106 protein-coding genes, 1 tRNA gene, 1 other RNA gene and 1 pseudogene (1 of these 109 running past the window's edge) are annotated in these 113801 nt (G+C 59.1%); 49 read left to right on the forward strand and 60 right to left on the reverse strand.

Annotated elements, in window-relative coordinates:
• The gene (gene dnaA / locus AC07U5_RS00005; protein WP_113226881.1) at positions 1-1569 is read left to right on the forward strand and encodes a chromosomal replication initiator protein DnaA; all 1569 of its coding nucleotides are present in this window, start codon (positions 1-3) and stop codon (positions 1567-1569) included.
• Between the two features lie 283 nt (positions 1570-1852).
• On the opposite strand, the gene upp is transcribed toward dnaA, so the two are convergent.
• The 8 genes from upp to cyoA all read right to left on the reverse strand — a co-directional run bounded on the left by upp (position 1853) and on the right by cyoA (position 10001).
• Positions 1853-2482: a uracil phosphoribosyltransferase gene (upp, locus tag AC07U5_RS00010; RefSeq protein WP_062427135.1), complete on the reverse strand. Its 630-nt coding sequence runs from the start codon at positions 2480-2482 to the stop codon at positions 1853-1855.
• A 103-nt stretch (positions 2483-2585) separates the two neighbouring features.
• A complete protein-coding gene (locus AC07U5_RS00015) occupies positions 2586-3578 on the reverse strand; it encodes an adenosine deaminase (RefSeq protein ID WP_494721973.1) in 993 nt (330 codons plus the stop codon).
• Positions 3575-4795, reverse strand: a complete 1221-nt coding sequence (locus AC07U5_RS00020; protein ID WP_494721974.1) for a phosphopentomutase — start codon at positions 4793-4795, stop codon at positions 3575-3577. Before AC07U5_RS00020 ends, AC07U5_RS00015 begins: the two co-directional genes overlap by 4 nt.
• Positions 4796-4876: 81 nt before the next feature.
• Positions 4877-5650, reverse strand: coding sequence for an SURF1 family protein (locus AC07U5_RS00025; RefSeq protein ID WP_494721975.1), 774 nt, complete (start codon positions 5648-5650; stop codon positions 4877-4879).
• Between the two features lie 135 nt (positions 5651-5785).
• The gene (gene cyoD / locus AC07U5_RS00030; RefSeq protein ID WP_062427138.1) at positions 5786-6199 is read right to left on the reverse strand and encodes a cytochrome o ubiquinol oxidase subunit IV; all 414 of its coding nucleotides are present in this window, start codon (positions 6197-6199) and stop codon (positions 5786-5788) included.
• The gene (gene cyoC / locus AC07U5_RS00035) at positions 6199-6825 is read right to left on the reverse strand and encodes a cytochrome o ubiquinol oxidase subunit III (protein ID WP_062427139.1); all 627 of its coding nucleotides are present in this window, start codon (positions 6823-6825) and stop codon (positions 6199-6201) included. The genes cyoD and cyoC overlap by 1 nt, the downstream gene beginning before the upstream one ends.
• 3 nt (positions 6826-6828) lie before the next feature.
• Positions 6829-8835 (reverse strand): cytochrome o ubiquinol oxidase subunit I, encoded by a 2007-nt coding sequence (cyoB, locus tag AC07U5_RS00040; protein ID WP_062427140.1) that lies wholly within the window; start codon positions 8833-8835, stop codon positions 6829-6831.
• Between the two features lie 65 nt (positions 8836-8900).
• A complete protein-coding gene (cyoA, locus tag AC07U5_RS00045) occupies positions 8901-10001 on the reverse strand; it encodes a ubiquinol oxidase subunit II (RefSeq protein ID WP_236760277.1) in 1101 nt (366 codons plus the stop codon).
• 291 nt (positions 10002-10292) lie between these two features.
• On the opposite strand from cyoA, the gene AC07U5_RS00050 reads away from it, so the two are divergent.
• Positions 10293-11612: an MFS transporter gene (locus AC07U5_RS00050; RefSeq protein WP_443267132.1), complete on the forward strand. Its 1320-nt coding sequence runs from the start codon at positions 10293-10295 to the stop codon at positions 11610-11612.
• Between the two features lie 152 nt (positions 11613-11764).
• Here AC07U5_RS00050 and AC07U5_RS00055 read toward each other — a convergent pair whose 3' ends face one another.
• The 5 genes from AC07U5_RS00055 to fabA all read right to left on the reverse strand — a co-directional run bounded on the left by AC07U5_RS00055 (position 11765) and on the right by fabA (position 15807).
• Entirely contained in the window at positions 11765-12346 is a 582-nt protein-coding gene (locus AC07U5_RS00055; protein WP_333629790.1) for a TadE/TadG family type IV pilus assembly protein, read from the reverse strand.
• A gap of 12 nt (positions 12347-12358) precedes the next feature.
• A complete protein-coding gene (locus tag AC07U5_RS00060) occupies positions 12359-12928 on the reverse strand; it encodes a TadE/TadG family type IV pilus assembly protein (protein ID WP_494721976.1) in 570 nt (189 codons plus the stop codon).
• Between the two features lie 261 nt (positions 12929-13189).
• On the reverse strand, positions 13190-13996 hold the full coding sequence (gene fabI / locus AC07U5_RS00065) for an enoyl-ACP reductase FabI (RefSeq protein WP_062427145.1): 807 nt from the start codon (positions 13994-13996) through the stop codon (positions 13190-13192).
• Between the two features lie 6 nt (positions 13997-14002).
• Positions 14003-15226, reverse strand: a complete 1224-nt coding sequence (fabB, locus tag AC07U5_RS00070; protein WP_494721977.1) for a beta-ketoacyl-ACP synthase I — start codon at positions 15224-15226, stop codon at positions 14003-14005.
• A gap of 65 nt (positions 15227-15291) precedes the next feature.
• Positions 15292-15807, reverse strand: a complete 516-nt coding sequence (fabA, locus tag AC07U5_RS00075; protein ID WP_062427147.1) for a 3-hydroxyacyl-[acyl-carrier-protein] dehydratase FabA — start codon at positions 15805-15807, stop codon at positions 15292-15294.
• 297 nt (positions 15808-16104) lie between these two features.
• Between fabA and irrA the strand changes: the two genes are divergently transcribed.
• A complete protein-coding gene (irrA, locus tag AC07U5_RS00080; protein WP_062427148.1) occupies positions 16105-16524 on the forward strand; it encodes an iron response transcriptional regulator IrrA in 420 nt (139 codons plus the stop codon).
• 53 nt (positions 16525-16577) lie between these two features.
• Here the strand turns inward: irrA and AC07U5_RS00085 are convergent, their stop codons facing one another.
• Positions 16578-17213, reverse strand: a complete 636-nt coding sequence (locus AC07U5_RS00085; protein ID WP_112358718.1) for a trimeric intracellular cation channel family protein — start codon at positions 17211-17213, stop codon at positions 16578-16580.
• Between the two features lie 192 nt (positions 17214-17405).
• Here AC07U5_RS00085 and AC07U5_RS00090 point away from each other — a divergent pair, with 192 nt between their 5' ends.
• Positions 17406-17858 carry a hypothetical protein gene (locus AC07U5_RS00090; RefSeq protein ID WP_404944072.1) on the forward strand — a complete coding sequence of 151 codons (453 nt, stop codon included), beginning with the start codon at positions 17406-17408 and terminating at the stop codon, positions 17856-17858.
• Between the two features lie 4 nt (positions 17859-17862).
• On the opposite strand, the gene AC07U5_RS00095 is transcribed toward AC07U5_RS00090, so the two are convergent.
• A complete protein-coding gene (locus AC07U5_RS00095) occupies positions 17863-18579 on the reverse strand; it encodes a YoaK family protein (protein ID WP_494721978.1) in 717 nt (238 codons plus the stop codon).
• Between the two features lie 149 nt (positions 18580-18728).
• Positions 18729-19205: a VOC family protein gene (locus tag AC07U5_RS00100; protein WP_494721979.1), complete on the reverse strand. Its 477-nt coding sequence runs from the start codon at positions 19203-19205 to the stop codon at positions 18729-18731.
• 519 nt (positions 19206-19724) lie between these two features.
• On the opposite strand from AC07U5_RS00100, the gene AC07U5_RS00105 reads away from it, so the two are divergent.
• Positions 19725-20228 (forward strand): gluconokinase, encoded by a 504-nt coding sequence (locus AC07U5_RS00105; RefSeq protein WP_494721980.1) that lies wholly within the window; start codon positions 19725-19727, stop codon positions 20226-20228.
• Here the strand turns inward: AC07U5_RS00105 and AC07U5_RS00110 are convergent.
• From AC07U5_RS00110 to AC07U5_RS00140, 7 genes are all read right to left on the reverse strand, one after another.
• Positions 20223-21524, reverse strand: coding sequence for an NAD(P)/FAD-dependent oxidoreductase (locus AC07U5_RS00110; protein ID WP_494721981.1), 1302 nt, complete (start codon positions 21522-21524; stop codon positions 20223-20225). The two genes, AC07U5_RS00105 and AC07U5_RS00110, sit on opposite strands and share 6 nt — an antisense overlap.
• Positions 21525-21527: 3 nt before the next feature.
• On the reverse strand, positions 21528-22889 hold the full coding sequence (locus AC07U5_RS00115) for a glutamine synthetase family protein (protein ID WP_062443073.1): 1362 nt from the start codon (positions 22887-22889) through the stop codon (positions 21528-21530).
• Positions 22890-23071: 182 nt separating this feature from the next.
• The gene (locus AC07U5_RS00120; protein ID WP_494721982.1) at positions 23072-24319 is read right to left on the reverse strand and encodes an NAD(P)/FAD-dependent oxidoreductase; all 1248 of its coding nucleotides are present in this window, start codon (positions 24317-24319) and stop codon (positions 23072-23074) included.
• 101 nt (positions 24320-24420) lie between these two features.
• Complete coding sequence (locus AC07U5_RS00125) at positions 24421-26049, reverse strand: ABC transporter ATP-binding protein (protein WP_494721983.1); 1629 nt, start codon at positions 26047-26049, stop codon at positions 24421-24423.
• A gap of 29 nt (positions 26050-26078) precedes the next feature.
• Positions 26079-27191 (reverse strand): ABC transporter permease, encoded by a 1113-nt coding sequence (locus tag AC07U5_RS00130; protein WP_333629816.1) that lies wholly within the window; start codon positions 27189-27191, stop codon positions 26079-26081.
• 29 nt (positions 27192-27220) lie between these two features.
• Positions 27221-28312, reverse strand: a complete 1092-nt coding sequence (locus AC07U5_RS00135; protein WP_494721984.1) for a microcin C ABC transporter permease YejB — start codon at positions 28310-28312, stop codon at positions 27221-27223.
• A 146-nt stretch (positions 28313-28458) separates the two neighbouring features.
• A complete protein-coding gene (locus AC07U5_RS00140) occupies positions 28459-30303 on the reverse strand; it encodes an extracellular solute-binding protein (protein ID WP_062427317.1) in 1845 nt (614 codons plus the stop codon).
• A gap of 168 nt (positions 30304-30471) precedes the next feature.
• Between AC07U5_RS00140 and mepA the strand changes: the two genes are divergently transcribed.
• The 7 genes from mepA (at position 30472) to AC07U5_RS00175 (ending at position 37606) form a co-directional block, all read left to right on the forward strand.
• Positions 30472-31521 carry a penicillin-insensitive murein endopeptidase gene (gene mepA, locus AC07U5_RS00145; RefSeq protein ID WP_418884841.1) on the forward strand — a complete coding sequence of 350 codons (1050 nt, stop codon included), beginning with the start codon at positions 30472-30474 and terminating at the stop codon, positions 31519-31521.
• Positions 31522-31601: 80 nt separating this feature from the next.
• Positions 31602-31985: a methylglyoxal synthase gene (locus AC07U5_RS00150; protein ID WP_062443089.1), complete on the forward strand. Its 384-nt coding sequence runs from the start codon at positions 31602-31604 to the stop codon at positions 31983-31985.
• Between the two features lie 57 nt (positions 31986-32042).
• On the forward strand, positions 32043-33059 hold the full coding sequence (locus AC07U5_RS00155; protein ID WP_335322976.1) for a glucokinase: 1017 nt from the start codon (positions 32043-32045) through the stop codon (positions 33057-33059).
• Between the two features lie 98 nt (positions 33060-33157).
• Complete coding sequence (locus tag AC07U5_RS00160; RefSeq protein ID WP_062427318.1) at positions 33158-34942, forward strand: ABC transporter ATP-binding protein; 1785 nt, start codon at positions 33158-33160, stop codon at positions 34940-34942.
• Between the two features lie 17 nt (positions 34943-34959).
• The gene (gene dapB / locus AC07U5_RS00165; protein ID WP_113259806.1) at positions 34960-35787 is read left to right on the forward strand and encodes a 4-hydroxy-tetrahydrodipicolinate reductase; all 828 of its coding nucleotides are present in this window, start codon (positions 34960-34962) and stop codon (positions 35785-35787) included.
• An 18-nt stretch (positions 35788-35805) separates the two neighbouring features.
• A complete protein-coding gene (locus tag AC07U5_RS00170; protein WP_153312097.1) occupies positions 35806-36441 on the forward strand; it encodes a 2,3-bisphosphoglycerate-dependent phosphoglycerate mutase in 636 nt (211 codons plus the stop codon).
• A gap of 175 nt (positions 36442-36616) precedes the next feature.
• On the forward strand, positions 36617-37606 hold the full coding sequence (locus tag AC07U5_RS00175) for an Ldh family oxidoreductase (protein ID WP_494721985.1): 990 nt from the start codon (positions 36617-36619) through the stop codon (positions 37604-37606).
• Positions 37607-37631: 25 nt separating this feature from the next.
• On the opposite strand, the gene AC07U5_RS00180 is transcribed toward AC07U5_RS00175, so the two are convergent.
• Positions 37632-38864, reverse strand: coding sequence for an ROK family transcriptional regulator (locus AC07U5_RS00180; RefSeq protein ID WP_112956018.1), 1233 nt, complete (start codon positions 38862-38864; stop codon positions 37632-37634).
• Between the two features lie 264 nt (positions 38865-39128).
• Here AC07U5_RS00180 and AC07U5_RS00185 point away from each other — a divergent pair, with 264 nt between their 5' ends.
• From AC07U5_RS00185 to AC07U5_RS00200, 4 genes are all read left to right on the forward strand, one after another.
• Positions 39129-40151, forward strand: coding sequence for a sugar ABC transporter substrate-binding protein (locus AC07U5_RS00185; protein ID WP_062427164.1), 1023 nt, complete (start codon positions 39129-39131; stop codon positions 40149-40151).
• A gap of 134 nt (positions 40152-40285) precedes the next feature.
• On the forward strand, positions 40286-41350 hold the full coding sequence (locus AC07U5_RS00190; protein ID WP_062427165.1) for an ABC transporter permease: 1065 nt from the start codon (positions 40286-40288) through the stop codon (positions 41348-41350).
• An 11-nt stretch (positions 41351-41361) separates the two neighbouring features.
• Complete coding sequence (locus tag AC07U5_RS00195) at positions 41362-42144, forward strand: ATP-binding cassette domain-containing protein (RefSeq protein WP_494721986.1); 783 nt, start codon at positions 41362-41364, stop codon at positions 42142-42144.
• Entirely contained in the window at positions 42141-42776 is a 636-nt protein-coding gene (locus AC07U5_RS00200; RefSeq protein WP_494721987.1) for a nucleoside triphosphate hydrolase, read from the forward strand. Before AC07U5_RS00195 ends, AC07U5_RS00200 begins: the two co-directional genes overlap by 4 nt.
• Before the next feature lie 61 nt (positions 42777-42837).
• On the opposite strand, the gene AC07U5_RS00205 is transcribed toward AC07U5_RS00200, so the two are convergent.
• Positions 42838-43947, reverse strand: coding sequence for an alpha/beta hydrolase (locus AC07U5_RS00205; protein ID WP_494721988.1), 1110 nt, complete (start codon positions 43945-43947; stop codon positions 42838-42840).
• Positions 43948-44149: 202 nt separating this feature from the next.
• Between AC07U5_RS00205 and recF the strand changes: the two genes are divergently transcribed.
• The 5 genes and pseudogenes from recF (at position 44150) to AC07U5_RS00230 (ending at position 46811) form a co-directional block, all read left to right on the forward strand.
• Positions 44150-45274 (forward strand): DNA replication/repair protein RecF, encoded by a 1125-nt coding sequence (gene recF / locus AC07U5_RS00210; protein ID WP_438371065.1) that lies wholly within the window; start codon positions 44150-44152, stop codon positions 45272-45274.
• Positions 45275-45311: 37 nt separating this feature from the next.
• On the forward strand, positions 45312-46070 hold the full coding sequence (locus tag AC07U5_RS00215) for a molybdopterin-synthase adenylyltransferase MoeB (protein WP_494721989.1): 759 nt from the start codon (positions 45312-45314) through the stop codon (positions 46068-46070).
• Positions 46067-46186, forward strand: a pseudogene (locus tag AC07U5_RS00220) (GNAT family N-acetyltransferase); the annotation flags it as partial. The gene AC07U5_RS00215 and the pseudogene AC07U5_RS00220, both read left to right, overlap by 4 nt.
• Positions 46138-46338, forward strand: a complete 201-nt coding sequence (locus tag AC07U5_RS00225) for a ThiF family adenylyltransferase (RefSeq protein ID WP_494723226.1) — start codon at positions 46138-46140, stop codon at positions 46336-46338. The pseudogene AC07U5_RS00220 and the gene AC07U5_RS00225, both read left to right, overlap by 49 nt.
• Positions 46335-46811 (forward strand): GNAT family N-acetyltransferase, encoded by a 477-nt coding sequence (locus AC07U5_RS00230; RefSeq protein WP_494721990.1) that lies wholly within the window; start codon positions 46335-46337, stop codon positions 46809-46811. Before AC07U5_RS00225 ends, AC07U5_RS00230 begins: the two co-directional genes overlap by 4 nt.
• A 10-nt stretch (positions 46812-46821) precedes the next feature.
• Here AC07U5_RS00230 and AC07U5_RS00235 read toward each other — a convergent pair whose 3' ends face one another.
• The gene (locus AC07U5_RS00235) at positions 46822-47826 is read right to left on the reverse strand and encodes a 2-hydroxyacid dehydrogenase (protein WP_062427171.1); all 1005 of its coding nucleotides are present in this window, start codon (positions 47824-47826) and stop codon (positions 46822-46824) included.
• Between the two features lie 180 nt (positions 47827-48006).
• Here AC07U5_RS00235 and AC07U5_RS00240 point away from each other — a divergent pair, with 180 nt between their 5' ends.
• The gene (locus AC07U5_RS00240) at positions 48007-48543 is read left to right on the forward strand and encodes an SH3 domain-containing protein (protein WP_062427172.1); all 537 of its coding nucleotides are present in this window, start codon (positions 48007-48009) and stop codon (positions 48541-48543) included.
• A gap of 59 nt (positions 48544-48602) precedes the next feature.
• On the opposite strand, the gene AC07U5_RS00245 is transcribed toward AC07U5_RS00240, so the two are convergent.
• Positions 48603-49595: an adenosine kinase gene (locus tag AC07U5_RS00245; protein WP_062599160.1), complete on the reverse strand. Its 993-nt coding sequence runs from the start codon at positions 49593-49595 to the stop codon at positions 48603-48605.
• Positions 49596-49934: 339 nt separating this feature from the next.
• Here AC07U5_RS00245 and AC07U5_RS00250 point away from each other — a divergent pair, with 339 nt between their 5' ends.
• Complete coding sequence (locus AC07U5_RS00250) at positions 49935-50879, forward strand: AEC family transporter (protein WP_062599158.1); 945 nt, start codon at positions 49935-49937, stop codon at positions 50877-50879.
• A gap of 37 nt (positions 50880-50916) precedes the next feature.
• Here AC07U5_RS00250 and AC07U5_RS00255 read toward each other — a convergent pair whose 3' ends face one another.
• The 10 genes from AC07U5_RS00255 to rimP form a co-directional block, all read right to left on the reverse strand.
• The gene (locus tag AC07U5_RS00255) at positions 50917-51936 is read right to left on the reverse strand and encodes a class I SAM-dependent methyltransferase (RefSeq protein WP_494721991.1); all 1020 of its coding nucleotides are present in this window, start codon (positions 51934-51936) and stop codon (positions 50917-50919) included.
• Positions 51937-52108: 172 nt separating this feature from the next.
• The gene (pnp, locus tag AC07U5_RS00260; RefSeq protein WP_112520037.1) at positions 52109-54253 is read right to left on the reverse strand and encodes a polyribonucleotide nucleotidyltransferase; all 2145 of its coding nucleotides are present in this window, start codon (positions 54251-54253) and stop codon (positions 52109-52111) included.
• A 243-nt stretch (positions 54254-54496) separates the two neighbouring features.
• A complete protein-coding gene (gene rpsO / locus AC07U5_RS00265; protein WP_062427177.1) occupies positions 54497-54766 on the reverse strand; it encodes a 30S ribosomal protein S15 in 270 nt (89 codons plus the stop codon).
• A gap of 293 nt (positions 54767-55059) precedes the next feature.
• Positions 55060-55959 (reverse strand): LysR substrate-binding domain-containing protein, encoded by a 900-nt coding sequence (locus AC07U5_RS00270; protein ID WP_494721992.1) that lies wholly within the window; start codon positions 55957-55959, stop codon positions 55060-55062.
• A gap of 376 nt (positions 55960-56335) precedes the next feature.
• On the reverse strand, positions 56336-57268 hold the full coding sequence (gene truB / locus AC07U5_RS00275; protein WP_494721993.1) for a tRNA pseudouridine(55) synthase TruB: 933 nt from the start codon (positions 57266-57268) through the stop codon (positions 56336-56338).
• Positions 57269-57271: 3 nt separating this feature from the next.
• Positions 57272-57688 (reverse strand): 30S ribosome-binding factor RbfA, encoded by a 417-nt coding sequence (gene rbfA / locus AC07U5_RS00280; protein WP_440598381.1) that lies wholly within the window; start codon positions 57686-57688, stop codon positions 57272-57274.
• Positions 57689-57869: 181 nt separating this feature from the next.
• Entirely contained in the window at positions 57870-60608 is a 2739-nt protein-coding gene (gene infB, locus AC07U5_RS00285; RefSeq protein WP_494721994.1) for a translation initiation factor IF-2, read from the reverse strand.
• A gap of 101 nt (positions 60609-60709) precedes the next feature.
• Positions 60710-61402 (reverse strand): RNA-binding protein, encoded by a 693-nt coding sequence (locus AC07U5_RS00290; RefSeq protein ID WP_494721995.1) that lies wholly within the window; start codon positions 61400-61402, stop codon positions 60710-60712.
• Complete coding sequence (gene nusA, locus AC07U5_RS00295; RefSeq protein WP_062443141.1) at positions 61399-63003, reverse strand: transcription termination factor NusA; 1605 nt, start codon at positions 63001-63003, stop codon at positions 61399-61401. Before nusA ends, AC07U5_RS00290 begins: the two co-directional genes overlap by 4 nt.
• Positions 63004-63064: 61 nt before the next feature.
• Positions 63065-63649, reverse strand: a complete 585-nt coding sequence (gene rimP, locus AC07U5_RS00300; protein WP_062427184.1) for a ribosome maturation factor RimP — start codon at positions 63647-63649, stop codon at positions 63065-63067.
• Positions 63650-63935: 286 nt separating this feature from the next.
• Between rimP and AC07U5_RS00305 the strand changes: the two genes are divergently transcribed.
• Positions 63936-65564 (forward strand): MFS transporter, encoded by a 1629-nt coding sequence (locus tag AC07U5_RS00305; RefSeq protein ID WP_062444126.1) that lies wholly within the window; start codon positions 63936-63938, stop codon positions 65562-65564.
• 34 nt (positions 65565-65598) lie between these two features.
• Positions 65599-66078, forward strand: a complete 480-nt coding sequence (locus AC07U5_RS00310; protein ID WP_494721996.1) for a GNAT family N-acetyltransferase — start codon at positions 65599-65601, stop codon at positions 66076-66078.
• On the opposite strand, the gene AC07U5_RS00315 is transcribed toward AC07U5_RS00310, so the two are convergent.
• Positions 66075-67340 (reverse strand): lytic murein transglycosylase, encoded by a 1266-nt coding sequence (locus tag AC07U5_RS00315; RefSeq protein ID WP_494721997.1) that lies wholly within the window; start codon positions 67338-67340, stop codon positions 66075-66077. The two genes, AC07U5_RS00310 and AC07U5_RS00315, sit on opposite strands and share 4 nt — an antisense overlap.
• 25 nt (positions 67341-67365) lie before the next feature.
• Positions 67366-67971, reverse strand: a complete 606-nt coding sequence (gene recR, locus AC07U5_RS00320; RefSeq protein ID WP_062427187.1) for a recombination mediator RecR — start codon at positions 67969-67971, stop codon at positions 67366-67368.
• 58 nt (positions 67972-68029) lie between these two features.
• Between recR and AC07U5_RS00325 the strand changes: the two genes are divergently transcribed.
• Complete coding sequence (locus tag AC07U5_RS00325; RefSeq protein WP_333631269.1) at positions 68030-68641, forward strand: MOSC domain-containing protein; 612 nt, start codon at positions 68030-68032, stop codon at positions 68639-68641.
• A gap of 39 nt (positions 68642-68680) precedes the next feature.
• Here AC07U5_RS00325 and AC07U5_RS00330 read toward each other — a convergent pair whose 3' ends face one another.
• The 3 genes from AC07U5_RS00330 to ffs form a co-directional block, all read right to left on the reverse strand.
• A complete protein-coding gene (locus AC07U5_RS00330) occupies positions 68681-69004 on the reverse strand; it encodes a YbaB/EbfC family nucleoid-associated protein (protein ID WP_062427189.1) in 324 nt (107 codons plus the stop codon).
• A gap of 75 nt (positions 69005-69079) precedes the next feature.
• Complete coding sequence (locus tag AC07U5_RS00335) at positions 69080-70957, reverse strand: DNA polymerase III subunit gamma/tau (protein WP_494721998.1); 1878 nt, start codon at positions 70955-70957, stop codon at positions 69080-69082.
• A gap of 78 nt (positions 70958-71035) precedes the next feature.
• Positions 71036-71132, reverse strand: an RNA gene (gene ffs, locus AC07U5_RS00340) — signal recognition particle sRNA small type.
• A 132-nt stretch (positions 71133-71264) separates the two neighbouring features.
• On the opposite strand from ffs, the gene AC07U5_RS00345 reads away from it, so the two are divergent.
• Together AC07U5_RS00345 and nudC are read left to right on the forward strand one after the other, a co-directional pair.
• The gene (locus tag AC07U5_RS00345; protein ID WP_112358173.1) at positions 71265-71669 is read left to right on the forward strand and encodes an HIT domain-containing protein; all 405 of its coding nucleotides are present in this window, start codon (positions 71265-71267) and stop codon (positions 71667-71669) included.
• Positions 71669-72637, forward strand: coding sequence for an NAD(+) diphosphatase (gene nudC / locus AC07U5_RS00350; protein WP_494721999.1), 969 nt, complete (start codon positions 71669-71671; stop codon positions 72635-72637). The genes AC07U5_RS00345 and nudC overlap by 1 nt, the downstream gene beginning before the upstream one ends.
• Before the next feature lie 95 nt (positions 72638-72732).
• Here nudC and AC07U5_RS00355 read toward each other — a convergent pair whose 3' ends face one another.
• Together AC07U5_RS00355 and AC07U5_RS00360 are read right to left on the reverse strand one after the other, a co-directional pair.
• Positions 72733-73593 carry a prephenate dehydratase gene (locus AC07U5_RS00355; RefSeq protein WP_494722000.1) on the reverse strand — a complete coding sequence of 287 codons (861 nt, stop codon included), beginning with the start codon at positions 73591-73593 and terminating at the stop codon, positions 72733-72735.
• A gap of 10 nt (positions 73594-73603) precedes the next feature.
• Entirely contained in the window at positions 73604-74359 is a 756-nt protein-coding gene (locus AC07U5_RS00360; protein ID WP_494722001.1) for a 3-deoxy-manno-octulosonate cytidylyltransferase, read from the reverse strand.
• A 150-nt stretch (positions 74360-74509) separates the two neighbouring features.
• On the opposite strand from AC07U5_RS00360, the gene AC07U5_RS00365 reads away from it, so the two are divergent.
• Complete coding sequence (locus AC07U5_RS00365; RefSeq protein WP_494722002.1) at positions 74510-75094, forward strand: c-type cytochrome; 585 nt, start codon at positions 74510-74512, stop codon at positions 75092-75094.
• Positions 75095-75260: 166 nt separating this feature from the next.
• Here AC07U5_RS00365 and AC07U5_RS00370 read toward each other — a convergent pair whose 3' ends face one another.
• The 3 genes from AC07U5_RS00370 to AC07U5_RS00380 form a co-directional block, all read right to left on the reverse strand.
• A complete protein-coding gene (locus AC07U5_RS00370; protein WP_494722003.1) occupies positions 75261-78392 on the reverse strand; it encodes an efflux RND transporter permease subunit in 3132 nt (1043 codons plus the stop codon).
• Positions 78389-79675, reverse strand: coding sequence for an efflux RND transporter periplasmic adaptor subunit (locus AC07U5_RS00375; RefSeq protein ID WP_494722004.1), 1287 nt, complete (start codon positions 79673-79675; stop codon positions 78389-78391). The genes AC07U5_RS00370 and AC07U5_RS00375 overlap by 4 nt, the downstream gene beginning before the upstream one ends.
• 231 nt (positions 79676-79906) lie before the next feature.
• Positions 79907-79996: transfer RNA gene (locus AC07U5_RS00380), tRNA-Ser, on the reverse strand.
• A 222-nt stretch (positions 79997-80218) separates the two neighbouring features.
• Between AC07U5_RS00380 and AC07U5_RS00385 the strand changes: the two genes are divergently transcribed.
• From AC07U5_RS00385 to deoA, 10 genes are all read left to right on the forward strand, one after another.
• Positions 80219-80536 carry a hypothetical protein gene (locus AC07U5_RS00385; RefSeq protein WP_062427198.1) on the forward strand — a complete coding sequence of 106 codons (318 nt, stop codon included), beginning with the start codon at positions 80219-80221 and terminating at the stop codon, positions 80534-80536.
• Between the two features lie 64 nt (positions 80537-80600).
• Entirely contained in the window at positions 80601-81251 is a 651-nt protein-coding gene (msrA, locus tag AC07U5_RS00390; RefSeq protein ID WP_062427199.1) for a peptide-methionine (S)-S-oxide reductase MsrA, read from the forward strand.
• A 215-nt stretch (positions 81252-81466) separates the two neighbouring features.
• Positions 81467-82459, forward strand: a complete 993-nt coding sequence (locus tag AC07U5_RS00395; protein WP_494722005.1) for a BMP family lipoprotein — start codon at positions 81467-81469, stop codon at positions 82457-82459.
• 82 nt (positions 82460-82541) lie between these two features.
• Complete coding sequence (locus tag AC07U5_RS00400) at positions 82542-84047, forward strand: ABC transporter ATP-binding protein (protein ID WP_111850193.1); 1506 nt, start codon at positions 82542-82544, stop codon at positions 84045-84047.
• Between the two features lie 10 nt (positions 84048-84057).
• Positions 84058-85161 carry an ABC transporter permease gene (locus AC07U5_RS00405; protein WP_062427202.1) on the forward strand — a complete coding sequence of 368 codons (1104 nt, stop codon included), beginning with the start codon at positions 84058-84060 and terminating at the stop codon, positions 85159-85161.
• A gap of 4 nt (positions 85162-85165) precedes the next feature.
• Positions 85166-86137: an ABC transporter permease gene (locus tag AC07U5_RS00410; protein ID WP_113178800.1), complete on the forward strand. Its 972-nt coding sequence runs from the start codon at positions 85166-85168 to the stop codon at positions 86135-86137.
• 3 nt (positions 86138-86140) lie between these two features.
• Positions 86141-86542, forward strand: a complete 402-nt coding sequence (locus AC07U5_RS00415) for a cytidine deaminase (RefSeq protein ID WP_062443187.1) — start codon at positions 86141-86143, stop codon at positions 86540-86542.
• Between the two features lies 1 nt (position 86543).
• Complete coding sequence (locus AC07U5_RS00420; RefSeq protein ID WP_113227285.1) at positions 86544-87344, forward strand: purine-nucleoside phosphorylase; 801 nt, start codon at positions 86544-86546, stop codon at positions 87342-87344.
• 2 nt (positions 87345-87346) lie between these two features.
• The gene (deoC, locus tag AC07U5_RS00425) at positions 87347-88120 is read left to right on the forward strand and encodes a deoxyribose-phosphate aldolase (RefSeq protein WP_062599137.1); all 774 of its coding nucleotides are present in this window, start codon (positions 87347-87349) and stop codon (positions 88118-88120) included.
• A 6-nt stretch (positions 88121-88126) separates the two neighbouring features.
• Positions 88127-89437, forward strand: coding sequence for a thymidine phosphorylase (deoA, locus tag AC07U5_RS00430; protein ID WP_494722006.1), 1311 nt, complete (start codon positions 88127-88129; stop codon positions 89435-89437).
• Between the two features lie 38 nt (positions 89438-89475).
• Here deoA and cysK read toward each other — a convergent pair whose 3' ends face one another.
• From cysK to dut, 3 genes are all read right to left on the reverse strand, one after another.
• Positions 89476-90444, reverse strand: coding sequence for a cysteine synthase A (gene cysK, locus AC07U5_RS00435; RefSeq protein ID WP_062427208.1), 969 nt, complete (start codon positions 90442-90444; stop codon positions 89476-89478).
• A gap of 143 nt (positions 90445-90587) precedes the next feature.
• Positions 90588-91205, reverse strand: a complete 618-nt coding sequence (locus AC07U5_RS00440) for a LysE family translocator (protein WP_062599623.1) — start codon at positions 91203-91205, stop codon at positions 90588-90590.
• Between the two features lie 68 nt (positions 91206-91273).
• Positions 91274-91744 carry a dUTP diphosphatase gene (gene dut, locus AC07U5_RS00445; protein ID WP_130977055.1) on the reverse strand — a complete coding sequence of 157 codons (471 nt, stop codon included), beginning with the start codon at positions 91742-91744 and terminating at the stop codon, positions 91274-91276.
• 90 nt (positions 91745-91834) lie between these two features.
• Here dut and AC07U5_RS00450 point away from each other — a divergent pair, with 90 nt between their 5' ends.
• The 3 genes from AC07U5_RS00450 to AC07U5_RS00460 all read left to right on the forward strand — a co-directional run bounded on the left by AC07U5_RS00450 (position 91835) and on the right by AC07U5_RS00460 (position 95141).
• Complete coding sequence (locus AC07U5_RS00450; RefSeq protein WP_062599134.1) at positions 91835-93418, forward strand: peptide chain release factor 3; 1584 nt, start codon at positions 91835-91837, stop codon at positions 93416-93418.
• A gap of 158 nt (positions 93419-93576) precedes the next feature.
• Positions 93577-94782, forward strand: a complete 1206-nt coding sequence (gene coaBC / locus AC07U5_RS00455; protein ID WP_494722007.1) for a bifunctional phosphopantothenoylcysteine decarboxylase/phosphopantothenate--cysteine ligase CoaBC — start codon at positions 93577-93579, stop codon at positions 94780-94782.
• Positions 94779-95141: an MmcQ/YjbR family DNA-binding protein gene (locus tag AC07U5_RS00460; protein ID WP_494722008.1), complete on the forward strand. Its 363-nt coding sequence runs from the start codon at positions 94779-94781 to the stop codon at positions 95139-95141. Before coaBC ends, AC07U5_RS00460 begins: the two co-directional genes overlap by 4 nt.
• Positions 95142-95223: 82 nt before the next feature.
• Here the strand turns inward: AC07U5_RS00460 and AC07U5_RS00465 are convergent, their stop codons facing one another.
• Positions 95224-95625, reverse strand: coding sequence for a ketosteroid isomerase-related protein (locus AC07U5_RS00465; RefSeq protein ID WP_062443214.1), 402 nt, complete (start codon positions 95623-95625; stop codon positions 95224-95226).
• 73 nt (positions 95626-95698) lie between these two features.
• On the opposite strand from AC07U5_RS00465, the gene AC07U5_RS00470 reads away from it, so the two are divergent.
• From AC07U5_RS00470 to lepA, 3 genes are all read left to right on the forward strand, one after another.
• Positions 95699-96295, forward strand: a complete 597-nt coding sequence (locus tag AC07U5_RS00470) for a GNAT family N-acetyltransferase (protein ID WP_494723227.1) — start codon at positions 95699-95701, stop codon at positions 96293-96295.
• Complete coding sequence (locus AC07U5_RS00475; protein WP_494722009.1) at positions 96292-97161, forward strand: carbon-nitrogen hydrolase family protein; 870 nt, start codon at positions 96292-96294, stop codon at positions 97159-97161. The genes AC07U5_RS00470 and AC07U5_RS00475 overlap by 4 nt, the downstream gene beginning before the upstream one ends.
• 62 nt (positions 97162-97223) lie before the next feature.
• Positions 97224-99062 (forward strand): translation elongation factor 4, encoded by a 1839-nt coding sequence (lepA, locus tag AC07U5_RS00480; RefSeq protein WP_062427323.1) that lies wholly within the window; start codon positions 97224-97226, stop codon positions 99060-99062.
• 65 nt (positions 99063-99127) lie between these two features.
• Here the strand turns inward: lepA and AC07U5_RS00485 are convergent, their stop codons facing one another.
• Positions 99128-100018, reverse strand: a complete 891-nt coding sequence (locus tag AC07U5_RS00485) for an NAD(P)/FAD-dependent oxidoreductase (protein ID WP_494722010.1) — start codon at positions 100016-100018, stop codon at positions 99128-99130.
• A 124-nt stretch (positions 100019-100142) separates the two neighbouring features.
• Between AC07U5_RS00485 and AC07U5_RS00490 the strand changes: the two genes are divergently transcribed.
• Complete coding sequence (locus AC07U5_RS00490; RefSeq protein WP_494722011.1) at positions 100143-100601, forward strand: Rrf2 family transcriptional regulator; 459 nt, start codon at positions 100143-100145, stop codon at positions 100599-100601.
• Between the two features lie 57 nt (positions 100602-100658).
• Here the strand turns inward: AC07U5_RS00490 and AC07U5_RS00495 are convergent, their stop codons facing one another.
• Positions 100659-100988: a hypothetical protein gene (locus AC07U5_RS00495; protein ID WP_494722012.1), complete on the reverse strand. Its 330-nt coding sequence runs from the start codon at positions 100986-100988 to the stop codon at positions 100659-100661.
• A gap of 77 nt (positions 100989-101065) precedes the next feature.
• Entirely contained in the window at positions 101066-102478 is a 1413-nt protein-coding gene (locus tag AC07U5_RS00500; protein WP_494722013.1) for an aminotransferase-like domain-containing protein, read from the reverse strand.
• A 102-nt stretch (positions 102479-102580) separates the two neighbouring features.
• On the opposite strand from AC07U5_RS00500, the gene AC07U5_RS00505 reads away from it, so the two are divergent.
• A complete protein-coding gene (locus AC07U5_RS00505) occupies positions 102581-103444 on the forward strand; it encodes a DMT family transporter (RefSeq protein ID WP_494722014.1) in 864 nt (287 codons plus the stop codon).
• 9 nt (positions 103445-103453) lie between these two features.
• Here the strand turns inward: AC07U5_RS00505 and AC07U5_RS00510 are convergent, their stop codons facing one another.
• The 3 genes from AC07U5_RS00510 to AC07U5_RS00520 all read right to left on the reverse strand — a co-directional run bounded on the left by AC07U5_RS00510 (position 103454) and on the right by AC07U5_RS00520 (position 107677).
• A complete protein-coding gene (locus tag AC07U5_RS00510; RefSeq protein WP_494722015.1) occupies positions 103454-104557 on the reverse strand; it encodes a glycoside hydrolase family 25 protein in 1104 nt (367 codons plus the stop codon).
• 205 nt (positions 104558-104762) lie between these two features.
• On the reverse strand, positions 104763-107078 hold the full coding sequence (locus AC07U5_RS00515) for a transglycosylase domain-containing protein (RefSeq protein WP_494722016.1): 2316 nt from the start codon (positions 107076-107078) through the stop codon (positions 104763-104765).
• Between the two features lie 140 nt (positions 107079-107218).
• Entirely contained in the window at positions 107219-107677 is a 459-nt protein-coding gene (locus AC07U5_RS00520; protein WP_494722017.1) for a YbaK/EbsC family protein, read from the reverse strand.
• A 564-nt stretch (positions 107678-108241) separates the two neighbouring features.
• Between AC07U5_RS00520 and AC07U5_RS00525 the strand changes: the two genes are divergently transcribed.
• A complete protein-coding gene (locus AC07U5_RS00525) occupies positions 108242-108451 on the forward strand; it encodes a cold-shock protein (protein ID WP_027674583.1) in 210 nt (69 codons plus the stop codon).
• Positions 108452-108881: 430 nt separating this feature from the next.
• Here AC07U5_RS00525 and AC07U5_RS00530 read toward each other — a convergent pair whose 3' ends face one another.
• The 3 genes from AC07U5_RS00530 to AC07U5_RS00540 form a co-directional block, all read right to left on the reverse strand.
• Positions 108882-110273, reverse strand: coding sequence for a M20/M25/M40 family metallo-hydrolase (locus tag AC07U5_RS00530; protein WP_494722018.1), 1392 nt, complete (start codon positions 110271-110273; stop codon positions 108882-108884).
• Between the two features lie 184 nt (positions 110274-110457).
• A complete protein-coding gene (locus AC07U5_RS00535; protein WP_494722019.1) occupies positions 110458-110892 on the reverse strand; it encodes a MarR family winged helix-turn-helix transcriptional regulator in 435 nt (144 codons plus the stop codon).
• Positions 110893-111194: 302 nt separating this feature from the next.
• On the reverse strand, positions 111195-111578 hold the full coding sequence (locus tag AC07U5_RS00540; protein ID WP_494722020.1) for a hypothetical protein: 384 nt from the start codon (positions 111576-111578) through the stop codon (positions 111195-111197).
• Positions 111579-111668: 90 nt separating this feature from the next.
• Here AC07U5_RS00540 and polA point away from each other — a divergent pair, with 90 nt between their 5' ends.
• On the forward strand, positions 111669-113801 hold the 5' portion of the coding sequence (gene polA / locus AC07U5_RS00545) for a DNA polymerase I (RefSeq protein WP_494723228.1). 861 nt of this gene lie beyond the right edge of the window; only the first 2133 of its 2994 coding nucleotides appear in the window; its start codon is at positions 111669-111671; the stop codon falls past the right edge of the window.

Raw genomic sequence — 113801 nt, forward strand, 5'->3', positions numbered from 1 at the left:
ATGCAATTGAATTTGGCAATGGGTGCGGTGGCAAACGGGGACCGCGCGCAGAACGCTTGTGATGCAGTTTGCAATGATGCGGCGGGGAATATATCGAATATGAAGAACGATGCGCTGTTCGAGCGCTTTAGCGCGCGACTGAAGGCGCAGGTCGGTCCTGAAGTCTATGCAAGCTGGTTCGCGCGGCTAAAGCTGCACTCGGTGTCCAAGAGCGTTGTTCGCTTCACCGTTCCGACGACATTTTTGAAGTCCTGGATCAACAACCGCTATATCGATCTGATAACCACTCTGGTGCAGGCGGAAGACGCCAATGTCCTGAAGGTCGAGATCCTGGTGCGTTCGGCCAGCCGTCCGGCTCGCGCCGTTGCGACCGATGACAGAGCTCAGCCGGTCCAGGATGCCACGCCTTCCGCCCAGCGTGCCAAGCCCTTCATCCCACCGCAGATGACCAGCGCTGCAAGCCATCCGGGTTCGTCTGCACCCAGCATGGCACCGCGCTCTTCTGGCTCCGGTCCGCTCTTTGGCTCCCCGCTCGACACGCGCTTTACCTTCGACACCTTCGTGGAAGGATCGTCCAACCGCGTTGCGCTTGCTGCCGCAAAGACGATTGCAGAAGCTGGTGCGGGTGCGGTACGCTTCAATCCGCTCTTCATTCATGCCGGCGTCGGCCTTGGAAAGACCCATCTTCTCCAGGCGATCGCGAATGCCGCAGTCGATAGCCCGCGCAATCCGCGCGTCGTTTATCTGACAGCAGAATATTTCATGTGGCGCTTTGCCACCGCCATTCGCGACAATGATGCGCTGACGCTGAAAGACACGCTGCGCAACATCGATCTTCTCATCATTGACGACATGCAGTTCCTGCAGGGCAAGATGATCCAGCACGAATTCTGCCATCTGCTCAACATGCTGCTCGATAGCGCCAAGCAGGTCGTGGTTGCCGCAGACCGCGCGCCATGGGAACTGGAATCGCTCGATCCACGCGTTCGTTCGCGCCTTCAGGGCGGTATGGCGATCGAGATCGAAGGTCCCGATTACGACATGCGCTACGAGATGCTGAAGCAGCGTATCGCAACGGCACGCCAGGAAGATCCAAGCTTCGACATCGGCGAAGACATCGTCTCCCACGTGGCCCGCAGCGTCACCGCCAGCGGCCGTGAACTGGAAGGTGCCTTCAACCAGTTGATCTTCCGCCGTTCGTTTGAGCCCAACCTGTCGGTCGAGCGCGTGGACGAACTGCTCGCCCATCTGGTTGGCGCTGGTGAAGCCAAGCGCGTGCGCATCGAAGATATTCAGCGGATTGTTGCCCGCCACTATAATGTCTCGCGCCAGGAGCTGGTCTCCAATCGCCGGACACGCGTCATCGTCAAGCCGCGTCAAGTGGCCATGTATCTCGCCAAGATGCTGACCCCGCGCTCCTTCCCGGAGATCGGTCGCCGTTTCGGCGGACGCGACCACACGACGGTGCTTCATGCGGTTCGCAAGATCGAGGAATTGATCTCGGGCGACAGCAAGCTTGGCCATGAGGTCGAGCTTCTGAAGCGACTGATCAACGAAAACAATGCCTGATAAGAATGGCGCGGCGGGAAACCCTGACCGCGCCTTTTCATCGCATGACTTGAGCCGGGGACGTTTGCCGCAATAGAGACAGGCCTCCCGATCATCACAGCATCGCCGTCGAAAAAAGCCCGCCTGTCGTTTCCGACGGCGGGCTTTTCCAGTTTCTGAACTCAAGCATGGTCCACGCAAAAGTGGGCAGCGGTTTTGCGATCACGACATGCGATCAAACAAAGAGCGAAAGCGTGGGAAGCGAACCGGAAAGATCGCGCCACGCTTTGCGCTGTGACGCTGCTTACTTCGTGCCGTACATGCGGTCGCCCGCATCACCGAGACCGGGGACGATATAGCCCTTCTCGTTCAGCTTGCGATCAATCGCCGCGGTATAGATCGGCACATCGGGGTGGGCTTCGCGGAAGTTCTTGATGCCTTCCGGTGCTGCGAGCAGGCAGAGGAAGCGCATGTTTTTCGCGCCGCGCTCTTTGAGTTTTTCAACGGCAGCAATTGAGGAGTTGCCGGTTGCGAGCATGGGATCGACGACGATGATCAGGCGCGCATCCAGGCTTTCCGGTGCCTTGAAGTAATATTCGACGGCTTCCAGCGTATCGTGATCGCGGTAGACACCGATATGCGAGACACGCGCTGAAGGTACGAGCTCCAGCATGCCTTCGAGAAGGCCATTGCCCGCGCGCAGGATCGAGGCGAATACCAGCTTCTTGCCTTCCAGCACCGGTGCCTCGATCGTTTCCATGGGCGTCTCGATGGTCTCCATCGTGAGGTCGAGATCGCGCGTCACTTCATAGCAGAGCAGTGTGGAAATCTCGCGCAACAACCGCCTGAAGCCGGCCGTGGAAGTTTCTTTCTTGCGCATGAAGGTAAGCTTGTGCTGCACAAGCGGGTGATCGATGACTGTTACGCCGTCCATGGAAACTGGCCTTTCCTTTTGCTTTTATCTTTGTTCTCTTCGACCAAATGCGGGCATTTCGCAAGACCGGAAGTGAGAGGTTTCCCGCGCCGGCAGCCTTTGGTCAGGCCGCGACACCGGTCGAAGCATCGAGGCGTGCGAGAAGGCTGCTCCGCGTCTCCTCATCGACGAAGGCAGCCTCAAGCGCCGTTCGCGTCAATGCATTGATCTCTGCATCCGAAAAGCCGAAAGCGTGGCGGGCAATCTCATATTCCTGCGCCAGCGAGGTGGCGAAGAACGGTGGATCGTCTGAGCTTATGCAGACGCGAACGCCAGCATCGCGAAGTCGCTTCAAGGGATGGCTTGCAAAATCCGGATAGACGCTGAGCGCGATATTGGAGCCCGGGCAAACCTCAAGCACGGTACCGAGTTCCACCAGACGCTCGACGAGTGCCGCATCCTCGATGGCGCGAACCCCATGGCCGATCCGCTGCGGCTTGACCAGATCAAGTGCGTCGGCAACGCTGAAGGCACCGCAGACTTCGCCGGCATGGATGGTGAGGCCAAGTCCGGCATCTCGGGCGATGTCAAAGGCACGGGCATAATCGGCCACTCGCCCCATGCGTTCTTCACCCGCCATATTGAAGCCGGTGATCAGAGGATGACGAACACGCGCGGCGTATTCGGCCGCGGCGATGACACTGTCCGGGCCGAAATGGCGCTCACCGGTAACGATGATGCGGGCCTCTATTCCGGTTTTCTCCTTGGCCCAACGCATGCCTTCGGCAATGCCGGAGAGATAGGCATCCGCACCAAGGCCGATACGATCGCCGTGATCGGGAGAGATGATCAACTCGCTGTAGATGGTGTTTTCGCCCGCAAGCTCGAGGAGATAGGCCTCCGCGAGAGCGGCGTAGTCTTCTTCCGTCTTGAAAACCTGCGCCACGTCGTCATAGCAGCGGATGAACTCGGCAAAATCATTCCAGACATAGGCGCCGTCACGCAGGAAGGCGCTGGTGTCGACATTGTATTTGCGCGCCTGTTCCAGCACGAGTGCGGGAGGAGCCGCACCTTCCAGATGACAATGGATTTCAGCTTTCAATAATTGATGGGTCACATAAAACTCCTGCCGTGCCGTCCGGACGGTATGCTGAGGTGAGCGGCGATGCTCTCGCCGATATCCGCATAGCTTGAGCGGATACCAATATTTCTTTCGCGAAAACCGGGACCGAAAGCCATGATCGGCACGCGTTCGCGCGTGTGATCCGTCCCGCGCCAGGTCGGATCGCAGCCATGATCGGCCGTCAGGATTGTGACGTCGCCCGGCTGCATCTTGCGATGAATTTCCGGCAGACGCTGATCGAACGCCTCCAGCGCGGCCGCATAGCCTGCAACATCGCGACGGTGGCCGTAATTCATGTCGAAATCGACGAAGTTGGTGAAGACGAGATCGCCGTTCAGAGCCTCATCCATGGCTTCCAGCGTCGCGTCCATCAAGGCGTCGTTACCATTGGCCTTGATCACCCGCGATACGCCCTGATGCGCATAGATATCGCCGATCTTGCCGATTGCCAAAACCTTGCGGTCCCGCTCGACAAGGCGGTCAAGAAGCGTCGGCTCCGGCGGCAAAACCGAAAAGTCGCGCCGATTGCCCGTTCGAGCAAATGTCGCCGCACTCTCCCCGATGAAAGGGCGTGCGATGACGCGGCCGATATTCAGCGGATCGAGGATCTTGCGGACGATCTCGCACAGCGCAATCAGCCGCTCCAGCCCGAAATGCATCTCGTGCGCCGCAATCTGGAAGACCGAGTCCGACGACGTGTAGCAGATCGGCTTGCCCGTACGAATATGCTCTTCGCCAAGACGGGCGATGATGTCCGTACCGGACGCATGACAATTTCCAAGGATGCCCGGGAGGTTGCCCTTCTCGCAGATCGCATCGACAAGCTCAGGCGAGAAAGCATCGCCCTCGGTCGGGAAGTAACCCCACTCGAAGCGCACGGGTGTTCCAGCAATTTCCCAATGGCCGGACGGCGTATCCTTGCCTTTCGAGACTTCGTTGGCACAGCCATGCAGACCGAAAATGTGTTCGGGGGGCGGCATGCCAGCCGGGCGGGTTCCGCTGGCAAGCGCCGCGATCTCCAAAAGGCCAAGCGCCGACATGTTGGGAAGTTTCAATGGTCCGGATCTCAGGCCTGCTCTGTCCGCCGCACCTGCGGCACAGAACTCGGCGATGTGGCCGAGCGTGTTGGAGCCTAGGTCTCCGTAATGTTCGGCATCAGGCGCACCGCCCACACCAAAGGAATCGAGAACGAGCAGAAACGCGCGTGCCATGCTTCACCATGAAAGACGCGACATGATTGTCGCTATGTAACGGCGATATATAGAGCACCGCAGAGCAAAAGGTGAAACGCTTTATTGGGGCCGACCGCCCGCCTTATCGTCCTCGTCTCGCTTCGGCGCATTGAGGTTGCGTGTGACGTACCAGCCAGCGGCGACCGTCATCGCGGCCAGCACGTACCAGGTGATGGCATAGGAGAGATGGTTGTTTGGAAAGACAAGCATGGTCTTGCCACCGATTGGCAGGCCACCTGGATTGGGTGTCTCGTCGGCGTCCACATAGAAGGGCGCCACGGTGCCGAGCGATTTGGCGTCAGCAATCTGGGCTATGTTACGGGAGTACCACCGATTGTTCTGCGGATCGTTTGTGCGCAGGAAGAGACCGCCGGTTTCGGGCGCCCTCATGAGACCCACGATTTCCACTCTGGTCGGCAACTCGCCTTCCAGACGCGTCGATGGGTCGCGCTTGTCGCTCGGCACGAAGCCGCGATTGACGATCACCAAAGATCCATCATCGCGCTGGAGCGGCGTCAACACCCAATAGCCGGGGCCGAGGTCGGAGACGGTGTAAACCTGCACCTCATCCTGATGACGGAAGATCCCCGCCACACGTACCCGACGATACTCGTAATCTGCAGGATTGGTCAGCGATGCCCATTGCGAGGGCGCCGGCGCGTCCACAGGCGCGGCATGGGCCCGCTCCTCGACCTGCTGAATGAGGTCGAGCTTCCAGGACAGCCTTTTTACCTGCCATGTGCCAAGCGCCAGCAACAGGCCGGTGAGAATGACGGTCATCATGATGACGACGACGGCTGCGGGGCGTATGCCTTTTCTGGCGGTGGTCTGCATTGGGGTGTTCCTTGAGAGCATCATGCTCAAACACATAACCCCATGAATTCGCTCTCCGATTCATGGGGTTATGTGTCTTCTCGGAGGGAAGGTCCGCGCCGCTTTCGGCGCGAACCTGATCGATGAACCGGTATGTCAGGGCAGATTCTTCATCTGCTCCATGGTCATGGTCGGCATCATGTTCTTGTTCATGTTGTACATGACCCAGAGCGAACCGACGAGCGCGATCATGACGACGACCAGCGTGAAGAGCAGCGACATGAAGGTCCAGCCGCCCTGCGACTTGGTGTTCATGTGCAGGAAGTAGATCATATGGACGAAGACCTGGATGACCCCGAAGACCATGATCAGGATCACGGTGGCCGTGCGGTTCTCCAGAACATCGCCCATCACCAGCCAGAAAGGAATGGCGGTAAGGATGACCGACAGGATGAAGCCGATCATGTAGCTCTTGAAGGAGCCGTGATCTTCGCCGCTCTCATGGTGATGGTCGTCCCCATGATGGGCATGGCCATGCGCGTGGTCGTGTGTATGCGTGTTCGAACTCATCACAGAACTCCAACCAGATAGACGAAGGAAAAGACGCCGATCCAGATGACGTCGAGGAAGTGCCAGAACATCGAGAGGCACGTCAGACGGCGCATGTTATCGGCGTGCAGACCGAACTTCTTCACCTGAACCATCAGCGTCACGAGCCAGATCACGCCGAATGTGACGTGGAGACCGTGGGTACCGACGAGTGCGAAGAAGGCGGAGAGGAAAGCGGAACGGTGCGGGCCGGCACCTTCTTCGATGAGGTGATGGAACTCGTAGAGTTCGAGACCGAGGAAGCAGAGGCCGAAGACGCCGGTGATAGCGAGCCAGAGAAGGGTCGAATTGACCTTCTTCTTCTGTGCCTCCAGCATGGCAAAGCCGTAGGTGATGGACGACAGAAGAAGGAAACCGGTGTTGATCGCGACGAGCTTCAGATCGAAGAGATCAGCGCCCGACGGTCCGGCCGCATAGTTGCGGCCGACAACGGCATAGGTTGCGAAGAGCGTTGCGAAGATCAGGCAGTCGCTCATCAGATAGAGCCAGAAACCGAGCGCTGTGCCGTTTTCCGTGTGATGGTCTTCCTTCAGATAGAAGACCGGCTTTTCCGCGCTGTCGGCGGTCTGTGCGGGTGCTTGAGACATGAGTTACGCCTGCGTTGCCAGCAGCTTGGTGCGCGCTGCTTCGACTTCAGCTACATCCTTTGCCGGGATGTAGTAGTCGCGATTGTAGTTGAAGGTGTGAGCAATCGAGACCACGATGATCGCGAGCATGCTTGCTGCCGCAAGCCACCAGATGTGCCACACCAGGCCGAAACCGAGGGCGACGCTGATGGCGCTGAGGATAACGCCCGTGCCGGTGTTCTTCGGCATGTGGATCGGGATGAAGCCGTCCACGGGACGCTCGGCGCCACGCTTCTTCATGTCCGCCCAGGCATCGACATCATGCACGACCGGCGTGAAGGCGAAGTTATAGGCAGGCGGCGGAGAAGAGGTGGACCACTCCAGCGTGCGACCATCGAAGGGGTCGCCGGTGACGTCGCGCAATTGCTCGCGCTTCAGGAAGCCGAAGACGATCGACAGCAGGAAGGAGGCGATGCCCACTGCAATGATGGCAGCGCCGAGGGCCGCAATCACGAACCAGATCTGCAGGGACGTATCTTCGAACTGGCTGAGACGACGCGTCACACCCATCAGGCCGAGAACGTAGAGCGGCATGAAGGCGACATAGAAGCCAACAAACCAGCACCAGAAGGACATCTTGCCCCAGAACGGATCGAGACGGAAACCGAAGGCCTTGGGAAACCAGTAGACGATACCGGCCAGAACACCGAAGACCACGCCGCCGATGATCGTGTTGTGGAAGTGGGCGATCAGGAACAGCGAGTTGTGCAGCACGAAGTCTGCCGGAGGAACGGCAAGCAGAACGCCGGTCATGCCACCGATGACGAAGGTGATCATGAAGCCGATCGCCCACAGCATCGGGACATCGAACTTGATGCGGCCCTTATACATGGTGAAGAGCCAGTTGAAAATCTTCGCGCCCGTCGGGATCGAGATGATCATCGTCGTGATGCCGAAGAAGGCGTTGACGCTCGCACCGGAACCCATGGTGAAGAAGTGGTGCAGCCACACGACATAGGCCAGGATGGTGATGACGGCTGTTGCGTAAACCATCGAGGTGTAGCCGAAGAGGCGCTTCTGGGAGAAGGTCGAAACGATTTCCGAGAAGATGCCGAAAGCAGGCAGCACCAGGATGTACACTTCCGGGTGACCCCAGATCCAGATGAGGTTCACATACATCATCGGATTGCCACCAAGGTCATTGGTGAAGAAGTTCATCCCGAGGTAGCGGTCAAGCGTCAGAAGGGCGAGCGTGCCGGTCAGGATCGGGAAGGATGCCACGATCAGGATGTTAGAACACAGCGACGTCCAGACGAAGATCGGCAGGCGCATCATGGTCATGCCGGGTGCACGCATCTTGATGATGGTGACGATCAGGTTGATACCCGACAAGGTCGTTCCGACACCTGCGACCTGCAGACCCCAGATGTAGTAATCCACGCCCACATTCGGACTTCCCTCGATACCCGACAGCGGCGGATAGGCCAGCCAGCCGGTCTGGGCGTACTCGCCGATGAAGAGCGAGATCATGGTGATCACGGCGCCGGCGGTCGTCATCCAGAAGGAGAAGTTGTTGAGGAAGGGGAAGGACACGTCGCGTGCGCCGATCTGCAGCGGCACGACATAGTTCATCAGACCGGTGATCATCGGCATGGCCATGAAGAAGATCATGATGACGCCGTGCGCGGTGAAGATCTGGTCGTAGTGATGCGGTGGCAGGTAGCCTTCCGAACCGCCAGAGGCGATGGCCTGCTGGGTACGCATCAAGACGGCGTCGGCAAAGCCGCGCAGAAGCATGACGAGTGCCAGAACGATATACATGATACCGATCTTCTTGTGGTCGATCGACGTAAACCATTCTTTCCAGAGATAACCCCAGAGCCGGAAATAGGTGACGAGACCGAGCACGGCGATGCCCCCGATGGCCACCCCGATAAAGGTGACGATGAGAATCGGCTCGTGGTACGGGATGGAGTCCAGCGTCAGCTTCCCGAACAGGAAGGACGTTTGATCGGTGGTGGCGGCGACCATTTTAGCCTCTTGCTTCAAGTCTTAAGGGCGGCGCGGATACGCGCCGCAGATCATCAGTTTCAATTTCAGCCGGCGTTGCCGGGCGCCTTCGCAGCTTCCGCCTTGACCTGCGGCAGAGCGGCAGGCTCGAAGGTCTGGCCTTCGATAGCAGCAGGCATGGACTGCGGGCCGGTGGCGACACCATAGGGTGCGAGCGGCGTGCAGACGACGGAATTCAGCGCCTTGGCGATATCGATGCCCTCCTTGCCGCCGCCGCCATTGGCGTCGACATGCATCATGTCGCGCATGCAGAGCTTGTTCGGCTCGACGCAGCGATTGAGGATGGCGTCATAAAGCTGAGGATCGACATTGGCGAAGTATTCCACCGGATTGCGTTCGCTCGGCTTGGCCAGTTCCAGGTATTCCATGCGACCGAACGGCTTGCCGCCTTCCTTCACCTTGGCAACCCACTGATCGAAGCCTTGCTGGCTCACGCCATGGAACTTGAAGCGCATCCAGGAGAAGCCTGGGCCGGAGAAGTTCGATGAAAAGCCGTCATAGACACCTTCGCGGTTGATGACGGCGTGAAGCTTGGTCTGCATGCCACCCATGGCATAGATCTGACCGGCAAGGGCTGGCACGAAGAAGGAGTTCATGGCCGTCGTGCCGGTGATCTTGAAGTTGATCGGAACATCGACAGGAGCGGCAAATTCATTGACGCTGCCGATGCCGAGTTCCGGATAGAAGAACAGCCACTTCCAATCCATGGCGACCACTTCGACCGTCAATGGTTTGGTTTCCGGCGTCACTTCGCGCGCTTCGTCGATCCGGTCGAGCGGGCGATAGGGATCGAGACGATGGGTGGCGATCCAGGTGACGGTGCCGAGCATCAGGATGATGGCGACCGGGGCTGACCAGATGACCATTTCCAGACGGGTGGAGTGATGCCACTCGGGATCGTAATCGGTCGCCTTGGCGGCCGCGCGATACTTCCAGGCGAAGAAGATTGTCAGCGCGAGGACCGGAACGATGATCAACAGCATGAGAACCGTCGAGGTGATGATCAGATCGGCCTGCTGGCGGGCAACGTCACCCGAGGGGTTCATGACGACGAGGTTGCAGCCGCTGAGCAGCAGCAACGACGACAGGCCCGCAAGGGCCGTGGTAAGTTTCTTGATCGTGCGCACGTTCTTCAACTCGATTATTCGGTATGGACCGGGATTAGTTGCCAAATGTCATTTAATAAATGTGTAATTTTGTCGCGGTGCAGCGGCCTTTTGCGCCGCAGCAATGACAGCTGGGCGAAGCAATCGTTCTCTACCCAGCAGTTACTCCAAACAGAGCCCCATCGGCAAGCAATTTCAGGCAATTCCGTTTGACGGGTGCAGTGCGGTGTGTGACAATCCGTCGCATGTAACGCAACGGATGAGGAGCCGCCTGCGTTACGCCATGGTTCGCAATACGCTGGAGGGATTATTATGAGCTATACCGATACGGCCTCAACTTTTCCGGGCTCTGATGCCCCGTCACGCCAGGCTCCCGTTGCCGTCGATCCCGACCGCATTACGATGGCCGTGATTCTGGCGAGAATGACCGAATTTTTCGACTTTTTCGTTTATGCGATCGCGTCCGTCCTGGTGTTCCCTTACGTGTTCTTTTCGTTTGCGGAGCCGCTGACTGCGACCCTCTATTCCTTCGCCGTGTTCTCGCTCGCTTTCATTGCGCGACCGATCGGTTCTCTCATCTTCCTGCAGATCGACCGCAAGTTCGGCCGTGCGGTCAAGTTGACCGCCGCCCTCTTCACCCTGTGTGGGTCGACGATGGCGATCAGCTTCCTGCCTTCCTATAGCGATGTCGGTGTCCTGGCGCCGGTGCTGCTTGCCGTCTTCCGTATCGGCCAGGGTCTGGGTCTCGGGGGCGCGTGGGATGGTCTGGTTTCGCTTCTCGCCATGAACGCGCCCGAAAAGCAGCGCGGCTGGTATGCGATGATGCCGCAGATCGGCGCCGCCATGGGCTTTGGTCTTGCAAGCGCCTTCTTCATCATCTTCGTCACCCAGCTGTCGAACCCCGAGTTTCTGGCCTGGGGCTGGCGCTTCCCGTTCTTCGTGGCTCTGGCGCTGAACGTTCTGGCGCTCTTTGCCCGCCTGCGCATGATCGTAACGCCGGAATTCCAGGCGATGCTGGCACAGCATGAACTCGAGCCGAAGCCGGTTTTCGAGATGCTGCGGAGCCAGTCGCGCGTCGTCATCACCGGCGCCTTTGTTCCACTGGCAAGCTTTGCGCTGTTCCACCTCGTCACCGTCTTCCCGATCAGCTGGGTGGTTCTGCACACGCAGCAGCGTCTTTCAGACTTTCTCTTCGTTCAGTTCATCAGCGCCATTATCGGCGGTGGGATGATCGTCGTGTCCGGTGCCCTTGCCGACCGCATCGGACGTCGCAAACTCCTGGTGATTGCCGCGTCGTTGATCGGCGTCTTCAGCTTCATCGCACCGATCCTGATGGGCTCTGGTGATATCGGTCGCTATCTGTTCGTGTTGATCGGCTTCTCGCTGCTTGGCCTTTCTTTCGGTCAAGCGGGTGGCGCGCTGGCGTCGCGCTTCAGCCGAGAGTATCGCTATACCGGCGCGTCTTTGACTTCGGACATCGCCTGGCTGATCGGCGCGGGCTTCGCACCGCTCGTGGTGCTTGGCTTCTCCTCCGAGTTTGGCCTCTTCGCCGTTTGCCTCTACCTGCTGTCTGGCGCAGTCTGCACCATCGTGGCGCTGTTCTTCAGCCGCAAGCTCGATATGCCCGCCTGACACCGTCATGTGACCAAAATAAAAGCTGCGAAACGTCCGTGTTTCGCAGCTTTTTCATGTCTTAAGCTGGTCCAGAGATTTCTGCGCGTAACATGGTTAAGCGGCGTCGCGTTCTCTTCTTCACAAGTCCGTTCGCCTTTGCGCAACGGGCTTCAGCAGTCTCCGCACACAATCGGCTCGCCCTCGCGCTTGGCGAAGTAGTAATCCTTGGCAATCGTAATGGTCGAGTTTTCCGAAACCAGCGTCGGCATGAACATCAGCAGGTTGTGCGGCACCGACAGTTCTGAATGGATCACGAAGTTGCTGATGGAGAGCAGGTTTGCCGGCACGTCGACTGGTGTACCGACCGAATACGGACGGCCACCGGCCTGATCCCATGACCACGCCACCGTCGCCTTTTGGTTCGCGTCGACCTGTATGCCGGTAATTCTGAGCTTCAATCCATCGGTGCCGTAGGGAACGAAGATCGCCGCGGCGACATCCTTCATCGTCGCAAGATAGTCTTTGTTGATCTTCGTCTGGGTGGAGACGATATCGGAGATCATTCCCGCGGCACGCGTGGCGCGCTTATAGACGCTGAAGCCCATCGTCAGTTCGAACGATGTGAGATAGAGCGAGACCAGCAGCGGAAAGATGATGGCAAACTCGATTGCGCCTGCACCTTCCCGGTGTTTGGCAAAGCGTAGAAAGATGCCCCCGGTCTTTGCCTGCGATGGCCTGGATTTGACCTTCATCTTTTCCGCTCGCTAGTAGTTCTCGTTGCGATATGCATCGGTCGCAACGATGAGGAAATGGGAGGGCATCGAACCGTCGGCAGGGCGGACCTTCGTCAGATAGGGACGAATGAGATCGACAATTACCGGCCACCGATAATAGACGCGCAGCATATTGATTGAGCCCGGCCCTCCCGGTTTAAAGCCGAAGACCGAGGTGTTCAGATCGTAGTAATCGCCGGTCTTTATCAGCGGCAGGGTTTTGGGGATATCTGCGAAGGTATTGAACTGGCGTAGGTCAATATAGAGCTTGGGAGTCGCTTTGCTTTCTTTATCATCACACGTCACCATGATCGACACTTCGCTACAGAACTGTTTGCGGAAATCTTCCGCGGTCACCGTGTTGGTGATCTGTCCAGTGCGCAATTTGCGCGCCATGGTGTCGGTGGCGTTAACGAAAAGCTGCTCACCTGTCATCGCGATAAACGTTTCCAGGATCGCGAAAATGATCATGAAATAGGGTATGGCAAGGATGGCGAATTCGATCGCGGCGGAGCCGTCGCGCGAGCGGAGTAACTTGCCAGGTAATGCTTTCTGAAACATTGGCCTTCGCATGGGGCTTTTCTATCTCTGGCGGAAACTGATCTTGCGGGAATGGTCTCGCACTAGGATCATTATGAGGGCTTTCTTTATATTTCCTTTTCGGAAAGCCTCGCATTTGCCGCATGTCCTGTTTTTCGACATGCGCAGCACCGTGGACGCACTTTTGCGCGGCTCAGAAGGCAGACAGCCACCTCACCGAGCAGACACAAAAAAGCCCGACACTGCCGGGCTTTCTAACGTAACCATATCACGCACAGAGACTTAATCGGCGTCGGCTCTGCGAAGCTCATCCAGTGTCGGGACCGAGGTGATGTTGTAGCCGCAATCCACATAATGGCATTCGCCAGTCACACCGCGGGAGAGGTTCGACAGAAGATAGAGTGCAGAGCCACCAATATCATCAATATCGGCCGTGCGGCGCAGCGGTGCGTTCTTCGCGTTCCAGGCAAAGATCGCACGGGCATCAGAAATACCGGCGCCTGCAAGCGTGCGGACCGGGCCTGCCGAGATGGCGTTGACGCGGATGCCCTTCGGACCGTAATCGGCAGCCAGATAGCGGACAGAGGCTTCGAGAGCAGCCTTCGCCACACCCATGACATTGTAGTTCGGGATCACGCGCTGGGAGCCATTATAGGTCAGCGTCAGCATCGAGCCGCCGTCCGTCATCAGGCTTGCAGCCCGCTTGGCGATCTCGGTGAAGGAGAAGCAGGAGATGACCATGGTACGGCTGAAGTTTTCGCGCGTGGTGTCGGCATAAAGGCCCTTCAGCTCGTTCTTGTCGGAAAAGCCGATGGCGTGAACGACGAAGTCGATCGAACCCCAGCGCTGACGCAGGGTCTCAAAAAGCGCGTCGACGGATGCAATATCTTCGACATCGCAGGGCACGATGAAATCGGAGCCGACTTCAGCCGCGAGCGGCTTGACGCGTCTTCCAAGGGCTTCGCCCTGATAGGTAAAAGCCAGTTCCGCGCCCTGCGCGGCCAGCGCCTTGGAGATGCCCCAAGCGATCGAGTGATTGTTGGCGACGCCCATGATGAGGCCGCGTTTACCCTGCATGATGCCGTTCATGGGCAATTATCCGTTATAGCGCTGGAAGACGAGCGTGGCGTTGGTACCGCCGAAGCCGAATGAGTTGGAGAGCACGGTGTCGATCTTGGCATCATCGATGCGTTTGCGAACGATCGGAACGCCGTCGAATTCCGGATCGAGCGTTTCGATGTGGGCGCTCTCGCCGATGAAGCGTTCCTGCATCATCAACAGACCGTAGATCGATTCCTGAACGCCGGCAGCACCGAGCGAGTGACCCGTAAGCGACTTGGTCGACTGGATGTGCGGGATCTTGTCGCCGAAGACTTCGCGGATCGCGCCGATTTCCTTGCTGTCGCCGACAGGCGTGGAGGTGCCGTGGGTGTTGACGTAATCGACATCGCCCTTCACGGTCGCAAGCGCCTGACGCATGCAGCGGATGGCGCCTTCGCCCGACGGTGCGACCATGTCGTAACCATCCGAGGTCGCGCCATAGCCGACGATTTCGGCATAGATCTTCGCGCCGCGGGCCTTGGCATGCTCCAGCTCTTCCAGAACCAGAACGCCTGCACCGCCGGCAATCACGAAACCATCGCGGTTGACGTCATAGGCGCGCGAGGCGACCGAAGGCGTGTCGTTATACTTGGAGGACATGGCGCCCATGGCGTCGAAAAGGTTCGACATGGACCAGTCAAGATCTTCATGGCCGCCGGCAAATATCACATCCTGCTTGCCCCACTGGATCATTTCAGCCGCATTGCCGATGCAGTGCGCAGACGTCGAGCAGGCGGACGAGATGGAGTAGTTGACGCCGTGGATCTTGAACCATGTGGCAAGGGTCGCAGATGCCGTGGAGGACATGGCCTTCGGCACGGCAAACGGGCCGATGCGCTTCGGGCTGTTGTTCTTCAGCGTGATGTCGGATGCTTCGACGATGGTGCGGGTAGACGGACCGCCCGAGCCCATGATGATGCCGGTGCGCTCATTGCCGCTGATATCGCTCTCTTCCAGGCCGGAATCGGCGATTGCCTGCTTCATCGCCACATGGTTCCACGCTCCACCCTGGGAGAGGAAGCGCATGGCGCGACGGTCGACCAGATCGGTCGGATCAAGCGATGGCTTGCCCCAGACCTGGCATTTGAAGCCGTGTTCGGCAAAGTCTGGCGAGAACGAAATGCCGGACTTGGCGTCTCTCAAGGAAGCCGTGACTTCGCCCGCGTCGCTGCCGATCGATGAAACGATACCGAGGCCGGTGACTACTACTCTTCTCATGAAGGTGACCTTTTCTTAGAGCTTGCCGCAGATGGCGCGCGTGGCGCCCGTCTTGTTTAAAGACGTCAGGCGGTCTTTTCCTTAGACAGACCAACGCGAAGGTCCGTCGCTTGATAGATGGTTTCGCCATCGGCCTTCAGCCAGCCATCGGCGGTGCCGAGCACGAGCCGGCCACGCATCACGCGCTTGAAATCGATGCCATACTGCAAAAGCTTGGTTTCAGGACGAACCATGCCCTTGAATTTTACTTCGCCGGTGGAAAGCGCCATGCCACGGCCCGGTTCACCCAGCCAGCCGAGGAAGAAGCCCGTCAACTGCCACATGCCGTCAAGGCCGAGGCAGCCCGGCATGATCGGATTGCCCTGGAAATGGCACGGGAAATACCAGTCATCTGGCTTCACATCATATTCGGCACGGATGAAGCCCTTGTCGAACTCACCGCCGGTCTCGGAAATTTCAGTGATACGATGAACCATCAGCATTGGAGGCAGAGGAAGCTGTGCATTGCCGGGACCGAACAGTTCGCCGCGGCCACATGCCAGGATTTCCTCATAATTATAGCTGGATTGCCTCGTTGCCATTGCTTCCGTTTCCCATCTCATCGTGTTTATAGACTTCTGTAAAGCAAGTTAGGCTCAAAATGAAGCGCCACAAGGGCCGCATACACATTGGAGCAGACCAACTTGCCAGAGGCCTGTTCTCAATATGGCGCCCGCATACAGGAAGCGTAAGGACGGAACCAGAGGAAAATTGCAAAAACGGCCCTTTCGCCGGCAATAGGCGAGGCGTCTCCGCCGGAAACTATTGAAAGCCCTGCCCTTAAAAGATATATGCATCGTCAAGACGCACTTTATAACCGTTCTCAGGAACCCTGACCGATGGCATTTGACGCCACCCTGGACATTGGAACACGGCTACGCCGCTTCGGCCTGCGCCCGACACGCCAGCGCATTGCGCTTGGCGATCTTCTGTTCGCGAAGGGCGACCGCCACCTGACGGTAGAAGAACTGCATGACGAGGCGGTGACGGCCGGCGTGCCCGTTTCGCTCGCAACGGTCTACAATACTCTGCATCAATTCACCGAGGCTGGCCTGATCCGCGTGCTGGCCGTTGAGGGTGCGAAGACCTATTTCGACACCAATGTCTCCGATCACCATCACTTTTTCGTTGAAGGTGAGAACGAGGTTCTCGATATTCCAGTCAACAACCTGCAGATCGGCAATCTTCCCGAACCGCCGGCAGGCATGGAAATCGCCCATGTGGATGTCGTCATCCGTCTGCGGCGCAAAGAGCGCTGACACCGCATTGGTTTATCAAAAGGCACCGGAAGGTGCCTTTATCGTTTTCGGCCTCACATCACATCTTCCGGCGGACGGCCAGGGCGAGACCTGTAGGGCGGGAAGGTCCAGCCGAATATCAGTGCGCCGCTGCGAATGCCGAAAGCGGTGAGAACCCCCGCCGTCGACGAGACGATCAGTGGCGCGCCGAGGAAATGCACGCCGGTAAACACGCAGGCACCGGCCAGCGCGCAGCTGATATAGATTTCCGGGCGCAGAAGTACGGATGGTTCGCCGGCCAGAATGTCGCGAAGCACGCCGCCAAAGGTGGCGGTCATCGTTCCGGTGACAATGGCGACCGTGGGCGAACCCGTTGCCGCAAGCCCCTTCGCTGCCCCCATAACGCAATAGGCCGAAAGGCCGACGGCATCAAGCCAGATCAACAGGCGGTAGCGGGATTCGAAAAGGTGCGCGGTAAAATAGACAAGTGCCGCCACCCCGACGCAAACAAGAATATAGGTGGGGTTGACCACCCAGAAGACGGGCGCACGACCAAGCACCAGATCCCGCAGCGTGCCACCGCCGATACCGGTCGCTGCGGCGAAGAACATGAAGCCGATGAAATCCAGCTGCTTGCGCGAGGCGGCGAGCGCGCCTGTCGCTGCAAACACCGCGACACCCGCATAATCGAGGAAAGCCAGAAGTGACATGACGAGGCGCTCCTCATTTTCGCAGTGACGGTCAGTGTGACGCAAGCGCGGCGGGTTATAGACCTCGCCATCATCATGCTGCGCCATCCATAACGCAAATCCGGTAAAGGTGAAGTCGTTTTGCTTATGGACACCCCTGACGGCAGCGATCAGACCACGAAGGAAACGGCCTTGAAACGTCTCTTCTCATCCATGCTCTGCCTTCTGGCGCTTTTGAGCCTGATGACGCCAGCGCGCGCTCAACAGGAGTTGGTGAGCGATCCGGAAGTTTATGAGAAGGCTTTCTTCCAGAAGCAGTGCAAGGTCGCCGAGTTCGGACCGGACTATATCTCCCGCATCGATATCAACAATGACGGGCTGATGGATGCGGTCACCAATCGTGGGGGCCTGACCTGCGACGGTCACAAGAGCACCACCTGCAACGACGATGGCTGCCCTTATAATTTCTATGTGCAGGTGAAAGAGGGCGGCTACCTGCTGATCGCCACCGCAACCATCTATGGCTACGATTTCATCCAGCGCTTCGGCAACATGGTCTTCGTGCTGAAAATGCATCCGCGCTATTGCGAACGTACCGACAGCGCGCCTTGCGAAATGACGGTTCGCGTGCGCGGAACGGCCTTCGTCACGCTTTCCCGCAAGTAGGACATCATGCCCCCTTTGGGCCGCGTTTGATTGCGACGCGCTGGTTATAACGGGTTCTGAGCGAGCGCGGCATCAGCATGCTCGCAAGTGCCACCGCAAACACCGTGAGACTGACGACCAGCAGCGCACCGCCCGGAAAAAAGCTGGCAAGGATCGCTCCGGAGATTGCACCCGACACCATGCCAATCCACGGAACAAGCTGGATGGACCAATCGACCTTTCGCTCGCCTAAAATGAAGCGGCCAACGCCGCGACCGAAGCGCGAGAGAGCCCCCGTCACATAGGTCAGCCCGATCGGCAGACCCTCGATATGCTCGACCGCCGCATTGATCATGCCCATGGCAAAGACGATCAGGTAAAAGTCAAAAGGTCGAAGAGCAGATGTCTGCATCAGGGCGGCTAGTGCCAGCAGGATGGCAACCGAGCACAGCACGGTGAAGATGCGCCGTTGCGAGCTGTGGGCGACGATAATGCCCGCGGCGTTGCCGGCGACGAAGGTGATGATGGCGAGAAAGAGCTTCAGCGCGTGATCATACTGACCGGCCTCCAGCGAGATCGCCGCGCGGGTGGTGTTGCCCGTCATGAAGGACACGAAGTCTCCCGACATCATCAGCCCGATCGCATCCGTCATCCCTGCGACGAAGGAGATGGCCGCCACGAGCGCAAGCCCCATTCCGGTGCGCCTTGCCTTGATGATGTTACGGCGTCTTTGTCTGGTCATGGTGCCTCGGCGTGCAGAGACTTACAGCATCGGCCCGAAAATCGAACTCGATGTTCGGATAAACACGAAGCATAGCTTCAAAGAGTTGGGGTTGGCTAACAACGGAACAGAAAACCTACACAAAGGAGCTTTCCCGGATCGAGGGGGCGTCACACGACGCGGGAATGTTGAACGGGCGGCTGCATCAGCTCGATGGTGATACCGTCCGGACCGGAGATGTACGCGACCATTGTTCCGCTTCGGGGGCCGCCTGGTATAGGCTGCGGCGAACCCTTCACTGCCCACCCCGCCGTCTCAACCCGCGCGATCGCCGTGAGGATATCCGCAACCGTGATGGCGATGTGCGCGGCGCCGATCGCACCTGCGCTGCGAGGTGTCTGTCCCAGCCTACGGCCTGTCGAATATTCGAGGAGTTCGATAGGGTAGCCGTTTGGAGCCGTCACCAGCGCCATTCGGCAGCGCGGATCGTCAACCCCCGTGGCCTCCCGTAGGAACTCCCCACCCATCTCTCCTCGGCGAGCAAGCTCAAAACCCATCGCCTCTGTCCAAAACTGGATCGCCTCCTCCAACGAGGCGACCGAGAATCCCATATGGTCCACAGCGATCACGCCAGCATCTTCGGCCATTTTCAATCCTCTCATATCGACCAGCTACGTCTGTGCCCGAACTGACGAAGGCTTTGCGGCTTCACCCGCTCGGCTTATCACTACGATTGCGGCTACCGGTCACATATGGCCCAACAAACCCCGGTTCGATGTGACGCAGCAAGGCCAATCCTGAAAATCCCCAAACAACTATCAAATTTTATAAATACGGGTGCAGAAACCTATAGCCTACAAACTCATGCCGTCTAAGTTTACATGAACTGGAGAGTGGTCATGCTCGTAGGCTCCATGCGAGTTTTGACCGAAGAACAAAATCTCGACCTCCAACAGGACGGGTTGGAGCGCGGCGGCTGCGGGAAAATCTATGGTGACGTTTGCTCCGGCATCCATCCAGCCGCTTGTTAAGTCGCCTCTGATAAAAACCGTTTTCTTATCCTCGCCTTCTTGCTAGGCCACGACGACACGCAACGACGCATCGCGATTTCCCGAGAATCAACGCTGATTTCCGGGCCGGTGCTGCAGGCATGAAAGGTTTTTTGCATGAAACAGGCAATCATCGTGATGGGCGTCAGCGGCTGCGGCAAATCCACGGTCGGGGCTGAGCTGGCGGAAAAGCTTGGCATGCCATTTCAGGAAGGCGACAGGCTGCACCCCAAGGCCAATGTCGAGAAGATGAGCGCTGGCACGCCGCTTACCGACGAGGATCGCTGGCCCTGGCTCGATCTCGTGGGTGCTGAGCTTCGCCAGGGCTATGAGGCCGGTGGCGTTGTGATTTCATGCTCGGCCCTGAAGAAATCCTATCGCGATCGGCTGCGGACCGCCTGTGGCGGACCCTTGTCCTTTGTTTTTCTGGAAGGCAGCGTTGAGCTTTTGACGCGGCGCATGGGTGCACGCAAGGGCCATTTCATGCCGCTATCGCTGTTGAAGACACAGCTCGACACGCTGGAAGTGCCGACCGGCGAGCCAGGCGTCGTGACTGTCAACATAGATGCCACGCCGGACGAAATCGTCGAAAACGCGCTGAAAGGCTTGAAGGCCCTATAGGCCGAGCCTATCGCGCAGCCCGTACCACCACGCCCCCAGGACGGTGAGCGGCACGCGGAACGTCTTGCCGCCAGGAAACGGGAAGTTCGGCAACGACGACCAGACATCGAAGCGACCTGCCTGTCCGGACACGACTTCCGCCAGAATGCGGCCAAGCAATTGTGTGGTGGTGACACCGTGACCGCTGTCACCGTGGGAGAAATAGATGTTCTCCGACAGCCGCCCCATATGCGGAATGCGCGTCAGCGTCAGCGCGAAATTGCCGCTCCAGGCAAAGTCGATCTTGACGTCCTTCAACTGCGGAAAGGTTTTCAGCATGTTGGGACGGATAACGCTGGTCAGATCGGCCGGATCGCTGCCGCCATAACCAATGCCGCCGCCATAAAGCAGGCGGTTGTCGGAGGTGCGCCGATAATAGTCGAGAATGTAATTGGCATCTTCGACACAGTAGTTTGCCGGAAGCAAGCTTTCGATCAGGCCCGCATCAAGCGGTTCCGTCGCCATGACCTGGCTCGACACCGGCATCATGCGATCGCCGATTTCCGGTAAGAGCTTGCCAAGATAGGCATTGCCGCAGACCAGCACATATTTCGCCGTGACCTTACCATGCGCGGTTCTGACCGTCGGGCTCGTACCCTTCTCAACGCCGATGACCCTGGAATTTTCGAAGATTCGACCACCGAGTTTCTCGACAGCTGCCGCCTCCCCCAGCACATAATTCAACGGATGGATATGTCCGCCAAACCGGTCGATCATCCCGCCGGCATAACGATCGGACTTCACATAGTGGCCGACCTCTGCCTTGGAGATCATTTCCAACCCGGAATGGCCGTGCTTCTCCCAATGGGTCTTGTTGGCTTCCATTTCCTGGATCTGCTTTCGCGTGAAGGCGGCAAAGAAACCGCCATCCACCAGATCGCAGTCGATCCCGTATTTCGCCACACGCTCGCGAATGATCTGTCCGCCTTCAAGCGACATCTCGCCGAGCTTGACGGCCTTCTCCTGCCCATAGCGTCCGGCAATGGTTTCGAGATCGCGGCTATAGCCGTTGACGATCTGCCCGCCATTGCGCCCCGAGGCGCCAAAGCCGACGCGCGTGCCTTCCAGAACGATAACGGAGAAACCTTTTTCCGCAAGTTCCAGTGCGGCGGACATGCCGGTGAAACCTGCGCCGATCACGCAGATATCCGCATGCATCTCGCCCTCGAGCGTGGGGCGCACGCTCTTGTCATTGGCGGAGGCCGCATACCAGGAGGTCGTATGACCGGGATTGGGAAGCGCGGTTACGTGAGCCATGTTTCACACCGTCCTGATATAGGCGTCATATTCCACATCGGTGACGCGAAGCGAGAATTCGGAAATTTCCTGCTGCTTGCAGGCGGCATAGAGCGTTCTGTAGCGCTGACCGAGCGTGGCATAAGCGAAGCTCGAACGGGCAAAACGCTGGACCGCATAATCCCAGTTCGTCGGCAAGGGCTCGTGATTGATGGCGTGGCTATCGCCTGCAATCGCCCCTCCCGGCTGGCGCTTCTCCCGCATGCCGGAGAGCGCGGCATTCAGGATCATGGCAAGCACGAGGTAAGGGTTGGTATCGGCACCGGCCACACGATGCTCGATCCGGGTGGCAGGCTTGCTGGCGGTGATCACCCGCACGGCGGCCGAGCGGTTGTCGAAGCCCCATGAAGCGTAGGTCGGCGCATGTTCGCTGGGGCGCAGCCGCCGGTAGGAATTGGCGTGGGGCGCAAACACCGCCATGCTTTCTCCCATATTCTCCAGAAGACCGCCGACGCTGTGCATGAGCGCTTCCGAGGGCCCGTCCTCGCCCATGTAGATGTTTCGTCCATCCTTATCGAGGACGGAAAAATGCACGTGCATGCCATTGCCGGCCTGAGTGCCATAGGGCTTGGCCATGAAGGTGGCGTCCAGCCCGTGCTTGCGCGCCACCCCTTTGACGATGCGCTTGAGGAAAACGGCGAAATCCGCCGCACGCAGCGCATCCGGCACGTGGTTGAGGTTGATTTCATATTGCCCGGGCCCATTTTCCCGAAGCGTCGTATCGGCCAGCACATTCTGCGCGCGGCAGGCGGTGGCAATGTCGTGGAAGACGTCTTCGAAATCCTGAAGTTCGGAAATGGAGAGAACCTGCGTCTGACCCGTATGCCAGCGCCCTTCCCGGCTGTTGGGCGGGCGCACAGGATCAAGCGCGGAGCGGACCGGGTCGATCAGATAGAATTCAAGTTCGGTGGCAACGACAGGGGTCAAGCCACGCTTGGTAAAGCCAGATAGAACCTGTGCCAGAACATGCCTCGAATCCGCAAAGAAACCGGCACCATCCGGCTCGGTCATGGCCAGTAGCACCTGCGCCGTGGGCCGCCCAAGCCAGGTGACGCGCGACAGGGTTCCTGGCACGGCAACACACAAACCGTCAGGATCGCCGGTTCCTTCCGCCAGTCCGGCGGCGTTCACGTCTCGGCCCCAGATATCCAAGGCATAGACGGAACGGGGAACGGCCATGCCCTTTTCCAGCACGTCGAGCGCCCGCTCGCGCGGGATCCACTTGCCCCGCGGAATGCCATTGGCGTCAATGACGAAGGCTTCGAGAATTTCGATGTCGGGGTTTTGTTGGAAAAAGGTCTTTGCGTATTCGATATCAGCCATCATTCACCAGGATGTCGTTGCTCTTTCGATCGGCCGGAAAGGCTGACGCTAACGAAAGTCATCCTGCTGCTGGTAGATCATATATCGCGCCGTCATCGTGACTTTGTGCCCCGCTGCATACCCTTTTCCTCCCTGGCTTGCATGTTAAGCGGGCTTTTACAGGAAGGCCACCCCTAATCGGTGTGTCAGGGGTTGAACCGCTCCGCGGCGTAGGGTGCGATCGGGATGACGGGTGTTTCGCCAAGCATTGCTTCAGCCAAAATCCGCCCTGTGATCGGCCCCAGCGTCAGGCCATGATGGGCGTGACCGAAGGCAAACCACAGGCTTTTGTGGCGCGGCGCTTTGCCAATGACCGGCATCATATCCGGCGTGCAGGGACGTGCACCCATCCAGGGTTCGGCATCCAGCCTGCCACCCAGTGGAAAGATGGTGCGGGCCACGCGCTCCGCCCGATAAAGCTGGACAGGCGATTTCGGTGCATCGCGATCGGCAAATTCCGCACCCGTCGTCAGGCGGATGCCCTTCTTCATCGGTGCCAGGAAGTAACCGCGCTCGGCATCGATCAGCCAGTTGTTGAGCTTCGTTCCCTCCTGGGGTGCGTAGTGCATGTGGTAGCCGCGCTTCACTCCCATCAGGAAGCGATAGCCGAGCCGTGTCGTCACGGTATCGGACCACGGACCTAGGGCAACCACGACGCTCTCAGCCTCAATCAGGCCATTCTCCGTCTGGATTTTCCAGCCGGCCGGCGTCTGAGACAGAGCCGCCGCGTCGCCCTTGACGAAGGTACCGCCCAGACTTTCGAACAGGCGCAGATAGGCCATGGTGAGACCGTGCGGGTCGAGTACCGACCATGGATCGTCCCACTTCAGCCCGCCGACGAAATCGTGCGACAGATGTGGCTCTGCTTGCGCCAGTTCCTGCCGGGTCAGCTTGGTATGAGAAATACCGTGATCACGCGCGAGGCGCTCGGCAAAGGCGAAATCGTCGTCGCGCTTGGCCTCCGTTCGGTAAGCCTCCATCCAGCCATTCTTGACGATAAGATCGCCGGCCTTCGCTTCATCGATCAGGATCGAATGCTCGGTAACCGAATGTTCAATCAGCGGCGCGTAGGAACGGGATATCGCCGCGTGCCGTGCCGGTTGCGAATGATACCAGTAGCGCGCCAGAAACGGCGCGATCTTCGGCATAGCGGCCATGTGATAATGGGCGTCGATGCGGTTGTTGAGCGAGTAGCGCGCCAGCAGGCCGAGATCCTGAGGGAAGCCATAGGGCACGACGCCCTCGCGCTGAATGAGCCCGGCATTGCCGAAGGATGTTTCCTCACCAGGCCCGCGGCGATCGAGCAACACGACGGATTTTCCGCGTCTTGCCAGTTGAACCGCCACCGAGACCCCAATGATCCCGGCACCCAATACGATCACATCCGCTGCCATTCTCTTCTTCCTCTGCCGTCATCAGACGTTTGAGAAAGATGGCGCTCCCCATCATCGAACGCAACAGCAAAACCGCCTCGCCACAATTTGCGTGGAGGTCTTTACTCGCTCACGGCTGCGGTCTTGACCGCTTCGATATTGAAGGCAGCGGCCATCAGCGCACGGGTGTAATCTTCTTTCGGCGCCTCGAAGATAGACTTGGCGGGGCCGCTTTCGACGATCTTTCCGTGGCGCATGACGATCACCTCGTTGGCGAGCGCCTTCACCACCTTGAGGTCGTGGCTAATGAAGAGATAGGCGAGATCATGTTTGGACTGCAGATCGCGCAAGAGATCGACCACCTGCGCCTGCACGCTCATGTCCAGCGCCGATGTCGGCTCATCCAGCATGACAAAGCGCGGTTTCAGCACCATGGCGCGGGCAATGGCAATACGCTGCCGCTGGCCGCCGGAAAATTCATGCGGGTAGCGCCAGCGCGTGGCAGGATCGAGCCCCACTTCCTCCAGTGCGGTCGCGACGCGCCGGTCACGCTCCTCATAGGAGAGCGAGGTTTCATGCACCTTCAGACCTTCGGCAATGATGTCTCCGACCGACATGCGGGGGCTGAGAGAACCGTAGGGGTCCTGGAACACCACCTGAAGGCGGTTTCTCAGCGGCTTCATCATGGCATAGGAATAGGCGTCGATGGATTGGCCGATAAAGCTGATCCGGCCCTTCGAGGAAATCAGCCGCGATAGCGCCAGCCCCAGCGTCGTCTTGCCGGAGCCGGATTCGCCCACAACACCGACCGTCTGCCCCTCACGAAGAGTGATATCGATGCCATCGACCGCCTTGACGTGGTCCACGACCTTGCGCATCAGACCGGCCTTGATCGGGAACCAGACCTTGATGTCGGCACCCTGCATGACCACCGGCTTCTTATCGTCCGCAGGTGGCGGCTCGCCCTTCGGTTCAGCAGCCAGAAGATGGCGGGTATAGGCATGCTGGGGATTGGTGAAGACCTGCTCGACAGTGCCCGTCTCAACGATCTTGCCCTTTGTCATGACGCAGACACGATCGGCAAATTTGCGCACGATACCGAGATCGTGAGTGATGAACAGCATCGACATGTGATGCTGATTCTTCAGCCCGGCCAGCAGTTCGAGGATTTGCGCCTGCACCGTTACGTCAAGCGCCGTCGTCGGCTCGTCGGCAATCAAAAGCTTGGGGCGATTGGCGAGCGCCATGGCGATCATCACACGCTGACGCTGCCCGCCGGAAAGCTCGTGCGGAAAAGCCTTCAGCCGCTTTTCCGGATCGCGAATGCCAACCTGATTGAGCAGTTCCAGGATACGGGCACGTGCAGGCGCACCGGTGAGAGCCTGGTGCAGTTCCAGAATTTCACCGATCTGCCGCTCAATGCTGTGAAGCGGATTGAGCGAGGTCATCGGCTCCTGGAAGATCATGGTTATATCATTGCCGCGCACCGATCGCAGCTCGCGCATCGGCAGCGTCAGCAAATCCTTGCCCTCGAACAGGATTTGGCCCGATGGATGGCTTGCCGCGGGATAGGGCAAAAGCTTCAGGATGGAGTTGGCCGTCACCGATTTGCCAGAGCCGGATTCGCCAACCAGCGCCAGCACTTCGCCGGGCATGATGTCGAAGGAAACCCGGTCGACAGCGAGACTTTCCTTGCCGCCCTGATGGAAGGCGACGGAGAGGTCTCGGACGGAGAGGAGGGGTGCGGTCATTGTGCCTGCATTTGTTGGAGACATGGCCATCACCGGAATGTCTTGCGCGGATCGAAAGCATCGCGCACCGCTTCTCCGGTGAAGATCAGCAGCGAGAGCATGATTGACATGGTGAAGAAGGCTGTCAGCCCAAGCCACGGCGCCTGGAGATTGTTCTTGCCTTGGGCAATCAGTTCACCCAGCGATGGCGAGCCGGGCGGCATGCCGAAGCCGAGGAAGTCGAGCGATGTCAGCGTCGTGATCGAGCCGGACAGAATGAAAGGCAGGAAGGTGAGTGTTGCGACCATGGCGTTCGGCAGCAGGTGCCGGAGCATGATGGTGGCATTACCGACACCAAGTGCGCGTGCGGCATTCACATATTCGAAATTGCGCGCTCTCAGGAATTCGGCACGCACCACCCCGACGAAGCCGACCCAAGAGAACAACAACATGATGCCAAGCAGCACGAAGAAGCCGGGCGGCAGGATGGCTGCGATGATCAGCAGGATGTAGAGCACCGGCATGGACGACCATATCTCGATGAAGCGCTGCATCAGAAGATCGGTCCAGCCGCCGAAATAACCCTGGACCGCACCGGCTGTTACACCGACGATGGCCGAGCAGATGGTGAGTGCCAGGCCGAAAAGCACCGAGATGCGGAAGCCGTAGATAATACGCGCCGTGACGTCGCGCGCCTGGTTGTCTGTACCGAGCCAATTGAGATTGCCAAGCGTACAGCCGGGATCAGCCGCCCCTTGCGGATAGCCGGAGCAACGCTCCTCCTTGCTCATCAACCAGAAGGGTGGCGTGGGTGCTGAATGAGGAATATTGGAATTTACAGTCTGATAGGAATAGCGGATCGGCGGCCAGATCATCCAGCCATTGGCGTTGATCTCATCCTGAATATAGGAGGACTTATAATCGGTCTGAGCCAGGAAGCCGCCGAACTTTTCTTCGGGGTAATCCACCAGGACAGGAACGAGAAGTTCGCCCTTGTAGGACGCCAGGATCGGCTTGTCATTGGCGATGAACTCGGCGCAGAGGCTGAGGCCGAAAAGCGCCAGGAATATCCAGAAGGACCAGTAGCCGCGGCGGTTCGCCTTGAAGTTCTGCCAACGGCGAATGCTCGTCGGTGAGAAAAAAGGACGCTTCTGCGGTGGCATCGTATCGGTCACAGGCGTGGAGACAGTCATCACACGTCCCTCCGCTCGAAGTCGATGCGCGGATCGATCCAGGTATAGATCAGGTCGGAAATCAGACCAACGACGAGACCCATGAGCGAGAATATGAAGAGGGTGCCGAACACGATCGGATAATCACGATTGACGACGGACAAATAGCCAAGCCTGCCGAGGCCATCCAGCGAGAAGATGTTTTCGATCAACAGCGAGCCGGTGAAAAAGGCGGAGATGAAGGCACCGGGAAAACCGGCAATGACGATCAGCATGGCGTTGCGGAAGACGTGGCCGTAGAGAACTTTCCGCTCGGAAAGACCCTTGGCGCGCGCGGTGACCACATATTGCTTCTTGATTTCATCGATGAAGGAGTTCTTGGTCAAGAGTGTCGTGGTCGCGAAGGCGGAAAGCACAAGCGCTGTCAGCGGTAGCGTCAGGTGCCAGAAATAGTCGATGATCTTCTGCCACCATGTCAGTTCGGCAAAATTGTCCGAGGTAAGACCACGCAGCGGGAACCAGTCGAAGAAGGAACCGCCAGCGAACAGCACGATCAGCAAAATGCCAAAGAGGAAGCTGGGCACGGCATAACCGATAATGACGACGCCGGACGTCCAGACGTCGAATTTCGAGCCATCTTCCACTGCCTTCTTGATGCCGAGCGGAATGGAAATTGCGTAGGAAATGATCAGAATCCAGAAGCCGAGCGAAATCGACACCGGCATTTTGTCGATGATGAGATCGATGACTGAAGAGTTTCTGAAGAAGCTGTCGCCGAAGTCGAAGCGAATGTAGTTCCACATCATCTCCAGAAAGCGTGTGAGCGGCGGCTTGTCGAAACCGAACTGCTTTTCGAGCTTGGCGATCAGCTCCGGATCGAGGCCCTGAGCGCCGCGATATTTCGATCCGCTTTCATCCACACCACCGCCGCCCATGAGGTCGCCACCGCCGGACAGGCGATCGGCAGCGCTGTCCCCTGAACCGGACAGTTGGGCGATGACCTGTTCGACCGGGCCGCCGGGTGCAAACTGAATGACAAGAAAGGAAATACCCATGATGCCGATAATCGTCGGGATCATGAGCGCCAGACGCCGGAGAATATAGGCTCCCATTAGAGGTCACGCTCCAGGCAAGCGCGCTCGGCTGTCATCCTTACTGTCAAACCGTTTCCTTTCCCGGCGAGCGGCAGCTTTTGCCCGCCTAATGATTCGTCTTTAGTCATGTGAATCAAGGCTTGGCCTATAAAGCAAGACCAAGCTCATTTTGCCGCACTGGCCGACCACCAGGCGTCGGGGAAGCCGATACCGTAATAGGGCAGTTCCGTCGGGCGAACGATGGTGTTCCAGTAGGCAACCGTCATCTCGCCACGGTAGAATTGCGGGATGACGTAATTTCCGGCCAGCAGAACCCGATCCAGCGCCTTAACGGCAGCAACCTGGCCCTCACGGGTGGGAGCGAAGATGATCTTGCGGACGATCTTGTCGATCGCAGGATTGCTGATCCCAGCAAAGTTCTTCGAGCCTTGGCGGTTTGCGGCTGCAGAGCCCCAATAATCGGCCTGTTCATTGCCGGGATTGGAGGTCTGAGCCCAGAGATTGACGATCATGTCATAATCGAAGGCACGTGTGCGATTGGTATATTGCGATGAATCGACGTTTCGAACCGTCGCGTTGATGCCGATTTTCTTGAGGTTTTGTATGTAGGCCAGAACGACGCGCTCCATGGCGGGCGAATCGACGAGAATTTCGAAATCGAACGGTTGGCCCGTTCTTGCATTGACCATTCGGTTGCCCCGCAACTCGTAGCCTGCCTCCTTCATAAGCTTGACAGCTTCACGCAGATTGTCGCGCTGCTTGGCCGGATCGCCGCCAACGGGATTGCGATACTCGGTGGTAAAGACCTCCGGCGGCACCTCATCTTTCACTTCGGTCAGAATTTCCAACTCTTTGCCCTGAGGTAAACCGGATGAGGCAAGGTCGCTGCCCATGAAGAAGCTATTGATCCGCTGATACTGGCCGAAAAACAGTGTCTTGTTCATATCCTCAAAGTCATAGGCCAGGTTCAGCGCTTTGCGGACTCTCGGATCCTTGAACTTGTCGCGGCGTGCATTCGGCACGAAAGCCTGCATAATACCGACGGAGCGGTAGATATTGGGAAGTTCCTCGCGCTTGATCCGTCCGTCCTTGACGGCTGGAAAGTCATAGCCGGTTGCCCAGCGACCGGCAGAGTTTTCCTGCCAGAAATCGGTGTTGCCTGCTTTAAAGGCCTGAAACTCCACATCGCGATCGGTGTAGAAGGTGTAGCTGATCGTCTTGAAGTTGTTCATTCCGACATTGACGTTGAGGTTTTTGCCCCAATAATCGTCGCGCAACTCGTAAGTAATCGTGGAGCCCGGAGCCACCGAGGCAATCTTATAGGGGCCGGATCCCATGACTGGCTCCAACGTTCCGCGCGAAATGTCGCGTGGCTTTCCATCCGGACCGTTGGCCTCCCACCAGTGTTTGGGAACAACAAGCAACTGTCCGACGATCTGCGGGAGTTCGCGGTTGTTTTTCTCGTCGAAGGTAAAGGTCACCTCCCGATCGCCGGTCTTTTCGGCTTTGGTGACGTGCGTGTAGTAGGTTGCGAGCTGCGGATTGAGCTCTTTCGCTTTGTCAAAGCTGAAAACCACATCTTCTGGAGTCACGGGTTTTCCGTCGGCGAATTTGGCTTCGGCGCGCAATCTAAACGTCGCGCTGGACATATCAGCTGGATAGGTCAAGGCTTCCGCAAGAAGGCCGTAGGACGCCGAAAGCTCCTCTTCGGATGACCTCATCAGCGTATCGAAGACCGCGCCTAGACCTGTTGCGGCTTCTCCCTTGGCAAGAAGAGGGTTGAGCGTGTCGTAAGTGCCGGCTGTCGAAAGACGCAAGGCACCGCCCTTCGGTGCGTTCGGATTGACATAATCAAAGCGCTCGAAGCCCTTCGGGTGCTTCAACTCCCCGACGGTCGCAATGCCCACACGCCATTGCCCCTCCTCCTGCGCTTTTGCCACTGTCGAGGATGCCAAAAGCGACACTGCCATGCCTAAGAGCAGGAGGGATTTTGCGCTTGCCAAAGCCATGGGCGGATGTTCCTTTTTGATGCTTGTTGCGGCGAAGCATAAGCCAAACAATGTCAAAAAATAGAGGCGCCGGCTCACAAGCGGTTTATCCGCAAACATGCTTTCACCAAATTCGCGATCCAGCGTAATATCGGACCATAGAATCAACCGGATCGCAGGCGGCGACGAATGAGATTAAAGACAATGGCAGCGCGCAGGCTTTCGCTTATCGCTTTTTCGGTCGTCTCGATGATTGGCGCAGATCTCGCGCCAGCCTTTGCGCAAGACCAGCCGGCAAAGCAGGTTTTCGGCCATATCGATCTTCCCTCCGCCGGCCCCTCCAAGTCTTATGGCTCCTATGCAAAAGGATGCCAGTCCGGTGCGGTTGCCCTGCCGACGGAAGGCGAAGGTTTTCAGGCCATGCGCCTTTCACGCAACCGGCGCTGGGGCCAGCCACAACTCGTTTCCTTCATCGAACGTTTCGCGCAGGATTCGCAGAAAATCGGCTGGCCAGGCCTCCTGATTGGCGATATCTCCCAGCCGCGCGGCGGTCCCATGCTAACCGGTCACGCCTCGCATCAGATCGGGCTAGATGTCGATATCTGGTGGCGCAAGATGCCCGACCACATCATGAGCGCGCAGGAGCGTGAGGATACGCCCTTCATCTCGATGCTCGACAAGAGCAAGTTTCTGACCGTTGACGACCGCAAATGGTCTCCACTCAATGCACGGCTGGTGATGATGGCGGCGAGCTATCCACAGGTGGAGCGCATCTTCGTCAACCCGGCCATCAAGCAGAAGCTTTGCCAAAGCTGGACCGGCGACCGCACTTTCATGGGCAAGATCCGTCCGATTTACGGCCATGACGAGCATTTCCACGTCCGTCTGTCCTGCCCGGCCGGTGCGACAGACTGCAAGCCGCAGGCGGCAGTGGGTCGGGGCGATGGCTGCGACAAGTCGCTTGCCTGGTGGTTTACCAAGGAACCATGGGCGGCGCCGAAGAAGGATCCGAACGCCAAACCGCCGAAGCCGCCAAGACCGATGATGGTGTCGGACTTGCCAAAGGCCTGCGCCGCCATTGCGGTTGCGCCTTCCGCAGGAAGGTTACAGACTGCGGTACAAAGTGCTTACACCACCCCTGCGGCTCCGGCGGCAACCGCCCCCGTTTCCCCCTCGCCTGGCGGACCGGTTCCGCCGGCAGATGTTCCGCGCCCCTCCACACGCCCTTCCATGAATTGATCCCAAGAGGCCCGCTTTTCAAACTTGGAAGAGTTGATATAGAAGGCTTCAAATCGATTTAAAAAACGCGTGGAACGATGATGGATAGCAAACGCTGCGTGGCGCTGATCGCGCATGATCAGAAGAAGGACGACATGGCGGAGTTTGCCCGCGAGCATCAGGATGCGCTGTCGACCTTCCGCATTGTCGCCACGGGAACGACGGGTGGTCGTGTGCAGGATGCCTGTCCCAAGCTCGACGTGATCCGTCTGAAAAGCGGGCCTCTCGGCGGCGATCAGCAGATCGGCGCGATGATTGCGACCGGCGATGTCGACATGCTGATCTTCTTTGTCGATCCGCTGACCTCCATGCCGCATGATGTGGACGTGAAAGCCTTGACACGGCTGGCAACCGTCTACGACATACCGATGGCGCTCAACCGCGCGACGGCGGAGCGACTGATCGACTTTCACATCAACAGATAGGCGCTCTTTGATTCGGCGAGTTTTATCTTCAAAAATCAGGCGGCTTCAGGAGCAGTGATGCCCAATCAGAACGATCATCTTTCCTTTCCGATCCTCATTGGAGATATCGGCGGCACCAATGCCCGTTTCTGCATCCTGCCGGACGCCACATCTGAAGCCGCGCACCTGACCACCGTCAAAACCGCCGACTATCCCTCGATTGATGATGCCATCAAGATCGCGGTTTTGAGCAACAGGGCGATCAAACCGGTCTCGGCGCTCCTTGCCGTCGCCGGACCGATCGAGTCCGACGAGATACCGCTGACCAATTGCCACTGGATCGTCAAACCGAAGGAGATGCTGAGCAATCTCGGCTTGAGCGATGTCGTGGTCGTCAATGACTTCGAAGCGCAGGCTCTGGCGATTGCCGCACTTGACGACGACAATCGCGAGCGTATCGGACCAAACCGCCCGGACATGATGGCGTCGCGCGTGGTGCTAGGTCCTGGCACAGGACTCGGCGTGGGTGGTCTGGTTCATGCGCGAAACATGTGGTTTCCAGTGCCTGGTGAAGGTGGGCACGTCGATCTTGGGCCACGGACGGAACGGGATCATCAGATTTTTCCGCATCTCGAAGCAATTGAGGGCCGCATTTCTGGCGAGCAGATTCTGTGCGGACGCGGCCTCGTCAATCTCTACCGTGCCATCTGTGCGGCGGATGGCATCGCGCCAAGCTTTTCCGATCCGGCGGATGTCACCGCACATGGTCTTGGCGGATCGAATGCGCAGGCTGAGGAAACACTCTCGCTGTTCAGCACCTATCTCGGGCGCGTCGCCGGAGACATGGCGCTCGTCTTCATGGCGCGTGGCGGGGTCTATCTAGCCGGCGGCATTTCGCAAAAGATCATTCCGGCGCTGAAGCGTCCAGAATTTCGCGCAGGCTTTGAGGACAAGGCGCCGCACAGCGCACTGATGCGCTCCATTCCAACCTACGTCGTGACCCACCCGCAGGCGGCACTTGCCGGTCTGTCCACCTTCGCCAGAACACCTGAGAATTTCGGCGTGACGCTCGAAGGGCGCCGCTGGCAGAGGTGAGCTTCCAAGTTGAGGCTGGTCAAAGCCTGCCCTAATGGATATAGACGCCGCTTGAAAAGGCGGCGCAGCCGCCGGAACATCAAAAGGTGGATGAGCGATTGAAAACCGCCAAGTCACGGGGTCCTGTGGACACCGATACAATTGCTGCAGTTCTTAAGCGTGTCTTTGCCGAGAATGCGCGCGACCATATCAAGGGCTATGTATTGGTCGTCTTCTGCCTGCTCATCGTAGCAGGATCAACGGCGTTCACCGCCTGGATCATGGATTCCATTATCAACGAAGCCTTCGTCAACCGACGCGCTGATCTCGCATTTATGATCTGCGGTGCGATATTTATGGCTTTCTTCCTTCGGGGACTTGCGAGCTACTTCCAATCTGTCGCGCTTTCGAAAATTGGCAACAACATCGTTGCTCGCTATCAGAAGCGGCTCTACTCGCATTTGATGACTCTCTCGGTCGGTTATCTGAGCGAATCCCGTTCCGCGCATCTCGCAGCTCAGGTGAGCCAGAATATCGGCGGCATCCGCGACGTCATGAACTTGACCGTCACCTCCGTGGCCCGAGATCTCTTGACCTTCATTGCCTTAATCGGCGTGATGATTGTCAAGGACCCGTTCCTCTCGATCATCATCGTCTTCATCGTGCCGCCGCTGGTTCTCGGCCTTCGATACATCTCCAAAAGACTTCGAGAAACGACCAGAGAAGCCATCATCCTTGGAAGTCGTGTTCTCGGTTCCATGCAGGAAACGCTGCAAGGCATTGCGATTGTCAAGGCTTTCACGATGGAAAAGCCGCTTGAGGAGCGGGTCTTCGCGACGATCGATGCTTCCGAACGGCGTTCCAATCGTATCGCGCGGCTGTCCGAGCGAACTGCACCTCTGACTGAAACCATCGCCGGAATTGCCGTCTCAAGCGTGCTCGCCTATGCCGCTTACCGCGCGATCTATGACAACGTTCCCCCGGGCGCCTTCTTTGCTTTCGTGACCGCCCTCCTGCTCGCTTACGATCCCGCGCGCCGTCTTGCGCGTCTTCAGGTCTCGCTGGAACGTGCCGTGGTGAATGCGCGAATGATCTATGAGATCCTCGATATGGAGCCGGTTCAGCGCGAAAAGCCGAATGCGGTGCCTCTCAAGATCGAAAACGCGACCGTGGAACTTCGCAATGTCGTTTTCTCTTACAAGGATTCCGGTCCTATCCTCAAAGGCGTGAGCTTTGTTGCCGAAGGTGGAAAGACGACCGCCCTCGTCGGACCCTCTGGCGCCGGGAAATCCACGATCATCAACCTCGTGCCACGGTTTTACGATCCGACGGGCGGCGAGATCTTGATCGATGGGCAAAACATTGCAGACGTGACGACGCATTCGGTGCGTCTCAATCTCGCCTATGTCTCGCAGCAGCCCTATCTCTTCGAGGGCACGATCCGCGACAACATCCGCTACGGCCGTCCCGAAGCGACAGACGCAGAAATCGAGGAAGCGGCGAAGCTTGCTTTCGCCCATGACTTCATTCTGGCGCAGCCGCTGGGTTACGACACCCAGGTGGGTGAAAACGGCATGACCCTTTCAGGCGGACAGCGTCAGCGTCTTTCCATCGCACGCGCTCTGGTCCGCAATGCACCCATCCTGCTCCTTGATGAAGCGACGTCTGCGCTCGATACTGAGTCGGAGTCCGTTGTGCAAAAGGCGCTCGATACCGCCATGTCCGGACGCACGGTCATCGTCATTGCCCACCGTCTCTCGACCGTCGTCAAGGCAGACAAGATTGTGGTGATGAATGAGGGCCAGGTTGTCGAAGAAGGAACGCATGATACGCTTGCGCGACGGGAGGACGGTCTTTACGCTCGCCTCAACAATCTTCAGGCGACGGGCGTTCGCGGACTTTGAAAGCATAGGGTGGCGACATGAGCGGCAACGGCATAAAACTGGTGGTGGTTGGCGCTGCAGGCCGCATGGGACAGACCCTCATCCGTCTCATTCATGAAACGCCCGGCGTCCAACTCCATGCCGCAATCGAGCGGGAGGGGTCACCCTTCGTCGGGCGGGATGCAGGCGAGCTTGCGGGCCTCGGCCCCATCGGAATTCCCGTCACCAGCGATGCGCTTGCGGCTTTCGTCAACGCTGAAGGCGTGGTCGATTTTACCTCACCGGCAGCAAGTGTGATCTTCTCCGGTCTTGCCGCACAAGCGCGTATCGTCCACGTCATCGGCACCACCGGCTGCTCGGTCGAGGACGAGGAAAAGTTCAAGGCGGCTGCGCGTCATGCACGCGTCGTAAAGTCCGGCAATATGAGCCTTGGCGTCAATCTGCTTTCCGTTTTGACGCGCCAGGCGGCAAAAGCGCTCGGGCCGCAGCAGTGGGACATTGAGGTGCTGGAAATGCACCATAAGCACAAGGTGGACGCGCCATCCGGCACAGCCCTTCTGCTTGGCAAAGCGGCAGCACAGGGACGCAACATCGATCTTGCTGAAAACTCCGTCAGGGTGCGCGACGGGCATACCGGTGCACGCCAGGCGGGCACTATCGGCTTTGCAACGCTGCGCGGCGGCTCGGTGGTGGGCGATCACTCCGTGATCTTTGCTGGTGAGGGAGAACAACTGACCTTCTCGCACCATGCGGCGGATCGGAGCATTTTCGGGCGTGGCGCCATCGCCGCCGCACTTTGGGCTTTCGACAAGAAGCCCGGCTTCTATTCCATGCTGGACGTTCTCGGTCTGGCCGACAATTCATAATCAACCTGGAGAGTATTTATGAGCGGAACCCTCGTCCTCGTTCGTCACGGTCAAAGCGACTGGAACCTCAAGAACCTCTTCACCGGATGGCGCGACCCCGATCTGACGGAACTCGGCGTGCAGGAAGCCAATGCCGGCGGCAAGGCGCTTGCCGATTACGGTATCAAATTTGATGTGGCTTACACGTCTTCGCTGATCCGCGCGCAAAAAACCTGCCAGATCGTGCTCGACAATGTCGGCCAGTCGGGTCTGGAGACCATACGTGATGAGGCGCTTAACGAGCGTGACTATGGCGATCTTTCCGGCCTCAACAAGGATGACGCCCGCGAGAAGTGGGGTGAGGAGCAGGTGCATATCTGGCGCCGTTCCTACGACATCCCGCCGCCCGGCGGCGAAAGCCTGCGAGACACTGGTGCACGCGTCTGGCCCTACTATCTGACGGAAATCCTGCCGCGGGTTCTGCGTGGAGAGAAGGTTCTGGTTGCCGCCCATGGCAATTCGCTGCGTTCGCTGGTGATGGTGCTCGACAAGCTGAGCAAGGAAGAAATCCTGAAGCTCAATCTCGCGACCGGCGTGCCCATGGTCTACAAGCTGAATGCCGACTCCACCGTCGCGTCCAAGGACGTGCTGGGCGACATGTCTACTGCGCATTGACACGAACAAGGGCGGCCTTCCCATCTTTTGATCGAGGGCCGTCCGCTACATGCTGCTGAAGCATGGCAAGCCATCAGGTTGCGATACGGTTTTCGCCAGCTTTTCTCGCGTGTCACTGCCAATGCCCAAATGTCGGCCGGGCATCCTTTCACTCTGTTCCCTTCCAGATTGCGTCATGAAACTCAACATAGAACAGGCCGAAGACTTCGTTTCTTCCATCTTCGAGAAAAACGGCGTTCTGGCGTCAAGCGCGCGCTCCGTTGCTCGTGCACTTGTTGCCGCGGAGGCTTGTGGCCAAGGCGGCCACGGATTTCGGCGAATACCTGTCTATGTGGCTCAGCTTCATTCCGGCAAAGTGAATGGCAAAGCCGTGCCCACAGCCACAAAGGTGCGCCCTGCGGTGGTCTCGATCGACGCAGGACACGGCTATGCTTATCCGGCTATTGATCTTGCGATCCAGGAGCTAGAGCCGCTTGCACGTGAACAGGGCATCGCGCTCGCCGCGATCGGTCGGTCACATCATGCGGGTGTCATGGCTTTGACGGTCGAGCGTTTGGCAGAACAGGGTCTCGTTGCCTTCATGGTCGCCAATGCCCCCGCCTCCATGGCGCCATGGGGCGGAATCAGGCCGCTTTATGGGACGAACCCGATCGCCTTTGCCGCGCCGATGAAAGACGCCGACCCTCTGGTGATCGATCTGGCGCTTTCCAAGGTCGCGCGGGGCAAGATCATGGCCGCCCGCCAAAAAGGCGTCACTATTCCAGGTGATTGGGCTCTCGACGCTCAGGGCCGCCCGACCACCGATCCACATGAAGCGATCAACGGCACCATGGTGCCGGCCGGTGAGGCCAAGGGTGCGGCATTGGCGCTCATGGTCGAGATCATGGCGGCAGGCCTCACCGGAGGCAATTTCGGCTTCCAGGCCTCTTCTCTTCTGGACGATATGGGAACGGCGCCCTCTCTTGGGCACACGATCATTACGATCGATCCGACCATTGCCGGCAATGATGCTCTGGCGGAGAGGGTTTCGCAGATGGCCGCGGAAATCGAGTCTCAGGGCAATGCAAGGCTTCCAGGCCGCCGCAGCCAAGGCATTCGCAAGCAATCTCTGGACAATGGAATTACGATCGAAGACGACATCTTGCGTCAGATCGAAGCGCTTTAAGAACTGGCAAAAGGTGCGCGGCCTGTCAGGTCGAAGTCTCCTTGAACAACACATTCTGGTCTAGAAGATAACGGGAGAACAGCGGCAGGCTGGCGCCACCAATAGCGCGTGCCTGACTTCCGACCGCACCCTCCCTGATATCGGGTACGCCCACACCTTGAAGATCGTGCAGCATCAAAGCGTCGCGCGTTGCTTCAACGATGCGCGAGCGCACCCAGCCTGGGAAGCCGCCATCGATGATGACGGTGGAGAAATCAATGATCGACGCAGCGGCAATGACAGCCTGGGCAAGTGCGGCACCGGTATTGCGGATCCATACTTCCAGAGGTTCGCCGAAATCGATCCATTCATCGGGAGAAAACCACAGCGGCTTGGGGTCGATGCCTCTTTCACGCAGCATGTCTTCAAGCACGAAGATCGAGGCGATCTTCAGCAACTGCACCGTCTTGCCATCCCGACCCTGAACCGGCAGCGGACCGATCGCGCCTGCCGCGCCAGTCCGTCCTGAGAACAGGGCCGAATTCAGGACGACGCCGCCACCGATGAACGAGCCAATGAAGACGTAGAGAAAATCCGGATAGGCCTGGCCGTTGCCAAACACCAGCTCGGCGCCGCACGCGCTCGTCGCATCGTTCTGAAGAAAGACGGGATGGTCGACAGCATCGGCAATCTCCTGGCGAAGATCGACCTGTTTCCAACTGTCCATTTTGCCCTCGGGCGCACCAACCTCTTTCGCCCAACTCCAGAGTTCAAACGGCGCGGCGATCCCAATACCTGCGATCTTCTCGCGTTCTGACGGATTGAGCCTGCCCTCCAACTCGGCAATGCCTTCGGTGACGAAGGGCAAAATCCATTCCGGCATTGGGTATGGATACGTATTGCGCAATTGCATCCTGATTCGACCGACGAAATCCATCAGCACCAGATCGACGCTGCGGCGGCCGATCTTCACGCCGAAGGAGTAGACCGAATCTGGATTGAGCCGCATCGGCGTGGAGGGTTGCCCGACGCGCCCTCGAAGCACCTCGCCCCTGATCAGCAAGCCGTCCTTTTCCAGCGAACGCATAATGACGGAGACCGTCTGGGCTGACAATCCGCTGCGCCTGGCGATCTCGGCCTTCGACAAGGCATTGTGACGACGCACCAGAGAAAGCACCAGCCGTTCGTTGTAGGCGCGAACGCGGACCTGATTGGCACCGCCGCTCAAATCGGTCACCGTCGCAGGTGGCGTCTGCGACATCTCCACGGAACGCGACATCTTGTTTTCCTCCCGGCCGTTAATGGCAAGCGCCCCACGGCTTCATTCATCATGTCGGCTGCGACAAGTGTCCCGGTCTCCTCCCGTCCACTTTCGCAATCAAGGCTGAGAGAATGACAGATCGAATTAATAATTCAATTGGATTTATTTATTGACAGGCTGTTAATTTGATGGTTCCATCGCTTCCAGTGGCGCCTGATCTAGGAGGAGAAGGGCCGCAGACCAGTCATCCAAATGGCTGCTTGTTTCCACTGGGAGGATCATATGAAGACAACTGTTTCCGCCTTTTTGGGCGCGCTCGCGCTTGGCGTTTCTTTCGCTTCGGTTGCATCGGCCGCCGATACTTCGGCATGCCTTATCACCAAGACCGACACCAACCCCTTCTTCGTCAAGATGAAAGAAGGCGCGACCGCCAAGGCAAAGGAACTGGGCGTGACGCTCAAGTCTTACGCCGGTAAGGTCGATGGTGACTCCGAAAGCCAGGTTGCAGCCATCGAGTCCTGCATTGCCGATGGCGCCAAGGGCATTCTGATCACCGCTTCCGATACCAAGGGCATCGTTCCGACCATCAAGAAGGCGCGCGATGCAGGCCTCCTCGTCATCGCTCTCGACACCCCGCTTGACCCAATCAACTCTGCCGATGCAACATTTGCAACCGACAACCTCCTGGCCGGCAAGCTGATCGGTGAGTGGGCCAAGGGCACGATGGGCGACGGCGCGAAGGATGCCAAGGTCGGCTTCCTCGATCTAACGCCTGACCAGCCGAGCGTCGACGTTCTGCGCGACCAGGGCTTCATGATCGGCTTCGGTATCGATCCAAAGGACCCGAACAAGATCGGTGACGAAACCGATCCGCGCATCGTCGGCCACGACGTGACGAACGGCAATGAAGAAGGTGGCCGTAAGGCCATGGAAAACCTTCTGCAGAAAGACCCAGGCATCAACGTCATTCATACCATCAACGAACCGGCTGCTGTCGGCGCGTATCAGGCTCTCAAGGCTGTCGGCATGGAGAAGAACGTTCTGATCGTTTCCGTGGACGGCGGTTGCCCAGGCGTGAAGTCGGTTGAGGAAGGCGTCATCGGCGCGACCTCGCAGCAGTACCCGCTGATGATGGCAGCACTCGGCGTCGAGGCCATCAAGAAGTTCGCCGACACGGGTGAAAAGCCGAAGCCGACGGAAGGCAAGTCCTTCTTCGACACAGGCGTTTCTCTGGTCACCGACAAGCCGGTCAAGGGTGTTCCTTCGATCAGCGTCAAGGAAGGCCTGGCGAAGTGCTGGGGCTGATGCCCTCAATTGCCATCTGAAGATCATGGCCGGGATCAGTCCCGGCCAACTTCACTCAAAACCATTCGCTTTCGTAATACCCGGCTGACATTTCGGCGCCGCGCATAGATGTTTGGCGAGCGGGAGGAGGAAACATGAGCGGAATTCAAGAATTCGAACGCGTGCTGGACGGGAGCGACAAGAAAGTCGCCTCCTTCGATCAGCAGAGCGTTTCCGCGCTCAAACGCGCGCAGCATTTTCTACACTCGACACCGGCAGCCGTGCCACTCATCGTCCTGATCCTGTCGGTTGCGATCTTCGGCATGACGATCGGCGGACGGTTCTTTTCATCCTACACATTGACCCTGATCCTGCAGCAGATCGCCGTTGTCGGTATTCTGGGCTCGGCACAGACATTGATCATCCTGACGGCCGGTATCGATCTTTCAATCGGCGTGGTAATGGTCATTTCATCCGTCGTTATGGGCAATGTGGCGGTCACCTACGGGCTGCCGACCCCTATCGCCATTCTCGCAGGCTTCGTTGTCGGCGGACTTTGCGGCTTCTTCAACGGTTTCCTGGTGGCGGTGGTCAAACTCCCCCCCTTTATCGTGACGCTTGGTTCGTGGAATATCGTCATGGCGACGAATTTCATCTACTCGGCGAATGAAACGATCCGCGATGCCGACGTGCAGCAGACCGCACCGCTTCTGCAGCTCTTCGCCACCAACTTCCGTATCGGTTCTGCCATTTTTACCCTCGGCGTCATCGCAATGGTCGCGCTCGTCGCCGTGCTCTGGTACGTCCTGAACCAGACCGCCTGGGGACGCCACGTCTATGCCGTGGGCGACGATCCGGAAGCGGCAAAGCTTTCCGGCATCCAGACCCGTAAGGTTCTGCTCAGCGTCTACACCATCGCTGGCGTCATCGCAGCCTTCGCGGCCTGGGTCGCCATCGGCCGTAACGGTTCGATCTCACCCTCTGCCGCTGTGACCGACTACAATCTGCAGGCCATTACTGCGACCGTTATCGGCGGTATCTCGCTCTTCGGCGGACGTGGCTCCATTCTCGGAACGCTCTTCGGCGCCATGCTGGTCGGCGTGGTCTCCATGGGCCTCAACATGCTCGGTGCAGACCCGCAGTGGAAGGTTATGTTGACCGGCTGGCTAATCATCGCCGCCGTCGCAGTGGATCAATGGATCAGAAAGGCAGCCGTCTGATGGCCCAGGATATGAACAGACAACCCATTCTTTCAGGTCATAATCTCGTCAAGCGTTATGGCCGTGTGACGGCACTCGACAATGCCGACTTCGATCTCTACCCGGGCGAAATCCTGGCGGTGATCGGTGATAATGGTGCGGGCAAGTCCTCGCTCATCAAGGCCCTGTCGGGCGCGATCCGCCCGGATGAGGGCGAGATCCGACTGGAAGGCAAGCCGGTCCAGTTCAAGACACCGCTGGAAGCCCGCGATGCTGGCATCGAGACCGTGTACCAGAACCTTGCGCTGTCCCCTGCCCTGTCGATCACCGACAACATGTTTCTGGGACGCGAGCTGCGCAAGCCCGGCATTCTCGGCTCGGTGTTTCGCAAGCTCGATCATTCGGCGATGGACAAGTTCGCCCGCGAGAAGCTCTCAGAACTTGGTTTGATGACCATTCAGAACATCAACCAGGCGGTCGAGACGCTGTCCGGTGGCCAGCGGCAGGGCGTTGCGGTTGCCAGAGCGGCAGCCTTCGGTTCAAAGGTCGTCATTCTGGACGAACCGACAGCGGCACTTGGCGTCAAGGAGAGCCGTCGCGTTCTGGAACTCATCCAGGACGTACGCTCGCGCGGCATGCCAATCGTGCTCATCTCGCACAACATGCCGCATGTCTTCGAAGTGGCGGATCGCATTCACATCCATCGCCTCGGCAAACGTCTCTGCGTCATCAATCCAAAAGACTATACGATGTCGGACGCGGTGGCCTTCATGACGGGCGCAAAGGAGCCGCCACGCCAGGATATCGCCGCATGACACCGACGCTTGCGGCGTTGACGGACGATGTCCTTGCCCGTGCAGAGAAGTCCAACTCTCGTCGCTCCATGATTGCAATTGCCGGTCCTCCAGGGGCCGGCAAATCCACACTCGCCGATGCCCTGAGAGACAGCCTGATTGCCCGTGGCGAGACCGCCGAAGTCCTGCCCATGGACGGCTTTCATATGGACAACGGGATTTTGGAGAGCCGGGGCCTGATCGCCCGCAAAGGGGCACCGGAAACATTCGATGTCCGTGGCTTTATCGATATCGTCAAAGCCGTACGCCAGGGTAACGAAGAGGTACTCGTTCCTGTCTTCGACCGGTCGCGCGAGATCGCGATCGCATCCGCAAGAGCAGTTTCAGCAGATACACGCTTCATTCTTGCAGAGGGCAATTATCTGCTGCTGGATGAAGCACCCTGGGACCGGCTGAAAGACAGCTTCGACCTCACCATTTTCGTCGGCCCATCCTATCCGGTTCTCGAGCAGCGGCTTCGCGATCGCTGGATCGGCTATGGGCTGGACGAGCAAGCCATCCACGCCAAGCTTTACGAGAACGATCTGCCCAACGGCAAGCGCGTCGTCGAAAATTCACGACCGGCCGATATTCGTCTCGACACCTGGACCTGACGCCTCGTCACCTGTGTGCCCGGACAAGCGCTCAACCTTTGTCAGCGCGGATCAATCAACCTCAATTCGGATTGACGACTTTGCTTGCCAGTCTGAACGGGCTGGACACCGTGGCGCCGACAGCGTCAAGAACGAATGCGCCCGCGCGCGTCAGATCGTTGCCACCGCCGCGACGCTTTTCATCGAGCTTCGGCAACAATGCAGCAAGTGCGGCGTAGCGATCGTGGTTGAAGCCATCGGATGAATCGAGCTCCGAAATATCGACAAACTGAACGCCTTCGCGTTTCGCAGCCTTGCTGATTTCGGGATCTGTAACGTCCAGTGCGCCGACTCTGCTTCGTTCGCCCGCAAGTAGGGAAGCAGCCATCAGGGCGCGATCATCCTTCGACACCAATACGGTAAGCGGTGGATCGAGACGACCGACCACCTCGATCTGCTTTCGAAACACGTCGGTGTCGATGTCCGGCGCTGCGAGAATGACCTGGAGCTTGGCGATGACGTCGTTGCGGCCCTTCAGCCTGAGCTCTCTCAAGGCCTCCATGACCAGCCAAGCCCCCATGCTGTGACCGAAAACGATGACGTTCTTGCGGGGTGATTTTTGTGCGAGATCGATCAGGAGGTCCGCCAGCGCATCGCGAGAAAAGGTTGCCGCTTCCTTGTCGGCCAGATATCCTGTGACATCGGCCATGGACGGCCAGGAAAAAACCACCGGCACGCCATTGATGTCGGCGTCCGCCGCCATTTGCGCGGCACGGAACAGGGCCTCCTGATAGCTGTAATTGTAGCCGTGAACAAACAGGCCAACATCCTTTCCGGATGAAAGAATGCCGGAGAGATCGTGCTTGAATGCGTCTTTTGAGAGCATGTCCCGATCGGTCACGACGAAGTCTTTCTTGGCGTCCGGCTTACCCGAGGGCCACTCGATCTTGCCTTTCTTGTGATCCGGCGGGATGGAGATATCGAAGCGCGCATAGTTGGGCTGATCGGCACGCCCGGCACCGAATGCCAGTGTCTTGCCCGCTTCCTTCTCACGCGTACTGACGACGTAAGCGGCTATGCTCTTGCCCGCCGTCGCCCGCGTATTGACGGCCTGCAACACGTCGGCTCCCGGCCGTCCGGCGCAGGAACCGAGGAGGACGAGGGTGAGCAAAAGGGAAGTGACTCTGAGCATGCAATACCCGCTAAATTAGACAAGCACCGATAGCGGCAAAATCTGCGGCTGGCAATCGGATGAACGCAGACGTAAACGTAAGATTATTCGGCAAGGAAGACGCTGTCCATGACGCGGCTGTCAGCCTCGGTTTGAGAGAAAGTTCGTTTCGATTTGGGACGGGATGTTGTAGGTCGTAAGCCATGACGATTCTGGATATGGCATGACGGCCAAGGTTTTCCTCTCACGACTGAAGCTCACCGATTTCCGCAATTACGCGGAAGTGTCCTTGCGGCTGGATGAGCGCCATGTCGTGCTGACGGGCGATAATGGTTCCGGCAAGACGAACCTGCTGGAGGCCATCTCCTTCCTGTCGCCTGGCCGTGGTTTGCGCCGTGCGGTTCTTTCGGATGTCACCCGCGTGGGCGCAGAGGAAACAGGATTCTCGATCTTCGCCGACCTATCGGGTATGGATGGTGAGGTTGCGATCGGAACAGGCATCGATGGTGACGGCGATACGCCATCACGGCGCCTGCGGCTCAACGGTACGTCCGTCAAGTCCGTCGACGAATTGACCGATCACTTGCGGGTTCTTTGGCTGACACCGTCCATGGACGGGCTGTTCACGGGGTCGTCGTCTGATCGTCGCCGTTTCCTTGATCGCCTCGTTCTATCGCTCGACCCGTCGCACGGACGGCGTGCCAGCGATTTCGAAAAAGCGATGCGCCAGCGCAACCGCCTGCTTTCCGATGGTCGCCTCGATCCTGTTTGGCTCGACGGTATCGAGAAGCAGATGGCAGAGCTTGGTATTGCCATGGCTGTGGCTCGCCACGAGATGCTGGGTTTGCTGCGCGCACTGATCGAAAGCCGTTCCGGCGATACCAGCTTCCCAAAGGCTACGCTCACGCTGTCCGGCTTCCTCGACGATCAGTATCATCGACCGGCGGTCGATCTTGAGGATGAGTATTTCGCCACGCTCCGGGAAAGCCGTTATCGCGATGCGGGTGCCGGACGCACGCTCGAAGGCCCCCATCGCGCCGATCTTTTCGTCCGGCATGCGGAAAAGGATATGGACGCGGCACGCTGCTCCACCGGTGAGCAGAAAGCGCTCCTCGTCGGCCTTGTCCTTGCCCATGCGCAACTGACCGCCAATATGACCGGTTACGCGCCGATCCTGCTTCTGGACGAGATCGCCGCCCATCTGGATGAAGGCAGACGTGCCGCACTTTTCGACCTCATCCATGCGCTTGGCGGCCAGAGTTTCATGACCGGGACGGATGCATCGATGTTTGCAGCATTGCAGGATCGTGCGCAGTTTTTCACCGTGTCGCATGGCAGCGTGTCATGATAGGGCTTCTGCCCATTGAGGTAGCGGAGACAGGATCATGGATGCTCTTAGCCCCGAGGAAATAGAACGCTACAAGCGGCATATTCTCCTGCCCGAGATCGGCGGCATGGGCCAACAGCGGCTGAAGGCGGCCAAGGTGCTGGTGATCGGTGCCGGCGGTCTTGGTGCTCCGGTGCTCTATTATCTCGCTGCTGCAGGGGTCGGGACGCTCGGCATTATCGATGACGACATCGTCTCGCTATCGAACCTGCAAAGGCAGGTCATTCACGACACGGGCACGATCGGCGAGCAGAAAACGGAAAGCGCGCGTCGCAGCATCTCCCGGCTCAACCCGCATGTGCGCACGCTGCACTTCGAGGAGCGCTTCTCCACTGTCTGGGCGCATGATCATCTGAGTGCCTTCGATCTGGTGATCGACGGATCGGACAATTTCGACACGCGCTATGCCGCGGCAGATGCTGCGGAGGCGGCAAAGGTGCCGCTGGTCACAGGTGCTGTGGGCCGTTTCGATGGCTCGGTCACGGTTCTGAAGCCCTATGAGGAAGGTCCGGACGGCATGTTGCTGCCGCGCTACCGTGATCTCTTTCCGGCCCCGCCGCCGGAAGGCTTGATCCCATCCTGTGCCGAGACCGGCATTATCGGCGCGCTGACAGGTGTTATCGGCACGACCATGGCGATGGAGGCGATCAAGGTCATCACCGGCACCGGAGAGCCATTGGTCGGGCGGCTGTTGCTTTACGATGCGCTTGCCGCCCGCTTCGAGACCATTCGCTATAAGAGGCGCCAGACAGCATGATCACGATTGTTCAGATCGACGAAACCTTCGACCGCGTCGAGGAACTGTTGGCGCTGATCATGTCGTCATTCGCCTATATGGATGGCGTCATCGACCCGCCTTCCTCAGCATCGGCGCGCTGACAGGTGTTATCGGCACGACCATGGCGATGGAGGCGATCAAGGTCATCACCGGCACCGGAGAGCCATTGGTCGGGCGGCTGTTGCTTTACGATGCGCTTGCCGCCCGCTTCGAGACCATTCGCTATAAGAGGCGCCAGACAGCATGATCACGATTGTTCAGATCGACGAAACCTTCGACCGCGTCGAGGAACTGTTGGCGCTGATCATGTCGTCATTCGCCTATATGGATGGCGTCATCGACCCGCCTTCCTCAGCCCACCGTCTGACGCCAGACAATCTGCGTCAAAAGATCCGGGACGAGATTGCCTTTGTCGCGTTCGATGGCGGCGATATGCTCGGGTGTATTTTCTGCAAGCCGGAAGCCGCCTCGCTCTATGTCGGCAAGCTTGCCGTCTCACCTGCGGCGCAAGGCCGTGGTATCGGAAAAGCGTCGCTGAAGATAGCCGAAGAGACGGCGCACAGGCTGTCGCTCCCAAGCCTGCGGCTGGAGACCAGGATCGAACTCGTCAACAATCACCGGCAGTTTTCGTCCTGGGGCTTCGTCAAGACAGCTGAGAATTCGCATGCCGGATATGAGCGGGTCACCTCTATCGAAATGACGAAGCGTCTCACCCGTTAAGCCTGGCCAGTTAAGCCCTGCCCGGCAACACCCGGTTCGGCGGTCTGTGGCCGTCGTAAAAGGCGCGAATATTGATGATCACCTTGTCGCCCATATCGATGCGGCCTTCGATCGTGGCCGAACTCATATGGGGCAGAAGCACCACCCTGCCCTCTTTGGCGAGCTTGATGAGCTTTGGATTGACGGCTGGCTCGTTCTCGAACACATCGAGACCCGCGCCGGCGATCTTGCCCTGGCGCAGACACTCGATCATCGCCGCTTCGTCAATGATGTCGCCACGCGCCGTGTTGACGATGTAGCTCGTCGGCTGCATCAGCGCGAGACGCCGGGCCGAGATCAGGTGATAGGTGGCGGGCGTCGACGGGCAGTTCACCGAGACGATATCGACGCGTGCCAGCATCTGGTCGAGGCTGTCCCAATAGGTCGCCTCAAGTTCCGCTTCCGTGGCCGGACTGACGCGCTTGCGATTATGGTAATGGATCGACAGCCCAAAGGCTTTGGCGCGGCGGGCAACGGCGGTCCCAATGCGGCCCATGCCGACGATGCCGATGCGCTTGCCCGACAGACGGCGGCCGAGCATCCATGTCGGAGACCAGCCGCGCCAGTCTTCCGAGCCATTGGCAAGCACGCGCGTACCCTCGACAAGGCGGCGGGGAACGGCAAGCACCAGCGCCATCGTCATGTCGGCGCTGTCTTCGGTCAAAACATTCGGCGTGTTGGTCACGGTAATTCCCTTGCGTGCCGCCGCATCCACATCGATATGGTCGATGCCGTTGGAAAAACCTGCGATCAATTTCAGTTGAGGACCGGCTTGCTCGATCATCGACGCGGTGATGCGATCCGTTACAGTGGGCACCAGAACGTCGACGCGCTGCATGGCGGCCAGAAGCTCCGCCTCCGTGCGGGGTGCGTCTTCGATATTCAATTCAGCCTCGAACAGTTCGCGCATGCGGGTCTCGACCAGATCCGGCAGTTTTCGGGTCAAATAGACGGTCGGTCTCTTCTTGTTCGTCATTGTCTGCAGGCACCTTGTTCAGAGGTCGTTAACCAGAAAGAGCGATAATTTGTTCATCAAGGGCGTTTCTACCAGACCCACCGGCGAAGACAAACAAATCTCGCATGTTGCGTCTTCGGCGGCAGGACTGGGGCGCCCCTTAAACGTCATTCTCTTGTTTCACGGAAACGGTCAAACGACATGCGTAGCTTTGTCTCCATCCTCTGCATTGCATTGTCATTCGGTTTTCTTCATGCCGCTGCTACACCGGCTTTCGCACAAGGTGCCGCAAAGGGTGCCAGCGGACTGCCGCTGCCGCGCTTCGTCAGCCTGAAATCCAAGCGCGTCAATATGCGCATTGGACCGAGCACCGATTACGCCGTCTCCTGGATGTATATGAAATCCGGCATGCCGGTGGAAATCATCCAGGAATATGAAAACTGGCGCCGGATTCGCGATGCCGACGGCACCGAGGGGTGGGTAAACCAGGCGCTGCTTTCGGGTGAAAGAACTGCGGTGGCAGCACCGTGGATGCGCGGCAAGGGCAAGGAAGTGTTTGTCAACATGCGCCGCGAGCCACAGTCGAGTGCTTCGGTCGTGGCGAAGCTCGAGCCTGGCGTGCAGATCCGGATCGGCGAGTGCAATGGCGACTGGTGCAAGGCGGAAGCCGGTCAGGTGGGCGGCTGGGTGTCGCAGGGCGAAATCTGGGGTGCCTATCCCGGCGAAGCCTTCAAGTAATCAACACGAATGAAAGACCGTGCGCCCTTGAGGACGCACGGGGATGATTGGAAACGATCCTAGAGAAGACCGTGCTTCTCAGCCAGCGCCTTTAGCGACGACATCGGGCGCGGTCCGATCTGCTGAATGACGGCAGCGGCCGCAAGGCAGCCGAGCTTGCCGCTATCTTCCAGCGAGCGGCCCTGTGTATAGCCGAAGAGGAAGCCGGAGGCGAAGAGGTCGCCGGCACCCGTCGTGTCGACTACATCGAAAACCGGATAGGCATCGACCTTTACACGCTCCGTGCCGCGCACGATCATTGCACCTTCTTCGCTCATCGTCACGGCGGCTATCTTGCAGTCCTGAGCGATCCTGGTCAGCGCCAGATCGAAGTCTTCGGTTTCGTAGAGCGACAGCGCTTCCTGCTTGTTGGCGAAGACGATGTCGACAGTGCCCGAGCGCATCAGATCGAGGAACTCGTCGCGATAACGGCCGACACAGAAGCTGTCGGAGAGCGTCATGGAAACCTCGCGACCATTCTCGTGGGCGATGCGGGCGCAATCGCGGATCGCATCCTTGGCGCGTGGCGGATCCCAGAGATAGCCCTCGAAATAGGTGACCTTCGACTGGGCAACGACTTCCGGCTCGACGTCTTCCGGCCCAAGCTCGACGCAGGCACCGAGATAGGTATTCATGGAACGCTCACCATCTTCGGTGACGAAGATCATCGAGCGGGCGGTGGGCGGAAAGGTTCCGCGCGGCTTGGTCTCGAAATGGACGCCCTGGGCGCGGATATCGTGCTGGAAGATTTCGCCGAGCTGATCTTCGGCGACCTTGCCAAAATAGGCTGCCGGTGCACCGAAATTGGCAATGCCCGCTGCCGTATTGCCCGCACTTCCGCCCGACGCTTCCAGTGCCGGACCCATGAGCGAGTAGAGCAGTTCCGCGCGCTCCGCATCGATCAGGTTCATCGCGCCCTTGGTAATGGCGTTATCGATGAGGAAACTGTCATCGCAGCGCGAAATAATATCCACGATGGCGTTGCCAACGGTCAGTACGTCGAATTTTGTCATGAGCCTCTTGTCCGAGCCGCACCGACCCGGTGCGTTATCCGGAACTCGGTCTTAAAGATTTCTGCCGACAAGAAAAGAGAAAAGGCGACTTCGCCTGCCTGCACCTTCGGCAGACTGATCTTTGGCGTCATTTGCCTGTCATGAAGCACTGCTAGATCATCAGTCGTTCCCGGCACGGATGTACTGACGGGGACCACAGGCTGAAGCGGGGACGATCCCCGCTTTTTCTGTTTCTGGAAGATGGCTCCCGTTCCGGCTTCTTATAGAAAATGGTTTGAGACCCTTGGCCTTTCCTATACAGGGTAGTTCTTCCGCAGAACGCCGTGAAAGCCCGTCTCCATGTATGCTGTCGCCGTCAATGTCGCCCCGATCTTTCTGCTCATTCTGATCGGTTGGCTGACGGTAAAGGCGAGGCTGTTCAAGGCCGATGCGAGCGACGTGTTGAGTGACTTCGTCTTCAAGATTGCCGTACCGACGCTGATCTTTCGTACGCTGGCGGAAGCTGATTTTCATGGCGCTTCGCCCTTCAAGCTCTGGATCACTTATTTTACCGGGGTCGCGATCACCTGGGCTGCGGGTCAGATGGTGACGACCTATTTCTTCAAGCAGGATCTGCGCGTCAGCGTCATTGCCGGCATCTCATCGGCCTTTGCAAACAATATCTTCATCGGCTTGCCCCTCGTCAGCCGCTCCGTCGGCAATGACGGGATCGTGGCGATTTCCATTCTGCTCGCCATCCATCTTCCCATCATGATGATTGCCGGAACCATCCTGATGGAAAATGCAACGCATAAGGTGGTGGGCGGCGAAAGAAGAAGCACCCTGACCGTATTGAGACAGGTGGGCCGCAATCTGGCGACCAATCCGTTGGTGATCGCGCTCATTCTCGGGCTCTGCTTCAACATGATCGGCGCGCCGATGCCCGTCGTCTTCACAACGGTGATCGATCAGGTCGCCGCTATGGCGGGACCCGCGGCTTTGATTTCATTGGGGATGGCGCTGACCAAATATCCGGTGCGCGGAAACCTGCACATCGCCGCCACCGTCACCGCATTCAAACTCTTGCTTCTACCGGCCTGCGTCTGGGCGACGGCGCACCTGCTGGGCCTTAACCCCGCCTGGACATCGGCATTGGTGCTGACATCCTGCGTCCCGACCGGCATCAATTCTTGGCTGCTCGCCAACCGCTTCGGGATCGGACACAGTATCGCCGCCTCGACCATCAGCATATCGACGCTGTTCGGCGTGTTGACGGTATCGCTCTGGGCCTGGCTTCTGAGCTGAGGCTGCAGATGAACCGCAGCCTCTTTCTCATGAGTGATTACTTCTGGGCGCTGAGGATCTTGAAGCGCGCATTGCGGCAGACTTCCTCGCTCTTGCGGAACTCGCTGGCGAGCACCGGCTCGTAAGGCAGGCCGCGATTGGCCACCATCAGCAGCTTGCCGCCGCTGCGCAATGCTGTCGCTGCCGCCTTGATCATCGCCTGACCGAGAGCCGGTTCGGCGGCCTGGCCACCCGCATGGAATGGCGGGTTCATGATGATCAGATCGTATTTTTCCTTTGGCGGCTCGGCGGCCAGATCCTGCCAGAAGAAGCGTGCGGTCAATCGCGGGCAGTTTTCCAGTAGATTGGTCTTGGCAAATTCGAGCGCGTTGTAGTCGGCCTCGAAAAGATCGATGCGCGCCGTGCGCGGCGACTTCTCAGCCAGCATGACGGAGAGATAGCCCCATCCGGCGCCGAAGTCCGCCGCATTGCCATCAAAGTCCGTCGGCATGCGCGAGACGAGCAGTTCGGAGCCGTCATCCACGCGGTCATGGGAAAACATGCCGGGCATGGCGGTGAAGCGGTTGTCGATGGTGACCGGCTTCTGCTCCAGCTTCGTAACTGCAGTCGAGACATCGTCCGGCCTTGCAAACCAGATTGCGACGCCGTGATATTTCGGCGTGGATTCAGCCTCGATACCAAGCTTTGCCAGCGTCTTGCGCAGGGTGACGATGCCGTCCTCCTTGGCGCCTGCAGCCAAAATCAGGCCGCCGGCCTTCACCCTCTTCAAGGCTTCCGCCATGCGGTTTTCGTTTTCGCCGCGGTGCTTGCCGCACAGGATCATGGCGACGTCGTAGTCTTCGCCGGAGATTTCCGGCGTGACCTCGGAACCATGCGCCTGCAGCGCGCGATAGAGCGGCCGCAGGTTCTGAACCGCGACGATCTCAGCCTCGAAACCCTCCAGGCGAGGTGCACCTGCCTCCGCGCCCAGGAACAGTACGCGTTCACCGGCTTTCGGCGCTTGCAGCATGTCGGCAGCGAAGGGATGGAAAAGGGTTTTGACTGCGTCACGGCTCATCGGGAGCATCCTCAAGAACATGTGCCGGAAAAGCGCCAGGCGTCTTTGCGTCGGGACAATGTGTTCAACAACATTGGAGCAGCTTCACGTTCTAACCGGAACGGAGCCGCTCTGAAAATAGAAAAAAGGCGCGGGAGAGATCCCGCGCCCGATAGAAATAAGCGACAGCGCCTTACTCGGCAGCAGCGTCGCCTTCAGCCTTCTTCTCAGCAGCGATTTCCTTGCCGGTTGCCTGGTCGACGATCTTCATCGACAGGCGAACCTTGCCACGCTCGTCGAAGCCCATCAGCTTGACCCAGACCTTGTCGCCTTCCTTGACGACGTCGGAGGTCTTGGCAACGCGCTCGGAAGCGAGCTGCGAGATGTGAACGAGGCCGTCACGTGCGCCGAAGAAGTTGACGAATGCGCCGAAGTCAGCGGTCTTGACGACCGTGCCTTCGTAGATCTGGCCAACTTCAGGCTCTGCCACGATGGAGTGGATCCACTTGCGGGCCGCTTCGATTTCCTTGCCGGAAGAGGAAGCGATCTTGACGGTGCCGTCATCTTCGATGTTGATCTTCGCGCCGGTCTTTTCGACGATTTCGCGAATGACCTTGCCGCCGGAACCGATGACTTCACGGATCTTGTCGACCGGAATGTTCATGACTTCGATGCGCGGAGCGAATTCGCCGAGCTGACCACGGCTTTCGGTGATGGCATTGGCCATCTCGTTGAGGATGTGCTTGCGGCCACCCTGCGCCTGGTCAAGAGCGACCTTCATGATCTCTTCGGTGATACCGGCGATCTTGATGTCCATCTGCAGCGAGGTGATGCCATCTGCCGTACCGGCAACCTTGAAGTCCATGTCGCCGAGGTGATCTTCATCACCCAGGATGTCCGACAGAACGGCAAAGCGCTCGCCTTCCAGGATCAGGCCCATGGCGATACCGGCAACCGGCTTTGCCAGCGGAACGCCGGCATCCATCAGAGCAAGCGACGTGCCGCAGACGGTTGCCATGGAGGACGAACCGTTGGACTCGGTGATTTCCGATACGACGCGCAGCGTGTAGGGGAACTGCTCAGCAGAAGGCAGCATCGGACGGATTGCGCGCCAGGCGAGCTTGCCGTGACCGATTTCGCGACGGCCCGGGGAACCCATGCGGCCCGTTTCACCGACCGAGTAGGGCGGGAAGTTGTAGTGCAGCAGGAAGCGTTCCTTGTACATGCCGGTCAGGCTGTCGACATACTGCTCGTCTTCTCCGGTGCCGAGCGTGGCGACGACGATCGCCTGCGTTTCACCGCGGGTGAAGAGTGCCGAACCGTGGGTACGCGGCAGAAGGCCAACCTCCGAAACGATCGGGCGAACCGTGGAGAGATCGCGACCGTCAATACGGCTCTTGGTGTCGAGAATGTTCCAACGAACGATCTTGGCCTGCAGGTGCTTGAAGATCGCGCCGATTTCTTCCGCCGTGTACTTGGCTTCGCCATCTTCGGGCAGGAAGTGTGCCTTCACCTTCGCCTTGACGGCGTCGACGGCAGCATAACGAGCAGCCTTTTCGGTGATCTTGTAGGCATCGCGCAGTTCAGCTTCGGCAAGTCCAAGCATCTCGGTTTCGAGAGCGGAGAAATCTTCCGGCTCGAATTCGCGTGGTTCCTTGGCAGCCACTTCAGCGAGCTTGATGATCGCATCGATAACCGGCTGGAAGCCACGGTGGCCGAACATGACGGCGCCGAGCATGACGTCTTCGTTCAGTTCCTTGGCTTCAGACTCGACCATCAGGACGGCGTCCTGGGTACCGGCGACGACGAGGTCGAGAACGGACTCGTCCATCTCGTCGAGATGCGGGTTCAGAACATATTCGCCATTGATGTAACCGACGCGTGCGCCGCCGACCGGGCCCATGAAGGGAACGCCGGACAGCGTCAAAGCAGCAGAGGTTGCGATCATGGACAGGATGTCCGGGTTGTTTTCCAGATCGTGCTGGATAACGGTGACGACGACCTGGGTGTCGTTCTTGTAGCCTTCAGGGAAGAGCGGGCGGATCGGACGGTCGATCAGGCGGGAAACGAGGGTTTCGTTTTCGCTTGGACGGCCCTCGCGCTTGAAGTAGCCACCGGGGATCTTGCCGGCTGCGTAGGTCTTTTCCTGGTAGTTGACCGTCAGCGGGAAGAAGTCCTGACCCGGCTTCGGGGACTTTGCGGAAACGACGGTCGCGAGAACCATGGTTTCGCCGTAGGTTGCGATGACGGCGCCGTCAGCCTGGCGAGCAACCTTGCCCGTTTCCAGCTTCAGCGGGCGGCCTGCCCATTCGATTTCCACGGAATGTTGATTGAACATATCTTGTCCTTCTTGTCGCCGCGGCTCCACCATTGAAGCAGCGGCTGCGACACATCACGGGCAAGACAGCGGGAGGCTTTTTCCTGGTGCCACGGAAGGTGACACAAGCATCCTGCAATCCTGCCCCATGACAGGTCTTCGGTTGGTTCAGACGGTTCCGGCCCATCCGGTCCGTCTTGTTATCCGGGGCTGCCGGATGAAAAACCGGCGGGCACCTTCAAAGGAAACCCGCCGGTCAAGATGTTAGCGGCGAATGCCCAAGGTACCGATCAGCTTCGAGTAACGGCCTTCGTCCTTCTTCTTCAGATAGTCGAGAAGCGAACGGCGGCTGGAAACCAGCGTCAGAAGACCACGACGAGAGTGGTTGTCCTTCTTGTGGCCCTTGAAGTGTTCGGTCAGGTTGTTGATCCGCTCGGTCAGGATTGCGACCTGAACTTCAGGCGAACCGGTGTCGCCTTCCTTCGTTGCATATTCCTTGATGAGGGCGGCTTTGCGCTCTGCAGTAATCGACATCGTAAAATCCTTTCTATTTTAAGGAAAAATCGGTCGCCAAGGGCCGGGATGTCGTCCAGCGCTGGCCATTCAATAGCAAAGGCAATGCCTAGCTGGCGCTGCCTATAAACCAATTGGCGGCTAAAGGAAAGGGGCGATGGGGATCTGCGCTAAAGCGCCGTGCGTCCCAATGGACGCACAGAGGACGCTTTACCCTCTTGAATCTGCGCATCGTGCTTTCCGAAAATCGATTCCGGTTTTCGGACCGAGGCTGTAAACTCATGTCCACGCGTCGGTGAGGACAGCCGGACCGTTTAATGCCCGTCTCGCGAACGCACGCTTTCCGAAAGCCATTCAAGAAAATCATGGGCGGCTGGCGCCAGGGTTTCGAAACCGCGCACCACGATAAAGAAGGCGCCAAAGGGGAGCGTCTGCTGGAAGGGGCGAATGAGAAGCCCGGAGGCCAGATATTCCCTTGCGAAACGCTCCTCCAGAAGTGCGACGCCTTGCCCGCGCAAGGCGGCCTGAAGCGTCATGCCTTCGTCGGTATAGATTGGTCCACGTGGATACACGTCCGAGGAAACACCTGACCGCTCGAACCAGCTTCGCCACATGTCCCGGCTGTCTTCATATAGAAGCGGAAAGTCCAGAAGATCGACAGGCCGTTGCGGCACCGCCCTTCCCTCCAGCAGTCGCGGCGAGAGGCATGGAGACATCTGTACATCCATCAAATGCCGGCTCTCCGATCGGGGCCAGCTCGTTCTCGTCAGGCTGTGGCGGATGGCAACGACGTCTTCGTTGTGGCGAAACTCTGCAAGGCCGGACTCCGACTCTACCCGGACGTCGATATCGGGATGACCGCGTTGGAAGTCCGACAGATGCGGGGTGAGGAAGCAGGCAGCGAAAGACGGCTCGGCGTTGATGTTCACCGTGTCGCTGCCTTTGCCGCGCTCTACATCTGCAAGGCCATCGGACATCGCGTCGAACGAAGCCGTCACGACGTGGAGCAACTTTGCGCCTTCCTGCGTCAGCCTGACGGACCGATGACCCCGGTCGAAGAGCGGTCGATCAAGCAGCACTTCCAACTCCCGCACCTGACGGCTGATCGCGGCCTGCGAGATGCACAACTCTTCTGCAGCACGCGTGAAGCTCATGAGCCGCCCCGCTGCTTCAAAACTTCTGAGCGCTGTTAAAGGAAGGCGACTGCGCTTCATGCATAACCTCAAGTCATAGGACGCCGACGATAATCTCGTTTGAAGGCGCGACGCAACCCGCGTTTTATGCAGGTCGGATGAGCCGGCTCGATTGCGACCGGCGCGCTTTACAGCATCGGCCCGAAAATCGGGATCGATTTTCGGAAAGCACAATGCGTCGCGTCAAAAAGTAAAGCGGATTGAAACGAGAGGCATGGGCTTGGTCATACAATGACAGACCCGTGGAGGATGTGTCGTGCTTCGAAAAGTGATTGATATTCTACGGGATTTCTTGCGGCTCACCCTGTTTCAGCCGCATGAAAATGCCGACGACCAGCGCGGCCGTCGGCATGATGATTGAGCGTTCCTCAAGAGAGAGGGTGACGCCGATGTCCTGTCAACCGAAGACGCGCTTTGGGCGGAATTCGCCCTGGCCGATCTCGCCGATCGCCACCAGCCTGCCGCGCGCGGTGGCGTAGGCTTCCGATTCCTGTGTCGGTGCATCGCGTCCGCGCAGCAGGATGGGATTGCCCATCTTCAGACGGTGCGCCTGATCATCATTGATGATGAGATGCGGCAGTGACGAAAGTGCTTCGGACGTATCGATGAGATAAGCGTCAAGCGCGGCAAGGCGCTCGTCGCGGTCTTCGATCGTCTCCAGTTCAATGAGCTTTTCCAGTGGCACCATCGCATCTTCCGCGAAGGGTGCGACCATGGCGCGACGCAGTTCGGAAATGAAGCCGTAACAGCCAAGATCACGACCCATGTCGCGCGCCAGCGCGCGAACATAGGTGCCCTTGCCGCATTCCACTTCGAAATGTGCGGTGTTCTCATCCGGGGAGGCCAGCAACGTCAGGCGATGAACCTCGACTTCACGTGCCGGAATTTCGACGACTTCGCCCTCACGAGCCAGATCATAGGCGCGCTCGCCGGCAATCTTGATGGCGGAGAACTGTGGTGGCGTCTGCAGGATCGTGCCGGTATATTTCGGCAGCAGATCGCGAATATCCTGCTCGTTCGGGCGGTTGTCGGAGGCGTTGAGAACCTCGCCTTCCATATCGTCGGTGGTGCGTTCCTCACCCCAGCTGACGGTGAATTCATAGATCTTGCGGCCATCCATGACGTAAGGGACGGTCTTGGTGGCGTCGCCCAGCGCAATCGGAAGCATGCCCGAGGCAAGCGGGTCGAGCGTACCGGCGTGGCCAGCCTTCTGCGCGTTAAAAAGCCATTTGATCTTGGAGACGGCCTCGGTGGAGCCGAAATCGAACGGCTTGTCGAGGATGAGCCAGCCGGAAACCGGGCGACCCTTGGGTTTGCGTGGTTTGGACATTCTTCAGTTCTGTTCGTCGTCTTTTTCGTTGGAAGATCCAAGATCGCGCTGCACTTCGGGAGAGCGCAGCAGGGCGTCGATCTTCTGATAATTGTCGAAGCTGGTGTCATCGCGGAAGCGCACTTCCGGAACGTATTTCATCTGGCGCAGGTGTGGTCCGAGCCTGCCGCGGATGAACTTCGCATGCCGGTTCAAGGCATCGATGCTCTCGGTATGATCGGCAACGCCAAGCGGTGTTACATAGGCGGTCGCGATCTTGAGATCGGGAGACATGCGCACTTCCGAAATGGAAATGACCGTCTTCTCCAGAAGATCGTCACGCACTTCGCCGCGCTGCAGGATTTGCGTCAAAGCCGCACGAACCTGCTCGCCGACGCGCAGCATGCGTTGTGAAGGGGCTGATGAAGTTGCTTTTGCCATTGTTATTCTTGCCTCAGCAAATTGGAAGAAGATTGTCGGGCGGCTTTGCAGCTTCCCAATTTCTCATTCCAGCACTCTCGGCGGAAGGCCATGTTGGACCCTCTTGTCGGAGCATCTTAAAATTCAGCGAGCGCCGGTTAGCCAGCGCTCGCTCTTAAAATCATACAATCAGGCAGAGCGCTTAGAGCGTTCTGGTAATATGCTCCACGCGGAAGCACTCGATGGTGTCGCCAGCGCGAATGTCTTCGTAGTTCTCGAAGGCCATACCGCACTCCTGACCGACCGGCACTTCGCTGACTTCGTCCTTGAAGCGCTTGAGCGTCTTGAGCTTGCCTTCGTGGATGACGACATTGTCGCGAACCAGACGAACGCCTGCACCACGTTCCACCTTGCCTTCGACGACACGGCAACCGGCAACCTTGCCGACCTTGGTGATGTTGAAGACTTCGAGGATTTCGGCATTGCCGAGGAAGGTCTCGCGACGCTCCGGCGACAGAAGACCGGACATGGCTGCCTTCACGTCATCCACCAGATCGTAGATGATATTGTAGTAGCGGATCTCGATTCCTGCACGCTCAGACGCCGTACGGGCCTGCGCATTGGCACGGACGTTGAAGCCGATGATCGCGGCGTTGGACGCTTCTGCCAGAGAGACATCCGATTCCGTGATGGCACCAGCACCCGAATGGACGATGCGTGCGCGGACTTCGTCGGTGCCCAGCTTGTCGAGCGATGCGATGATCGCTTCGACGGAGCCCTGCACGTCGGCCTTGATGACCAGCGGGAACTCCTTCATGCCGGAGGTCTGTAGCTGGCTCATCATCTGCTCGAGAGAACCGCGCTGGCCTGTCTGGCGGGCAACGGCCTTGTCACGGGCAAGACGCTGACGATATTCGGAAATCTCGCGAGCGCGGCTTTCGCTTTCGACGACGGCGAAACGGTCACCGGCAGACGGCGTGCCGGACAGGCCGAGAATTTCGACCGGCATGGCAGGACCCGCTTCCTTGACGTGTTCGCCCTTGTCGTTGACGAGCGCACGGACACGGCCCCACTGATCACCGGCAACGATGATCTGGCCGGGCCTCAGCGTACCCTTCTGAACGAGAACGGTTGCAACCGCACCACGACCACGGTCGAGCTCGGCTTCGATAACCGTGCCCTCGGCCGTACGGGTCGGGTCTGCCTTCAGGTCGAGAATTTCGGACTGAAGAAGGATGGCTTCGAGCAGCTTGTCGAGACCGAGCTTCTTCTTGGCCGACACTTCCACGTCGAGCACTTCACCGCCCATGGATTCCACGAAAACTTCGTGCTGGAGCAGCTGCTGGCGAACCTTTTCAGGATTGGCCTCATGCTTGTCGATCTTGTTGATCGCCACGATGATCGGCACGCCGGCCGCCTTGGCGTGGTTGATCGATTCAATCGTCTGCGGCATCACGCTGTCGTCAGCCGCAACCACCAGGATGGCGATGTCGGTTGCCTGCGCACCACGGGCACGCATGGCCGTGAAGGCGGCGTGGCCGGGGGTGTCGATGAAGGTGATCTTCTGGCCGTTCTGTTCAACCTGATAGGCACCGATATGCTGAGTGATGCCACCGGCTTCACCAGCAACCACATTTGCCTGACGGATGGCGTCGAGCAGCGAGGTCTTGCCGTGGTCGACGTGACCCATGATGGTGACGACCGGAGGACGCGAAACCATGTCGCCAGCAACGTCAGCGACGTTGAAGATGCCTTCTTCAATATCGGATTCCGACACGCGCTTGACGGTGTGGCCGAATTCGCCGGCAATCAGTTCGGCCAGATCGGCGTCGATGACGTCGCCCGGCTTCATCATCTGGCCTTCCTTCATCAGGTACTTGATGACGTCCACCGCACGTTCGGACATGCGCTGCGACAGTTCCTGGATGGTGATGGTTTCCGGCAGGATGACTTCGCGGGTAATCTTCTCGCGCGTTTCCTGCATCTGGCTGCGACGGAACTTCTCCTGACGACGGCGCATGGAGGCCAGCGAACGGCCGCGCTGTGCACCCTCTTCGTCGAGGTTCGACGTAACCGTGAGCTTGCCGCGGCGACGCTCTTCTTCCGTCTTCAAACGGGCAGCAGGCTTTGCGGGTGCCGGCGCTGGCGCCTTGCCGCGCATCGGCATGCCGGTACGACGTGCACCACGATCGTCCTCATCATCCTTCTCGGTGCGGCGAACGCCCGGAACACCACGACCGGGCATTTCCGGTGCTGGCGCGGGTGCCGCTGCTACGGGCGACGGACGCGTGGACTGAGGACGAACGTCACGGCGCACTGGCTGTGCGGTCGTCGTTGTCGGTGCTGCCGGCTGTTCGGCTCTTGCAGGGGCTTCGTTTTCAGCAGCCTTTGCAGCCGCCGCTTCTTCGGCGGCGCGACGGACGGCTTCTTCCTTCTCGGCAACGAGGCGGCGTTCTTCCTCCACCTTGCGGCGGGCTTCGTCTTCGGCGCGCTGCTTGGCTTCGACAACGTCACGCGCCTGGGCTTCCATCAAAGCGCGGCGGCGCGCTTCCATTTCACCGGCCGAGAGATCATGCAGCACGTTGCCGCGCGGACGATCCTGCTGGCGTGGCTGAGCCGATGGCTGCGGACGCTGCTGGTTATGGTTCTGCTGTACACGAGGTGCGGGTTGCGTCTGCTGTGGGCGTGGCTGGGCTGGCGCGGCGGCCGGTGCTGCTGCGCGTGGCTGCTGCGCAACCGGTGCTGCGGCTGCGGCTGCACCAGCTTGCTTCTCGTCTTCAGGACGCATGGGGCGACGCTTGCGTGTCTCCACGACAACTGCGTTGGTGCGACCACGACCCATGTCCTGACGCACGGTACCCTGGTTCAACCCGCCCGGCTTGAGGGTGAGAGTCTTTTTAGGTTGTGCGTTGAGTGTCTTGTCGTCGTTGTTATCGGTCATTCCGTTCCCGTTCCTACAGACGAGAGCCGGATGACACCATCAGGCCCTGTCTTTCAATAGCTGCATCCGAACGCGGCGGCCGGTGTTGTCCGATAACCGCGTCATTGTCGTTCCGTCCGGGCAGCGCCAATGTCCGCTGGAGCTTTTTCGCCATGGCGATATCGCTCGAGCATCTTTGCGCGCTTCACTACACCTTCACCCGCCTGTCCTGCAAGCGCGCAGGCATGGATAAAAGCATTCTGGCCCATTAGTTCGTCCATTTCGGCCCCGGTGAAGAGCTTGAAGGACGGTATTTCGTCTGCACCCGTACCGAGTGCCCAGGCCTTGCGAGCCTGATCCAGTTTGCGGACGCCATCGGCGGCGGCATCGGTGGCGTGAAAGACGGCCAGCGCCTGTCCCGAACGGACGGCCGCATCGACCTTCATCGCGCCGCTGATGAACTGGCCCGCCTTGCGCGCCATGGTCATCATGCCCGTTACCTGCTGCGTCATCAGCCGGTCCAGCATCTCCAGGAGATCCGGCCCAGCCTTGACGTCCGTTTTCAAGGCGCGCGCAAAGAGCTTCTTTGCGATCGCCTTTTCCACCAGAGCGCGCTCGGCTGTTACCCAGCAACCGCGCCCCGGCAATTGGCATTTCAGGTCCGGCACGACACTGCCGTCCGGGCCTGCGACGAAGCGGATCAGCTCATCGGGCGATCCGCTCTGTCGTGTTACAATGCACATCCGTCCATTGACGTTGCCTTCTGCCAGATCCTCATCGGAGCCGGCATCGGGTTCATGCGCCTGCGATATCATTCCTCAACGGCGGTATCCGCCTCCTCGGCAGCCTGCTGTTCAGCAGCCAGTTCTTCCTCGGTGATCCAGCCAGCCAGAAGGCGGGCCTGCAGAACCATGTTCTCGGCTTCGACGCGCGATACGTCGAGCTTGGAGAAGATGCCGTCGAACTTCTTGGTTTCGCCATCCTTGCGCTCGGTCCAGCCGACGAGGTCATCGGCCGCACAGCCGGCAAAATCCTCGATCGTCTTGATGCCGTCTTCGCCGAGAGCCACCATCATCTGCGATGTCAGGCCGTCGATCTGGCGCAACTCGTCGGCAACGCCGAGTTCCTTGCGCTTGGCATCCATCTCCGCTTCGACGCGGTCGAGATACTCCTTGGCGCGCGTCTGGATTTCGACGGCGGTGTCTTCGTCAAAGCCGTCGATCGAGGAGATTTCATCCAGCTCGACATAGGCCAGTTCTTCGACTTGGGCGAAGCCTTCCGATGCCAGGACCTGGCCAACCATTTCGTCGACGTCGAGTGCTTCCATGAAGAGGTTGGTGCGCTCGTTGAATTCCTTCTGACGACGCTCGGACTCTTCCTGCTCCGTCATGATGTCGATATCCCAGCCGGTCAGCTGCGAGGCGAGGCGAACGTTCTGACCGCGGCGGCCAATCGCAAGCGACAGCTGCTCATCGGGAACGACCACTTCGATACGCTCGGACTCTTCATCCAGAACGACCTTTGCCACTTCCGCAGGCTGCAGAGCGTTGACGATGAAGCTTGCAGGCTCCTGGCTCCACGGAATGATGTCGATCTTTTCGCCCTGAAGCTCGCCGACAACGGCCTGAACGCGCGAACCGCGCATACCGACGCAGGCACCGACCGGATCGATCGAGCTGTCGTTGGAAATCACGGCGATCTTGGCGCGCGAACCCGGGTCACGGGCAACCGACTTGATCTGGATGATGCCGTCGTAGATTTCCGGCACTTCCATGGTGAAGAGCTTGACCATGAACTGCGGATGGGTACGCGACAGGAAAATCTGTGGGCCACGCTGTTCGCGACGAACGTCATAGACATAAGCGCGGACGCGATCGCCGTAGCGCAGGTTTTCGCGCGGGATCATTTCGTCACGGCGGATGATGCCTTCGCCGCGGCCGAGATCAACGATGACGTTGCCATATTCGACGCGCTTGACCGTACCGTTGATGATTTCGCCGATGCGATCCTTGAACTCGTCGAACTGGCGATCACGCTCGGCTTCACGCACCTTCTGGACGATGACCTGCTTGGCGGACTGGGCAGCGATACGGCCGAAATCCATGGGCGGCAGCGGATCGGCAATGAAGTCGCCGAGCTTGGCATCCGGGTTGCGGTCACGTGCCAGTTCCAGCGGGATCTGGGTCGAATAGTCTTCGGCCTTCTCGACCACTTCCAGAAGACGCTGAAGGCGGATTTCGCCGGTCTTGGAGTTGATGTCGGCGCGGATGTTCGTCTCGGAACCGTAACGCGAACGGGCGGCCTTCTGAATGGCATCGGCCATTGCGGCAAGCACGATCTCGCGGTCGATGACCTTTTCGCGCGCCACAGCATCGGCGATCTGCAGAAGCTCAAGCCGGTTAGCACTCACTGCCATTTTTTTGTCTCCGTAAGTCGCATGTTTGCGTGGGGTAAGGCCCCGAAGGACCCCTCAAAAATCAATCTTCGTCTGCTTCTTCGTTCTGATTGGCAGCAGCGGCCTTGGCCTGCTTGTCCGCCTTCAGCGCGTCGCGAATAAGGTCGTCGGTCAAAACCAGCTTGGCATCCGACAGCGTGTTGAACGGGATCGTCACCACAGGCTCTTCGCCATAACCGATCTGGTCGCGTTCAAGCTTGAAGCCGTCCGCATCGACTTCCGCGATCTTGCCGCGAAAGCGCTTGCGGTTGTCCACCAGGATCGAGGTCTCGACCTTGACGAGATGTCCCTGCCAGCGAACGAAATCGGACTTGCGAACCATCGGACGGTCGATGCCGGGCGAGGACACTTCCAGATGATACGCCTTTTCGACGGGATCTTCCACATCGAGAACCGGCGAAATGGCCATCGAGACGGCTTCGCAGTCCTGCACGGTCATGGTGCCGTCTTCACGTTCGGCCATGACCTGCAGTGTCGAGCCATTCTGGCTGGAAAGCCGGACCCTGACAAGCACGAAACCCATTCCGGTCAGAATCGGCTCGATGATTTCGGCGATCCGCTGGTCGATGCCTGTTTCGGTTATCAGTCTGGGTTCGGCTGCTGCCATTATGCTCTTCCGGTCTTCCTCAAGCGGAACATCTGCTCCGGTTTGACAATCCGCCTAACGAAAAAGAGCGGGGCCTTGGGGACCCCACTCTTCATCAGACGATCAAGAATTTGAACCGGGATATAAACCCTTCGGGCCGGAATTGCAAGGTTTGCGGCGCAAATCCGAATATTCGATTTTTTCCGCCACAATTTTACCTTTGCGGCGTTTGAATGGGTGGTGTCACCACCATCGACCTTTATAGTACTTTCTGCCTGAACAGCAGTTGAAATCAATTGGATCGCTCGTGCCCGACCGTCAATCGCCACTCGCGCCACTCCGGCATCCGACCTACAAGCGCATTTGGTTCGCCAGCATCGCGTCCAACTTCGGCGGACTGATCCAGGCCGTGGGTGCCGCATGGATGATGACTGCGCTTTCGACCTCGGAAAACATGATCGCGCTGGTGCAGGCCTCCACCTCGCTACCGATCATGCTGTTCTCGCTCATCTCTGGTGCGCTTGCCGACAGCTTCGACCGGCGCCGGATCATGCTTTCGGCACAGTTTCTGATGCTGATCGCCTCGATAATGCTGACGGTCTTCGCCTGGGCCGATCTTCTCACACCCTGGCTGCTCTTGTTCTTCACCTTCATGATCGGCTGCGGAACGGCGCTGAACAACCCGTCCTGGCAGGCATCGGTCGGCGAGATGGTCCCCCGGGAAGACCTGCCCGCGGCGGTGACGCTCAACAGTGTCGGCTTCAACATCACCCGCAGCGTCGGCCCCGCCATCGGCGGTGTGATCGTTGCGGCGGCGGGTGCTGCCGCAGCCTTCCTCGTCAATGCGCTCAGCTACTTCACGCTGATCTATGCGCTGTTCAAATGGCAGCCGCCGAAGAACAATTCCACTCTGCCGCGCGAGCAGCTCCTGGCCGCCATTTCCGCCGGCATGCGTTATGTGGCGATGTCGCCCAATATCGGCAAGGTGCTGGTGCGCGGCTTTCTCTTCGGCCTTTCGGCGAGTGCCATCCTAGCACTCATGCCGCTCGTGGCGCGCGATCTCGTCGAAGGCGGCCCGTTGACCTATGGTATCATGCTCGGTGCCTTCGGCGTCGGCGCGATTGGTGGCGCGCTGATCAGCGCGCGGCTGCGCGAGATGCTGAGCAGCGAATGGATCGTCCGCGTCGCCTTTCTCGGCTTCGCGCTGAGTGCCGGCGTGACGGCGATCAGCACCAACGCCATCGTCACCAGCATCTTCCTGACGATCTCGGGTGCAAGCTGGGTTCTGGCGCTATCGCTCTTCAACACGATCGTGCAGCTTTCGACCCCGCGCTGGGTGGTGGGTCGCGCACTCTCGCTCTACCAGACACTGACCTTTGGCGGCATCGCCGTCGGCAGTTGGCTCTGGGGTTCGCTTGCGGAAGATCATGGGCTCACCTTCTCGCTTCTCTGTTCCTGCGTGCTGATGCTGCTTGGTGTCGTCGTCGGCTTCAAGCTTACCATGCCGGCCTTCGCCTCGCTGAACCTCGATCCGCTGAACCGCTTCGTCGAGCCGCCGTTGCGACTGGATGTGAAGCCGCGCAGCGGCCCGATCGCGATCATGGTGGATTACGAGATCGACGATGCCGATCTACCAGAGTTCATGGCGATCATGGCCGAGCGCCGCCGCATCCGCATTCGGGATGGGGCGCGAAACTGGAGCCTGATGCGGGATCTGGAAAACCCGGATGTCTGGACGGAAATCTATCACGTGCCGACATGGGTGGAATATGTTCGCCACAACCACCGGCGAACCCAGGCCGATGCGGAAAGCTGGGATCGCATCCTGACGCTGCACAAGGGCAAGACCCGCCCGCGCGTCCACCGGATGATCGAACGGCAGGCCATCCCGCCGCAGGACGACATTTTCCACAAGGCCCATATCGATCCGCATTGAGACTCGCCTGCTTACGAAAATCTCGGAGTTGTCGGTGGATAATCCTGAAATCATCCTGAGAAGGGCCGATCGCTGGGAGTGCGGGCAAATCGCGAAAGTGTCACGAGCATCACGTCAACACTTTCTACCCTATCTTCCGGACCTCCACAGCATTGAGGAAGACGTCGCATATTTCAACAACGTCGTTCTCAGACAGAGCGAGGTGTGGTGCGCCGAGCAGCACAACACCCTGGTTGGCTTCTGCGCGTTTCGAGAGCGGTGGCTGGATCACCTCTATTGCCTGCCCAGATATGTCGGTCATGGAGCAGGGACCAAACTGCTCAACAAAGCAAAAGAAGGACAAGCGGAACTCAGTCTCTGGGTGTTTCAGCAAAACGAGCGCGCCATTCGTTTCTATGAACGGAATGGCTTCGTCAAAGTGAGCGAAACGGATGGCTCGGGCTGCGAGGAAAAGCTGCCGGACGCGCTGTATATGTGGCGACACGATAGGTCCGCCAACGACTTTTCGTCCTAACGCAGGCGACCCTTCAACGACGCGTCAGGGAAGCAGGTGGGCTTCAATCCGTTCTTGGCCTGCCAGTCGCCCAATGAACGGCGGGTCTTGAAGCCCGCGAGCCCATCCGCCTTGCCGACATCATAGCCTTTGGCGACCAGAGCCTTTTGCATGGCGAGCACGTCGGAGCGTAGCATGGAGCCGACATTGCCCCATTCCGCCTGGAACGGGCCTGCGCCATAGGCGATGCGGTCGGCGAGATTGCCGATGAAAAGCGCGTAGAGGTCTGAGTTGTTGTATTCCTTGATGACGTAGAAATTCGGCGTCACGACGAATTCCGGCCCGTGGCGACCGGCAGGCACCAGCATCATGCCGTCGGCGCTCAAGTCGTCGGACGGAAAACCTTTTCCAGAGACGCGAGTGATTCCCATCTTCGCCCATTGCGACACTGGCTTTGCCAGATCTGGGCCTTCCTGAGCGCAGGAAACATTGTCTGGTATGGAAACCTCAAAGCCCCAATCGCGATCTCTTTGCCAGCCGCGTTTGGATAGATAGTTGGCGATGGATGCCAGCGCGTCGGGTACCGAATTCCAGATATCGCGATGGCCGTCACCATCGAAATCGACCGCGTATTTCAGATAACTCGACGGCATGAATTGCGGCTGGCCGAGGGCTCCTGCCCATGAGCCCATCATCCGCGAGGGCGGCACGTCGCCGCTTTCGGCGATCTTCAGCGCGTCGATCAGCTCGGCGCGGAACATCTCCTTGCGGGTCGAGGCATAGGCCTTGGTGGCCAATACATCGATGACGGAATTTGGCAGCTTCGCGCGACCGAAACCGGACTCGCGGCCCCAGATTGCAACGACAATGTTGCCCGGAACGCCATAGGTGGCTTCGATGCGCTTGAGTGTTGCCGCGTGGGTGGCAGCGAGCGAGCGACCCGTTGCAGCCAGACCCTGCAGACGCTTCTCGGAAAAATATGCGCCGGGAGAAGAGAACTCGGCCTGGCTCTGAGCCTGCTCCTTCGGCGGCTTCTGCCCGGGCACCAGGACGTCCGGCAGCTTCCAGTTGATCGACAGGCCGGTGAGCGCTGCCTCGAGCGTTTTTTGCGACACGCCGGCTTTGCGCGCCTCCGGCCAGATTTCCCGCTTCAGCCAGGCATTGAACTCCGCGTCATATTTCGCGGCAGCAGCCCCCGTCGGAATAGCCTGCGCCGAGGCGGTGCCGGATGAAAGAAGAGAAATTGCGGCGGTAAGTGCAAGGCCGATGATGTGAGCGCGCATTCGGTCTCCTGATCTTTATGTGAGTTCAAATTGCCGTGCGGGCGCGAAGCGCCGCGGTCAACGTACCTTCGTCGAGATAGTCCAGCTCGCCGCCAACCGGCACGCCGTGGGCAAGGCGGGTGATCTTGACGCCGAGGTCGGTCAGACGGTCGGTGATGTAATGTGCGGTCGCCTGACCCTCGACGGTGGCGTTGACGGCGATGATCAGCTCGCGAATGCCGCCGACACTGACCCTGTCGATCAGGCCCTTGATGTTGAGATCTTCCGGGCCGACGCCATCCAGCGGCGAGAGCGTACCGCCCAACACGTGGTAGGCCGTGTTCATCGCCCCTGCCCGCTCCAGTGCCCAGAGATCGGACACGTCTTCCACCACGATGATCACCGCCTGGTCGCGCTGCACATCGGAGCAGACCGTGCAGGGATCGATCGTATCGACATTGCCGCAGCAGGAGCAGATCTTGACCTTGTGATAGGCTTCGTCCATGGCATGTCCAAGGGGACCCAGCAACTGCTCCTTCTTCTTGATGAGGTGCAGTGCCGCGCGGCGCGCAGAGCGGGGGCCAAGTCCCGGCACCTTTGCCAGAAGCTGGATCAGTTTTTCGATTTCAGGACCGGTGACTCGTTTTGCCATGGAGCGTTTCTACTGCATTAATCGTTGAACGGGAATCGCGAAGCGCGAAAGGCATCTCATGAAAATTCAGGCGATTTGTCGCGCGGATGCGCAAACGCTCCCCGGCAAGACATCCAAGACCGGCATCTTCAAACACGCGCTAAGTGGGCCTGTGATGGTCGATGTGCAAGGGATCGTTGGCGACGCCGTCTGTAACCGCAAGCATCACGGCGGGCCTGACCAGGCGATCTATGCCATGGGTTCGGGCGATCTCGACTTCTGGGCAAATGATCTCGGCCATGCCGTGGAGCCCGGATTCTTCGGCGAGAACCTGGTGATCGAAGGCATCGATAGTGCCACGCTCTGCGTCGGCGATCGGCTAGGGCTCCAACAGGTGACGCTGGAAGTCACCGCCGCGCGCATACCCTGCGCGACGCTCACAGCGCGCGTTGGCGACCCGCAATTTGCCCGGCGCTTTCGCGATGCCGGCCATCCCGGATTTTACTGCCGTGTGCTCCAATCAGGCATGATGGAAGCCGGAGAGAGCGTGACCTTCACACCCTATGACGGAACGAAACTTCCGATCCCGGTCATCCTACAGCGCTTTCGGCCCAACCGCCTGACGCAGGAAGAGCGTGCCGCTTTTCTCGACACGCCCCTTGCCAGCCGCTTTCGCGAGATGATCGCCTAAGTCTTATTGGCTTGCGTCGCCCAAGGCCGACGCAGGTTTTTAGAACGGGAACTTCATGCCGGGCGGGATCGGCAGGCCTGCAGTCAGCCCAGCCATCTTTTCCTGTGCCTGGGCTTCGCCCTTTTCCTTGGCATCCTTGTGGGCCGCCACGATCAGGTCTTCGAGGATTTCGACCTCGTCTTCCTTGAAGAGCGACGGATCGATCTTCAAGCCGCGCATCTCGCCCTTGCCATTGAGGGTCACAGTGACGAGACCACCACCGGACGTGCCATGGACTTCGAGTGCGGCAATTTCTTCCTGCACCTTCTCCATCTTGGCCTGCATTTCCTTGACCTTGCCCATCATGCCCATAATGTCACGCATGGCTGAAACTCCTGTCTTTTGTTGTTGGGGCGGATGATCCGAACACAGTTGGCATCGTCACCTTCGCCGCTTTGTTCAAAACTCGATATCGTCGCCGGGAAGAATGTCGCCTTCGCTGGATTCAGCCACGGAAGGCGGCGCGGTATCTTCGATCTCTTCCTGCGCGGGGGCGCGAATGCGCACATCGGTGATCTTCGCGCCGGGAAACTGCGCGAGGATTGCCGCAACATCCGGATCCTGCCGCGCATCGACCAAGCGAGCATTACGCGCATTGCCTTCCGCTTCCACGAGCGTCGGCTCGCCCTCGTCCTTGCTGAGGCTGACGATCCAGTGGATGCCCGTCCATTCCTTCAGCTTGACGCCAAGTTCGCCGGGGAGCGAGCCCGGTGCACCTTCGCCAAGGCGCATGTCGAGACGGCCGGGCTCGATCTTCACCAGCCGCACGAAGTTGCGAACCTTGGCGCGCATGACGGGATCGCGATTTTTCTGCGCCAGATCGGCGATGTCCTGCACCGATGTGACCGGCACCTTGGGCTCCGGACGCTCTTCGGTACGAGGCGCTGCAACCTGCATGTCCTGCGGGCGGCTGTCGGGCACGGCGCGCAGCATGGCTGTCGGCTGGGATGCGGATTGCATCTGAGGCGATGTCTGCGCCGAAGCAACAGCCTGCGCCGTGCCATAGGCGCGTGCGCCGCCGCCACCATTACCATTACCGCCACCACCGGCGGGACCGCCGTTTGGCATGGCGCCTGCACCGTGTGAAAGCTCTTCCAAACGGCGGGCCGCGTCTTCCGGCGCCGGCAGATTGGCGGCATGCGATAGGCGGATCAATACCATTTCGGCAGCACCGGCAGGGCGCGAGGCATTCTCCGCCTCCGGAATCCCCTTCAGCAACATCTGCCAGATGCGCGACAGCGTGGAGACGGCGACACTTTCGGCAAATTCGGCACCGCGAACCCGCTCGACCTCCGATAGCGACGGGTCTTCCCCCGCATCCGGCACATATTTCATGCGCGTCACGAGATGGGTGAAATCGGCCAGATCGTTCAGGACGACCACGGGGCTTGCGCCCGCTTCATACTGCGCGTTGAATTCGGAGAGCGCGGATGCCACATCGCCCTTGATGATGTGCTGGAAGAGATCGACGATGCGGGCGCGATCGGCAAGACCGAGCATGCCACGCACCGCATCGGCCTCCACGCGGCCGCTGCCATGGGCGATCGCCTGATCGAGCAGCGAAAGACCGTCACGCGCCGAACCTTCGGCTGCACGCGCAATCATCGACAGCGCCTGCGGTTCGGCCTCGAAACCTTCCTTGGATGCGATCGCCGTGAACAGTCCCACAAGGTCGGCGGCGCTGATGCGGCGAAGATCGAAACGCTGGCAACGCGACAGAACAGTGATCGGAACCTTGCGGATTTCGGTGGTGGCGAAGATGAACTTCACATGCTCCGGCGGCTCTTCGAGCGTCTTCAACAGGCCGTTGAACGCCTGCGTCGAGAGCATGTGCACTTCGTCGATGATATAGACTTTGTAGCGCGCAGAGACCGGGCGATAACGCACCTGCTCGATGATCTCGCGAATATCGTCGATACCCGTATGCGAGGCGGCGTCCATCTCGATCACGTCGACATGGCGACCTTCCATGATCGCCTGGCAATGCTCGCCGGGGATGCGCAGATCGATGGTGGGCTTGTCGATTTCGGGCGTCTTGTAGTTCAAAGCCCGCGCCAGAATGCGGGCGGTGGTGGTCTTGCCGACACCGCGCACACCGGTCAGCATATAGGCCTGGGCGATACGGCCGGTTTCGAACGCATTGGTCAGCGTGCGAACCATCGGCTCCTGCCCGACCATCAGATCGGAGAAATCCTTGGGGCGGTATTTGCGCGCCAAAACCCGGTAACCTGTACCCTGCTCTTTTGTCTGGGGCATATTGGTTCCGGTGTCGCTCATCGCCTCGCCAGTTTTCGAAGTGGGGCCCGCTTCAGGCTCAACTGGCCCGGCGAAGCAGAGCGTGTCTTAAAAAGAAGGGTGGGAGGCTGGCACGGCGACCCGTGCCTGGCTCGTTAGGGCTGCTTCCTTCCGGACCTGACCCGGTTGGCGAGTGGCTCGTCCACCACCAACCTCCCGGCGCCACATATCGGCAATAATAGAAGCAAATGCAAGTCAGGCCTTGAAAAAACTGCTATCTCTGTGAAAACAGTTCGTTATTAAGCGCGAACTGCGGCGCAAGACCGCGGACCATTTTAGGGAGGATGCCTTGGGCCCATTCCACCTGGACGAAAGACTGGCGCGCGACAGCGTCCTGATTACCACGCTTGGCCTTTGCCAGTTGCGGCTGCAGAACGATTGCCGCTGGCCCTGGGTGGTGCTGGTCCCTCAACGCAACGATGTCAGCGAATTGTTCGACCTGACCCCGCTCGATCAGGCCGTACTGACCTTTGAGACCAACCTTGTCGCTTCGGCACTGAAGGATCTGACGGGCGCTGTCAAAATCAATGTCGGTGCGCTTGGCAACATCGTCCGCCAACTCCATGTGCATATCATTGCCCGCAACGAAGGCGATCCGTGTTGGCCTGGGCCGATCTGGGGACAGGGGACCCCAGTCCCTTACGCCGAACACGACAAACAGGATTTCATAAAGAAACTGGCTGGCGCACTCTGATGACTTCAAATTGCATTTTCGATACCACCTCGCCACACCCCGAACCTTCCGCTCTGACGGCCTTTGCGCAAAACGATCTTGACCGCCTTGCCGAAAATCGCAACGAGACCTGTGTGGCCGATGCCTTGAAGGTGGAAGGCACCCATCTTCTGGCCTTTGCCGGCAACAAGCTGATCCTCAAGCATGACGATCAGGTTCTCGATCCCCTGTTTGCCGCCTATGAGCTGGCGGAGCTCGATCCCGATTTCGATCAGGCGATTTTGCTGGGCTACAGAGAAAATGGCGAACCGCGGGTCGCCGTTCCGGTCAAGATTGCCGAAGAGGCGCTTGCCGGCCACTATAAGGCAGCGGATGCGCGCACGCTCTATCGCGACCAGTTGATCGGCGAGGAACTGCTGGGCGAAGTGGCGCAGGCGGTCAGCCTTGTGAACTGGAACGCCGACAACAAATTCTGCGGTCGCTGCGGCGACCAGATGGAGCTTCGGATCGGTGGCTATAAGCGCATCTGTTCCGGCTGCGGCCACACGATCTTTCCACGCACCGATCCCGTCGTCATCATGCTGACGGTCGATCTGGAGCGGGACCTTTGCCTGCTCGGTCGCGGCGCACATTTTCCGCCGGGCATGTATTCCTGCCTCGCGGGCTTCGTCGAGCCTGGCGAGACGATCGAAAACGCCGTGCGTCGCGAGACGCGGGAAGAATCCGCCATTGAGGTTGGGCGTGTTCGCTACCATGCCTCACAGCCATGGCCGATGCCCCACACGCTAATGATCGGCTGCTTTGCCGAAGCGCTGTCCTTCGACATCAGCCGCGACGATGCGGAGCTGGAGGATTGCCGCTGGTTTACCCGTGAGGAGGTCGCGGAACTCCTGCAGATGACGGGCGCCAATGGCCAGTTGCCGCCACCGAAAGGTGCCATAGCCCATCGCCTGATGCGCGACTGGATCGAGTGGGACGGCGCGGCTTAAGCCCTCCCCGCCCGACCATAAGAGGATTGCAGTCTGTTCAAGAATCGCCGCTGGTCTGACATTTGCAGGCGCCAACGGCATTCTTGGATTGACTGTTAGACGGTGTTGAAATTGCCGCGCATGGCGTGGCCCTTATAGACACCGAGAATGCGGACCTTCTCGGAGAAGAATTTCAGCTCTTCCAGCGCATGCCGGACCGGCTCATCCTCAGGATGGCCTTCGATATCGGCGTAAAACTGCGTCGCAACGAACTTGCCGCCGATCTGGTAGCTTTCGAGCTTCGTCATGTTGATGCCGTTGGTGGCAAAGCCGCCCATGGCCTTGTAGAGCGCCGCCGGAATATTGCGGACATTGAAGACGAAGGTGGTGACGATCACATCCTGCGGCGTCATGCGCTTCACCCATTGCTCATCGCGCGACAAGACCACGAATCGGGTGACGTTGTTTTCAGAGTCCTCGACATTCTCAGCAAGAATATCCAGTCCGTAAAGATACGAGGCCAAGCGGGGTGCAAGGGCTGCCATGCTGCGATCGCCCTTTTCCGACACCAGCTTTGCAGCGCCGGCGGTATCGCCTGCCACAACCGCCTTCCAGCCGTTGGAGCGGATGATCTTGCGGCACTGGCCGAGGGCGTGGATATGGCTGTGGACCGTCTTGATCTCATCCTTCTGCACACCGGGCAGCACCATCAGCTGGAAGCGGATCGGCATGAAATATTCGCCGATGATGTGCAGGCGCGATTCCGGAAGCAGGTGATGAATATCGGCCACGCGTCCGGCCAGCGTGTTTTCGATCGGGATCATCGCCAGATCGGCGTCGCCATTTTCCAGCGCGTTGAACGCATCTTCGAAGGTCGGGCACGGCAGCGGGTCCATATTTGGAAAGACATCGCGAGAGGCCATGTCTGAATTTGCGCCATATTCGCCCTGGAAGGCAATGCGATTGCTGCTGGTCATGGTGCGATCTTCAATTCTGTCTGTTGGCAAGGATCTTGCGGGCGGTCTCAAGCTGCGGCTGGGTATCGACGCCAAGCGGAATGGAGCGCACGATCTCCGCATCGATCCGCATGCCTGCTTCCAGTGCGCGTAGCTGTTCGAGGCTCTCGCGCAGCTCAAGCACGGATGGCTTCAGCGACACGAATTTCTCCAGCGCGGCGCGGCGATAGGTGTAGAGCCCGATGTGATGGTAGAGCGGTCCGTTGCCATATGGCGCCGTCGCGCGCGTAAAATAGAGCGCACGAAGACGGGTTTGCGAAAGCGGGCTGCCGACGATCTTGACGATGCTCGGATTGGTTTTTTCGTCCTCGTCGGTGATCGGCACGGTCAGGGTGGCGATATCGACCTCAGGATTTTCCATCGGCAGCAGCGAGGCGCGAATCGTTTCCGGCTCGATGGTCGGAAGATCGCCTTGAACATTGATAACGAATTCGGCGCGGCCCTCCGGATCGGCCTTTTGCAAGGCTTCGTAGATGCGGTCGGAGCCGGATTGGTGATCGTTCCGGGTCATGATGACATCGAAACCGGCCGACTTGACCGCGTCGAAAACGCGCTCGTCATCCACCGCGACAACGATGCGTTCGGCGCCTGCTTCGCGGGCGCGCAAGGCAACCTGAACGATCATCGGCTTGCCATTAATGTCGGCCAAAGGCTTGCCCGGAAGGCGGGTCGAGGCCATTCGTGCGGGAATAAGCACGATAGCTTTTTCGAAATTTCGATTATTCATCCGACACCCTTCAAATTCCGCCGGAAAAGTGGCAATACGTCACGGGGGCGGAGAGCATATTCAAGTTGCGCAGGCTGTGCAAAAGCCATAGCTTTCACGCAATTTCAAGATGCCCGTTTCATGCAAACGGTTGTGAGGGAGCGCAAATCAATGAATTCACGGGTTAATATGGCGGTCGGTGCGTTTCTTGGCACGATCTTCGTCCTTATGACGGTATCGATAGCCTCGGACGCAATTTTCCATTCCGCTGCCCCGGAAAAGGAAGGCTATACGATCGTTGCAGAGACATCCGGTGCAGGCGAGGCCGCCGGAGGCGAAGCCGAGGCGCCTGCAACACCGATTGCCAAGCTTCTTGCAACTGCCGATGCCGCCAAGGGCGAAACCGTGTTCAAGAAATGCACGAGCTGTCACACCGGGGACAAGGGCGGCCCCAATAAAGTCGGCCCTAACCTCTTCGACGTGGTCAACCGCCCGATCGCCAGCCACGCAGGCTTCAGCTATTCCGCTGGCATGAAGGATTTCTCCAAGGGTAGCTCCGAGAAGTGGGACTACGATCACTTGAGCTACTTCATCGAAGCACCGAAAAAGCACGTTCCTGGCACGGCCATGGGCTTTGCAGGCATCAAGAAGGAAACAGAGCGCGCCGATCTGATCGCCTATTTGCGCACGCTTTCCGACAATCCGGCCCCGCTGCCGGATCCGAATGCACCTGCGGCACCGATGCCGACGAACTGATCAGACTAGAGCGCCGTGCGTCCTATTGGACGCACAAAGGACGCTCTATCTTCTTTGATCTACGCATCGTGCTTTCCGAAAATCGATTCCGATTTTCGGGCCGATGCTGTAAAATTTCAAAAGCCCGGGCGACCGGGCTTTTTTGTGCCTTCCGAAAGCGGCGCAATCATGCGGCCGCCTTGTTGGGCTTCCTGGCCGTCTCGCTATAGGCCTCATGTTCCACCGTGTGGCGGCGTGAGAACAGCCTGCCAAGAGCTTGGCCCGCACGCTCCATCTCGACGAAAATCACCGGCGTGATGAAGAGAGTAAGGACCTGCGACACCAGCAGACCACCGACCACCGCGACACCCAAAGGCTGGCGAAGTTCGGAACTGGCACCGGAGCCAAGCGCGATCGGCAACGCGCCGAGAAGCGCGCAGAAGGTCGTCATCATGATCGGGCGGAAACGGCGCACGCAGGCCTCGTGGATGGCGACGGCTGCCGCCTCTCCCTTGCTGCGCATATTGTCGACCGCCACGTCGATCATCATGATCGCATTCTTCTTGACGATGCCGATCAGCATCAGAAGGCCGATCAGGGCGATGATGGAAAAGTCCATGCCCATGATTTTAAGCGCTAAAAGTGCACCGAAGGCGGCCGCCGGCAGGCCTGACAGAATGGTGAGCGGATGGATGAAGCTTTCATAGAGAACACCCAGCACCACGTAGATGGTCAGCACCGCGGCCAATATCAGCAGACCGGTATTGCCCTGTGACTGCTGGAAGATCGCTGCCGTGCCGCCATAGGTGGTGAAGACATCGTTGGGAAGGCCGATCTGCGCCTTGACCTGATCGATGCGCTGCATGGCCTGGCTGAGCGAGACACCATCCGGCAGATTGAAGGAGATGGTGGTCGAGACCAGCTGTCCCGTCTGGTTGATGGCGACCGGCGCCGGCTTGCTCTCCACCGAGGCAAAGTTCGACAGCGGCACCAGCGTGTTGGTCTTGGTGGAAAGAATATTGATGTCGCGCAGGGAGTCTGCGGTCCAGGGCTTGGAGCGATCGAACTCGACGATCACATTATAGCTGTTGCCCGTCGATTGGATCTGGGCGGCGTCATAGCCGCCAAAAGACATTTCCAACGTCTTGCGCAGCTGATCATTGGTAATGCCGTAGGCTGCCGCCTTCTCGGAATTAATCACGATGGTTGCGGCAATCGCGCCATTCTGCGCGTCAGATGCGACGGACGTGAATGTTGGGTCCTTGCGCATCTCGTCCATCAGCTTGCCCGACCAAAGGCTTGTGGCATCGGCGCTCAAGCCCTGCACGACGAGCTGATATTGCGAAGCCGAACTGCGTCCACCAAAGCGGAGGCTCTGCTGCGGCGTGATGTAGGTTCTGATACCGGGAATCTTCGCGGTTGCCTTGGTCAGCTCAGCCAGTGTCTGCTGGAGCGGTTCTCGATCCGCTTTCGGCTTCAACTGCACGAACATGGAGCCGTTGTTCAGCGGGCTGCGCGAACCGCCGCCGACGATGGAGGTGACATGCAGGACGGCGGGGTTGGTGCGTATCGCTGCCGCCACCTGGTTTTGCAGGTCACTCATGTCCGTATAGGAAATGTCCTCACGCGCACGGGTCGAGACCGACAGCTGACCAATGTCTTCCTGCGGGAAGAAGCTGGATGGCAGGGTCCAGAACAGCAGGCCGGATGCTGCGACCGAGCCCAGGAAGCACAAAAGAACAAAGCCGCGATGGCGCAGGCACCATCCGACGGCGCGGTCGTAAACGCCGAGCGTCCGGTCAAAACCGGCATCGAACCAGCGAATGATCGCCGGCGGTCTGGAGGAATGAGACGACAGGCGCGAAGCGAGCATCGGCGTCACCGTCAGGGACACGAGCGCCGATGCCAGGATGGCGAGCGTCACCACCATGCCGAATTCGTTGAACAGACGGCCAACCACACCACCCATCAGAAGAATAGGGATGAAGACGGCAACGAGCGATATCGACATGGACAGAATCGTGGAACTGACTTCCGCCGCACCTTTGAGTGCGGCCTCACGCATGGGCAGCCCCTCTTCATGCAGGCGCAGAATATTCTCCAGCATGACGATGGCATCATCCACCACGAGACCGACTGAGAGCGTCAGCCCCAAAAGCGAGATGTTGTCGATGCTGTATCCCAGGACATACATCGCGCCGAAGGCGGCGATCAAAGACAGGGGAACGGCAAGACCAGGAATGACGGTCGCGGTCAGGTGTCCGGTGAAGAGATAGATGACCAGAACAACGAGCGCGATGGTCAGGAACAGCGTGAACTGAACATCCGAAACGGCGTCCTTGATCGCAACGGACGTGTCGTTCATGACATGGATGTTGATCGAGGGTGGCAATTGTTCGCGAAGCGCCGGCAACTTGTCCTGAATGGCTTTCACCACATCGACCGTATTGGCATCCGACTGGCGCTGGACTGCGAGAATGATGGCGGGTTCGCCGTCGAACCAGCTGCCGGCATCCGGATTGTCCACGCCATCCTGCACATTGGCGACATCACCCAGATGGATCGGCGCACCGTTTGCGGTGGCGACGACCAGCGTCTTGAACTCGTCTGCATTGGTTCTTTGCGTGTCGGCATCGATCGTCAGGCGCTGGCTCTTGTTTTCAAGCGCGCCGACCGGAACTTGGTTGTTCGCCTGAGCAATGGCTGTCGTGACCGTATCGACGCCAAGATTTCGGGCCTGAAGTTTGGAGGGCTGAAGACCCACCCGCACCGCATAGGTTTTGGGACCGAAGATGTTGACCTGCGCCACGCCGGAAATGGTAGAGAGCAGCGGCGAGATGATGTTCTCAGCAATATCGTCCACCTTGCTTGCCGGCATTTCCTTGCTGTTGACAGCCAGCAACAGGACCGGCGCGTCCGCCGGGTTGCTTTTACGATAGCTCGGGGCGGTGGTCATGTTGCTCGGCAACTGTCGTTGCGCGCGCGAAATGGCCGCTTGCACATCCGCTGCAGCCGCATCGATATCGCGGTTCAGATCGAACTGGATGGCAATGGAGGTGTTGCCGAGCGTGTTGGTGGCGCTGATTTCACTGATGCCGGGAATGGTCTCAAACTGCTTGACGAGCGGTGTCGTCACCGAGGTCGCCATGGTTTCCGGCGAGGCGCCGGAGAGCGTAGCCGTGACACTGATCGTTGGAGAATCGACTCTTGGAAGTGCTGCCACAGGCAGGAGCCTGTAGCCGGCAAAGCCAGCGAGCGTCAGCCCGATCGCAAGAAGGATGGTCGCGACGGGGCGATTGATGCAAAAACGTGCGATCACTGGGCAATCTCCGTGGCGGGCGCGTTCTGTGCAACTTTGTTTGGCTGACCGGCGGCAGCTTCCGGCGTATCGACGACCGTCTGACCATCCGTCAGTTCAGATTGTCCTTCGACGATGATGCGCTGTCCGGCAGAGAGGCCGCTGGCGATCGCCGTCATATTGCCGTTCGAGCGGATGACATCGACAGGCGTCATGTGAACATGGTGGCTGTCATCCACGGTATAGACGAACTGCCCGTTCGGTCCTGCCCTCAGCGCCACTGTCGGCACAACGATCTGCTTCTGATCCGACTGGAAGTGAACGACGACATCGGCGGACTGACCGGGCCACACGAGGCCCTTGTCGTTCTTGAACGCGGCCTTGACCAGCACCGTACCCGATGCCTGGTCGACCGTGTTGTCGAAATAGGCAAGCTTTCCCTGGATCGGCGTTCCGCCGGTTGCCACCGGGTCGATATCGACCGTCGCGCCGTTTTTCAACCCTTCACGCAGCTGCTCCAGATAGCGCTGGGGCAGCCGAAACTGCATGTAAATCGGATCGTAGCGGGTGATACTGACAATCGTCACACCGGCACTGAGATAGGCGCCAGGGCTAATGGTGATGATGCCGAGGCGACCATTATAGGGCGCGCGGATTTCGGTGTCCTGAAGGGTTGCCTCATCGGACTGCAATGTTGCCTTGTCGGCATCGATCTTGGCGGCGGCCATGTCGCGGGCTGCGCGGGCCTGATCCAGCACCTGTTGGGACTCCGCACTCTGTTTGGCAAGAGCGGTCGCGCGATCGAATGCCGCCTGTGCCTGTGCCAGACTGGCCTGATCGGACGCAATGTTGGCCTTGTCCTTGGCAACGGCAGCGCTCGCAAAGCGATCATCCATCTTGATGATGAGATCGCCCGCCTTGACCTCCTGGCCACTCGTGGCAGCCACAGACGCGACCGTACCCGCTTCACGCGGGGCGATGTTGGTGGCATCCGCAGCAACAGCCCAGCCGGTCGCTTCCACATCCATAGGCAAGGCCGCTTCTTCGACGGTGACTGTCGAAACTGCAGGCGGACCACCATTGCGCCGCCCGCCGCCCTGGCCCTTCGCCCGGTCGTGACCGCCGCCATCCTGGGCGGCGGCCTTGTCTCCCCCGGCCTTTCCATCAGCAGAAGCCGTGTGCGTCACGGCCCCTTGCGAAGCGACGAAAGGCAACGATTTGATATAGGGGATCTCGTCACGAAACGGCCAAGCCGCAACAGCGACGACAACCAGTATGCTGAAGAGTATCCAGATTTTTTTCATGCGGGGGGTCCGACTTGATGGAGAAAGCCGCGATACGCCCACCGTATCGTTGAGACCTTCCAGTCTCAGGAAACATCCTTATCACGCCAAAATCACCTTAAGTTTTGGTAACATGGACAAGTTTTAATTTTGGAAGGGGTGCGCGGAGCGCAAAGCAACGACAAGAAGAGCCACGCAATGCGCGAGATCTTTCGAAATCCAAAAATATTGTGAGAATTTATAAGCGCGAAATGGCGGACAGGGTGGGATTCGAACCCACGGTACGCTTTCACGCACACACGCGTTCCAGGCGTGCGCCTTAAACCACTCGGCCACCTGTCCTTCTTTACAATCTGCATGTTTGGGAAATGCAAATCACTGGAACGGCGCGATATATACCGATGAATTCGCGGCGATCAACCCGATTCTGACAGTTTTTTTAAATGTCTGTGAAAAGGCTGTTCATGAGGAGATTGCAAAGCGCTGCTTCGGACTTTATCCAGAACCAGGAGAAGGTCGCCTTGGGCGACTGTCCTGTTGAGTAAGCCGCCGGGGAGTCCTGCCATGAAAGCCTTGTTCCGGTTTCTTAGCTTTCTGCTTCTTCTGTGCGCAATTGGCGTTGGCGTCTTCGATTCCATCCGCTCGGTTTCCACATCCTCCGTCGATCTCTTGAGCTTTCGCGAAGGCTGGGCGGAAGTTTTTCCTTCCTCGCTTGCCATGGCAGAAAGCGTGACGGCACACTATATTCACCCGGAAGCGTGGCGCTGGATCGAAAACGGCTTGAATGCCGTTCCTGCCTTCGCGGTTCTTCTTGGGCTTTCGCTGCTTTTCTGGATGGCAGGCTACCGAAAGCCAAGACCGCTCGGTCGTTTTGCGGCCTGACGATACCAGCATCCCACACTGCATGAGAGCGGAACGCGGCGCCGATCGCCGCAGGGAGACTGCAATGTTTGGATTCGATACCCTTTCAAAAAAGACAGTGATGCCGACCGCAGAGACCGCAATCCCCGGCCGGGATGAGGCGGTGGTTGTGCCGGAACACCATTTCGTCAATGGAAGAAGCCTGAAAGGCCCCTACCCCGACGGGTTTGAAACGATCTATCTCGGAATGGGCTGCTTCTGGGGTGCCGAACGGTTGTTCTGGAAGACGCCGGGCGTCTACGTCACTGCGGTTGGCTACTCCGGTGGAATGACCCGTAACCCGCACTACCAGGAAACCACGACAGGGCTGACCGGCCATGCCGAGGTGGTCAAGGTGGTCTATGACCCGTCACAGGTGACGCTGGCGCAACTCCTGAAGATCTTCTTTGAAGAACATGATCCGACCCAGGGCATGCGTCAGGGGAATGATGTCGGCACGACCTATCGCTCGGTGATCTATACGACCAATGATGCGCAACTCGCCGAAGCCAAGGCCGCCCGCGATGCCTTCCAGCAAGCGCTGGAAACGGCGGGTCACCGTCCGAAGATCACCACCGAGATCGAGCCGCTCGATATCTTCTATTATGCCGAGGACTACCATCAGCAATATCTTGCCAAGAACCCGGGCGGCTATTGCGGGTTGAGGGGAACCGGCGTGACCTGCAACATCGCCTAGTTGTATGGCAACTGCCCGGTGGAAGAGTTTAAAAAACCACCAGAAAAGAGGTTTTCCACCGGGCAAAAAAAACGGGTGAATTTTTCTCGCAGCCGTGCAAGGATGCTCCTCACGCTCAGCCCACAAGGCTGGCTTTTCCGCAGAACATGCCCAGCATAAGGGCTTGCGGGAGGACCCTTTTTAATAAAATTAAACTGCAACAACAGGGCTGCAAAATGAAAAAATCCCTTCTGACGCTTTTCGCGCTTGCTGCGATGTCGGCTTCCGCCTTGGCCGCGGATATCAAGCCTGCACTGGTCTACGGAACGGGCGGCAAGTTCGACAAGTCGTTCAACGAAGCTGCTGCAACGGGTGCTGAGAAGTTCAAGTCTGAAACCGGCATCGAGTTCCGCGATTTCGAGCCGACCAGCGACACGCAGGGTGAACAGGCGATCCGCAACTTCGCAAGCCGCGGCTTCAATCCGGTGGTTGCAGTGTCCTTTGCCTGGACCTCCGCGATGGAGAAAGTGGCTAAAGAATTTCCCGACACCAAGTTCGTGATCGTCGACTCCGTCGTCGACCTGCCGAATGTGCGCTCGGTCGTCTACAAGGAAGAAGAAGGCTCCTACCTCGTGGGTCTGCTCGCCGGCATGGCGTCCAAGACCGGCAAGGTCGGCTTCATCGGCGGCATGGACATTCCGTTGATCCGCAAATTCGCCTGCGGCTACGCCCAGGGCGCCAAGGCTGCCAATAACAAGATCGAAGTCTTCCAGAACATGACCGGCACGACGGGTGCGGCCTGGAACGACCCGGTGCGTGGCGGTGAACTCACCAAGAACCAGATCGACCAGGGCGCGGACGTGATCTACGCGGCAGCCGGTGCGACGGGTCTCGGCGTTCTGCAGACGGCAGCCGACAACAAGAAGTACTCGATCGGCGTCGATTCCAACCAGAACCACCTGCATCCGGGCTCGGTTCTGACATCGATGGTCAAGCGCGTCGATCTCGCCGTCTATAACGCGTTCAAGGACGTCAAAGACGACAAGTTCACCGCTGGCGTAAACGCGCTCGGCGTCAAGGAAGATGGCGTGGCTTATGCTGTCGATGACAACAACAAGGCTCTGATCACGCCTGAAATGGCGGCAGCTGCCGACAAGGCGAAAGCAGACATCATCTCCGGCGCCGTCAAAGTTCACGACTACATGTCGGACAATTCCTGCCCGAAATGATATGAAATTTGACGGGGGCGCATGATGTTTTTCATCTTGCGCCCTTTTCATATCCAGCCTTCGGAGAGGTTTTGGTTTGAGTATGAACCCTGCAATCGAGCTCGTGGGCATCGACAAGTCGTTCGGTGCCGTTCACGCCAATAAAAATATCAATCTGACCGTTGCCAAGGGGACGATCCACGGCATCATCGGGGAAAACGGTGCCGGCAAGTCGACCCTGATGTCGATCCTTTATGGCTTCTATCAGGCCGATTCCGGTGAAATCCGGGTCAACGGCAACCCCGTTACCATCAAGGACAGCCAGGCTGCCATCGACGCCGGTATCGGCATGGTGCACCAGCACTTCATGCTGGTCGAAAATTTTTCCGTGCTGGAAAATGTCATGCTCGGTGCGGAGGGCGGCGCTCTTCTGTCCAAGGGCACGGCTGCCACCCGCAAGGAATTGAAGCGCCTTGAGGATGAGTATGGCCTCGAGGTCAATCCGGATGCGATCATCGAGGATCTGCCGGTCGGACTGCAGCAGCGCGTGGAAATCCTGAAAGCCATGTATCGCGGCGCGGAAATCCTGATCCTCGACGAACCCACCGGCGTCTTGACGCCTGCCGAAGCCGATCACCTGTTCAAGATTCTGAGCGTGTTGCGCGACCAGGGCAAGACGGTCATCCTCATCACCCACAAGCTGCGCGAAATCATGGCGATTACCGACGAGGTCTCCGTCATGCGCCGCGGAGAGATGGTGGCGACGCGCAAGACGTCGGAGACGACGGTGGAAGAACTGGCCGAGTTGATGGTCGGTCGCCGTGTTCTGCTGCGCGTCGAAAAGGGTGAGGCCAAGCCTGGCGAGGTTCTTTTTTCGGTTCGTAACCTGACGGTGAAGGACAGCCGTGGCGTGACCATGGTGGACAATGTTTCCTTCGACGTGCGCGCCGGCGAAATCGTCGGCATTGCGGGCGTTGCCGGAAACGGTCAGTCCGAACTCCTGGAAGCCATTGCCGGAATTCGCAAGCCGCATTCGGGTGAAATCCTGATCGGTGGCAAGCAGGTGGACAAGGTCGATCCGGCCATCTTGCGCCAACTGGGTCTGGCCCATATCCCGGAAGACCGCCACCATATGGGCCTGATCTTGAAGTTCGAGGAATATGAGAATTCGATCCTCGGCTATCATCGTGACGAACGCTATGGAAAAGGTCCGTTTCTCGATCCCGAAGCCATTCGCAAGGATGCGGTGGAAAAGATCGAGAAATACGATATCCGCCCGCCAAATGCCCGACTAAAAACTGCCAATTTCTCCGGTGGCAACCAGCAGAAGATCGTCGTTGCGCGCGAAATCGAGCGCGACCCGAGCATGCTGATCATTGGCCAGCCAACGCGCGGCGTCGATATCGGGGCGATCGAGTTCATTCACCGCCGCATCATCGACATGCGCGATGCGGGCAAGGCCATCCTTCTCGTCTCCGTTGAACTGGATGAAATCCGCTCGCTCTCGGACCGCATTCTGGTTATGTTCGCCGGCCGGGTCGTTGGAGAAAAGACGGCGGAAGCCGAAGAACAGACGCTGGGCCTGATGATGGCCGGCATTGCCGCATAAGGCCACACACATGAGTACAGCTTCCGTTCCCCTGCCCGGTTGGATCACATACGGCCTTCTGCCGTTTCTGAACATCCTGACGGCCTTCTTCATCTCAGGCCTCGTCGTCTGGTCGATCGGCGAAGATCCCTTCGCAGCCCTTCGTCTCTTGATCGAGGGCGCGCTCGGTCGTGGTGACGCCATTGGGTTTACCCTGTTCTATACGACGAGCTTCATCTTCACCGGGCTTTCCGTCGCCGTCGCCTTCCATGCCGGGCTTTTCAATATCGGCTCGGAAGGTCAGGCCTATATTGGTGGTCTGGGTGCGGCACTCGTGGCGCTCACGCTCGACCGTTACGTTCCCTGGTATGTGACGATGCCTTTTGCGGTGATCGGTGCCGCTGTCTTCGGCGCGGCCTGGGCGTTCATTCCCGGCTGGCTGCAGGCCAAGCGTGGCAGCCACATCGTCATCACCACGATCATGTTCAACTTCATTGCCGCGGCATTGATGGTCTATCTGCTCGTCAACGTGCTGATCGTTCCGGGCAAGATGGCACCGGAAACCCGCACATTCCTGCCCGGCGGACAGTTGCCGAAGCTCGACTGGTTGATGGCATTGTTCGGCCTCAAGCTTGGCCCCGCGCCCTTCAATGTGTCCTTCATCATCGCGCTCGTCATGGCGTTTCTGGTGTGGGTGCTGATCTGGCGCACCAAGCTTGGCTATGAAATGCGCGCTCTCGGTTTCAGCCCGCAAGCGGCTATCTATGCCGGTATGCCCTACTCGCGCACGGTCATCATCACCATGCTGATCTCCGGCGGTTTGGCCGGCATGATGGCATTGAACCCGGTCATGGGCGCGTCAGCCCGTCTTCAGGTGGAGTTCGTCGCAGGTGCAGGCTTCGTCGGGATTGCCGTCTCGCTGATGGGCAGAAGCCATCCACTCGGCATCGTCTTTGCGGCGCTGCTCTTCGGTATCCTCTATCAAGGCGGCGCGGATCTCTCATTTGAGATGCCCAACATCACCCGTGAGATGATCGTCGTCATCCAGGGTCTGGTGATCCTGTTTGCCGGTGCCCTTGAATTTATGTATCGCCCCGCGCTTGTGCGCATCTACCAGAATTTCGTGAAGAGGTAAGGCCATGGAAAGCTTCGACATGCTGGTCAGCATTCTCGGTTCGACCGTCCGCCTGACCATTCCGCTTCTGTTTACCGCCCTTGCGGGGCTATTCTCCGAACGCGCCGGCGTGTTCGATATCGGCCTGGAAGGCAAGATGCTGGCCGCCGCCTTCGCATCCGCCTGCGTTGCCTATCTGACCAAAGACCCCTGGGCTGGCCTTGCTGCCGGTATCGGTATCTCGATCTTCTTCTCGCTGGTGCATGGCTTTGCCGTCATCACCAATCGCGGCAACCAGATCGTCTCCGGCGTGGCGCTGAACTTCGTCGCCGCCGGCCTCACGGTCGTTCTGGGTCAAGCCTGGTTCGGCCAGGGCGGACGCACGCCGCAGATCACCGGCGAGGGCCGTTTCACGCCGATCATTCTGCCGGGTGTAGACATGATGCGTGACGTGCCCTTCATCGGCCCTCTCTACGCCAATGTCATTTCCGGCAACAACATTCTGACCTATCTTGCCTTTCTGGCCGTGCCGATTTCCTGGTGGGTGCTTTACCGCACGCGCTTCGGCCTTCGCCTGCGCGCTGTCGGTGAGAACCCGGGTGCCGTGGATACGGCTGGCATTTCGGTCGCATGGATGCGCTTCCGCGCCGTCATCGTTGCCGGTTTCCTGTGCGGCTTCGCCGGTACCTATCTTGCCGTTGCGCAATCGGCGGCCTTCATTGCCAACATGTCTGCCGGCAAGGGCTATATTGCACTTGCCGCTCTGATCTTCGCCAAGTGGAAGCCGGTCCCGGTCATGTTTGCCTGCCTTCTCTTCGGCTTCCTCGATGCGATGGCGAACTTCATGCAGGGCAAGGCGATCCCCGGCATCGGCGAAGTGCCGGTGCAGATCTTCCAGGCGCTGCCCTATATCCTCACCTGCATTCTGCTCGCCGGTTTCATCGGCGTCGCCAAGCCGCCGAAGGCCGGTGGTGTTGCCTACTCCAAGGAGCGTTGATCGATGCTGAACGAACCGACGACCCACGCGCTCTTCGAAGCCGCCCGTGAGGCCATGGGCTTTGCACATGCGCCCTACTCGAAGTTCCCGGTGGGCGCTGCGATCCGTGCCGAAGACGGCAAAGTCTACAAGGGCGCCAATATCGAAAACCTGTCCTTCCCGCAGGGCTGGTGCGCGGAGCCTTCCGCCATCAGCGCCATGGTGATGGGCGGCGCCAAGCAGATCAAGGAGATCGCGGTCATCGCAGAAAAGCTGGCGCTCTGCCCGCCTTGCGGCGGCTGCCGCCAGAAGATTGCAGAGTTCGCAAGCGCTGAAACGAAGGTCTATCTCTGTGACGAGAGCGGCGTGCAGAAGGTGATGACCATGGACGAACTTCTGCCCTTCAGCTTCAAGACCGAGTTGTAAGATGGATCACGCGATCATCGACGTTTTGGTGGAACGGCTGAATGGGCTTGTTCCCCGCACAGCCATCGTGCTCGGCTCCGGCCTCGGCGTGCTGGTGGATGAGGTGGTGGACCCGATCCGCATTCCCTATTCGGATATTCCAGGCTTTCCGGAAAGTGCCGTCTCCGGCCATGCTGGCGAAGTGGTGGCCGGGTATCTGGGCGGCCAGCCGGTCATCATGCTGTCCGGCCGTGTGCATTACTACGAAAAGGGCGATGCCTCGGCAATGCGCCCTGCGATCGAGGCGCTTGCGGGTATCGGCGTACAGTCGCTGATCCTCACCAATTCGGCAGGCTCGGTTCGCCAGGACATGCCGCCCGGATCGGTGATGCAGATTACCGACCACATCAACTATTCCGGCATGAACCCGCTGATCGGCGAGGAGAGCGACAGGCGTTTCGTTGGCATGACCAGCGCTTACGATGCGGATCTGACGCTTGCCATGCGCAATGCGGCGATCCGTGCGACCGTGCCGCTGTTTTCCGGCGTCTATATGTGGTTTTCCGGCCCAAGCTTTGAAACACCGGCGGAAATTCGCATGGCGCGCACGCTCGGTGCCGATGCTGTGGGCATGTCCACAGTACCGGAAGTGATCCTTGCGCGCTTTTTCGGGATGCGCGTTGCCGCAGCTTCCGTTATTACCAATTACGGTGCCGGCATGACCGGTGCCGAACTGAGCCATGACGAGACAAAGGACATGGCTCCGATCGGCGGTAAACGTCTTGCCGCTGTTTTAACGGAAATGATTTCGGGAGGAAACTAAGCATGGAACTTCAGCGCCCGCGCGAAGCAGCCAGTCTCGCTTTGTCCTTGCTGGACCTGACCAATCTGAAAGAGGATTGCACGCCCGAGCAAATCGCCAGCCTCTGCCAGAGAGCGCACACGCAGTTCGGCAATACGGCTGCCATCTGCATCTGGCCGCGTTTTGTCGCGCAGGCGCGTGCGGCCTTCGGCAACAACCACTCGATCCGCATCGCCACCGTTGTCAACTTTCCATCGGGCGACCTCGATGTCGCGACCGTTGTTGGTGAAACCGAGCGCGCTATCCGCGATGGCGCCGACGAAATCGATCTCGTCATCCCCTATCGCAAATTCATCGCAGGCGATGAAGCATCGGTCGCAGAGATGGTCGCGGCCGTTCGCAAGGCCTGCCCAGAACCGATACTGCTGAAAGTCATCCTCGAAACGGGCGAGTTGAAAGACAAGACGCTGATCCGCCGTGGCAGCGAAATTGCCATTGCCGAAGGGGCTGACTTCATCAAGACCTCCACCGGCAAGGTCGCGGTCAATGCGACGCTGGAAGCGGCCGACATCATGTTGCAGGCCATCCGCGACAGCAGGAAGAAGGTCGGCTTCAAGCCCGCGGGCGGGATCGGCACAGTTGCCGATGCGACGCTTTACCTGCGTCTGGCGGAAACCATCATGCAGCCCAATTGGGCCATGCCCTCCACCTTCCGCTTCGGAGCCTCCAGCCTGCTGGATGACGTCTTGACCGTTCTGGCGGGTGGCGAGCCGGCCAAAGCCGCCAGCGGATATTGATCTGCCATGCTTCCGCAGGAAATCATCCGCCGCAAGCGTGATGGCGAGGCACTGGCCGCAACGGATATTGCGGCCTTCATCGCGGCACTCTCCGACGGTTCGATTTCCGAAGGTCAGGCGGCGGCTTTTGCCATGACCGTGTACTTTCGCGGCATGACGCGCGAGGAGACGGTGGCGCTCACACTCGCCATGCGTGACAGCGGCGATGTGCTCTCCTGGGCCGATGTGGGCAAGCCGATCTCCGACAAGCATTCGACCGGCGGTGTCGGCGACAATGTCTCGCTGATGCTCGCACCGATCGTTGCGGCCTGTGGACTGGCAGTCCCGATGATATCCGGTCGTGGTCTTGGCCATACCGGCGGGACACTGGACAAGCTTGAAGCCATCCCCGGCTATGATGTGATGCCGAACGAGGCGCTGTTTCGGCGCACGGTCAAGGATGTGGGCTGCGCCATCATCGGCCAGACGGGCGATCTCGCGCCTGCGGACAAGCGGCTTTATGCCATCCGCGACGTGACGGCGACGGTGGATTCCATACCGCTGATTACCGCCTCCATTTTGTCGAAGAAGCTCGCAGCGGGTCTTGAGACACTGGTGCTTGACGTCAAATTCGGTAGCGGCGCCTTCATGCTGACTGCCGAGGAAGCCGAACTGCTTGCTGCGGCCCTGGTGCAGGTCGCCAATGGTGCGGGCGTAAAAACGTCGGCGTTGATCACCGACATGAACGAGCCTCTCGCGGATGCGGCTGGTAATGCGCTCGAAATCGTCCACTGCCTGGATTTCCTGCAGGGTCGAAAAGGCGGCACGCGCATCGAGATGCTGGTGCTTGCTTTTGCGTCAGAGATGTTGGTGCAGGGCGGTGTGGTATCGACGCTGACCGATGCCGAGGCGATGGCGCGCGAGGCGCTCTCTTCCGGTCGCGCCGTGGAGTGCTTTGGGCATATGGTCAGCGCACTCGGCGGCCCCACCGACTTCATCGACCGGCCTCAACATTATCTGAAAGCCGCACCGCACGTCGTACCCGTTACAGCCCAGGCAGGTGGATGGCTTGCATCCTGCCAGGCGCGGGATGTGGGCATGGCGGTTGTCGAACTTTGCGGGGGGCGCCGCCGCCCCAGTGACCGGATCGACCACCGCGTCGGTCTGTCGGACATACTGCCGCTCGGCACGAAGGTCGAGGAAGGCCAGCCGATTGCCATGGTGCATGCGGCAAGCCGTGAAGACGCAGATCGTATCGCCGCATCCGTGCGAAGCTATTACGCAATCTCGGACGCACCCATTGCGTCCGCGCCCGTTATCGTCAAGCGTCTGTCCTGAGAGAGCGGCATTCAATGCCGCCGCTCATTTGTCGTCTCTTACAGGCCGAGCCCTTCGAACAGCGCGGTGGAAAGATACCGTTCCGCGAAGGACGGAATAATCACCACGATGGTCTTGCCAGCATTCTCCTCCCGCGCACCGACCTTGATGGCGGCAGCAAGCGCCGCGCCTGAGGAAATACCGACCGGAACGCCTTCCAGCCGTGCCGCGAGGCGTGCGGTCTCGAAAGCATCGTCGTTGCTGACGGTGACGATCTCGTCGTAGATCTTGGTATCGAGAATGCTCGGCGCAAAACCCGCACCGATGCCCTGGATCTTGTGCGGACCGGGCGTGCCGCCAGACAGAACCGGACTGTCTGTGGGCTCGACGGCCACGACCTTGATATCTGGCTTGCGGCCCTTCAGCACCTGACCGACGCCGGTGATCGTCCCACCCGTGCCGATGCCGGACACAAAGATATCGACCGAGCCATTGGTGTCGTTCCAGATTTCCTCTGCCGTCGTCTTGCGGTGGATTTCCGGATTGGCGGGGTTTTCGAACTGCTGCGGGATGATGGCGTCGGGCAGCGTTTCTGCCAGTTCATGCGCCTTGGCAATCGCACCCTTCATGCCCTTCGGGCCTTCGGTCAGAACCAGCTCGGCACCGAGAAGCGCCAGCATCTTGCGGCGCTCGACCGACATGGTCTCTGGCATGGTGAGGATCAGCTTATAGCCCTTGGCGGCAGCGGCGAAGGCCAGCGCAATGCCGGTATTGCCCGAGGTCGGCTCGACAAGCGTCGTCTTGCCGGGGGCGATCTTTCCTTGCGCTTCCAGCGACTCGATCATCGCCACGCCGATGCGATCCTTGACGGAGGCGATGGGGTTGAAGAATTCGAGCTTTGCCAGAAGCGTCGCGTGCACACCCTTTTCCTTCGCCAGCTTGTCCAGACGCACCAGCGGCGTGTCGCCTATCGTTTCGGTGATCGAGGAATAGATGCGTCCGCGTCCGGGTTTCTTCGCTTCCGACATGCCTGCTCTCCTGCCTTATGTCCTCATGCAATCGCGCGCAGGATAGGGCGATACTGGCAGGGAAGCCAGAGAACAAACGTGCTTATAGGGCGAGGTGCCTGGGATAGATCACCAATCTCAGGGCCTGATGTAGAAGACCGTTCTCAACTGGCGCGTGTTGCGATCATCGCCGCGGTTCCCGCCAGGATGCCTGCTGCGGTGCGGTTGAGGATCGTCAAGGCACTTGGGCGCTTCAGCAATGCGCGGGCTTTGGAGGCCAGCAGAATATAGGGCAGCAATACCGCCATCAGAACGGTAAAGGTCAAGCCGATCAGAAGCGCATATTCGGGAAGGCCGATCCCGCGGATGTCGATCAGGGTCGGTACGAGCGCGACATAGAACAACATGGTCTTGGGATTGCCGAGCGTGATGAACAGACCGGACAGGAAGGACATGCCGATGCTGGTGCTTTTCTTCGCCTGCAAGTCCTGCGGCAGAAGCCCGGCGGTCCAAAGCTTCCAGGCGATGTAAAGCAGATAGGCGGCACCGGCGAATTTCAGCACCATGAAGGCTTCCTGAAAGGTCTGTGCGACGAAGGCAAGACCGAGGATGACCGCCGTCAGATAGACCATATCTCCCAGCACCAGACCAAGCCCCATGAAGAAGGTCTCGCGGAAACCCGAACCCAACGCGCGCGCAACGATCGCCGTCATTCCCGGGCCTGGAATGGCTGCAGCGATGAACAGGGCCATGGCATAGGCAAGGATGGTGGTGATGGTCATGGACATGTCCCCCTCGTCAGTCCGTCGAGACATACTCCAGAATTTGCCGCCTCACAACGTCGTGATGACTAGACACCGGTCGAGCCGAAGCCGCCCGCACCGCGCGTCGTCTCCGTGAACTCGCTGACCTCAGTAACCGTCACCTGCGTTACCGGCGCAATCACCATCTGGGCGATGCGCATGCCACGCTCGATAATGAAATCCGCCTGCCCGAGATTGGCGAGAATGACCTTCACCTCGCCGCGATAGTCGCTATCCACGGTGCCCGGCGAATTGAGGCAGGTGATGCCGTTCTTGATCGCAAGGCCGGAGCGTGGACGGATCTGCGCCTCATAGCCAAAGGGGACTTCGAAGATGAAACCGGTCGGCACCAGTGCTCGCTCACCGGGGCGGAGCGTCATCGTCTCGCCAGCCTCGACGGCAGCGCGAAGATCCATACCGGCGGCGCCTGTCGTCTCGTAGGACGGTAGCTCGATGCCTTCACCATTGGGAAGACGGATGAGTTTCAGGGCGGGAGATGGGGCGCTTTGCGTGTTCATGCGGCATTAGTTTGCGCTCGCGGGGTCAAGGTCAATTGCAAAAGCGGGCTCGAAACGCTAGATAGCCCGCAATTCCACAGGATTTGTTAGATGGCCGAAACACTTGCCGAGGCGGTCTCCCGCCGCCGCACCTTTGCTATTATCGCGCACCCGGATGCGGGTAAGACGACGCTGACCGAGAAGCTCTTGCTGTTCGGCGGAGCGATCCAGCTTGCCGGTGAGGTGAAGGCCAAGAAGGATCGCATCCAGACCCGTTCGGACTGGATGAAGATCGAGCGCGAGCGCGGCATCTCCGTCGTGACCTCGGTCATGACCTTCGAATATAACGACCGCGTCTTCAACATTCTCGATACGCCCGGTCACGAGGACTTCGCCGACGACACCTACCGTACGCTGACGGCCGTGGACGCTGCCATCATGGTCATCGATGCCGCCAAGGGTATCGAGCCGCGCACGCTGAAGCTTTTCGAAGTCTGCCGCATGCGCGACATTCCGATCATCACCTTCATCAACAAGATGGACCGTGAAAGCCGAGACGCCTTCGAGATTCTCGATGAGGTGGAAGAAAAGCTGGCGCTCGACACCGCACCGATCACCTGGCCGGTCGGGCGTTCGAAGACCTTCTGCGGTGCTTACAATCTCGCCGAAAACACCTTCCGCGGCAACGACACACAGATCGATGGTCTGCCGGTCAACGGTCCGCAGGCGGTTGCCGACAGGCTGCCTGAAAACGAGCGGGATGCCTTTATCGAAGAAACGGAACTGGCCATGGAAGCCTGCCGTCCCTTCGACCGTCAGGCGTTTCTCGAAGGCCACATGACACCGGTCTTCTTCGGCTCGGCGCTTCGCAACTTCGGTGTGCGCGATCTGATCAATGCGCTTGGCGATTTTGCTCCGCCGCCGCGCGATCAGGTGGCCGATACCCGCCTCGTCCACGCGGCGGAAGAAAAGATGACGGCCTTCGTCTTCAAGATCCAGGCCAATATGGACCCCAACCACCGCGACCGCATTGCCTTCGCCCGCATCTGCTCCGGCAAGCTGGAGCGCGGCATGAAGGCGCGCCTTGCACGCACCGGCAAACAGATGGGCCTCACCGCGCCGCAATTCTTCTTTGCCTCGCAACGCCAGCTGGCAGACACGGCCTATGCCGGTGACGTGGTGGGTATTCCCAACCACGGCACGTTGCGCATCGGCGATACGCTGACCGAAGGCGAGAACCTGGTCTTCCAGGGCGTGCCGAACTTCTCGCCGGAAATTCTGCGCCGTGTACGGCTTGAGGATGCGATGAAGGCGAAGAAGCTGAAGGAAGCGCTGCAGCAGATGGCCGAAGAAGGCGTCGTGCAGCTGTTTTCGCCCGAAGACGGTTCGCCAGCCATCGTCGGCGTTGTCGGCGCACTGCAGCTCGACGTGTTGAAGGAACGACTGATGGGCGAATACGGTCTGCCGGTCTCCTTCGAAATGTCGCGCTTCTCCATCTGCCGCTGGATTTCTTCCGACCAACCCGCGGAATTCGAGAAGTTTCTCAACGTCAAGCGCGGCGATATTGCCCGCGACCTCGACGGCGATCCGGTGTTTCTGGCGCAAGATGCGTTCTCGCTGCGTTACGAAGCGGAGCGCTTCCCGGCGATCAAGATGGTCGCCATCAAGGAATATCACGTCGCCAAGGCGGCGTGATTGCACTTTGCTTACCAACGGCTTCGAGCGCCATGCGTCTTCAAACGCATGACCCTCTCGCTCCCTTGAATAGACGCATCGTGCTTATCCGAAAATCGATTTCGATTTTCGGGCCGATGCTGTAGTTTCCCGTTCCAACGGGAAACTGGTCTTTGCGCATGGCTCTGTCGAACAAGCATATTCTGCTCATCATTTCCGGCGGCATTGCCGCCTATAAGAGCCTCGATCTCATCCGCCGGCTGAAAGAGCGCGGCGCGAAGGTGACGCCGGTGATGACCAGGGGCGCGCAGGAGTTCGTCACGCCGCTTGCCGTCGGGGCGCTTTCCGCCACGCATGTGTTCACTGAGCTTTTCTCCCGACAGGACGAGCAGGATGTCGGCCATATTCGGCTGGCACGCGATTGCGATCTTGTTCTGGTGGCACCCGCGACAGCCGATCTTCTGGCGAAGATGGCAAACGGGCTGGCGGACGATCTGGCCTCCACCGTTTTGCTGGCGACCGACCGACCTGTTCTGGTCGCGCCGGCAATGAACCCGAAAATGTGGGAAGCCAACCCTACCAAGCGCAACATTGCGACGCTGAAGAGCGACGGCATCGCCTTTATCGGTCCGATGGCAGGCGAGATGGCGGAAAAGGGCGAGGCTGGTGTGGGTCGGATGGCCGAGGCCCTGCAGATCGCCGAAGCCGTCGAGCACCTGATGGACGATGCGGCGAAGCCGCTGAAGGGCAAGACAGCCATCGTCACCTCCGGTCCCACGCGCGAGCCAATCGATCCCGTGCGATATATCGCCAACCGTTCATCCGGCCAGCAGGGTCACGCTATTGCTGCCGCCCTCGCTAAGCTTGGCGCGGAGGTGACGCTCGTCTCCGGTCCTGTGACGATCCCTGATCCGACTGGCGTGACGACCATTCATGTAGAGCGCGCCGAGGAAATGCGCGATGCCGTGCTCCGCAAGCTGCCGTCCGACATCGCCGTCTTCGTCGCTGCGGTGGCGGATTGGCGCGTCGCGAGTTCTTCGGAGCAAAAAATCAAGAAGCAGCCGGGTGACGCGCCGCCGGCGCTGCAACTGACCGAGAACCCCGATATCCTCAAAACCGTCGGCCACCACGAAAAACGCCCTCGCCTTGTCATCGGCTTTGCGGCGGAAACGCAGAATGTCGAGGACAATGGACGCGCCAAGCTTCAACGCAAGGGCGCCGACATGATCGTCGCCAATGATGTTTCAGCAGAGACCGGCATCATGGGGGGAGCACGCAACCAGGTGAAGATCATCTCTCAAACCGGTGTCGATGCCTGGCCGGACCTGTCCAAGACCGAGGTTGCCGAAAGGCTGGCGGCATTGATCGCAGAGAGATTGACATGAGCCTCTTCGACCGCAAGACTTTCGACGCGACACTTGGTGTCTGGCCGGGCGTGAGCTTCGTCGATCAGTGGGATTCGCATGTCGCCAAGGTCGGCGCCAAGGTGTTTGCGGTGCTCGGCGAACGGGACGACTGGCGGCTTGTCGTCAAATGCTCGGAAGAAAGCTTCGAGATCTTGACGTCGCTGGAAGGCATTGCCCAGGCACCCTATCTCGCCAAGCGCAAATGGGTGTCGATCAGCGATCATTCCCCGCTGGAAGGCGAAGAGCTTGAGCACTATCTGCGCCGCTCCTACGAACTCGTGGCGGCAGGGCTGACAAAGAAGCTGCGGGCAGAACTCGGAATCGTGCTGGATACGTAAGTCAGGCTCGGCCAATCCCTGCTGCGGCGTCATCCTCGCCCTTAAGGCGAGGATCCACGGCCACAAGCGCGGCTCTCAGCCCTTACGCACCGACCTGCGCAATCCAGTCATTGAGATTGTAGTAATTGGTCACGCGCGCGACCTTGCCATCCTTCAACTCGAAGAAGGCACCAGCCGGCAGAACATAGGTCTGGCCGTTTGCTTCGGGCAGACCTTCATCGGTCGCCAGGTACTCGCCATTGACCACGAATTCGGCAGAGGCGCGCTTGCCGTCTTCGCTGGCCATGATCACCATGTCGGTGAGGTTTTCCTTGTAGCAGCGGTTCATGTGCTGCATGAACGTGGCGAACACCTGCTTGCCGACCTGCCGCTCGCCCTGATTGATGTCATGCACCACATCATCGGTCAGGAGAGCAAGGAAGGCATCCATATCCTGGCGGTTGAAGGCATCGTAATAGGCGCGGATGGTTTCAATGGCGGACATGATCGGTCTCCCTCGAGGCTTGCACAGCATTTCCATGACGGTATAACCAAGGAAAATGCAGGTGAACATGCCCATGACCGTCGAAATCCGTTCCCTTTCCGGCATTGATGCCGCACCGTTCTTCGATGATCTGTCTCGGTTGCGCATCACCATCTTTCGCGCCTTCCCCTATCTTTACGACGGATCCTTCGATTACGAGCACACCTATCTTTCGACCTATGCGAAGGCTGAGGGTGCGGTGTTCGTGCTCGCGATGGATGGCGAAAAGATCGTAGGCATGTCGACGGGCATGCCGATGATTGCGGAAACGAATGAGGTGAAGGCACCTTTCCTGGCTGCCGGTCATGACCTCGAGAAAATCTTCTATTTCGGCGAAAGCGTGCTCATGCCCGAATACCGCGGCCATGGCCTAGGCGTGCGTTTCTTCGAGGAGCGCGAAGCGCATGCAAAACGCCTCGGCGGTTTCGAGTGGTGCACCTTCTGCGCAGTCGAACGCCCGACCGACCATCACCGCCAGCCTGCCGATTATGTGCCGTTGAACGACTTCTGGGCAAAGCGTGGCTATACCCATCACCCGGAGCTTCGAACCGCCTTCACATGGCAGGACCTGGATGAAGATGCAGAGAGCCCTAAAACTCTCTCCTTCTGGATGAAGAGGATTGCCGCATGACCAGGCTTGCCGCCTGCCAATATGCGATCGAGCTGATCGAGACCTGGGAGGACTATGCCAAGCATCTCGCTGCAATCGTAGCCGAGGCGAAGGCGAAAGGCGCGGAACTGCTTCTGCTGCCGGAATATTCCGCCATGGCGCTGACCGGGCAATTGCCGCCGGATGTACGCTCCGATCTGCACGGCTCGATCGAGGCGATGCAAAGCCTGATCCCCTCCTGGGTGGAGCTCTGCGAAGAACTGGCGCGGGAACATCAGATCCTGTTCCAGCCCGGCAGCGCGCCGGTGAAAGATGCCGATGGCAAGTTCCGCAATCGTGCCTGGCTGTTTGGTCCCGAAGGGCTGATCGGCTATCAGGACAAGCAGATCATGACGCGTTTCGAGCGCGAGCAATGGTTCATCGATGCGGGCATGGACGGTCTGAAAGCCTTCGATACCCCTATCGGCAAGCTCGGCATTTTGATCTGTTATGACAACGAATTCCCGATACTGGGTCGAAGGCTGGCGGAGATGGGCGTGGAACTGGTGCTGGCGCCGAGCTGCACGGACACACTGGCTGGCTCCTACCGGGTGCGGATCGGCGCACAGGCGCGCGCCCTGGAAAATCAGTTTGCCGTGCTCTCCTCCCCCACGGCCGGAGACGCGCCATGGTCGCCAGCGGTCGATGAAAATCGTGGACGTGCCGCCCTTTACGTTCCGTCCGACTACGGCATGCCGGCCAATGGCATCGTGGCGGAAAGCGAAAACGATGCGGTGAGTGAGAGCACGCTGCTGATCGTCGATATCGATCTCGCCGATGTAGCGCGTTTGCGCACACAAGGACAGGTCGCGACGCGGCGGGACTGGAGCGAGCAGTTCCCCGGCTGAAAAGCCGATTTCGCCGCCGCTTGCCGCCATAGAACAGCTTCCATTTGCCCGCGAAACCCTCTATAGCGCGGGGCATGAGCACCAATTCGACCCGTACGCCCCTCGACCATATCCGCAACTTCTCCATCGTCGCCCATATCGACCATGGCAAATCCACCCTTGCCGACCGGTTGATCCAGTCGACGGGCGGTCTTGCCGAGCGCGATATGTCCGAGCAGGTGCTGGACAATATGGATATCGAGCGTGAGCGCGGCATCACCATCAAGGCCCAGACCGTGCGCCTGCATTACAAGGCGAATAACGGCGAAATCTACGTGCTGAACCTCATCGACACGCCCGGCCATGTCGACTTCGCCTATGAAGTATCGCGGTCGCTATCGGCCTGCGAAGGCTCGCTTCTGGTGGTGGATGCCTCGCAGGGCGTGGAAGCGCAGACGCTTGCCAACGTCTATCAGGCGATCGACAACAATCACGAAATCGTCACTGTGCTCAACAAGATCGACCTCCCTGCTGCAGAGCCCGATCGCATCAAGGAACAGATCGAGGAAGTCATCGGCATCGATGCTTCCGAAGCCGTGATGATTTCGGCCAAGACCGGTCTTGGCATTCCCGATGTTCTGGAAGCCATCGTTCACAAGCTGCCAGCGCCCAAGAGCGAAGCTGGTGAAAAGGGCGCGCTTAAGGCGCTGCTCGTCGATAGCTGGTACGACACCTATCTCGGCGTCATGGTTCTGGTGCGCATCATCGATGGCGTGCTGACCAAGGGCCAGCAGATCCGCATGATGGGCTCTGGCGCCAAGTACACGATCGAGCGCGTCGGCGTTCTGACGCCGAAGATGCTTACCGTGGACAGCCTCGGACCTGGCGAAATCGGCTTTATCACCGCCTCGATCAAGGAAGTGGCCGACACGCGCGTCGGTGACACGATTACCGATGACAAGCGCCCGACGGAAAAGGCCCTGCCCGGTTTCAAGCCGGCCCAGCCGGTGGTGTTCTGCGGTCTCTTCCCGGTCGATGCGGCAGACTTCGAAGATCTGCGCGCCGCCGTCGGCAAGCTTCGCCTGAATGATGCGTCCTTCTCTTTCGAAATGGAAAGCTCCGCAGCCCTCGGCTTCGGCTTCCGTTGTGGCTTCCTTGGCCTTCTGCATCTGGAAATCATCCAGGAGCGTCTGGAGCGCGAGTTCAATCTCGACCTCGTCGCCACTGCCCCTTCGGTCGTCTACGAGATGACCCTGACGGATGGCACCGAGAAGGAACTTCACAACCCGGCGGACATGCCGGATGTGGTGAAGATCAAAGATATTCGCGAGCCCTGGATCAAGGCGACGATCATGACGCCGGATGAATATCTCGGTGGCATTTTGAAGCTTTGCCAGGACCGTCGCGGCATCCAGACGGAGCTGACCTATGTCGGCAACCGCGCCATGATCACCTATGAGCTGCCGCTCAACGAAGTGGTGTTCGACTTTTACGACCGCCTGAAGTCGATCTCCAAGGGCTATGCCTCCTTCGACTACAACATCATCGATTACCGCGAGGGCGATCTGGTGAAGATGTCGATCCTCGTCAATGGCGATCCGGTCGATGCGCTTTCAATGCTGGTTCACCGCTCGGCGGCGGACCGTCGCGGGCGCGGCATGTGCGAAAAGCTGAAGGAACTCATTCCGCCGCACATGTTCCAGATCCCGATCCAGGCCGCCATCGGCGGCAAGGTCATCGCGCGCGAAACCGTTCGCGCCCTGCGCAAGGACGTGACAGCCAAGTGCTACGGAGGCGACGCCACCCGCAAGCGCAAGCTGCTGGACAAGCAGAAGGAAGGCAAGAAGCGCATGCGCCAGTTTGGCAAGGTGGAGATCCCTCAGGAAGCCTTCATTGCCGCGCTGAAGATGAACGACGAATAAGCGCGTCATCGTTTCTGTTTAAAAAATCCCGGCTCATGGTCGGGATTTTTTTGTTTCATCGATCGCTATAGATCGGGAAACATCAGCGAACGGTGTGCCGCGGTGCCAGCCATTGCCCCGTCCCCAACCGCAAGTGCGACCGAACCGGCTGGGCGAGCGATGTCGCCGCAGGCGAAGACACCGCGCGTCGTTGTCTGCTTCATCGCATTGGTGCGAATGGTCATGCCCATCGGCGTTTCCTCAAAAGAGCAACCCAATGGCTCAATCCAGGATGCGGAGATCCGGAGCGTCGGTTGAGTGAAAAGCCCGTCCATTGCAAGCCTTCGTCCGTCGGTGAGAACAACATCCGCCTTACCGCCGATCTCCTGGATCGAACCCTCTTCCACCCTTGTGCCGCGCGCGGCCAGTTGGGCGCGCTGCTCCTGATCCGGCACGAATGCGCCATCGGTGAAGAGGGTCGTCGTCCCCCAATCGGGCAGCATCAATCCGTGATGAATGGCGAGCGCGGATGCAGCGATGACGCCGATCCGACCCTGGTTCAGCTCATAACCATGGCAATAGGGGCAATGAAATACGCTCTGCCCCCAGCGTTCATGCAAACCCGGTATTGGTGGCAAATCATCCGTGACACCTGCGGCGATGACGAGCCTTCGACCCGTCTTCCGCTCTCCTCCGTCAATCTCGACCTTGAAAGCATCGAAGGCGCCGCTGACATGTGCTGCAAGACCGTCGATCCAGTCGATCGTCTCATAGGCCTCAATCTGGCGACGGGCCTCGGCAATGATCTCCCCTGGCGCTTTTCCATCCTGACCGAGGAAGCCATGCGAGTGGCTGGCAAAGCGGTTGCGGCGCTTGCCCGCATCGATGACGAGAACGCGTCGGCGCGCCCGCCCAAGCTGGAGCGCGGCGGAAAGGCCCGCATAACTTCCTCCGATAATGATGACATCATAGGTCATGGCATGGACTCCCTCTCTAAAACAGTTTCGTAACTTATATTGTTACGTGAAATGGGGAGTCAATATCATGTAACTCTGATTGTTACGTTTTTATTTGAGTGATACGGTTCGGGATGGAGATCCGATGAGACAAGATACCCGCCTATCACGAGTGCTGCATGTGCTGATCCATATGGAAAAGCATGAGAAACCAGCGACATCCGACGCAATCGCTGCCATGTTGCAGACCAACCCGGTGGTCGTCCGGCGCACCATGGCGGGCCTGCGTGATGCTGGCTATGTCACGTCGGAAAAAGGCCATGGCGGCGGCTGGGTTCTGGCGCGACCGCTCGCGGAGATCACGCTTCTCGATATCCACAAAGCGCTCGGAAACCCCGAAATGTTTTCGATCGGCCTTTCGGGGGACAATCCGGCCTGCGTCATAGAACAGTCGGTCAACGTCGCACTGGCGGATGCCATGACAGAAGCGCAAGCGCTCTTGCTCGACCGTTTTGGTAAGATCACGCTTGCCGATCTCGCCCGTGAATCCTTCAACCGATGGGCTCAGTCGGGTCACAAGCCGTCGGCGATGGAGGACTTCTAACAAAGAAAAGCCGCCTGCCTATCGGCAAGCGGCTCTCTCGAGTTACGTCAGTGACGATTACGGCTGTGTCGACGTGCCGTTGGTGTTCGGCGAAGCCGGAGCAGCGCCATTCGCTGGCGGCGTTGCTGGAGCCGTTGGCGTCATCGGTGCCGGGGCTGGTGCCTGATCGCTGACAGCTGGCGGCGTCGTGGACGACGTCGTGGTCGGGTCTGTGGTGGACGGGCTGCTCATCTGCATCCAGATGAAACCGCCGACGAGCAGAACGACGATAATGGCTGCCCACGGTGCCCAGACAGCGGACTTGCGATGGGTTTCGGGCGTTGTGCGCAGTTCAGGGCGGTCCGGACGAAGGTTCGGGTCGCGGGGCAGATTTGGGTCAAAAGTCATGGTGTTTTCTCCTCTTCCAATGCGAAGAAAATGCACGTCTGCGTGAATGGTTCCTAAAATGCCAAAAAACGTAACAGTCAGCGCCTCGCCAGCTTGATAGCTCTCTCGATAATATTAGCGAATTGCGGGTGATCGCACTGCGACACATTAAAGCGCATGAAGCTTGAGGCCGTGTCCAACTGGCTGAACACATTGCCGGGTGCAAGGACCATATTCTCGGCAAGCGCGTGGCGCGCCACGTCGGCAGCATCCACCCCTGAAGGAAGCCGGCACCAGAGGAATATGCCCGCCTGCGGCTCTATCCATGGCTCGATGCCCAGCTGTCGCAAGCTCGATATCAGGCTCGCTCTCGCTTTTGAAAGCCTCGCCTTCAACGCTTCCATATGCCGGCGGTAGCTTCCGTCTTTCAAGACTTCCAGCACCAGAGCCTCGGACATCTGGCTGCCGGCGAAATTGGAGGCGATCTTCATGTCGACCAACGGGTCCAGCCATTCCTTGCGCGTGACGACGTAGCCGCATCGGGCCGAGGCCGAGAGAGCCTTTGAGAAGCTTCCGATCTGGATGACGCGGTTCAGCGCATCGAAGGCGGCAAGGCGCGGCGCTTTGGTGATCTCGAAGTCGGCAAAAATATCGTCTTCGATAATCGTCAGGCCCGCACGCTCCGACAGCATCAGTAGACGATGGGCGTTGACGGGAGAGAGAACGGCACCGGTCGGGTTGTGGATCGCCGAATTGGTGATGTAGAGCCTTGGACGATGCTCTTCCAACGCCTGCTCGAACAGGGTGACATCTGGCCCATCTGCCGTGTAGGGCACCCCGATCACCTTGACCCGGTGGGCGCGCAGCAGGGCATGGAAATTGAAGTAGCATGGGTCGTCGACCAACACGGTTTGGCCGGGCTCCAACAGGAAGCGGCAGACCATGTCGATCGCCTGTGTTCCGGAATCCACCAGCAGGATTTGATCGGCCCCGACGACCAGACCGGATTCGGCCATTCGCCGCGCCAGAAGCTGGCGCAGCGGAAGCAGCCCGAGCGGCGTCCCGTAATCCGTCAGAACGTCGGTATTGGCGCGCGAGAGCGTGCGGAGCGCCTTGCGCAACGCTTCTTCCGGCATCCATGAGGGCGGCAGCCATCCGCAGCCGGGCATGGCAAAACCCAGTCCGCCTTCCAGTGCCAGTCGGGATACCCAGAAGGGATCGACTTGTCTGTCGAGCTTCGGCCCGATCTCCGCAAGCGAAAGCGGCGCCAGTTGACTGGCCACATAAAAGCCGGATCCCGGACGTGAGCGGATGGCCCCCTCCGCGACCAGCCTCTCATAGGCTTCCACCACGGTGGAAGTGGAGACGGTGAGGCCTTTTGCCAGCGCTCTGACGGAGGGAAGTTTCGCGCCCGGCGTCAATAGGCGCGCGGCGATGCGGCGACGGATTTCCCCCATCACCGCATCGATACGGGGCGATGCACTCTCCACTCGCCTTGGCGCCAGATCCATCTGTCCTGCTCATCCAACCATAACAGTTTTGCCGAACTGTATGTGACTGTTTCTGGCGGCGCCAGGGATTTCGCGACATAGAGCTCAAAAAGGAGTGACGACATGAACAAGGTGTCGAGCGGCTGGTTGAGCGGCTTTATCGGAGTATTGATTTTCAGCGGATCGCTGCCAGCCACACGCCTTGCGGTGACGGGTTTCGATCCCCTCTTCCTGACACTCGCTCGCGCCAGTATCGCCGGGCTGCTGGGGGCGGCACTTCTTCTTGCTTTTCGCCAGGCAAGGCCGGCGCGAAACGACCTGGTATCGCTCACGATCGTTTCACTCGGCGTTGTCGTCGGCTTTCCGCTTTTAACCGCGCTTGCGCTGAAGCACGTCACGTCTGCCCACTCGATTGTGTTTATCGGCCTTCTTCCCCTCGCTACCGCGATCTTTGCGGTGCTGCGTGGCGGTGAGCGGCCCCGCCTGGCCTTCTGGCTGTTCTCCTGCCTTGGCAGCCTGCTGGTTGCGGGCTTCGCTCTCAGCCTCAATGGCGAGGGAAATCTGACCGGCGACCTGCTGATGGTCGCAGCGGTTCTTGTTTGTGGCTTGGGTTATGCGGAAGGTGCCGCGCTTTCGCGCCGGCTTGGTGGCTGGCAGGTAATTTCCTGGGCGCTGGTCATTTCATTGCCGGTCATGTTGCCGCTGGCGCTTTTCTCCATGCCCTCCACATGGAGCGGCATTGCCGCAACGGCCTGGGGCGGATTGGCTTATGTCTCGCTTTTCAGCATGCTGATCGGCTTCATCTTCTGGTATCGCGGATTGGCGCTCGGCGGGATCGCAGCCGTCGGTCAACTCCAACTGCTGCAACCCTTTTTCGGGCTGTTGTTGGCTGCCACATTGCTCGGCGAGCCCGTTAGCCTCGCCATGCTGGCAGTCACGCTCGGCGTGGTCGCCTGCGTGGCGGGCGCGCGGAAGTTTGCGAAATAGACAGGAGGATCAACCGTTACCGCCGCGACCGATCCAGCGGTGCCAGTCCTCTTCTCTGCCGTTGAAGACATTGAGATCGATCTTGCCTTCGACGCCATGCGAAAGTCCGGAACCGGAATATTGCCAGAACAGCCACTTGCGGTCCGGATAGACGCGCGACGGATGCTGGGCCACTGCACGCAGCCAGAAGGGGTAGTCGCGCAGCTCGCCGGACAGGTGGTCCTTGTAGAAATCCGGTGCGGTATAGATGATCGGGCGCTTGCCGTAATGGCGCTCGAGCCTGTCCATGAAGACCTGCATCTTTTCCAGCACCTGGGCGCGGGAAAGACGCATCTTGCAGGAGGATTCGCCGTTATATTCGACGTCGATCACCGGCGGCAGCGCGTCGGGATCCCTCGGCACGTTGCGAATGAACCAGTCCGCCTGATGGCTTGCCGGACGGCACCAATAGAAGAAGTGATAAGCGCCGCGGCGAACACCCGCCGCCTTTGCGCGCTCCCAATTCGTCCGGAACATCGGGTCCAGATGGTCACCGCCATCGGTTGCCTTGATGAAGGCGAAGTTGGCGCCGCGCGTTCTCAAGCGCTCCCAGTCGATATTGGCCTGCCAGCGCGAGACATCGACGCCGTGAACTTCAAAATGTTTCGGCTGAACCCTGCCGAAATTGATCGGCTTGGCGTCGGAAAACGCCGGACGAAATACGCGCGAGCGCGCGGACGATCCCGCACTCATGGCAACGCTGCCAGCCATCGCCAGTTGGACCGGCCTATCCTGAGGAAGATTGACGCGGGCTTGCGGAACGACGGGAGGTGCTATGATCGGTTCTGGCCGCTGCTGCGTCGACATCTGCTTGTCAACGGCCGCGAAAGCGGGCGAGCCCGCCGGCATCGGTCCGCCCCATGCCAGGACTTCCTGATGCTGCTTGGTGTTGAGAGCCACTCTCTGATCGCTCTGTCCCACGCTGGCCTGCGGAACGGGGGCGGAAGGCGTAACGGAATTCGTCACCTCCTTCGAAGGCAGACCCGCCACCAAGGCGTCCGGCCCGGAATTGGAGGTACAGCCCGTGAGAGATAGGCAGGCGAGAACAAAAGCTGGCACTGTCGATCGACGCATGTGAACCCGTACGCAAAACAAAATCGGGACATGCGCAACTGCCGCCGGTCCTGATAACCAAAAGGTATGACTAACGGGAAATTATCAAAAAAGACTGAATCCAATCTTTACGACAGGACGAGGCTTATGCGGGTAAAAAGGGGCATGTCTCAACTTTGCGTGAGGAGCCGGTAGGTTTAAAGGATGACAGCCGGTTCCGCTACCGTCAGTTGCCCATCAGAATATCGAGAAGCGTCGTCTGCTTTGGCCCGTTCTGTCGCGGTGGTGCGCCTCCGCCGATATCCGCAGGCGGTACCGGTCCACCTGATTGCTGAGGCGGATAGGCTTGCTGCGGATACTCCGACGGTGGTGCTGGCACCGTGCCTGCGGTTTGCTCCGCACCCACGGGTGCGGGCGGATAATCCGTCGGTGTTGGGGCAGAGCCGCCGCCCAGCGCATTGGAGATGATATCGCCGATCGTCGCTGGAGCCTGCGGGCTTTGCGCCATGGGTTGGCCGATTTCCTGCCCGCCATAGGCACCCAGTCCGAAAAGCGGTGATGGCGACAGGCCACTATGGGCTGCCGTCATGAATTCCTTCCACGCCTTGGCCGGCAAGCCGCCGCCCGTCACCTTCTTCATCGACGTGCCGTCATCATTGCCGAACCAGACACCGGTGGTCAGCTGGCTGGTGTAGCCGACGAAAAGCGCATCCCGGAAAGACTGCGTCGTGCCGGATTTGCCGGCCGCCTGCCAACCTTTGAGACGCGCAGCCCTGCCGGTGCCCTCATTGATGACGCCCGTCAGCATGCCGTTCATCGTCGCGGCGATGCCCTCATCCAGAACGCGGGGCGGATTGTCGTATTTATTCTCGTATAGAACCTTGCCGTCGGCATCGGTGATGCGCTTGACGATATGGGGCGTTGCTTTGAAACCGCCATTCATCATCGGCGCATAGGCCGAGGTCAGCTCCAGCAACGACACTTCGGACGTGCCGAGCGCAATCGAGGCATTGGCCTGAAGGTCGGATTCAATGCCCATCCGGTGCGCTACCTGCGTAACCTTGTTGGGACCGACTTCCATGACGAGTTGGGCGGCAATCGTGTTTAGCGAATTGGCGATTGCGGTGGCAAGCGTCACTTCGCCGCGATATTTCTGATCGTAATTTTCCGGCGTCCAGTTGCCGATCCGGACCGGCGCATCGTTACGCACCGAGTTAGGCGTCAAGCCGGATTCGAGAGCGGCAATATAAACGAAGGGCTTGAAGGCGGAGCCCGGCTGGCGCTTCGCCTTGGTGGCGCGGTTGAACTGGCTTTCGGCATAGTCGGCACCGCCGACGACGGCGCGGACAGCACCCGAGCCGTCCATCGATACGAGCGCGGCCTGTGACGCTCCGAGCTTCTTGCCTTCGCTCTTCAGCACGTCGTTGAGCGCCTTCTCGGCATCCTTCTCAAGATTGAGGTCGATCGTGGTGTCGATCGTCAGATCCTGCTTAACGTCGCCGATCAGGCTTTTGACCTCATCCATGACCATATCGGCCGCGTAGTGCTCCGCACCCGACCAGAAGCGCTTCGCCTTGGTGGGCGGCTGGGACATGGCGGTCTTGATCTCGTCTTCCGAGATGAAGCCGACATCACGCATGGACTGCAGTACCACCTGCGCACGCTCTTCTGCCGCTTGCGGGTCACGCGCTGGAGACAGACGCGATGGCGCTTTCAAGAGCCCTGCCAGCATTGCGGCTTCACCAAGGTTCACGTCACGTGCCGACTTGTTGAAGTATCGACGCGAGGCGGCCTCGACGCCATAGGCGTTCGAACCGAAATAGACGCGGTTCAGATACATCGCGAGGATCTGGTCCTTGGTGTATTTCTGCTCCAGCCAGATGGCGAGCAGCGCTTCCTGGATCTTGCGCTCCAGCGTCTGCTCCGGAGAGAGGAACAGGTTCTTGGCCAATTGCTGCGTCAGGGTCGAGCCGCCCTGAACTGTGCGACCATGCAGAAGATTGGTGACCACAGCGCGCCCGAGGCCCAACGGATCGACGCCGAAATGGGAGTAGAAACGCCGATCCTCGATGGCAATCACCGCCTGCGGGATATAGGGAGACATGTCCTCAAGCGACAAAGCCTCACCGCCCGTCGTGCCTCTATTGGCCAGAACCGTGCCATCGACGGCGACGATCTTCAGGTTCGGCGGACGTTCGGGAATGGCCCATGTGCTGGCGCTCGGCATGCGCGCGCCATAATAGATGACGACGCCAGCCACCGCGATGCCGCCCCATATGCCAAGCACGATGCACCAGTAGAAAATCCTGCGGAAAAAGCCGGTAATGCCGCCGCGCTCGCGCGCCTCACGTCTTGATTTCGATTTCGAAGGCTTGCTTCCGCGCTTTTTCGGCGGCGGTGCATCGGAAGGACCAGACTTCCGGCCACCACCATTGGTGCCGGCAACGCGATCACTGGCATCAAGACGCAGGTCGTCGCCGGAATCGTGAAAATCCCCAAAAGAAGGTTCAACTCTCTGGCGTGATTTTCCACTACCTGCCATCTGTCAGAAACTGCTCCGTGATCATGATGCCGCGACGGACATGCTGTCATTCAACACATGTCCCGTTGAAGCTTAAATGCGGCGATTTAAGGTGGCGTTAAGGCGCAGAGCCCCTCACATTGGCGTCACCGCGCCCCGCCTTACTGGCAGACGTCGACCCATTCGGCCTTTGTCAATTGCACCAGCCGCTCGGGCGAGATGCGCACAGCGGCATTGATGGCACCCGCCGCAGGAACGACCTCGGCGTAATTCTTCAGCGACACATCGCAATAGACCGGTAGATCGTATGGCAGGCCAAAAGGGCAGACGCCACCAACGGGATGGCTCGTCACCTCAACCACCTCTTCGGCACCCAGCATGCGCGGCTTTGCAGCAAATCGATCCCGGAATTTGCGATTGTCGAGCCGCTTCATGCCAGCCGTCACCACCAGCAGAATGGTATCACCCGCCTTGAGGCAAATGGTCTTGGCAATCTGATCGGGATCGACGCCATGCGCTTCGGCTGCCAGCGCCACTGTCGCGGAACTGGTCTCGGTCTCCAGTACCTTGATCTCTGGGGCATGGGTTGCGAAAAAATCTTGGACGGAACGAAGGCTCATGCGCAATCTTTAGGCGCACTTGGTGCTGAAGGCAATGGGATGGACCATAGCTATGCATCTTACGCAATGCTGCGCTGCAATGATATGTCTGTTCTCGAACGGGAACTCCTGTATCTTACAAGCATCGAAGCGACGCACTCCTCCTCCCAGCGTCGCCCGATTGGACTGACAGCACTCCTCCTCCCAGTTGTCAGTCAGTTTTAAAAACCCGGCGCACCTCCTCCCGCGCCGGGTTTTTTATTGCCTGAATGGCAACCTCCCTCACGCACACCATCATTCGACGCGCCGGAATTTCGTCTTGAAGAGCGCGATTTTGTCCTTGCGCGTTCAGAGTGCTGCCGAAGGCTCTACTGAAAATCGTCCGTGAGATTTGTCGCAAAACCATGCTTGAGGGAAACTTGACTTATTTGCTTCCTCGCCCTACTTCTCTCGCATCGATATTTGTTTGACGACCAGAGCTTCGGCGTTCCAAAAACGCACAGACGATCTTTCTTTCCTTCAAATTCGACCAACACCGCGCTGATTCTCAGCGCAAAAGTAATATGCCAACGGAAGGAACTCGTTATGGCTACTGGTACAGTTAAGTGGTTCAACGCAACCAAGGGCTACGGCTTCATTCAGCCTGATGACGGCGCACAGGACGTGTTCGTACACATCTCTGCAGTCGAGCGCGCTGGCATGAGCGGTCTCAAGGACGGTCAGAAGATCTCCTACGAACTCGTTCAGGACCGTCGTTCTGGCAAGATGTCTGCCGACAGCATCGTTGCTGCCTAATTACGGTTTGGCTGGTTCGTCCAGCCTGTCAGTTGAAAAGCCGGGACCTCGCGTTCCGGCTTTTTGTTTTTAACTCGCCGCTGCGATTAATCTCCGGCTGGCCTTGTAAAAGACATGATGCGCACCGATATAGGGTTCATCAGTGTTACAGCAGTTCCCGATGAGGCTTTGATGAGCCGCCGCGTTGTACCCTTGTTAATGAAAAATTAACCTAGGCGCGCAATGATGAAAGGGAAGACATGAGCGACAGCCAAAAAGCTGGCGCCGTGCTGAGACACATACCGTTTTGCACTTTGACCACGGATGTACTGGCACTGATCGCACAAACGGGAATGAAAGGTCGGGCTTGCCCGGCCTTTTTGTTTTTTGGGGCTTCGGCTCCCGTGGAGCGGTGCCGCTGACGCGCGGCACTGCCTTTTCCCAAACTCGATTACCTCGCGCTCAACGCCGACAGAACTCGCACCCAAGAGCGCGTGCCCTTGTGGAAGGACTTCAACTCGTACTTCTCATTGGGCGAGTGAATGCGGTCGTCGGTGAGGCCGAAGCCAATCATTAGCGAATCCATGCCAAGCATCTTCTGGAAGTCGCCGACAATCGGGATCGACCCGCCCATGCCGATGACCACGGCGGGCTTTGCCCATTCATCCGAAAGCGCCGACTTTGCCTTGGTCAAGGCCGGCGAATCATAGGACAGATGGATGGCCGGTGAGCCGCCATGCTCGTGGAACTCGACCGAGCAATCCGCCGGAATCTTTGAGCGTACATAGGCGCGGAAGCTTTCGCGGATCGCAGCCGGGTCCTGGCGGCCGACGAGGCGGAAGGAGACCTTTGCAGAGGCTTTGGCGGCGATAACGGTCTTGAAGCCCTCGCCAGTGTAACCGCCGGTGATGCCGTTGACTTCCGCCGTCGGGCGGGCCCAGGTCAGTTCGAGGACGGAGCGTCCTTTCTCACCTGCTGGAATGGACAGACCGACTTCGCCGAGGAAAGATTCTGCTGTGCGGCCGAGATTATCCCAGGATGCCTTGATGTTGGCGGGTGTTTCCTCAACGCCATCATAGAAGCCGGGTAAGGTCACGCGTCCCGTCTCATCATGCAGACCGGCGAGAATATCGGTCAGAATATGGATCGGGTTGGCGGCAGCACCACCGAAGAGGCCGGAATGCAGATCGCGATCGGCAGCGGTGATGACGATTTCCTCACCGACGAGGCCGCGCAGTGCCGCGGCAATCGCGGGCGTCTGGTGATCCCACATGCTGGTGTCGCAGACCAGAGCGTAATCGGCTTTCAACTCACTCGAGTTTGCGTCCAGGAATGGCTTGAGCGACGGCGAACCGGATTCCTCTTCGCCTTCGAAGAGGATGGTGACGCGGATCGGCAGCGATCCGCTGACCTGCTTGTAGGCCCGGCACGCCTCGACGAAGGTCATCAACTGGCCCTTGTCATCCGACGTTCCACGGCCCGAAATCACCTGTCGACCCTCGCCGATATCTTTCAGCTTGGCATCGAAGGGATCGTCCTGCCACAGATCGATCGGATCGACAGGCTGGACGTCGTAATGGCCGTAAAACAGCACATGCGGCGCGTCGGCGGTTGCGCCATCATGATGCGCGACCACCATGGGGTGACCGGCGGTATCGCGGATCGACGCGTCGAAACCGATGCTCGTCAGATCGCGCACCAGCCATTCGGCGGCCTTGCGGCATTCCGCCTTATAGGCCGGATCGGTGGAAATCGACTTGATGCGGACGAGTTCGAAAAGTCTCTCAAGGCTGGAGGGAAGATTGTCGTCAACCGCCGAGAGAACGGGGGAAATATCTGTCATTGCATGATCCTGTCATGTCTGGCCTGTCATGTGTGGAGCGCCAGTCATCATTTCACTGAGCAAGGCGGGTTCCACCTCTTTAAATCTCCGCAAAGGCGTGACGACGACCGCTGTGGTCATCGCGCCAATGCGCTAGATGGCAGGACGATAGAGCAAATATGAGACGGTTTCGAGCCCGGAAAACTTACTTTTCCGATTTAGCCAAGCTGATGGCGCGGCTCATATATTCCAGCAGCAATTGCCGCTCGAACTTCAACAGATCCTTGAGAAGCGCCTCTTCCGTTTCTTTCGATGCAGCAATGGCGGCCTCTTCAAGCGCGGCACCTTTTTCCGTCAATGTGATGATCTGCGAACGGCGATCTGTCGGGTGAGGTTGGCGCTCTATGAGCCCGTCACGCGCCATGCGCGCCAGCGTGTTGGCAAGTGTCGCCTGTTCGATATCGACCCTGTCGAGCAATTGACGCTGCGTCAGCCCATCTTCCTGCCAGAGCTCCAGCAGGACAGGAAATTGGCCGGGCGAGAAGCCGAGGGCACCGGCACGCTTCAGCAGAGCCTGGGAAAAACCCTTGGCCAGTTGCGCCGCGAGATAGGCTGCAGAGTCCTGTCGAGAAAATCCCATCGGGCACATCGTCCGGATCATTTACATATCGTGCGATGTAGACGGTCATGCTTTCCCGAAGCATGCGGGTCGGCCCATTTGCACAAAAGAAAACCGCCATGACCGGGAGGGGACGGTCATGGCGGTATATTGAGGGACAAAGGCCCGGAGAGGGGGAAAGGCCTTTGCCCGGTCTGACGCGGCGGGGGACGAGCCAGCTATCAGACTACGGCGTGATCAGTCGCCGTCCTCTAAGAAATGAGGCCGCAAATGCGGCTTTTCAAGGGAGCATCGAATTACAAATCGGTAACGTTCCGGTGAGATTATTTGGCGTTATTTTGACGCTTCTGTCGGAGCCAAGCTGCGGCTGTCAGCGTTCCGCCTGTCAGCGCCGCGATCCAAACAAAATCCATCCCCATGCGGCCCGCAGCGCTGTTTGCGTGCGCCGCGACGATGACGACAAAGGCGGCGAGCAGTGCTGCATCCGAGAACTGAAATCTCGCAACCGCCTTGAGATCCGCATCCTCTAGGGAGTTATCCTGGAAGTGCGCCCGAAGCCCTTTTGTCGCAAGAAGGTAGAGGGGAACGATGGCTATCTTTGCCACGGTCACCGCAGCTTGATCGCCGAGGTACCAGGACGTCGCAGCCACACCTGCCATCAGGGTGATCGAAACGAGCCACGCTGTTGAGGTCGGCGTCGTGCGCATGAAGAACCTCGCGAGACCATGGAAGAAACTTGCTGGGTACTTGAGGGCAGCGATAGACCTTTCTGCCGTGTCGCGCTATCCATGCTTCCCATGAAAAAAGGCGATCATCTCTTCCTCGTGGACGGCTCCGGTTTCATTTTCCGCGCCTTCCATGCCATCCCTCCACTCAACCGCAAATCCGATGGATTGCCGGTCAATGCCGTGTCCGGCTTCTGCAACATGCTGTGGAAGCTGTTGAAGGATGCGCGCAATACCGATGTGGGGGTGACGCCAACGCATTTCGCGGTGATCTTCGACTATTCGTCCAAGACCTTCCGCAACGAGCTCTACGACCTCTACAAGGCCAATCGCTCGGCGCCGCCGGAAGATCTCGTCCCGCAATTCGGCCTGATCCGCCACGCGACCCGCGCCTTCAACCTGCCCTGCATCGAGACCGAAGGCTTCGAGGCCGACGACATCATCGCCACCTATGCCCGCCAGGCGGAAGCAATCGGTGCAGATGTCACCATCATCTCCTCCGATAAGGATCTGATGCAGCTCGTCACGCCCAATGTGCATATGTACGACGCGATGAAGGACAAGCAGATCGGCGTGCCGGACGTCATCGAAAAATGGGGTGTACCGCCGGAAAAGATGATCGACCTGCAGGCGATGACCGGCGATTCCACCGACAATATCCCGGGCATTCCCGGTATCGGTCCGAAGACGGCGGCGCAGCTGCTGGAGGAATATGGCGACCTCGATACGCTGTTGGAGCGCGCAGGCGAAATCAAGCAGCAGAAGCGCCGGGAAAACATCATTGCCAATGCCGAACTGGCGCGCCTCTCCCGCCAGCTCGTTTCGCTCCGCACCGATGTGCCGCTGGAGCTTGCGCTGGATGCGCTGACACTTGAAGTCCAGGACGGACCGAAGCTGATTGCCTTCCTGAAAGCGATGGAATTTACCACGCTCACCCGCCGCGTCGCAGAGGCGACCGGTGCGGATGCGTCTGCCATCGAACCCGCCCATGTTCCGGTCGAGCGTGGCGTAGACGCCCACGGGCCCGATCTCGATGCCGGCACCGATACGGGAAGCGATGCTCCATCCGTTGCGCTTGGCGAAGCGTCGGTGGCGGATGTCGGTACCGTGCTGTCCAAGACGGAAGGCGACACGCCGCAGGAGCTTGCCTCCGCGCGCGAGACGATCTTTGCCGCCGCCAAGATCGATACGACCGCTTACCAGACGATCCGCTCAATCGAGGAACTGGATCGCTGGGTCGCCATGGCGCGCGAGACCGGCGTCGTCGCCTTCGATACCGAGACAACCTCGCTCGACCCGATGACGGCAGAGCTTGTCGGCTTCTCGCTTGCGATTGCCGACAACAGCAAGAATGCCAGCGGCTCGGACATCATCGCAGCCTATGTACCACTCACCCACAAGACCGGCTCTGGCGGCGATCTCTTCAGCGACGGCATCAAGCTGGCGCCGGACCAGATTCCCTTCGATCTTGCGCTTTCGCGACTGAAAGACCTGCTGGAAGACCCGGCTGTTTTGAAAGTGGCGCAGAACCTCAAATACGATTATCTGCTGGTCAAGCGCCTCGGCATCGTGATGCAGAGCTATGACGACACGATGCTGCTTTCCTACGTGCTGGAAGCCGGCAAAGGCGCGCATGGTATGGATGCGCTTTCCGAGCGCTGGCTTGGCCACAAGCCGATCGCCTACAAGGATGTTGCAGGCTCCGGGAAGTCCGGCGTGACCTTCGACTTCGTCGATATCGACAAGGCAACGGCTTACGCTGCCGAAGATGCCGATGTGACGCTGCGCCTGTGGATGGTGCTGAAACCCCGCCTCGTCGCCGACCGTCTGACCACCGTCTATGAGCGACTGGAACGACCACTGGTGCCGGTACTCGCCCATATGGAAGAGCGCGGCATATCCGTCGACCGGCAAATCCTGTCGCGGCTTTCCGGCGAGCTGGCGCAGAAGGCTGCCGCCTTCGAGGACGAGATTTACGAACTGGCCGGCGAAAAATTCAACATCGGCTCGCCCAAGCAGCTGGGCGATATCCTGTTCGGCAAGATGGGGCTGCCTGGCGGTTCCAAGACGAAGACCGGACAGTGGTCAACCTCCGCCTCCGTGTTGGAAGACCTTGCCGCCGAAGGCATGGAGCTGCCGCGCAAGATCGTTGACTGGCGCCAGCTGACCAAGCTGAAATCCACCTATACGGATGCGCTCCCCGGC

The sequence above is a fragment of the Agrobacterium sp. GW821-FHT02D03 genome (assembly GCF_059421725.1).

What these genes read in the sequence shown, in the direction of transcription:
- dnaA (WP_113226881.1), top strand. Translation starts at nt 1, where the DNA reads ATGCAATTGAATTTGGCAATGGGTGCGGTGGCAAACGGGGACCGCGCG.
- upp (WP_062427135.1), bottom strand. Translation starts at nt 2,482, where the DNA reads ATGGACGGCGTAACAGTCATCGATCACCCGCTTGTGCAGCACAAGCTT.
- AC07U5_RS00020 (WP_494721974.1), bottom strand. Translation starts at nt 4,795, where the DNA reads ATGGCACGCGCGTTTCTGCTCGTTCTCGATTCCTTTGGTGTGGGCGGT.
- AC07U5_RS00025 (WP_494721975.1), bottom strand. Translation starts at nt 5,650, where the DNA reads ATGCAGACCACCGCCAGAAAAGGCATACGCCCCGCAGCCGTCGTCGTC.
- cyoD (WP_062427138.1), bottom strand. Translation starts at nt 6,199, where the DNA reads ATGAGTTCGAACACGCATACACACGACCACGCGCATGGCCATGCCCAT.
- cyoC (WP_062427139.1), bottom strand. Translation starts at nt 6,825, where the DNA reads ATGTCTCAAGCACCCGCACAGACCGCCGACAGCGCGGAAAAGCCGGTC.
- cyoB (WP_062427140.1), bottom strand. Translation starts at nt 8,835, where the DNA reads ATGGTCGCCGCCACCACCGATCAAACGTCCTTCCTGTTCGGGAAGCTG.
- AC07U5_RS00050 (WP_443267132.1), top strand. Translation starts at nt 10,293, where the DNA reads ATGAGCTATACCGATACGGCCTCAACTTTTCCGGGCTCTGATGCCCCG.
- AC07U5_RS00055 (WP_333629790.1), bottom strand. Translation starts at nt 12,346, where the DNA reads ATGAAGGTCAAATCCAGGCCATCGCAGGCAAAGACCGGGGGCATCTTT.
- AC07U5_RS00060 (WP_494721976.1), bottom strand. Translation starts at nt 12,928, where the DNA reads ATGTTTCAGAAAGCATTACCTGGCAAGTTACTCCGCTCGCGCGACGGC.
- fabI (WP_062427145.1), bottom strand. Translation starts at nt 13,996, where the DNA reads ATGAACGGCATCATGCAGGGTAAACGCGGCCTCATCATGGGCGTCGCC.
- fabB (WP_494721977.1), bottom strand. Translation starts at nt 15,226, where the DNA reads ATGAGAAGAGTAGTAGTCACCGGCCTCGGTATCGTTTCATCGATCGGC.
- fabA (WP_062427147.1), bottom strand. Translation starts at nt 15,807, where the DNA reads ATGGCAACGAGGCAATCCAGCTATAATTATGAGGAAATCCTGGCATGT.
- irrA (WP_062427148.1), top strand. Translation starts at nt 16,105, where the DNA reads ATGGCATTTGACGCCACCCTGGACATTGGAACACGGCTACGCCGCTTC.
- AC07U5_RS00085 (WP_112358718.1), bottom strand. Translation starts at nt 17,213, where the DNA reads ATGTCACTTCTGGCTTTCCTCGATTATGCGGGTGTCGCGGTGTTTGCA.
- AC07U5_RS00090 (WP_404944072.1), top strand. Translation starts at nt 17,406, where the DNA reads ATGCTCTGCCTTCTGGCGCTTTTGAGCCTGATGACGCCAGCGCGCGCT.
- AC07U5_RS00095 (WP_494721978.1), bottom strand. Translation starts at nt 18,579, where the DNA reads ATGACCAGACAAAGACGCCGTAACATCATCAAGGCAAGGCGCACCGGA.
- AC07U5_RS00100 (WP_494721979.1), bottom strand. Translation starts at nt 19,205, where the DNA reads ATGGCCGAAGATGCTGGCGTGATCGCTGTGGACCATATGGGATTCTCG.
- AC07U5_RS00105 (WP_494721980.1), top strand. Translation starts at nt 19,725, where the DNA reads ATGAAACAGGCAATCATCGTGATGGGCGTCAGCGGCTGCGGCAAATCC.
- AC07U5_RS00110 (WP_494721981.1), bottom strand. Translation starts at nt 21,524, where the DNA reads ATGGCTCACGTAACCGCGCTTCCCAATCCCGGTCATACGACCTCCTGG.
- AC07U5_RS00115 (WP_062443073.1), bottom strand. Translation starts at nt 22,889, where the DNA reads ATGATGGCTGATATCGAATACGCAAAGACCTTTTTCCAACAAAACCCC.
- AC07U5_RS00120 (WP_494721982.1), bottom strand. Translation starts at nt 24,319, where the DNA reads ATGGCAGCGGATGTGATCGTATTGGGTGCCGGGATCATTGGGGTCTCG.
- AC07U5_RS00125 (WP_494721983.1), bottom strand. Translation starts at nt 26,049, where the DNA reads ATGACCGCACCCCTCCTCTCCGTCCGAGACCTCTCCGTCGCCTTCCAT.
- AC07U5_RS00130 (WP_333629816.1), bottom strand. Translation starts at nt 27,191, where the DNA reads ATGCCACCGCAGAAGCGTCCTTTTTTCTCACCGACGAGCATTCGCCGT.
- AC07U5_RS00135 (WP_494721984.1), bottom strand. Translation starts at nt 28,312, where the DNA reads ATGGGAGCCTATATTCTCCGGCGTCTGGCGCTCATGATCCCGACGATT.
- AC07U5_RS00140 (WP_062427317.1), bottom strand. Translation starts at nt 30,303, where the DNA reads ATGGCTTTGGCAAGCGCAAAATCCCTCCTGCTCTTAGGCATGGCAGTG.
- mepA (WP_418884841.1), top strand. Translation starts at nt 30,472, where the DNA reads ATGAGATTAAAGACAATGGCAGCGCGCAGGCTTTCGCTTATCGCTTTT.
- AC07U5_RS00150 (WP_062443089.1), top strand. Translation starts at nt 31,602, where the DNA reads ATGGATAGCAAACGCTGCGTGGCGCTGATCGCGCATGATCAGAAGAAG.
- AC07U5_RS00155 (WP_335322976.1), top strand. Translation starts at nt 32,043, where the DNA reads ATGCCCAATCAGAACGATCATCTTTCCTTTCCGATCCTCATTGGAGAT.
- dapB (WP_113259806.1), top strand. Translation starts at nt 34,960, where the DNA reads ATGAGCGGCAACGGCATAAAACTGGTGGTGGTTGGCGCTGCAGGCCGC.
- AC07U5_RS00170 (WP_153312097.1), top strand. Translation starts at nt 35,806, where the DNA reads ATGAGCGGAACCCTCGTCCTCGTTCGTCACGGTCAAAGCGACTGGAAC.
- AC07U5_RS00175 (WP_494721985.1), top strand. Translation starts at nt 36,617, where the DNA reads ATGAAACTCAACATAGAACAGGCCGAAGACTTCGTTTCTTCCATCTTC.
- AC07U5_RS00180 (WP_112956018.1), bottom strand. Translation starts at nt 38,864, where the DNA reads ATGTCGCGTTCCGTGGAGATGTCGCAGACGCCACCTGCGACGGTGACC.
- AC07U5_RS00185 (WP_062427164.1), top strand. Translation starts at nt 39,129, where the DNA reads ATGAAGACAACTGTTTCCGCCTTTTTGGGCGCGCTCGCGCTTGGCGTT.
- AC07U5_RS00190 (WP_062427165.1), top strand. Translation starts at nt 40,286, where the DNA reads ATGAGCGGAATTCAAGAATTCGAACGCGTGCTGGACGGGAGCGACAAG.
- AC07U5_RS00195 (WP_494721986.1), top strand. Translation starts at nt 41,362, where the DNA reads ATGAACAGACAACCCATTCTTTCAGGTCATAATCTCGTCAAGCGTTAT.
- AC07U5_RS00200 (WP_494721987.1), top strand. Translation starts at nt 42,141, where the DNA reads ATGACACCGACGCTTGCGGCGTTGACGGACGATGTCCTTGCCCGTGCA.
- AC07U5_RS00205 (WP_494721988.1), bottom strand. Translation starts at nt 43,947, where the DNA reads ATGCTCAGAGTCACTTCCCTTTTGCTCACCCTCGTCCTCCTCGGTTCC.
- recF (WP_438371065.1), top strand. Translation starts at nt 44,150, where the DNA reads ATGACGGCCAAGGTTTTCCTCTCACGACTGAAGCTCACCGATTTCCGC.
- AC07U5_RS00215 (WP_494721989.1), top strand. Translation starts at nt 45,312, where the DNA reads ATGGATGCTCTTAGCCCCGAGGAAATAGAACGCTACAAGCGGCATATT.
- AC07U5_RS00230 (WP_494721990.1), top strand. Translation starts at nt 46,335, where the DNA reads ATGATCACGATTGTTCAGATCGACGAAACCTTCGACCGCGTCGAGGAA.
- AC07U5_RS00235 (WP_062427171.1), bottom strand. Translation starts at nt 47,826, where the DNA reads ATGACGAACAAGAAGAGACCGACCGTCTATTTGACCCGAAAACTGCCG.
- AC07U5_RS00240 (WP_062427172.1), top strand. Translation starts at nt 48,007, where the DNA reads ATGCGTAGCTTTGTCTCCATCCTCTGCATTGCATTGTCATTCGGTTTT.
- AC07U5_RS00245 (WP_062599160.1), bottom strand. Translation starts at nt 49,595, where the DNA reads ATGACAAAATTCGACGTACTGACCGTTGGCAACGCCATCGTGGATATT.
- AC07U5_RS00250 (WP_062599158.1), top strand. Translation starts at nt 49,935, where the DNA reads ATGTATGCTGTCGCCGTCAATGTCGCCCCGATCTTTCTGCTCATTCTG.
- AC07U5_RS00255 (WP_494721991.1), bottom strand. Translation starts at nt 51,936, where the DNA reads ATGAGCCGTGACGCAGTCAAAACCCTTTTCCATCCCTTCGCTGCCGAC.
- pnp (WP_112520037.1), bottom strand. Translation starts at nt 54,253, where the DNA reads ATGTTCAATCAACATTCCGTGGAAATCGAATGGGCAGGCCGCCCGCTG.
- rpsO (WP_062427177.1), bottom strand. Translation starts at nt 54,766, where the DNA reads ATGTCGATTACTGCAGAGCGCAAAGCCGCCCTCATCAAGGAATATGCA.
- AC07U5_RS00270 (WP_494721992.1), bottom strand. Translation starts at nt 55,959, where the DNA reads ATGAAGCGCAGTCGCCTTCCTTTAACAGCGCTCAGAAGTTTTGAAGCA.
- truB (WP_494721993.1), bottom strand. Translation starts at nt 57,268, where the DNA reads ATGTCCAAACCACGCAAACCCAAGGGTCGCCCGGTTTCCGGCTGGCTC.
- rbfA (WP_440598381.1), bottom strand. Translation starts at nt 57,688, where the DNA reads ATGGCAAAAGCAACTTCATCAGCCCCTTCACAACGCATGCTGCGCGTC.
- infB (WP_494721994.1), bottom strand. Translation starts at nt 60,608, where the DNA reads ATGACCGATAACAACGACGACAAGACACTCAACGCACAACCTAAAAAG.
- AC07U5_RS00290 (WP_494721995.1), bottom strand. Translation starts at nt 61,402, where the DNA reads ATGATATCGCAGGCGCATGAACCCGATGCCGGCTCCGATGAGGATCTG.
- nusA (WP_062443141.1), bottom strand. Translation starts at nt 63,003, where the DNA reads ATGGCAGTGAGTGCTAACCGGCTTGAGCTTCTGCAGATCGCCGATGCT.
- rimP (WP_062427184.1), bottom strand. Translation starts at nt 63,649, where the DNA reads ATGGCAGCAGCCGAACCCAGACTGATAACCGAAACAGGCATCGACCAG.
- AC07U5_RS00315 (WP_494721997.1), bottom strand. Translation starts at nt 67,340, where the DNA reads ATGCGCGCTCACATCATCGGCCTTGCACTTACCGCCGCAATTTCTCTT.
- recR (WP_062427187.1), bottom strand. Translation starts at nt 67,971, where the DNA reads ATGGCAAAACGAGTCACCGGTCCTGAAATCGAAAAACTGATCCAGCTT.
- AC07U5_RS00325 (WP_333631269.1), top strand. Translation starts at nt 68,030, where the DNA reads ATGAAAATTCAGGCGATTTGTCGCGCGGATGCGCAAACGCTCCCCGGC.
- AC07U5_RS00330 (WP_062427189.1), bottom strand. Translation starts at nt 69,004, where the DNA reads ATGCGTGACATTATGGGCATGATGGGCAAGGTCAAGGAAATGCAGGCC.
- AC07U5_RS00335 (WP_494721998.1), bottom strand. Translation starts at nt 70,957, where the DNA reads ATGAGCGACACCGGAACCAATATGCCCCAGACAAAAGAGCAGGGTACA.
- nudC (WP_494721999.1), top strand. Translation starts at nt 71,669, where the DNA reads ATGACTTCAAATTGCATTTTCGATACCACCTCGCCACACCCCGAACCT.
- AC07U5_RS00355 (WP_494722000.1), bottom strand. Translation starts at nt 73,593, where the DNA reads ATGACCAGCAGCAATCGCATTGCCTTCCAGGGCGAATATGGCGCAAAT.
- AC07U5_RS00360 (WP_494722001.1), bottom strand. Translation starts at nt 74,359, where the DNA reads ATGAATAATCGAAATTTCGAAAAAGCTATCGTGCTTATTCCCGCACGA.
- AC07U5_RS00365 (WP_494722002.1), top strand. Translation starts at nt 74,510, where the DNA reads ATGAATTCACGGGTTAATATGGCGGTCGGTGCGTTTCTTGGCACGATC.
- AC07U5_RS00375 (WP_494722004.1), bottom strand. Translation starts at nt 79,675, where the DNA reads ATGAAAAAAATCTGGATACTCTTCAGCATACTGGTTGTCGTCGCTGTT.
- AC07U5_RS00385 (WP_062427198.1), top strand. Translation starts at nt 80,219, where the DNA reads ATGAAAGCCTTGTTCCGGTTTCTTAGCTTTCTGCTTCTTCTGTGCGCA.
- msrA (WP_062427199.1), top strand. Translation starts at nt 80,601, where the DNA reads ATGTTTGGATTCGATACCCTTTCAAAAAAGACAGTGATGCCGACCGCA.
- AC07U5_RS00395 (WP_494722005.1), top strand. Translation starts at nt 81,467, where the DNA reads ATGAAAAAATCCCTTCTGACGCTTTTCGCGCTTGCTGCGATGTCGGCT.
- AC07U5_RS00400 (WP_111850193.1), top strand. Translation starts at nt 82,542, where the DNA reads ATGAACCCTGCAATCGAGCTCGTGGGCATCGACAAGTCGTTCGGTGCC.
- AC07U5_RS00405 (WP_062427202.1), top strand. Translation starts at nt 84,058, where the DNA reads ATGAGTACAGCTTCCGTTCCCCTGCCCGGTTGGATCACATACGGCCTT.
- AC07U5_RS00410 (WP_113178800.1), top strand. Translation starts at nt 85,166, where the DNA reads ATGGAAAGCTTCGACATGCTGGTCAGCATTCTCGGTTCGACCGTCCGC.
- AC07U5_RS00415 (WP_062443187.1), top strand. Translation starts at nt 86,141, where the DNA reads ATGCTGAACGAACCGACGACCCACGCGCTCTTCGAAGCCGCCCGTGAG.
- AC07U5_RS00420 (WP_113227285.1), top strand. Translation starts at nt 86,544, where the DNA reads ATGGATCACGCGATCATCGACGTTTTGGTGGAACGGCTGAATGGGCTT.
- deoC (WP_062599137.1), top strand. Translation starts at nt 87,347, where the DNA reads ATGGAACTTCAGCGCCCGCGCGAAGCAGCCAGTCTCGCTTTGTCCTTG.
- deoA (WP_494722006.1), top strand. Translation starts at nt 88,127, where the DNA reads ATGCTTCCGCAGGAAATCATCCGCCGCAAGCGTGATGGCGAGGCACTG.
- cysK (WP_062427208.1), bottom strand. Translation starts at nt 90,444, where the DNA reads ATGTCGGAAGCGAAGAAACCCGGACGCGGACGCATCTATTCCTCGATC.
- AC07U5_RS00440 (WP_062599623.1), bottom strand. Translation starts at nt 91,205, where the DNA reads ATGACCATCACCACCATCCTTGCCTATGCCATGGCCCTGTTCATCGCT.
- dut (WP_130977055.1), bottom strand. Translation starts at nt 91,744, where the DNA reads ATGAACACGCAAAGCGCCCCATCTCCCGCCCTGAAACTCATCCGTCTT.
- AC07U5_RS00450 (WP_062599134.1), top strand. Translation starts at nt 91,835, where the DNA reads ATGGCCGAAACACTTGCCGAGGCGGTCTCCCGCCGCCGCACCTTTGCT.
- coaBC (WP_494722007.1), top strand. Translation starts at nt 93,577, where the DNA reads ATGGCTCTGTCGAACAAGCATATTCTGCTCATCATTTCCGGCGGCATT.
- AC07U5_RS00460 (WP_494722008.1), top strand. Translation starts at nt 94,779, where the DNA reads ATGAGCCTCTTCGACCGCAAGACTTTCGACGCGACACTTGGTGTCTGG.
- AC07U5_RS00465 (WP_062443214.1), bottom strand. Translation starts at nt 95,625, where the DNA reads ATGTCCGCCATTGAAACCATCCGCGCCTATTACGATGCCTTCAACCGC.
- AC07U5_RS00470 (WP_494723227.1), top strand. Translation starts at nt 95,699, where the DNA reads ATGACCGTCGAAATCCGTTCCCTTTCCGGCATTGATGCCGCACCGTTC.
- AC07U5_RS00475 (WP_494722009.1), top strand. Translation starts at nt 96,292, where the DNA reads ATGACCAGGCTTGCCGCCTGCCAATATGCGATCGAGCTGATCGAGACC.
- AC07U5_RS00485 (WP_494722010.1), bottom strand. Translation starts at nt 100,018, where the DNA reads ATGACCTATGATGTCATCATTATCGGAGGAAGTTATGCGGGCCTTTCC.
- AC07U5_RS00490 (WP_494722011.1), top strand. Translation starts at nt 100,143, where the DNA reads ATGAGACAAGATACCCGCCTATCACGAGTGCTGCATGTGCTGATCCAT.
- AC07U5_RS00495 (WP_494722012.1), bottom strand. Translation starts at nt 100,988, where the DNA reads ATGACTTTTGACCCAAATCTGCCCCGCGACCCGAACCTTCGTCCGGAC.
- AC07U5_RS00500 (WP_494722013.1), bottom strand. Translation starts at nt 102,478, where the DNA reads ATGGATCTGGCGCCAAGGCGAGTGGAGAGTGCATCGCCCCGTATCGAT.
- AC07U5_RS00505 (WP_494722014.1), top strand. Translation starts at nt 102,581, where the DNA reads ATGAACAAGGTGTCGAGCGGCTGGTTGAGCGGCTTTATCGGAGTATTG.
- AC07U5_RS00510 (WP_494722015.1), bottom strand. Translation starts at nt 104,557, where the DNA reads ATGCGTCGATCGACAGTGCCAGCTTTTGTTCTCGCCTGCCTATCTCTC.
- AC07U5_RS00515 (WP_494722016.1), bottom strand. Translation starts at nt 107,078, where the DNA reads ATGGCAGGTAGTGGAAAATCACGCCAGAGAGTTGAACCTTCTTTTGGG.
- AC07U5_RS00520 (WP_494722017.1), bottom strand. Translation starts at nt 107,677, where the DNA reads ATGAGCCTTCGTTCCGTCCAAGATTTTTTCGCAACCCATGCCCCAGAG.
- AC07U5_RS00525 (WP_027674583.1), top strand. Translation starts at nt 108,242, where the DNA reads ATGGCTACTGGTACAGTTAAGTGGTTCAACGCAACCAAGGGCTACGGC.
- AC07U5_RS00530 (WP_494722018.1), bottom strand. Translation starts at nt 110,273, where the DNA reads ATGACAGATATTTCCCCCGTTCTCTCGGCGGTTGACGACAATCTTCCC.
- AC07U5_RS00535 (WP_494722019.1), bottom strand. Translation starts at nt 110,892, where the DNA reads ATGGGATTTTCTCGACAGGACTCTGCAGCCTATCTCGCGGCGCAACTG.
- AC07U5_RS00540 (WP_494722020.1), bottom strand. Translation starts at nt 111,578, where the DNA reads ATGCGCACGACGCCGACCTCAACAGCGTGGCTCGTTTCGATCACCCTG.